Annotated in this window: 104 protein-coding genes, 3 tRNA genes and 1 other annotated feature (1 of these 108 running past the window's edge); of the genes, 60 read left to right on the top strand and 47 right to left on the bottom strand. The window is 65.0% G+C overall.

The features are described 5' to 3' along the window. A protein-coding gene (gene prpF / locus AB7D48_RS06105; protein ID WP_427976523.1) for a 2-methylaconitate cis-trans isomerase PrpF crosses the window boundary here: on the top strand, positions 1–390 show its end. 792 nt of this gene lie to the left of the window's left edge; only the last 390 of its 1,182 coding nucleotides appear in the window; its start codon lies off the left edge, out of view; the stop codon is at positions 388–390. 55 nt (positions 391–445) lie between these two features. Here prpF and AB7D48_RS06100 read toward each other — a convergent pair whose 3' ends face one another. The 3 genes from AB7D48_RS06100 to AB7D48_RS06090 are packed head-to-tail and all read right to left on the bottom strand — an operon-like array spanning position 446 to position 3,362. Then, positions 446–1,294 carry a class I SAM-dependent methyltransferase gene (locus AB7D48_RS06100; protein WP_427976521.1) on the bottom strand — a complete coding sequence of 283 codons (849 nt, stop codon included), beginning with the start codon at positions 1,292–1,294 and terminating at the stop codon, positions 446–448. Between the two features lies 1 nt (position 1,295). After that, entirely contained in the window at positions 1,296–2,465 is a 1,170-nt protein-coding gene (locus AB7D48_RS06095; RefSeq protein ID WP_427976519.1) for an NAD(P)/FAD-dependent oxidoreductase, read from the bottom strand. 9 nt (positions 2,466–2,474) lie between these two features. Continuing rightward, positions 2,475–3,362 (bottom strand): LysR family transcriptional regulator, encoded by an 888-nt coding sequence (locus AB7D48_RS06090; protein WP_427976516.1) that lies wholly within the window; start codon positions 3,360–3,362, stop codon positions 2,475–2,477. A 102-nt stretch (positions 3,363–3,464) separates the two neighbouring features. Between AB7D48_RS06090 and AB7D48_RS06085 the strand changes: the two genes are divergently transcribed. Then, positions 3,465–4,643 (top strand): acyl-CoA dehydrogenase, encoded by a 1,179-nt coding sequence (locus tag AB7D48_RS06085; protein ID WP_427976513.1) that lies wholly within the window; start codon positions 3,465–3,467, stop codon positions 4,641–4,643. Beyond that, entirely contained in the window at positions 4,643–5,824 is a 1,182-nt protein-coding gene (locus AB7D48_RS06080) for a CaiB/BaiF CoA transferase family protein (RefSeq protein WP_427976510.1), read from the top strand. The genes AB7D48_RS06085 and AB7D48_RS06080 overlap by 1 nt, the downstream gene beginning before the upstream one ends. A 76-nt stretch (positions 5,825–5,900) precedes the next feature. Here the strand turns inward: AB7D48_RS06080 and AB7D48_RS06075 are convergent, their stop codons facing one another. From AB7D48_RS06075 to hemC, 5 genes are read right to left on the bottom strand one after another with little or no spacing between them, the layout of a single operon-like run. After that, positions 5,901–6,305: a (R)-mandelonitrile lyase gene (locus tag AB7D48_RS06075; protein ID WP_427976508.1), complete on the bottom strand. Its 405-nt coding sequence runs from the start codon at positions 6,303–6,305 to the stop codon at positions 5,901–5,903. 1 nt (position 6,306) lies between these two features. Next, positions 6,307–7,527, bottom strand: coding sequence for a heme biosynthesis HemY N-terminal domain-containing protein (locus AB7D48_RS06070; protein ID WP_427976506.1), 1,221 nt, complete (start codon positions 7,525–7,527; stop codon positions 6,307–6,309). Between the two features lie 4 nt (positions 7,528–7,531). Next, entirely contained in the window at positions 7,532–8,527 is a 996-nt protein-coding gene (locus AB7D48_RS06065; RefSeq protein WP_427976504.1) for a hypothetical protein, read from the bottom strand. Beyond that, the gene (locus AB7D48_RS06060; RefSeq protein ID WP_427976501.1) at positions 8,524–9,192 is read right to left on the bottom strand and encodes a uroporphyrinogen-III synthase; all 669 of its coding nucleotides are present in this window, start codon (positions 9,190–9,192) and stop codon (positions 8,524–8,526) included. Before AB7D48_RS06060 ends, AB7D48_RS06065 begins: the two co-directional genes overlap by 4 nt. Continuing rightward, on the bottom strand, positions 9,189–10,124 hold the full coding sequence (hemC, locus tag AB7D48_RS06055) for a hydroxymethylbilane synthase (RefSeq protein WP_427976677.1): 936 nt from the start codon (positions 10,122–10,124) through the stop codon (positions 9,189–9,191). The genes AB7D48_RS06060 and hemC overlap by 4 nt, the downstream gene beginning before the upstream one ends. Positions 10,125–10,207: 83 nt before the next feature. Between hemC and tsaD the strand changes: the two genes are divergently transcribed. Genes tsaD through AB7D48_RS06030 form a run of 5 tightly spaced genes read left to right on the top strand, consistent with a single transcriptional unit; the run spans position 10,208 to position 16,292 of the window. Further along, the gene (tsaD, locus tag AB7D48_RS06050) at positions 10,208–11,248 is read left to right on the top strand and encodes a tRNA (adenosine(37)-N6)-threonylcarbamoyltransferase complex transferase subunit TsaD (protein ID WP_427976499.1); all 1,041 of its coding nucleotides are present in this window, start codon (positions 10,208–10,210) and stop codon (positions 11,246–11,248) included. Beyond that, positions 11,245–12,057 (top strand): 23S rRNA (adenine(2030)-N(6))-methyltransferase RlmJ, encoded by an 813-nt coding sequence (locus AB7D48_RS06045; RefSeq protein ID WP_427976497.1) that lies wholly within the window; start codon positions 11,245–11,247, stop codon positions 12,055–12,057. Before tsaD ends, AB7D48_RS06045 begins: the two co-directional genes overlap by 4 nt. Continuing rightward, the gene (locus tag AB7D48_RS06040; protein WP_427976495.1) at positions 12,050–13,003 is read left to right on the top strand and encodes an NAD(P)H-dependent glycerol-3-phosphate dehydrogenase; all 954 of its coding nucleotides are present in this window, start codon (positions 12,050–12,052) and stop codon (positions 13,001–13,003) included. The genes AB7D48_RS06045 and AB7D48_RS06040 overlap by 8 nt, the downstream gene beginning before the upstream one ends. After that, positions 13,000–14,937 (top strand): tetratricopeptide repeat protein, encoded by a 1,938-nt coding sequence (locus AB7D48_RS06035; protein ID WP_427976493.1) that lies wholly within the window; start codon positions 13,000–13,002, stop codon positions 14,935–14,937. The genes AB7D48_RS06040 and AB7D48_RS06035 overlap by 4 nt, the downstream gene beginning before the upstream one ends. A gap of 56 nt (positions 14,938–14,993) precedes the next feature. Further along, entirely contained in the window at positions 14,994–16,292 is a 1,299-nt protein-coding gene (locus tag AB7D48_RS06030) for a hypothetical protein (RefSeq protein WP_427976491.1), read from the top strand. A 57-nt stretch (positions 16,293–16,349) separates the two neighbouring features. Here AB7D48_RS06030 and AB7D48_RS06025 read toward each other — a convergent pair whose 3' ends face one another. After that, positions 16,350–17,828 (bottom strand): SulP family inorganic anion transporter, encoded by a 1,479-nt coding sequence (locus tag AB7D48_RS06025; RefSeq protein WP_427976489.1) that lies wholly within the window; start codon positions 17,826–17,828, stop codon positions 16,350–16,352. A gap of 48 nt (positions 17,829–17,876) precedes the next feature. Beyond that, positions 17,877–17,932: a sequence feature (sul1 is cis-regulatory element that is thought to sense ions involved in sulfur or methionine metabolism; They are found in Alphaproteobacteria), on the bottom strand. Positions 17,933–18,354: 422 nt separating this feature from the next. Here AB7D48_RS06025 and AB7D48_RS06020 point away from each other — a divergent pair. Genes AB7D48_RS06020 through AB7D48_RS06010 form a run of 3 tightly spaced genes read left to right on the top strand, consistent with a single transcriptional unit; the run spans position 18,355 to position 20,358 of the window. Continuing rightward, on the top strand, positions 18,355–18,876 hold the full coding sequence (locus tag AB7D48_RS06020; RefSeq protein WP_427976487.1) for a hypothetical protein: 522 nt from the start codon (positions 18,355–18,357) through the stop codon (positions 18,874–18,876). Between the two features lie 10 nt (positions 18,877–18,886). Then, on the top strand, positions 18,887–19,210 hold the full coding sequence (locus tag AB7D48_RS06015) for a hypothetical protein (protein WP_427976484.1): 324 nt from the start codon (positions 18,887–18,889) through the stop codon (positions 19,208–19,210). A gap of 2 nt (positions 19,211–19,212) precedes the next feature. Further along, positions 19,213–20,358 (top strand): hypothetical protein, encoded by a 1,146-nt coding sequence (locus tag AB7D48_RS06010; RefSeq protein ID WP_427976481.1) that lies wholly within the window; start codon positions 19,213–19,215, stop codon positions 20,356–20,358. Between the two features lie 41 nt (positions 20,359–20,399). On the opposite strand, the gene AB7D48_RS06005 is transcribed toward AB7D48_RS06010, so the two are convergent. The 5 genes from AB7D48_RS06005 to AB7D48_RS05985 form a co-directional block, all read right to left on the bottom strand. Next, positions 20,400–21,689: a DUF2254 domain-containing protein gene (locus tag AB7D48_RS06005; RefSeq protein ID WP_427976478.1), complete on the bottom strand. Its 1,290-nt coding sequence runs from the start codon at positions 21,687–21,689 to the stop codon at positions 20,400–20,402. Between the two features lie 171 nt (positions 21,690–21,860). Then, entirely contained in the window at positions 21,861–22,997 is a 1,137-nt protein-coding gene (lldD, locus tag AB7D48_RS06000; RefSeq protein ID WP_427976476.1) for an FMN-dependent L-lactate dehydrogenase LldD, read from the bottom strand. Next, positions 22,994–23,731 carry an FCD domain-containing protein gene (locus tag AB7D48_RS05995; protein WP_427976473.1) on the bottom strand — a complete coding sequence of 246 codons (738 nt, stop codon included), beginning with the start codon at positions 23,729–23,731 and terminating at the stop codon, positions 22,994–22,996. The genes lldD and AB7D48_RS05995 overlap by 4 nt, the downstream gene beginning before the upstream one ends. Positions 23,732–23,901: 170 nt before the next feature. Beyond that, positions 23,902–24,420, bottom strand: a complete 519-nt coding sequence (locus tag AB7D48_RS05990) for a chromate transporter (protein WP_427976470.1) — start codon at positions 24,418–24,420, stop codon at positions 23,902–23,904. Continuing rightward, the gene (locus AB7D48_RS05985) at positions 24,417–24,974 is read right to left on the bottom strand and encodes a chromate transporter (protein WP_427976467.1); all 558 of its coding nucleotides are present in this window, start codon (positions 24,972–24,974) and stop codon (positions 24,417–24,419) included. Before AB7D48_RS05985 ends, AB7D48_RS05990 begins: the two co-directional genes overlap by 4 nt. Positions 24,975–25,042: 68 nt before the next feature. Here AB7D48_RS05985 and AB7D48_RS05980 point away from each other — a divergent pair, with 68 nt between their 5' ends. Next, complete coding sequence (locus AB7D48_RS05980) at positions 25,043–25,480, top strand: cupin domain-containing protein (RefSeq protein WP_427976465.1); 438 nt, start codon at positions 25,043–25,045, stop codon at positions 25,478–25,480. A gap of 6 nt (positions 25,481–25,486) precedes the next feature. Here AB7D48_RS05980 and AB7D48_RS05975 read toward each other — a convergent pair whose 3' ends face one another. Then, positions 25,487–25,882: a VOC family protein gene (locus AB7D48_RS05975; RefSeq protein ID WP_427976462.1), complete on the bottom strand. Its 396-nt coding sequence runs from the start codon at positions 25,880–25,882 to the stop codon at positions 25,487–25,489. Between the two features lie 134 nt (positions 25,883–26,016). Here AB7D48_RS05975 and AB7D48_RS05970 point away from each other — a divergent pair, with 134 nt between their 5' ends. Further along, complete coding sequence (locus AB7D48_RS05970) at positions 26,017–26,346, top strand: rhodanese-like domain-containing protein (RefSeq protein ID WP_427976460.1); 330 nt, start codon at positions 26,017–26,019, stop codon at positions 26,344–26,346. Here the strand turns inward: AB7D48_RS05970 and AB7D48_RS05965 are convergent. After that, positions 26,336–27,232: a LysR family transcriptional regulator gene (locus tag AB7D48_RS05965; RefSeq protein WP_427976458.1), complete on the bottom strand. Its 897-nt coding sequence runs from the start codon at positions 27,230–27,232 to the stop codon at positions 26,336–26,338. The two genes, AB7D48_RS05970 and AB7D48_RS05965, sit on opposite strands and share 11 nt — an antisense overlap. 101 nt (positions 27,233–27,333) lie before the next feature. Here AB7D48_RS05965 and AB7D48_RS05960 point away from each other — a divergent pair, with 101 nt between their 5' ends. Both AB7D48_RS05960 and AB7D48_RS05955 read left to right on the top strand, forming a co-directional pair. Further along, complete coding sequence (locus AB7D48_RS05960) at positions 27,334–28,446, top strand: TDT family transporter (RefSeq protein ID WP_427976456.1); 1,113 nt, start codon at positions 27,334–27,336, stop codon at positions 28,444–28,446. Positions 28,447–28,515: 69 nt separating this feature from the next. Continuing rightward, positions 28,516–28,592: transfer RNA gene (locus AB7D48_RS05955), tRNA-Arg, on the top strand. A gap of 382 nt (positions 28,593–28,974) precedes the next feature. Here AB7D48_RS05955 and AB7D48_RS05950 read toward each other — a convergent pair. Then, positions 28,975–29,919: a GlxA family transcriptional regulator gene (locus tag AB7D48_RS05950; protein ID WP_427976674.1), complete on the bottom strand. Its 945-nt coding sequence runs from the start codon at positions 29,917–29,919 to the stop codon at positions 28,975–28,977. An 81-nt stretch (positions 29,920–30,000) separates the two neighbouring features. Here AB7D48_RS05950 and AB7D48_RS05945 point away from each other — a divergent pair, with 81 nt between their 5' ends. From AB7D48_RS05945 to AB7D48_RS05930, 4 genes are all read left to right on the top strand, one after another. Then, positions 30,001–30,699 (top strand): DJ-1/PfpI family protein, encoded by a 699-nt coding sequence (locus tag AB7D48_RS05945; protein ID WP_427976454.1) that lies wholly within the window; start codon positions 30,001–30,003, stop codon positions 30,697–30,699. A gap of 78 nt (positions 30,700–30,777) precedes the next feature. After that, a complete protein-coding gene (locus AB7D48_RS05940) occupies positions 30,778–31,224 on the top strand; it encodes a MarR family winged helix-turn-helix transcriptional regulator (protein WP_427976452.1) in 447 nt (148 codons plus the stop codon). A gap of 66 nt (positions 31,225–31,290) precedes the next feature. After that, positions 31,291–31,620, top strand: a complete 330-nt coding sequence (locus AB7D48_RS05935; protein WP_295744661.1) for a hypothetical protein — start codon at positions 31,291–31,293, stop codon at positions 31,618–31,620. A gap of 3 nt (positions 31,621–31,623) precedes the next feature. Further along, positions 31,624–33,045, top strand: a complete 1,422-nt coding sequence (locus AB7D48_RS05930; protein ID WP_427976448.1) for a DHA2 family efflux MFS transporter permease subunit — start codon at positions 31,624–31,626, stop codon at positions 33,043–33,045. A 288-nt stretch (positions 33,046–33,333) separates the two neighbouring features. On the opposite strand, the gene AB7D48_RS05925 is transcribed toward AB7D48_RS05930, so the two are convergent. Continuing rightward, entirely contained in the window at positions 33,334–33,855 is a 522-nt protein-coding gene (locus AB7D48_RS05925; RefSeq protein ID WP_427976446.1) for a DUF2867 domain-containing protein, read from the bottom strand. 33 nt (positions 33,856–33,888) lie between these two features. Continuing rightward, entirely contained in the window at positions 33,889–34,833 is a 945-nt protein-coding gene (locus tag AB7D48_RS05920; RefSeq protein WP_427976445.1) for an AraC family transcriptional regulator, read from the bottom strand. A gap of 113 nt (positions 34,834–34,946) precedes the next feature. Between AB7D48_RS05920 and AB7D48_RS05915 the strand changes: the two genes are divergently transcribed. From AB7D48_RS05915 to AB7D48_RS05905, 3 genes are read left to right on the top strand one after another with little or no spacing between them, the layout of a single operon-like run. Beyond that, positions 34,947–35,825: an SDR family oxidoreductase gene (locus tag AB7D48_RS05915; protein WP_427976442.1), complete on the top strand. Its 879-nt coding sequence runs from the start codon at positions 34,947–34,949 to the stop codon at positions 35,823–35,825. Between the two features lie 32 nt (positions 35,826–35,857). Next, positions 35,858–36,823 (top strand): SDR family oxidoreductase, encoded by a 966-nt coding sequence (locus AB7D48_RS05910; RefSeq protein ID WP_427976440.1) that lies wholly within the window; start codon positions 35,858–35,860, stop codon positions 36,821–36,823. A 41-nt stretch (positions 36,824–36,864) separates the two neighbouring features. Then, complete coding sequence (locus tag AB7D48_RS05905) at positions 36,865–37,173, top strand: alpha/beta fold hydrolase (protein ID WP_427976438.1); 309 nt, start codon at positions 36,865–36,867, stop codon at positions 37,171–37,173. Positions 37,174–37,522: 349 nt separating this feature from the next. Here the strand turns inward: AB7D48_RS05905 and AB7D48_RS05900 are convergent, their stop codons facing one another. The 3 genes from AB7D48_RS05900 to AB7D48_RS05890 form a co-directional block, all read right to left on the bottom strand. Next, a complete protein-coding gene (locus tag AB7D48_RS05900) occupies positions 37,523–38,521 on the bottom strand; it encodes an alpha/beta fold hydrolase (RefSeq protein WP_427976672.1) in 999 nt (332 codons plus the stop codon). Positions 38,522–38,526: 5 nt separating this feature from the next. Further along, positions 38,527–38,814: a hypothetical protein gene (locus AB7D48_RS05895; protein ID WP_427976436.1), complete on the bottom strand. Its 288-nt coding sequence runs from the start codon at positions 38,812–38,814 to the stop codon at positions 38,527–38,529. Next, a tRNA-Cys gene (locus tag AB7D48_RS05890) sits at positions 38,785–38,858 on the bottom strand. The genes AB7D48_RS05895 and AB7D48_RS05890 overlap by 30 nt, the downstream gene beginning before the upstream one ends. A 157-nt stretch (positions 38,859–39,015) precedes the next feature. Between AB7D48_RS05890 and AB7D48_RS05885 the strand changes: the two genes are divergently transcribed. The 6 genes from AB7D48_RS05885 (at position 39,016) to AB7D48_RS05860 (ending at position 45,668) form a co-directional block, all read left to right on the top strand. Next, a complete protein-coding gene (locus tag AB7D48_RS05885; protein ID WP_427976434.1) occupies positions 39,016–39,672 on the top strand; it encodes a protein-L-isoaspartate O-methyltransferase family protein in 657 nt (218 codons plus the stop codon). Between the two features lie 2 nt (positions 39,673–39,674). Next, a complete protein-coding gene (locus AB7D48_RS05880) occupies positions 39,675–41,198 on the top strand; it encodes a TolC family outer membrane protein (RefSeq protein ID WP_427976432.1) in 1,524 nt (507 codons plus the stop codon). Between the two features lie 10 nt (positions 41,199–41,208). Continuing rightward, positions 41,209–42,132 carry a DUF2497 domain-containing protein gene (locus tag AB7D48_RS05875; RefSeq protein WP_427976430.1) on the top strand — a complete coding sequence of 308 codons (924 nt, stop codon included), beginning with the start codon at positions 41,209–41,211 and terminating at the stop codon, positions 42,130–42,132. A gap of 103 nt (positions 42,133–42,235) precedes the next feature. Then, the gene (locus AB7D48_RS05870) at positions 42,236–44,872 is read left to right on the top strand and encodes a valine--tRNA ligase (RefSeq protein WP_427976669.1); all 2,637 of its coding nucleotides are present in this window, start codon (positions 42,236–42,238) and stop codon (positions 44,870–44,872) included. Continuing rightward, on the top strand, positions 44,869–45,306 hold the full coding sequence (locus tag AB7D48_RS05865; protein WP_427976427.1) for an N-acetyltransferase family protein: 438 nt from the start codon (positions 44,869–44,871) through the stop codon (positions 45,304–45,306). Before AB7D48_RS05870 ends, AB7D48_RS05865 begins: the two co-directional genes overlap by 4 nt. A 26-nt stretch (positions 45,307–45,332) precedes the next feature. Further along, positions 45,333–45,668 carry a hypothetical protein gene (locus AB7D48_RS05860; protein WP_427976425.1) on the top strand — a complete coding sequence of 112 codons (336 nt, stop codon included), beginning with the start codon at positions 45,333–45,335 and terminating at the stop codon, positions 45,666–45,668. Positions 45,669–45,753: 85 nt separating this feature from the next. On the opposite strand, the gene AB7D48_RS05855 is transcribed toward AB7D48_RS05860, so the two are convergent. The 3 genes from AB7D48_RS05855 to pepN are packed head-to-tail and all read right to left on the bottom strand — an operon-like array spanning position 45,754 to position 49,705. Next, positions 45,754–46,425, bottom strand: a complete 672-nt coding sequence (locus tag AB7D48_RS05855) for a glutathione S-transferase N-terminal domain-containing protein (protein WP_427976424.1) — start codon at positions 46,423–46,425, stop codon at positions 45,754–45,756. After that, complete coding sequence (locus tag AB7D48_RS05850) at positions 46,422–47,108, bottom strand: glutathione binding-like protein (protein ID WP_427976422.1); 687 nt, start codon at positions 47,106–47,108, stop codon at positions 46,422–46,424. Before AB7D48_RS05850 ends, AB7D48_RS05855 begins: the two co-directional genes overlap by 4 nt. Positions 47,109–47,119: 11 nt before the next feature. Next, positions 47,120–49,705 (bottom strand): aminopeptidase N, encoded by a 2,586-nt coding sequence (pepN, locus tag AB7D48_RS05845; RefSeq protein ID WP_427976420.1) that lies wholly within the window; start codon positions 49,703–49,705, stop codon positions 47,120–47,122. Positions 49,706–49,762: 57 nt separating this feature from the next. On the opposite strand from pepN, the gene AB7D48_RS05840 reads away from it, so the two are divergent. Both AB7D48_RS05840 and AB7D48_RS05835 read left to right on the top strand, forming a co-directional pair. Beyond that, the gene (locus AB7D48_RS05840; RefSeq protein ID WP_427976418.1) at positions 49,763–50,908 is read left to right on the top strand and encodes a GNAT family N-acetyltransferase; all 1,146 of its coding nucleotides are present in this window, start codon (positions 49,763–49,765) and stop codon (positions 50,906–50,908) included. Positions 50,909–50,970: 62 nt separating this feature from the next. Next, positions 50,971–51,789 (top strand): Stf0 family sulfotransferase, encoded by an 819-nt coding sequence (locus AB7D48_RS05835; protein WP_427976416.1) that lies wholly within the window; start codon positions 50,971–50,973, stop codon positions 51,787–51,789. Positions 51,790–51,940: 151 nt separating this feature from the next. On the opposite strand, the gene AB7D48_RS05830 is transcribed toward AB7D48_RS05835, so the two are convergent. The 5 genes from AB7D48_RS05830 to AB7D48_RS05810 all read right to left on the bottom strand — a co-directional run bounded on the left by AB7D48_RS05830 (position 51,941) and on the right by AB7D48_RS05810 (position 56,845). Continuing rightward, a complete protein-coding gene (locus tag AB7D48_RS05830) occupies positions 51,941–53,047 on the bottom strand; it encodes a branched-chain amino acid ABC transporter substrate-binding protein (RefSeq protein ID WP_427976413.1) in 1,107 nt (368 codons plus the stop codon). Positions 53,048–53,115: 68 nt separating this feature from the next. Then, the gene (locus tag AB7D48_RS05825) at positions 53,116–53,835 is read right to left on the bottom strand and encodes an ABC transporter ATP-binding protein (protein WP_427976411.1); all 720 of its coding nucleotides are present in this window, start codon (positions 53,833–53,835) and stop codon (positions 53,116–53,118) included. Then, complete coding sequence (locus AB7D48_RS05820; protein ID WP_427976408.1) at positions 53,832–54,659, bottom strand: ABC transporter ATP-binding protein; 828 nt, start codon at positions 54,657–54,659, stop codon at positions 53,832–53,834. The genes AB7D48_RS05825 and AB7D48_RS05820 overlap by 4 nt, the downstream gene beginning before the upstream one ends. 3 nt (positions 54,660–54,662) lie before the next feature. Further along, on the bottom strand, positions 54,663–55,940 hold the full coding sequence (livM, locus tag AB7D48_RS05815) for a high-affinity branched-chain amino acid ABC transporter permease LivM (protein ID WP_427976406.1): 1,278 nt from the start codon (positions 55,938–55,940) through the stop codon (positions 54,663–54,665). After that, entirely contained in the window at positions 55,937–56,845 is a 909-nt protein-coding gene (locus AB7D48_RS05810) for an ABC transporter permease subunit (protein WP_427976404.1), read from the bottom strand. Before AB7D48_RS05810 ends, livM begins: the two co-directional genes overlap by 4 nt. Before the next feature lie 183 nt (positions 56,846–57,028). Between AB7D48_RS05810 and AB7D48_RS05805 the strand changes: the two genes are divergently transcribed. Then, a tRNA-Lys gene (locus AB7D48_RS05805) sits at positions 57,029–57,104 on the top strand. A 404-nt stretch (positions 57,105–57,508) separates the two neighbouring features. Here the strand turns inward: AB7D48_RS05805 and AB7D48_RS05800 are convergent. Beyond that, entirely contained in the window at positions 57,509–57,829 is a 321-nt protein-coding gene (locus tag AB7D48_RS05800; RefSeq protein WP_427976401.1) for a hypothetical protein, read from the bottom strand. Positions 57,830–57,961: 132 nt separating this feature from the next. On the opposite strand from AB7D48_RS05800, the gene AB7D48_RS05795 reads away from it, so the two are divergent. Continuing rightward, positions 57,962–58,855 (top strand): LysR family transcriptional regulator, encoded by an 894-nt coding sequence (locus AB7D48_RS05795; protein ID WP_427976399.1) that lies wholly within the window; start codon positions 57,962–57,964, stop codon positions 58,853–58,855. A gap of 72 nt (positions 58,856–58,927) precedes the next feature. On the opposite strand, the gene AB7D48_RS05790 is transcribed toward AB7D48_RS05795, so the two are convergent. Next, positions 58,928–59,395 carry a CoA-binding protein gene (locus AB7D48_RS05790; RefSeq protein ID WP_427976396.1) on the bottom strand — a complete coding sequence of 156 codons (468 nt, stop codon included), beginning with the start codon at positions 59,393–59,395 and terminating at the stop codon, positions 58,928–58,930. Between the two features lie 40 nt (positions 59,396–59,435). Here AB7D48_RS05790 and AB7D48_RS05785 point away from each other — a divergent pair, with 40 nt between their 5' ends. Next, entirely contained in the window at positions 59,436–61,049 is a 1,614-nt protein-coding gene (locus AB7D48_RS05785) for a glycosyl hydrolase family 17 protein (protein WP_427976394.1), read from the top strand. 10 nt (positions 61,050–61,059) lie between these two features. Here AB7D48_RS05785 and AB7D48_RS05780 read toward each other — a convergent pair whose 3' ends face one another. Next, positions 61,060–61,470, bottom strand: coding sequence for a GFA family protein (locus AB7D48_RS05780; protein WP_427976391.1), 411 nt, complete (start codon positions 61,468–61,470; stop codon positions 61,060–61,062). A gap of 2 nt (positions 61,471–61,472) precedes the next feature. Next, a complete protein-coding gene (locus AB7D48_RS05775; RefSeq protein WP_427976389.1) occupies positions 61,473–62,024 on the bottom strand; it encodes a cupin domain-containing protein in 552 nt (183 codons plus the stop codon). Positions 62,025–62,493: 469 nt separating this feature from the next. Here AB7D48_RS05775 and AB7D48_RS05770 point away from each other — a divergent pair, with 469 nt between their 5' ends. The 4 genes from AB7D48_RS05770 (at position 62,494) to AB7D48_RS05755 (ending at position 68,029) form a co-directional block, all read left to right on the top strand. Then, on the top strand, positions 62,494–63,843 hold the full coding sequence (locus tag AB7D48_RS05770) for a glutamine synthetase family protein (protein WP_427976386.1): 1,350 nt from the start codon (positions 62,494–62,496) through the stop codon (positions 63,841–63,843). A 171-nt stretch (positions 63,844–64,014) separates the two neighbouring features. Continuing rightward, a complete protein-coding gene (locus AB7D48_RS05765; RefSeq protein ID WP_427976383.1) occupies positions 64,015–65,271 on the top strand; it encodes an NAD(P)/FAD-dependent oxidoreductase in 1,257 nt (418 codons plus the stop codon). 143 nt (positions 65,272–65,414) lie between these two features. Next, positions 65,415–66,284, top strand: coding sequence for a universal stress protein (locus AB7D48_RS05760; protein ID WP_427976381.1), 870 nt, complete (start codon positions 65,415–65,417; stop codon positions 66,282–66,284). A gap of 197 nt (positions 66,285–66,481) precedes the next feature. Further along, the gene (locus tag AB7D48_RS05755) at positions 66,482–68,029 is read left to right on the top strand and encodes a Do family serine endopeptidase (protein WP_427976379.1); all 1,548 of its coding nucleotides are present in this window, start codon (positions 66,482–66,484) and stop codon (positions 68,027–68,029) included. Between the two features lie 124 nt (positions 68,030–68,153). Here AB7D48_RS05755 and hrcA read toward each other — a convergent pair whose 3' ends face one another. Beyond that, positions 68,154–69,233 (bottom strand): heat-inducible transcriptional repressor HrcA, encoded by a 1,080-nt coding sequence (gene hrcA / locus AB7D48_RS05750; RefSeq protein WP_427976376.1) that lies wholly within the window; start codon positions 69,231–69,233, stop codon positions 68,154–68,156. A 52-nt stretch (positions 69,234–69,285) separates the two neighbouring features. Here hrcA and rph point away from each other — a divergent pair, with 52 nt between their 5' ends. The 3 genes from rph to AB7D48_RS05735 all read left to right on the top strand — a co-directional run bounded on the left by rph (position 69,286) and on the right by AB7D48_RS05735 (position 71,454). Further along, complete coding sequence (gene rph / locus AB7D48_RS05745) at positions 69,286–69,999, top strand: ribonuclease PH (protein WP_427976373.1); 714 nt, start codon at positions 69,286–69,288, stop codon at positions 69,997–69,999. A 16-nt stretch (positions 70,000–70,015) separates the two neighbouring features. Next, positions 70,016–70,696, top strand: a complete 681-nt coding sequence (gene ispD / locus AB7D48_RS05740; RefSeq protein ID WP_427976372.1) for a 2-C-methyl-D-erythritol 4-phosphate cytidylyltransferase — start codon at positions 70,016–70,018, stop codon at positions 70,694–70,696. Between the two features lie 65 nt (positions 70,697–70,761). Further along, positions 70,762–71,454 (top strand): SIMPL domain-containing protein, encoded by a 693-nt coding sequence (locus AB7D48_RS05735; protein WP_427976371.1) that lies wholly within the window; start codon positions 70,762–70,764, stop codon positions 71,452–71,454. A 118-nt stretch (positions 71,455–71,572) separates the two neighbouring features. On the opposite strand, the gene AB7D48_RS05730 is transcribed toward AB7D48_RS05735, so the two are convergent. Further along, positions 71,573–72,127, bottom strand: coding sequence for a TIGR00730 family Rossman fold protein (locus AB7D48_RS05730; RefSeq protein ID WP_427976369.1), 555 nt, complete (start codon positions 72,125–72,127; stop codon positions 71,573–71,575). A 53-nt stretch (positions 72,128–72,180) separates the two neighbouring features. Here AB7D48_RS05730 and AB7D48_RS05725 point away from each other — a divergent pair, with 53 nt between their 5' ends. From AB7D48_RS05725 to AB7D48_RS05710, 4 genes are all read left to right on the top strand, one after another. Continuing rightward, positions 72,181–73,170 (top strand): Ig-like domain-containing protein, encoded by a 990-nt coding sequence (locus AB7D48_RS05725; protein ID WP_427976368.1) that lies wholly within the window; start codon positions 72,181–72,183, stop codon positions 73,168–73,170. A 17-nt stretch (positions 73,171–73,187) separates the two neighbouring features. After that, entirely contained in the window at positions 73,188–73,877 is a 690-nt protein-coding gene (locus tag AB7D48_RS05720) for a phosphatidylserine decarboxylase (RefSeq protein WP_427976367.1), read from the top strand. Beyond that, positions 73,874–74,719 carry a CDP-alcohol phosphatidyltransferase family protein gene (locus tag AB7D48_RS05715; protein ID WP_427976366.1) on the top strand — a complete coding sequence of 282 codons (846 nt, stop codon included), beginning with the start codon at positions 73,874–73,876 and terminating at the stop codon, positions 74,717–74,719. Before AB7D48_RS05720 ends, AB7D48_RS05715 begins: the two co-directional genes overlap by 4 nt. A gap of 68 nt (positions 74,720–74,787) precedes the next feature. Further along, positions 74,788–77,574, top strand: coding sequence for a Hint domain-containing protein (locus AB7D48_RS05710; RefSeq protein WP_427976365.1), 2,787 nt, complete (start codon positions 74,788–74,790; stop codon positions 77,572–77,574). Here the strand turns inward: AB7D48_RS05710 and AB7D48_RS05705 are convergent. The 3 genes from AB7D48_RS05705 to AB7D48_RS05695 are packed head-to-tail and all read right to left on the bottom strand — an operon-like array spanning position 77,558 to position 79,068. Further along, the gene (locus AB7D48_RS05705; RefSeq protein ID WP_427976364.1) at positions 77,558–77,827 is read right to left on the bottom strand and encodes a DUF2188 domain-containing protein; all 270 of its coding nucleotides are present in this window, start codon (positions 77,825–77,827) and stop codon (positions 77,558–77,560) included. The genes AB7D48_RS05710 and AB7D48_RS05705 overlap by 17 nt on opposite strands. 42 nt (positions 77,828–77,869) lie before the next feature. Then, positions 77,870–78,898, bottom strand: coding sequence for a GNAT family N-acetyltransferase (locus AB7D48_RS05700; protein ID WP_427976363.1), 1,029 nt, complete (start codon positions 78,896–78,898; stop codon positions 77,870–77,872). Next, a complete protein-coding gene (locus AB7D48_RS05695) occupies positions 78,895–79,068 on the bottom strand; it encodes a hypothetical protein (RefSeq protein WP_427976362.1) in 174 nt (57 codons plus the stop codon). The genes AB7D48_RS05700 and AB7D48_RS05695 overlap by 4 nt, the downstream gene beginning before the upstream one ends. A gap of 296 nt (positions 79,069–79,364) precedes the next feature. On the opposite strand from AB7D48_RS05695, the gene AB7D48_RS05690 reads away from it, so the two are divergent. Genes AB7D48_RS05690 through AB7D48_RS05680 form a run of 3 tightly spaced genes read left to right on the top strand, consistent with a single transcriptional unit; the run spans position 79,365 to position 83,141 of the window. After that, the gene (locus AB7D48_RS05690; protein WP_427976361.1) at positions 79,365–80,057 is read left to right on the top strand and encodes an SDR family oxidoreductase; all 693 of its coding nucleotides are present in this window, start codon (positions 79,365–79,367) and stop codon (positions 80,055–80,057) included. Positions 80,058–80,104: 47 nt separating this feature from the next. Further along, positions 80,105–81,673 carry a peptide chain release factor 3 gene (locus AB7D48_RS05685; protein WP_427976360.1) on the top strand — a complete coding sequence of 523 codons (1,569 nt, stop codon included), beginning with the start codon at positions 80,105–80,107 and terminating at the stop codon, positions 81,671–81,673. Continuing rightward, positions 81,660–83,141 (top strand): hypothetical protein, encoded by a 1,482-nt coding sequence (locus AB7D48_RS05680; protein ID WP_427976359.1) that lies wholly within the window; start codon positions 81,660–81,662, stop codon positions 83,139–83,141. Before AB7D48_RS05685 ends, AB7D48_RS05680 begins: the two co-directional genes overlap by 14 nt. A 42-nt stretch (positions 83,142–83,183) precedes the next feature. On the opposite strand, the gene AB7D48_RS05675 is transcribed toward AB7D48_RS05680, so the two are convergent. The 4 genes from AB7D48_RS05675 to AB7D48_RS05660 form a co-directional block, all read right to left on the bottom strand. Then, entirely contained in the window at positions 83,184–87,023 is a 3,840-nt protein-coding gene (locus tag AB7D48_RS05675) for a translocation/assembly module TamB domain-containing protein (protein ID WP_427976358.1), read from the bottom strand. Positions 87,024–87,026: 3 nt separating this feature from the next. After that, complete coding sequence (locus tag AB7D48_RS05670) at positions 87,027–88,772, bottom strand: autotransporter assembly complex protein TamA (protein WP_427976357.1); 1,746 nt, start codon at positions 88,770–88,772, stop codon at positions 87,027–87,029. Between the two features lie 170 nt (positions 88,773–88,942). Beyond that, a complete protein-coding gene (locus AB7D48_RS05665; RefSeq protein WP_427976356.1) occupies positions 88,943–89,911 on the bottom strand; it encodes an RluA family pseudouridine synthase in 969 nt (322 codons plus the stop codon). Further along, positions 89,908–91,230 carry a replication-associated recombination protein A gene (locus AB7D48_RS05660; RefSeq protein WP_427976355.1) on the bottom strand — a complete coding sequence of 441 codons (1,323 nt, stop codon included), beginning with the start codon at positions 91,228–91,230 and terminating at the stop codon, positions 89,908–89,910. Before AB7D48_RS05660 ends, AB7D48_RS05665 begins: the two co-directional genes overlap by 4 nt. Before the next feature lie 34 nt (positions 91,231–91,264). Between AB7D48_RS05660 and AB7D48_RS05655 the strand changes: the two genes are divergently transcribed. Beyond that, on the top strand, positions 91,265–91,555 hold the full coding sequence (locus tag AB7D48_RS05655) for a hypothetical protein (RefSeq protein ID WP_427976354.1): 291 nt from the start codon (positions 91,265–91,267) through the stop codon (positions 91,553–91,555). 30 nt (positions 91,556–91,585) lie between these two features. On the opposite strand, the gene AB7D48_RS05650 is transcribed toward AB7D48_RS05655, so the two are convergent. Then, positions 91,586–92,455 (bottom strand): transglutaminase family protein, encoded by an 870-nt coding sequence (locus AB7D48_RS05650; protein WP_427976353.1) that lies wholly within the window; start codon positions 92,453–92,455, stop codon positions 91,586–91,588. 21 nt (positions 92,456–92,476) lie between these two features. Next, positions 92,477–94,654 (bottom strand): circularly permuted type 2 ATP-grasp protein, encoded by a 2,178-nt coding sequence (locus AB7D48_RS05645; protein WP_427976352.1) that lies wholly within the window; start codon positions 94,652–94,654, stop codon positions 92,477–92,479. Between the two features lie 404 nt (positions 94,655–95,058). On the opposite strand from AB7D48_RS05645, the gene AB7D48_RS05640 reads away from it, so the two are divergent. Genes AB7D48_RS05640 through AB7D48_RS05630 form a run of 3 tightly spaced genes read left to right on the top strand, consistent with a single transcriptional unit; the run spans position 95,059 to position 99,130 of the window. Continuing rightward, complete coding sequence (locus AB7D48_RS05640) at positions 95,059–96,534, top strand: circularly permuted type 2 ATP-grasp protein (RefSeq protein ID WP_427976351.1); 1,476 nt, start codon at positions 95,059–95,061, stop codon at positions 96,532–96,534. Further along, entirely contained in the window at positions 96,531–97,547 is a 1,017-nt protein-coding gene (locus tag AB7D48_RS05635) for an alpha-E domain-containing protein (RefSeq protein WP_427976350.1), read from the top strand. Before AB7D48_RS05640 ends, AB7D48_RS05635 begins: the two co-directional genes overlap by 4 nt. Further along, positions 97,544–99,130, top strand: a complete 1,587-nt coding sequence (locus AB7D48_RS05630; protein WP_427976349.1) for a glycosyltransferase family 39 protein — start codon at positions 97,544–97,546, stop codon at positions 99,128–99,130. Before AB7D48_RS05635 ends, AB7D48_RS05630 begins: the two co-directional genes overlap by 4 nt. A gap of 112 nt (positions 99,131–99,242) precedes the next feature. On the opposite strand, the gene AB7D48_RS05625 is transcribed toward AB7D48_RS05630, so the two are convergent. Next, positions 99,243–100,007 (bottom strand): ferredoxin--NADP reductase, encoded by a 765-nt coding sequence (locus tag AB7D48_RS05625; protein WP_427976667.1) that lies wholly within the window; start codon positions 100,005–100,007, stop codon positions 99,243–99,245. 161 nt (positions 100,008–100,168) lie between these two features. Next, the gene (locus AB7D48_RS05620) at positions 100,169–100,507 is read right to left on the bottom strand and encodes a P-II family nitrogen regulator (protein WP_427976348.1); all 339 of its coding nucleotides are present in this window, start codon (positions 100,505–100,507) and stop codon (positions 100,169–100,171) included. A gap of 218 nt (positions 100,508–100,725) precedes the next feature. Between AB7D48_RS05620 and AB7D48_RS05615 the strand changes: the two genes are divergently transcribed. The 9 genes from AB7D48_RS05615 to AB7D48_RS05575 form a co-directional block, all read left to right on the top strand. Next, positions 100,726–102,702 carry a hypothetical protein gene (locus AB7D48_RS05615; protein ID WP_427976347.1) on the top strand — a complete coding sequence of 659 codons (1,977 nt, stop codon included), beginning with the start codon at positions 100,726–100,728 and terminating at the stop codon, positions 102,700–102,702. Between the two features lie 321 nt (positions 102,703–103,023). Further along, complete coding sequence (locus AB7D48_RS05610) at positions 103,024–103,596, top strand: cob(I)yrinic acid a,c-diamide adenosyltransferase (RefSeq protein ID WP_427976665.1); 573 nt, start codon at positions 103,024–103,026, stop codon at positions 103,594–103,596. Continuing rightward, positions 103,589–105,286, top strand: coding sequence for a protein kinase domain-containing protein (locus tag AB7D48_RS05605; RefSeq protein ID WP_427976346.1), 1,698 nt, complete (start codon positions 103,589–103,591; stop codon positions 105,284–105,286). The genes AB7D48_RS05610 and AB7D48_RS05605 overlap by 8 nt, the downstream gene beginning before the upstream one ends. Beyond that, positions 105,283–106,119 carry a metallophosphoesterase gene (locus tag AB7D48_RS05600; protein WP_427976345.1) on the top strand — a complete coding sequence of 279 codons (837 nt, stop codon included), beginning with the start codon at positions 105,283–105,285 and terminating at the stop codon, positions 106,117–106,119. Before AB7D48_RS05605 ends, AB7D48_RS05600 begins: the two co-directional genes overlap by 4 nt. A gap of 110 nt (positions 106,120–106,229) precedes the next feature. Continuing rightward, complete coding sequence (locus AB7D48_RS05595) at positions 106,230–107,483, top strand: sarcosine oxidase subunit beta family protein (protein ID WP_427976344.1); 1,254 nt, start codon at positions 106,230–106,232, stop codon at positions 107,481–107,483. Next, the gene (locus tag AB7D48_RS05590) at positions 107,483–107,734 is read left to right on the top strand and encodes a sarcosine oxidase subunit delta (RefSeq protein ID WP_427976343.1); all 252 of its coding nucleotides are present in this window, start codon (positions 107,483–107,485) and stop codon (positions 107,732–107,734) included. The genes AB7D48_RS05595 and AB7D48_RS05590 overlap by 1 nt, the downstream gene beginning before the upstream one ends. After that, a complete protein-coding gene (locus tag AB7D48_RS05585; protein WP_427976342.1) occupies positions 107,731–110,520 on the top strand; it encodes a 2Fe-2S iron-sulfur cluster-binding protein in 2,790 nt (929 codons plus the stop codon). The genes AB7D48_RS05590 and AB7D48_RS05585 overlap by 4 nt, the downstream gene beginning before the upstream one ends. Continuing rightward, entirely contained in the window at positions 110,513–111,007 is a 495-nt protein-coding gene (locus tag AB7D48_RS05580) for a sarcosine oxidase subunit gamma (RefSeq protein ID WP_427976341.1), read from the top strand. Before AB7D48_RS05585 ends, AB7D48_RS05580 begins: the two co-directional genes overlap by 8 nt. A 58-nt stretch (positions 111,008–111,065) precedes the next feature. Further along, positions 111,066–111,191, top strand: a 126-nt coding sequence (locus tag AB7D48_RS05575) for an ACT domain-containing protein (protein ID WP_427976662.1), incomplete at its 3' end; no start/stop codon positions are given.

Here is a 111,191-nt window from a genome sequence, read left to right as displayed (position 1 = left end):
CTGGCGCAAGCCGCGTCGCGCCAGCACACGCCCAAGCTCGCCTTTGTCGCGCGCGCGCGCGATTACCGTGCCTCAAGCGGCAAGGAGATCAAGGCGGGCGACATCGACCTGCTGGTGCGCGCCATGTCCATGGGGAAGCTGCATCATGCGATGATGGGCACGGCCTCGGTCGCCATCGGCACGGCGGCGGCGGTGCCCGGCACGCTGGTCAATCTGGCCGCTGGCGGGGGCGCGCGTGAGGCGGTGACCTTTGGCCATCCTTCCGGCACGTTGCGCGTCGGCGCCAAGGCGGAGCGGCATGGCGGGGCGTGGGTGGTCAGCAAGGCCATCATGAGCCGCAGCGCGCGCGTGCTGATGAGCGGCCAGGTGCACCTGCCTTTCGCCGGATAGGGCAAGGCTGGCCAGCGGGCATCGGGCCGGGTTCAGCCGGATGCCGGGCGCGCCTTTATTCGGCGTTCGCCATGAGCAGATGGATGGTGGCGGGCAGGCTCACGCCGCCATCCGGCGCTGGGGAGGAAATCTCCGGCAATGCGGCGCGGATCGTGGCGAACGCCTCGGCGCGGACGGCGTCGCTGGCTTTCTTTTCATCCAGCAGCGCCCCGGCGGGCCCCATGAAACAAGCGACCCGCGCCTCGTCGTCGAGCGATTTGCCGCGCAGATTGACCCGCGTGGCCTGAACGTTCGGGTTTTTCCAGCCGGACTCATGCAGGATGGACAGGACATAATCGGCATCGTCGAAGGCGAGCGGGCCGGAGGCATGCGCCGGGCGCGGCGCGCCGGGGCCGGTCAGCCGTTCCACCACGGCCAGCGGCATGGCCCAGTGCGGATTATCTTTCAGCGGCGCCCAGGCGGCGAACACCATGCGCCCTCCCGGCGCGGCGCTGTCGCGCAAATTGGCGAAGGCGGCGACCGGGTTGTCGAAAAACATCACGCCAAAGCGTGAGATCAGCACATTGGCGGGGGGTGTGAACAGATCCGTCTGCGCGTCCCCGGTCATGAAGCTCACGGTCCTGGCGCCGGCCTCCTCGGCCCGCTTGCGCGCCGCCTCGATCATCGGCGCGGCAATGTCCACGCCCAGAACCCGGCCCTGTGGCCCCACGGCGCGGGCGGCCTCCAGGCTGGTGAAACCGGCGCCGCAGCCAATATCCAGCACGCGCTCGCCCGCTCGCGGCGCGGCTTGCGCGATCACGGCATCGCTCACCGGCGCCAGCCGCGCCTCCATCGCGCCGCCGAGCCTCAGCCATTTCGGCGCGGCGATCTCACTCCAATAGGTCTTCTGTTTGTCGTTGGCCATGTCAACATCTCTCCCGAATCGCCTTGGCCGCGGCATGGCCGCTCGCCCAGGCCCACTGAAAATTATAACCGCCGAGCCAGCCCGTCACATCCAGCGCCTCGCCGGCGAAAAACAGGCCCGGCACGGTCTTGCTGCCGCAATCGCGGGAGTTCAACCCTCGCGTATCCACACCGCCCGCCGTGACCTCGGCCTTGGCGAAGCCTTCCGTGCCGCTGGGGGTGAAGGTAAAACCGTTCAGTTCGTCCCCCAGCCGGCGCAGCGCCTGGTCCGGCAAATCCGCCAGATTGCCAGGATGCGCCTGGGCGAAATGCGCGGCCAGGCGCGCGGGCAGATGCTCGGCCAGCACGGATTTCAGGCCGGCTTTCGGCCGGGCGCGCTTGGCCGCGGGCAAGATCTCCGCCAGCCGCGTGCCCGGCAGGAAGTTCACCATGAAGCTCTCGCCCGGCGTCAGATAGGAGGAGATTTGCAGCACCGCCGGGCCGGAGAGGCCGCGATGGGTGAACAGCAGGCTCTCCGCGAAACAGACCTTGCCCGCCTGGGCCGTGACCGGTGCCGCCACACCGGCCAGCGCGCCGATCCATGCGGCCTCGACGCTCAAGGGCACCAAAGCGGGGCGGGGGGTCACCAGCTGATGCCCGAATTGCCGGGCGATACGATAGGCGAAATCCGTGGCGCCGATTTTTGGAATCGACAATCCGCCCGTCGCCACCACGAGATTTTTGGCCTGGAAAACCCCCTTGCCGGTTTCCACCCGGAACCGCCCGTCATGCGTCACCGTTTCGACACGCACCCCGCAATGCAGCTCCGCCCCGTTCATGCGCGCCAGCAGCATCTCGACAATCCGCCGCGCGGAATCGTCGCAAAAAAGCTGCCCCAGCGTTTTCTCATGCCAGGCGATGCCCGCCTCTCCGACCAACGCCAGAAAATCGTAAGGCGTGAAACCCGCCAGGGCGGATTTGCAGAAATGCGGGTTGGCGCCCAGGAAATTCTTCGCGCTCACGTCGAGATTGGTGAAGTTGCAGCGCCCGCCGCCGGAGATGAGAATTTTGCGCCCCGGCTCGGGTCCGTGTTCCAGCAAGGCCACGCGCAGCCCCGCCTGGGCGGCGCTGCCCGCGCAAAATAATCCGGCCGCGCCGGCGCCGATAATCAGCGCGTCGTAAATCTCCCGCATGCCGGGTCTCTAGCCCTTCATCCTGGCCAGCGCCAGAAATTGCCGCACGGCGGGCGAGGTTTCGGCCCGCCGGCTGGCCAGCATCAACTCCGATTGCAGCGCGATCCCGCCGATGGGGCGCAGCACCACGCCGGGCAGTCCCAGGCTCTTCGCCGGTTCGGGGATCAGCCCCAGCCCCAGCCCCGCGCCAACCGCGGTGAGCACGGTGATGAAATCGCGCACCGGGGTCAAGAATTCCGGGGTGAAGCCGCCGGCTTCGCCCAGGCTGCGCAGCCGGGCGAGAAAACCGGCTTCCTCGCCGAAATGCGGCAGGATGAATTTTTGCCCCTTCAGCATCTCCGGCGTCAGGGCGGGGGCCTGGGCCAGATGGCTATGGGCGGGCAAAGCCAGCAGCAGCGCGTCGCGCTTCAGCGCCGTCACCCGCACCTCCACCGGATAATCCGCCCGCGCGCGCAGAAACCCCATATCCAGCCGCCCGGCGGCGATCTCTTCCAGTTGCCGGGGCGTTTCCATCTCGCGCAGATGAATCTCCACCCCCGGTGCCGCCTCATGATACCGCCCCACCAGGGCGGAGGCCGTGCCATCCCACGCCGCCGAGGCCACGAAGCCGATCTCCAGCCGTCCCACCTCGCCGCGCGCGGCGCGCTTGCCAAGGCTTTCCCCCCGCTCGGCCTGGCGCAAAATCGCTTGCGCCTCGGGCAGAAACAGCGCGCCGGTCGTGGTCAGGCTCACTTGGCTGCGCTTGCCCCGGTTGAACAGGGCCCCGCCCAGATCCGTCTCCAGATCCGCGATCAGGCGTGAAACACCGGATTGCGCGAGCCCCAGCCGTGCCGCCGCCCGGGCGAAATGCAACTCCTCCGCCAATATCTCAAAACAGCGCAGAGCCCGCAGTTCCATTTTTTAATCCGTTTTTCGCATTATAATTGTTTATTTAATGCGATTGTCAGAGGAGCGCCAGCGCGGCACAAAGGCGCCACGACAAGTTTAGGGAGAAACACCATGGCCAAGGGTAAAATGTCGTCTTTCGACTGGATGGATCCGCTGCGCTTCGAGGCGGAACTGACCGAGGAAGAGCGCGCCATCCGTGACACCGCCCATGCCTACGCGCAGGAAAAGCTACAGCCGCGCGTGCTCAGCGCCTTCCGGGAAGAGCGGTTCGACCGTGAGATCATGAACGAGCTGGGTGAGCTGGGCCTGCTCGGCGCCACACTCTCCACCCATGAGTGCGCGGATGTCTCCTATGTCGCCTACGGCCTCATCGCCCGAGAGGTCGAGCGTGTGGATAGCGGCTACCGTTCCGCCTATTCCGTGCAATCGTCCCTGGTGATGTATCCCATCTACGCATTCGGCTCCGACGCGCAGAAGGACAAATATCTGCCGAAACTGCGCACGGGCGAATGGGTGGGCTGCTTTGGCCTCACCGAGCCCGATGCCGGCTCCGACCCCGCCTCCATGCGCACCCATGCCAAGAAGGTCGATGGCGGGTATCTGATCTCCGGCTCCAAAACCTGGATCAGCAATTCCCCCATCGCCGATGTCTGCGTGGTTTGGGCGAAGGACGAGGCGGGCGACATTCGCGGCTTCATCGTCGAGCGCGGAGCCAAGGGCCTCACCACGCCAAAGATCGAAGGCAAGGTCAGCTTGCGCGCCTCCATCACCGGCATGATCATGATGGACGAGGTCTTCGTGCCCGACGATGCGATGCTGAACGTGAAAGGCCTGCGCGGCCCGTTCTCCTGCCTCAACAATGCCCGTTACGGCATTGCCTGGGGTGCGCTGGGTGCCGCCGAATTCTGCTGGCACACGGCGCGCGATTATACGCTGAACCGCAAGATGTTCGCCCGCCCGCTGGCCGCCACCCAGCTCATCCAGAAGAAGCTCGCCGACATGCAGACGGAAATCACCCTCGGCCTGCACAGCGTGCTGCGGCTGGGCCGTCTGATGGATGCGGGCGAAGCCTCGCCCGAAATGATCTCCCTGCTCAAGCGCAATAATTGCGGCAAGTCGCTCGACATTGCCCGCCAGGCGCGCGACATGCTGGGCGGCAACGGCATCGCGGATGAATATCACGTGATCCGCCACATGGTGAATCTGGAAACCGTGAACACTTATGAAGGCGCGCACGACGTGCATGCCCTCATCCTCGGCCGCGCCCAGACCGGCATCGCCGCGTTCTGATGGGAGCGCTTTCCGGCTACAGGATTCTCGATCTCAGCCGCGTGCTGGCGGGGCCCTGGGCGTCGCAGGTCTTCGCGGATCTGGGGGCGGAGGTCATCAAGATCGAGCGTCCCGGCAAGGGCGATGACACCCGTTCCTGGGGGCCGCCCTTCGTGGAGGAGAACGGGCTCTCCGCCTATTTCTGCGCCACCAATCGCGGCAAGAAATCCGTCACCGTGGACATGGCCAAACCGGAAGGCCAGGCGCTGATCAAGCGCCTGGCGGAAAAATCCGACGTGGTGCTGGAGAATTTCAAGTTCGGCGGTTTGGCGAAGCTGGGCCTGGGGCCTGAGGATTTGCTGAAGCTCAATCCCCGTCTCGTCTATTGCTCCATCACCGGCTTCGGTCAGACCGGCCCCTACCGCGCGCGCGCGGGGTATGATTTTCTCATGCAGGGCATGGGCGGGCTGATGAGCGTGACGGGCGCGCCGGACGGAGAGCCGATGAAGGCCGGCGTGGCGGTGGTGGATGTGTTCACCGGCCTCTACGCCTCCAACGCCGTGATGGCGGCCTTGCTGGAGCGGGAGCGCTCCGGCCAGGGGCAGCATATCGACCTTGCCTTGTTCGATGTGCAGATCGCCGCCATGGCCAACCAGATTTCCTCTTACCTCGTCTCCGGCCAGCAGCCGCCGCGTTTGGGCAATGCGCACCCCTCCATTGTGCCTTATCAGGTTTTCGCCACCTCGGACGGGTATCTGATTCTGGCCATCGGCAATGACGATCAGTTCGCGCGCTTCGTCACGCTGGCGGGCGCGCCCGAGCTCGCGCGCGATGAGCGCTTCGCCACCAACCCGGCACGGGTGAAACACCGCGCGACACTGGTGCCGCTGCTGGAAACGCTGCTGGCGGCGCGCACCACCAAGGATTGGACGGAGACGCTGGAAGCCTTCGGCATTCCCGGCGGGCCGATCAATGAATTCGCCGACATTGACGCCGACCCGCATGTGCGGGCACGCGGCATCTTCAAGGAACTCGCACCGGGCCTGCGCGGTGTCGCCAGCCCCATGCGCTTCTCCCGTTCCAAGGTGCGGGATAACCGCCCGCCGCCGCTGCTGGGCGCGGACACAACGGAAGTTCTCAGCGATATACTGGAACTTTCAGACGAAGACCTGACCCGCCTGCAACGGGACAAAATCATTTAAAAGTTTCTGGGTGCCGCCTTTTTACAAAAAAGGCGGCCTCTTCGCGGTGTCTTGAAAAAACCAGCCCCAAGTCCCCTTAAACCGCGCCCTGCGCATATTCCTCGTCGCTCACCTGTTCCAGCCAGGTCACGGGCGAGCCGTTCAGCTTCTCCTGCACCGCGATATGGCTCATCCCGGTGCTGGCGGTGGCGCCATGCCAGTGCTTCTCGCCCGGCGGAAACCACACCACATCCCCCGGCCTGATGGTCTCAATGGGGCCACCCTCGCGTTGCGCCCAGCCGCACCCGGCGGTGACGATGACCGTCTGCCCCAGCGGATGGGTATGCCAGGCGGTGCGCGCGCCGGGCTCGAAGGTCACCAGCGCCATGGCCCCCCGCGCCGGTTCGTCCGGGTTGTTCAGCGGGTCGATCCGCACCGCGCCGGTAAAATAATCCCCAGGGCCCCGGCCGGAAGGCTGCGAGCCCGCGCGTTTGATCTCCATGCTATCCTTGCTCCGTCGTGGTCAGCGCCGTGCTGGGCCTGTTCGGGGTCAGTGTTCCCACTTTGCCGCAGGCGGGGCATGCGCAGGACCACTCATCCAGCTGTGCCCGGCAGGCGGTGCAGCGCCAAGCCGGGGCGATGGCGGGGGCGGGTTCGCCATCCAGCTTCGCCAGAATCGCCGCCGCCCGTCCATCCGCGTTGCCCGCTTTCAGCGCCGCCTCGGCATGGCGCCTCGCCTCGCCGGGCAGTTTCGCCGTCAGCGCGGTTTCGCTCAGCAGCAATTCGGATTCCATATGGCCGGGATTTTCCGCCGCCAGCAGGGCCGCCGCCTGGGCGCGTTCCAGCACCGAGGCCCCGGGGGTGAACCACAGCGCCGCCAGGGCCGGGTGCGGTGCGCTCTTCCAGCCTTTCAGTAAGGTCTTGCGCGCGGCGCGCTCCTTGCCCAGGCCGCGCAGCGCCCGCGCCAGGGCGGCCTGGGCAAGGGGGAAAGTCGGGCCGGCCTTTACCGCCTGCTTGGCGAATTCCAGGGCGAGCTTCGGCGTCTCGGCTTTCTCGGCGGCCGCCACGGCCAGAGCGGTCCGTTCCTGCGGCTCTTGCGTCAGACGCAGGGCGGCGGCGTAATTCCCGTCCCGCACGGCCAGGGTCAACCGCTGCCGGCGTGTCCAGTTGCCACCGGGATAGGCTTCCTCCGCCGCTTCGGCCTGCTTGGCCGCCTCGTCCGCGCGCCCGGCCTTCAGGCTTTCCCGCAGCAGCCCCTGGTGGCCCAGGAATTTCATTTCCTTGCTCTGGGTCAGACGCTCGAAGGCCAGCCGCGCCTGCTCGGTCTGGCCGGAGAGCCTCGCCGCCTCGGCGTTCAGCCATTGCACGAAAGGCGTATCCCCCAGCAGGGAGCGCGCTTTTACCGAGGCCGCCTTGGCGCCGCTGGCATCGCCCGCCGCCACCGCCACGAGCCCGCGCTGCAAGGCCAGCTCCCCCGCCTGCGCCCGGCGTCCGCCCCGCCAGCCGGAAAACCGCCCCGGCGCCCGGCGCAACCCGCCCAGCACGCGGAACAGCATGATCAGCACCGCCAGCACCGCCAGCACCAGCAACAGCGCCACGGGGGTGGAGGTGCTGATCTGATAATCCCCGGCATTGGCGTTCACCTCGCCGGGCAGCCCCGCCACCCACCAGGCCAAGGCCAAGATGACGGCGGCCAGAACGCAGAATTTCAGCGCCTTCCACATGCGCCTATTGCCCTTGCTGCTGGGCCATCTGGGCCAGGGCGGCGCGCGCGGCCAGCAATTGCCGCGCCGGGGTCAGCCAGCTCGCCATCGCCGCCTGGGTGGGCGGGCTCAGTGTTTGCAACGCCTGCACGGCCTTGGCCAGATCGTCGTTCTCCAGGGCCGCGCGCGCCTGCCTCAGCGCCGCCGTCGCGGGAGGGCCGAAAATCACATGCGTGCCATTGGCGATGGTGATCAGCCCTTCCAGCCGCAGCTTCACCTGCGCCCAGAACCCGGCCTGGCCGTTATTGGACAGGCTGGCCGCCTCCGCCGCCCGCGCCGCGGCGGGAAAACTCTCGCGCAACCACGCCATGGTGGGCGGGGCTGTGTCGGCGAAACGCTGCAAGGCGGGCGGCGCGCTCTGCACCACCCCCAGCGGCTGGCCGCTTTCCAGCGCCATGCGCGCCGCAGCCACATCGTTCAGCCGCGCCATGCGGGCGGTGAGCTTGCCAATATCCTGCGCGTTCGCCTGCAAGGCCGCCAGCGCTCCATGGTCGCCCGTCACCATGCCCTGCATGGCGTTCACCTGCGCGGCCAGGGCCGCCTGCTTCTGCGCCAGCTCCGCCTGGGTGTCGATGAGATTGGCCAGCGGCGCGGTCTTCGCCGTCGCGGCGCGCATATCCGCCACCTGGGTGCGCAGAACCGCCAATTGCGTCTTGTCCGCCTGGTGCGCCTGCTGCTGCGCGAAGAGATACCCCTCGCCCCCGGCCAGAATCACGAATCCCAGCCCAAACCAGACCGGCCAGGCGCTCCGGCGTGGTTTTTGCGGCGCCGGTTCGTGGGTGGATTCGGGCTTGGGTTCGGGTCTGGGCTCTGGTTTCGGCCCGGCTTGCGGTTCCGGCGTGGCCTTCGCTTCCGGCGGCGCGGGGGCAGGCTCCGGGGCAGGTGGCGTCAGCGCGGCGGCCGCTTGCGCCGTCCCGGTTGCCTTGTCCTTGTCCTGGTCGTTCGGTCCCGATTCGCTCATGCCAGCAACGCCATTAAATCCGCCTCCGTCGGAGCTGTTGCCCTATGAATGGCGGCCCAGCGCGTGTCCTGCAACCCCTTGGCGACGTTTTGGCTCAACACATAGGCCCGCATGGCGGCGGTGCCCGGCGGATCGAGCCTGGCAAAGGCCCGGGCCGTCTCGGCGGAGTAGAAGAGCGCGCCGTCGAATGCGCCGCCCGCCAAACCGGCGCGGATGTCTTCTGGCATCGCCCGCGGCGCGGACACCTTGTAGACACGGCGGCGCAGCACGGAAAACCCGGCCCGGCGCAGATCCTCCGCCAGCTTTCGCCCATGGCGCTCCCCCACGGCGAGCACATGCGTCCCCGGCATATTCCGCGCGACGATCAGCCGGGTCAGGGCCTCGGCATCGCCCGCCGCGCTCTCCACGCGGGTGAAGCCCGCCATGCGCAGCTTCGCCGCCGTGGCGTCGCCCACGCAGAACACCGGCACGCCGTGCAACCGGGCGGGCAGGGCGGGCACGGCCTGCCCGCTGGTCACCACCAGGGCGGCGGGGTAGGGCGGCAGCTTGGCGGGCAGGGGGGTGACGGACAGGCAAGGCAGAAGCACGGGCTCATGCCCCATGGCGACCAGCCGGGCGGCCGTGGCGCTGGCCCCGGGCTCAGGCCGGGTGACCAGCAATTTCACGGCGCGAAAATATCCTCGGGGCTGTCGGCCTTCAGCGAGGCGCCAAGCTCACGTCCCAGCGCCTCGGCATCCGCCACCGCGCCGGTGAGGCTGCGCTTGAGCAGGAAGGAGCCATCCGCCCGCGCCGCCAGCCCGGTGAGATGCAGCGTGCCATCCTCCAGCAGCCTGGCATATCCGCCGATCGGCGTGCGGCAGGAGCCATCGAGCGCGCCCAGCAAGGCGCGCTCGGCGCGGCTCACGGCCCGGGCCTCCTGATCCTCGATGGCCGAGAGCAGGGAGAGCAGCTCCGTATCCTCGGCGCGCACGGTAATGCCGACAATCCCCTGGCAGGCGGCGGGCACCATCTGCTCGGGGCTCAGCAGCACGCTGGCCTTTTCCGCCATTCCCAGCCGTTTCAGCCCGGCATAGGCCAGCAGCGTGGCGTCCAGCTCGCCGCTTTCCACCCGGCCGAGGCGCCGGCCGACATTGCCGCGCAGCAGCGTGAAATTCAGGTCCGGGCGCGCATATTTCATCTGGGCCTGGCGGCGCACGCTGGCCGAGCCCACCAGCGCGCCCTGTTTCAGCGCGCCGAACGGGTCGGTGGGGTCGATCTCCGCGCCCGGCGGCAGAATCAACGCATCGCGCGCATCCTCGCGCTTGAGCGTACAGGCGAGCGCGATGCCCTCCGGCAGCACGGTTTCCAGATCCTTCAGGCTGTGCACCGCGAAATCGATGGTCCCGGCCAGAAGCTGCTCATGGATCTCCTTGGCGAACAATCCCTTGCCGCCAATCTCCGCCAGCGCCTTGTGCTGCACCGCATCGCCGGTGGTGACGATGATATGTTCCTCGAAGACCTGCATGCCCCGCAGCACGGGGCAGAACGTGGTCAGCAGCGTCAGGAATGTATCCGTCTGCTGGCGGGCCAGGGGCGAGCCGCGCGTGCCCACCTGCATCGGCAGGTTGCGCTGATGGGGTTTCACGGGCGGAAGGACGGGAGGCGTTTCGGTTTTCACGCGTGTGGTCTAGAGCGTGGGGCATGGAAAGAAAAGATGCGCCGATTTTGGGCATTGAGAGCTCCTGCGACGAGACCGCCGCCGCGATTCTGGCGCCCGGCGGGCAAATTCTCGCGGAACTTGTCTTCAGCCAGATCGCGGACCATGCCGCTTTTGGCGGGGTGGTGCCGGAGATCGCGGCCCGCGCCCATCTCTCGGCGCTGGATGCCATGGTGAAGGACGCGCTGCGCCAGGCCAGGGTGGGGTTTTCGGACCTCGCCGCCATCGCCGCCACGGCTGGGCCAGGGCTGATCGGCGGGCTGCTGGTGGGCACCGGCTATGCCAAGGGGGCGGCCCTGGCGGCCGGGGTGCCGTATCTCGCCATCAACCATCTGGAGGCCCATGCCCTCACCGCGCGCCTGCCCAGCCTTGGCGCCGGGCCGGTCGAATTTCCGTATCTGCTGCTGCTGCTCTCGGGCGGGCACAGCCAATGCGTGGCGGTGGAAGGGGTGGGCCGCTACCGTCTGCTCGGCGCCACTTTGGACGATGCGGTGGGCGAGGCCTTCGACAAAACCGCCAAGCTCCTGGGCCTGCCTTACCCTGGCGGCCCGGCGTTGGAGACCCTGGCCCGCGAAGGCAACGCCAAGGCCGTGCCGCTGCCGCGCCCGCTGCTGCGCCGGGAGGGATGCGATTTTTCCTTCTCCGGCCTCAAGACCGCCATCGCCCAGCTTCTCGCGGCGGTGCCTCCAGGCGCGTTGCCCCGTGCCCGCGCGGCGGACATCGCCGCCAGTTTCCAGGCCGCCGTCACGGATATTCTGGGCGACCGGCTCGACCATGCGTTGGCCATGCTGCCGGATGCCCGCGCGGTCGTCGTCGCGGGCGGGGTGGCGGCCAACCAGGCCATCCGCGCGCGCCTGGCCGAGGTGGCGGGCCAGGCGGGCAAGCGCCTCGTCGCTCCGCCCTTGCGGCTGTGCACGGACAATGCCGTGATGGTCGCCTGGGCGGGCATCGAACATCTGCGCCAGGGCGATCTTTCCTCTCTCGATGCGCCCTGCAAGCCGCGCTGGCCGCTGGAAAGCCTATGAATTACCGCCATATCTACCATGCCGGCAATTTCGCCGACGTGATGAAGCACGCCCTGCTGCTGCGCCTGCTGGCCGCCTTGCGGCGTAAGCCCAAGCCCTTTCTGGTGCTGGATACGCATGCGGGAATCGGCCGGTACGACGTGACCAGCGAACAGGCCGAGAAAACCGGCGAGTGGCGCGAGGGGGTGGGCAAGATTCTGGAAGCACCGCCGCCCGCCTTGGCCGAGTATGTGGAGACGGTAAAGCGCCTTGGCCTCTATCCCGGCTCCCCGGTTTTCAGCGCCGCGGCGCTGCGCCCGCGGGACCGGCTGGTCGCCTGCGAGCTGCACCCGGAGGATGCCGCCGCATTGCGCCGCGCGATGCGCGCTTATGAACACGCCGCGGTGCATGAGCGCGACGGTTACGAGGCCCTGGGGGCCTTTCTGCCGCCGCCGGAAAAACGCGCCTTGGTGCTCATCGATCCGCCTTTCGAGCAGCCGGACGAATTTTCCACGTTGGCCAAAAGGCTGAATGCCTCCTGGAAAAAATTTCCGGCGGCGGTTTACGCCGTCTGGTATCCCATCAAGCACCGCGCGCCGGTGCGTGGGTTTTTCGAGACCTTGAAACTGGCGGGCATCAAGGATGTCATCGCCGCCGAATTGCTGCGCCGGCCCGATACCGACCCGGCCCGGCTGAACGGCGCGGGCCTTGTCATCGTCAACCCGCCTTTCCGTTTCGAGGCGGAGGCCGCCCCCATTCTCGCCGCCTGCCTGGAGATGTTCGGCGAGGCCGGGGGGCGTGCCGGGATAGAGAGGATCATTCATGAATAAAACCGTCGCGGTGATCGGTGCCGGGGCCTGGGGCACGGCGCTGGCCGTTCTGTTCGCCCGAACCGGGCGGGAGGTGGCGCTGTGGGCGCGGGATCCGCAAAAAGCCGCCATCATCGAGCGGGAACGGGAAAATCCGCGTCTGCCTGGCGTGTCCTTGCCGCCCGGCCTGCGCGTCACGGCACGGGTGCCGATGGCGGATATATTGCTGCTTGCCGTGCCGATGCAGAATTTGCGCGCCATCCTGCCCGCTTTGCCGAGGGAGGTTCCCCTGGTGCTGTGCTGCAAGGGGCTGGAGACAGCGACCCATCTCCTGCCGCCCGAGATCGTGGCGCCGCGCCCCTGCGCCGTGCTGAGCGGGCCGAATTTCGCGCATGAGATCGCCGCCTTGCTGCCCGCCGCCGCCGTGCTGGCGACACCGGATGCGCCATTGCGGGCGGATCTCATCGCCGCCTTGCATACGCCGAGCTTTCGCCTCTATGGCGCGGCGGACATGACCGGCGCGGCCCTGGGCGGGGCGGCGAAGAATGTCGTCGCCATCGCCGCCGGGGCGGTGATGGGGGCGGGGCTCGGCGAAAATGCGCGCGCGGCGCTGATCACGCGCGGGCTGGCGGAAATCGCCCGCCTCGCGGTGGCGCTGGGGGGGCGGGCGGAAACCATGTCCGGATTGTCCGGGATGGGGGATCTGCTGCTGACATGCACGGGCGCGAGCAGCCGCAATTACTCGCTGGGATTCGGGCTGGGGCAGGGGCGGAGCCTCGCCCAGATGCTGGGCGGGCGCAGCGCCGTGACGGAAGGGGTGATGACCGCGCCCGCTTTGCTGGCGCGCGCGGCGGCGGCGGGGGTGGAGATGCCGGTCACCCAGGCCGTGACAAAGCTGCTCGGCGGTGAAATGAATATGGAGCAAACCATGACGGCCCTGATGGGCCGCGCCTTGAAGGATGAATGATGCGGCGTCGCGCCCTCGTGTCACTATTCGCGCTTCTGACCGCCGCGCCGGCCCTTGCGGATGCCCCGCCCCCCGCCGTGGCGGCGTGCGAAAGTCACGATCCCACCCAGGCCCTGGCCGGGTGCGGGCGGCTTCTCGCCGCCGGGCCGGATATGGGGGCTTACGGCTTCGAGGCCTATAACAACCACGCCCTGGCGGAGCTGCGGTTGCACCAGCCCGAGGCGGCGCTGGCGGATGCGCGGGCGGGCATCGCGCTCAATCCCGAAAATGGTGGAATCCAGGTGACGCTGGCGCGCGCCCTGCTGGCCCTGCACCGGCCCAAGGAGGCGCTGGCGGCGGTCAACCAGGCCGTTTCGCTCGTGCCTTACGACCCCACGCCGCTGATCCTGCGGGGGGAGATCGCGCTGGCGGGCGGGGACTGGCGGGCGGATCTGGCGGACCAGAATGCCGCGCTGGCCCTCGACCCACGCGATTCGGCGGCGTTTCTGGACCGCGCGCTGGCGGAGTTGGCGGGCGGGCGGGCGGCCGTGGCGCTGGCCGATGCCGATGAGGCCGAAGCGCTGGGCAGCACGGACCCGCGCGTGCATCTGGTGCGCGGGTTGGGGGCCGCCGCCGCGCGGGACTGGCCGGGCGCCCTGACGGAGGAGACGCTGTTTCTGCGGGCGCGGCCGGACAATGCGCTGGGGCTGGCCGCCCGTGCCGAGGCGCGGGCGCATCTGGGCGATTTCGCCGGCGCGCTCAAGGATGCGAGTGCCGCCATCGCGCTGGCGCCGGAGGATGCGGGGGCGTATGTGGACCGCTCCTTCGCCGAGTTGCGGCTGGAGGATTTTCCCGCCGCCCTGGCCGATGCCACCGCGGCCGTGGCGCGCAACCCGCATGACGCCGCCGCCTACACCAACCGTGCTTTGGCCGAGGAGGCGCTGGACCGCCCGGACGCCGCCCTGGCCGATGCCAGCCGGGCGATCACGCTGGCGCCGGACAATGCCGCCGGTTACGACGCGCGCGCCACCGCCGAGGCGATGAAGAACAACCTTGGCGCCGCGCTGGCGGATGAGAGCCAGGCGGTCAAGCTCGCCCCGGATTACCCCGGCTATTACCAGAAGCGCGCGCTGATCGAGCTGCATCAGAACCAGCTTCAGGCGGCGCTGGCGGATATGAACAGCGCCATCGCCTTCGCGCCGGAAGAGCCGCGCCTGCGTATCCAGAGGGCCGCGATCGAGGACGGGCTGGGGCAGTTGCCGGCGGAGCTCAAGGACCTCACCGTGGCGGTGGACAAGGCCGGCAGCGCGACGGATCTGCTCTACCATGCCTTGCTGCTGCGTGCCGGAGCGTATCAGCAGACCCAGCAGCCGGGCCTGGCCCTGGCGGATGCCGCGCATGCGGTGACCCTGAATCCGGATGCGCCGCAGGCCTATGCCGTGCGCGCCAAGCTTGAGCAGCAGGCCGGGCGGCTCGATGCGTCCATCGCCGATGACGGCAAGGCCATCGCGCTCGACCCGAAATATATTCCCGCTTACGAGGACCGGGCCGTGAGCTACGGCATGCGCCATCTCTATGCCGAGGCGGCGGCGGATGAAGGGCGGATTCTGGCGCTGCGCCCCAAATCCGCGCCGGATCTGAATAATCGCTGCTGGTTCCTGAGCCTGGCCGGGCAGGCGCGCGCCGGGCTGGCTTATTGCCACCAGGCCCTGACCTTGAACCCGGGCGATGCCGCGACGCTGGATTCCACGGGCTTTGCCTATCTCAAGCTGCACGATGATAAGCAGGCCATCGGTTATTACGATCAGGCGCTGAAGGCGGATCCGAAACTCGCCAGTTCCCTGTATGGGCGGGGGCTGGCGGAGCGCGAAAGCGGCGATGACGAGGCCGCCAAGGCGGACCTTGCCCTGGCGCGGCGATATGACCCGCGCATCGACCAGGAGTTCGGCCACTGAGGCCTCGGTTTGGCGAGGCGTTCTGGTTTTGGCCGCTGGCGGCGCTGCTGTTGCTCATGGCGGCGTGGCTGCGCGGCCCGGAATATGACGAGGCGTATTCCATTTTTCTGACGGCGGGGCATGCCCGGCCCGCTTGGCCGGAAGGCGTGTTCACCGCCGGGTCGGTCCGCTGGCTGTATGACGGTCATGCCGGGTTTCTGGAAATCGCCCGGGCGCTGCGGCAAGGGGATGTTCACCCGCCGCTTTATTTCTGGGCGTTGGAATTATGGCGGCGCATGGCGGGGCCGGGCTGGTTCAGCGCGCGGCTGCTTTCCGTGATCTTCACGCTGGCGGGGCTGTATGGGCTGGGACGCATCGCCAGGCTTTGCCGCCTGCCGGCCGGGCCGGTGCTGGCCATGGCGCTGCTATCCTATGGGTTTGCCTATACGGGGATTCTGGCGCGGCCTTATGCGCTGGCGCAGGCATTGGACATAGGAGGGGTGCTGCTGGCCTTGCGCGCGGCCGATGGCCCGGCCCGCCTGGCGCTGGCGGCGGGCTTGCTGTTCGGCGCGGCGGCGCTCACGGATTATCTCGCGTTGTTCACCGGCGCGGCGATGCTGTCGTGGCTTGGCTGGCGGGCCTGGCGGAAGGCGGCGCTGGCGCTGGTGGCCATGGCGCCGTTTCTGGCGGTGTGCGGATGGTTTCTGCGCGCGCAATATGGGGCGCGGGCGGGGCAGTTCGCGCCGTTCAACTGGGGAACAGCCTTGGCGGGCCTGGCGCGTGACGGGGGCGGCGCCGTGTTCGGCGGTTTGCCGCTTTATGCCGGCCTTGCCATGAAGCCGGTGGCCTGCCTGCTGCTGGCGCTGTTTCTGGCCTGCCTGTTTCATGCCGTGAAATCCGGGCGTGGCCGGGGGTTTTTGCTGCTGGGCGCGGCCACGCCATTGGGGCTGCTGGCCTTGGGGGGCGTGTTTCATAACACGCCGATCGAGATCCGGTATCTGGCCTTGTCCTTGCCTTGGCTGGCCTTGGCCGTGGCCCCCGCCTTGCCGCGCCGTTTGCTGGCGCTGCTGCTGGCCGTGCAAGCCCTGGCCGTGGCGGGGCTGATGCTGGCCCCCGCCACCATGCAGCCGCAAGGGCGCGCCGCCCGCCTGGCCGCCGCCTGGCCCCGGGCGGTGGTGGCGCTGCCTTACGGTAATGACGGGGTAGGCGTGCCGGGTCCGTTTATCGCGGCGGCGCCGGGGGATATGCGGATTTTGCTGCTGCGCCCCGGTGTGGCGGTGCCGGCGGGAGCGGTGCGCGTGAATATCGGCGCCGATGCCCAAAGCCGCGCGGTGGCGGCGCGGCTGGGCTGCGCCAGGCTGGTTTGCGGGCCGTGAGCCGGACATGAAAAAAGCCCTGGGCGTGCCAGGGCTTTTTTGGGAGCAACAGGCGGATCAATGCCCCGTGGGCAGAGCCTCGCCGTTCCGGTGCGCGGCGAAGCGCTCCACCATCGTTTCGCTGGCTTCGTTCAGCCCGATCACCTCGACCTGCTTGCCGTGGCGGCGGGCTTTCAGCACGATCCGGTCCAGCGCGCCGACGGCGGAAATGTCCCAGAAATGCGCGTGGGTGACGTCGAGCACCAGTTTTTTCACATCCTCCAGCAGGTCCACCTTGTCGTTCAGGAAGCTGGCGGAGGCGAAGAACACCTGGCCTTCGACGATATAGGTCCGGGTTTGTTCGTCCGCCGAGAGGGTGGAGCGCACCTGCACCAGCCGCGAGACCTTGCCGGCGAAGAAGATGCCCGAGAGCAGCACGCCGACCACGACGCCCTTGGAGAGATTGCCCGTGGCCACCACGGTGACCACGGTGGCCACCATCACCACGGAGGAGGGCCAGGGGTTGGCGCGCAGATTGGGGATGGAGCGCCAGGAGAAGGTGTTGATCGAGACCATGATCATCACCGCCGTCAGCGCCGCCACGGGCACGATGGCCAGCAGCCCATGCAGCAGCACCAGCAGGATCAGCAGGAAGACGCCCGCCACCAGCGTGGAAAGCCGCCCGCGCCCGCCGGAGGTGACATTGATGACCGACTGGCCGATCATCGCGCAGCCCCCCATGCCGCCGAACAGGGCCGAGCCGATATTGGCGATGCCCTGGCCGATGCATTCCCGGCTTTTATTGCTGGGCGTGTCGGTCTTGTCGTCCAGGATCTGGGCGGTCAGCATCGTTTCCAGCAACCCCACCGCCGCCATGGCCAGCGCCAGCGGGGCGATGGTGCGCAGCATGTCGAGGGTGGGCGGCACGTCCGGGATGGCGAATTTCGGCAGCCCGTCGGGCAGGGCGCCTAGCTCGGCCACATGCTTGACATGCAGGTGCATGAAATAGCTGACGATGGTGACCACGATCACCGCCATCAGCGGGGCTGGAAACGCCTTGGTGATGTAGGGAAAGCCGTAGATCACCACCAGCCCCAGCGCGATGAGGCCGAACACCGCCGGAGGGGCGCCAATGATCTGCGGCAATTGCGCCATGAAGATGAGAATGGCCAGCGCGTTGACGAAGCCGGTCATCACCGATTGCGAGACGAAGCGCATCAGCCGCCCCAGCTTCAGCAGCCCGGCGATGACCTGGAACACGCCCATCAGAATGGTCGCGGCCAGGAGGTAGGAGAGCCCATGCGCATGTACGAGGGGGCCCATCAGCACGGCGGTGGAGGCGGTGGCGGCGGAGATCATCGCCACGCGCCCGCCGGTGAAGGCGATGATGGTGGCGATGACGACGGAGGCGTAAAGCCCCACTTCCGGCGGCACGCCGGCAACGACGGAAAAGCCGATGGCCTCGGGAATCAACGCCAGGCCGACAACCAGGCCGGAGAGAAAGTCCACGCGTGGTTGCGCGAGCCAATCCCGGTAAAAGGAGGATGATTTGGTCATGTGAGATACAGGATTTTCAGCGAGGGGCGGGGCGAAGCCCGGTGCCCGCGTTGTCCGGCGGATTGGCGGCCGGAAGAGCCACCCGGAGTTTCACCGGGTCCAGACGAGTAAGCGAAGTATAGGCAGGGAAGTGCCGTGGTGCAAGGTTTGGGCTGGAGTGGGTGGGTTGTCAAAGCCTGGCGCCTGTCTGAAACTGAACCGTGAAATGGGAGAGGGTGGTTGACGAACTGACTCGCGCGACAAAACCAAATTGACTGGACACCCTATGAGAACCAGGGGCAGGCGGTGTTTTGCCTGACGCGTTTCGTCAATGCGGCATTTTCAGACAAAGTTGGCATCATCTGGTGTTCTACGGACATCTGCACCCTGATCCGAACGCCCAGCTACGACCAGGACGGATTTGGTCAATCCATCGTGTTTCAGTGGGTGCCCAATCCGGCACTGTCGCCACCGCTGGCGAAGTTGGGTTTCTGGCGGAAGGTCGAGGCTCTGTTCGAAGATAGCATGGCCACCAAGGGGGGAGGCGATGCTCGCACAGGGCGCGGCGGCGCAGGCGCAAGGGCAGGCTGTGCTCAACTGGCTCTCCAACAAAGATAATGAGCATAAGATTGGCATCGCGCTGGATGTGCTCGGCATTGTCAATTTCGTCATCATGTGCATTCCCGTGGTGGGTGAGGCGGATATGGGATTGATGGCCGTGGGAACTGCGGCACGGGAGGTGCTCCTTACCCGGACAGGCATGTTCGCCACCGCCGTGGCGGGTGGCGCGGCTTTGGGGGCGACGGTGGATGGGCGCTACCTGCAACTTCGCTATATGAGTGACGGGAATGCCCAGGAGCGGATGGAAAAGGCCGAAAAATGGGATGATTCCAAGCTGGCGACGGGTATGTCCATCGCCGCGGCGATCCTGACCTTGGCCGATTTCAGCATCGGCGGAGCACTGACCATTCATGACCTACGCAATATGTCCAAGGAAACGCAGGAGATGATGGAACTGAGCAAGAGTGCGGCCGAAAGCGAGCGAAAGCTCGGCCTCTCTGAAGCCTAGACTGGACTATATGCAGGCGACCCATCCGAACAAGACAGCCACGCGGCAGCTCAGCCAACGTTCGCAGTTATTGGCACAAAAGGCGAAGCGGGCGGACCGGGATGCGTTCTATATGGCGGTACGGTTGAAGACTTTGCTGTATCTGGGCGCGCCGTTGCAGGCGGCGGGGGATCCTGCAGTGCTGGGATATTTTTCACATGACAACAAAAAGCTATTCAAAGACCCCAAGGGATGGGTGGGAGAGTTGCTGGCCCCACCAAAGGCGAATGCGAGAATGATGAAGGCTGGACATATTGGCGCGCAAAACGCCGTCAGCACCAAGCCGGGGCGTTGAATATGGCCAAGACCGCCGGAGGGGCGAAGGATGTCGGGCTGCTGCCGCGCCGGGTTTCGCTGCTGCTGTTGGGTTATCTGGCGGCGATGGTGGGGGATGCTGGATTGCTGGGGGCGCTGCTTGGGCGCGCCGCCACGGGTGGCCTGGACGATGCGGCGCTGGGTTCCGCCATAGGGCTGTTCTGCGGGTTTTGTTATTGTATCTTTCCGCCGGTGTTTCTCGCCAGCCGGGCGACGCTGGCATTGCGGGCATTTCGTGGGCTGTTATGGGTATTGCTCTGTTTGCATATACCGTTGCTGGTCTGGTTTTTCTGGGCGGCTACGGTGCATCCCGGTTTGGCTGGCGCGGCAATTCTGGCAATGCCCTTGGCCGTGCTTGCGACATTGGCGCTGCCGGCCTTCGCCCATGCGCTGCTGCGCCGGACATGGTTCGTTCTGGGCAGTGATCCGGCGGGCTGGGAGCCGATGGGCGGGGTGGACGGGCAGGTTGAACGCCCGGCCCGGCCCGGCAGGCTGCTGGTGCTGCTGTTGCCCTTCTGGGCGGCGTGGCGCAGTGGGGCACGGGCCTATGGGGTAATTATCGCCCTGCTATGGGCGGGCGGCGTCTGGTTTCTGCATGGGCTGGCGGTTTTGGGTGTGGTGCTGCTGGGTAGCGGTATCGCCATCGGTTGGGCGGTGATTGGCTTTATTTATTCAAAGCCGGTGCTGGCGGCCAGGACTTTTGGGCCTGAGGGGCGGGGCGCGTTTCTGGCGCGGCTGCTGCCCCCGGCGCGCCAGGCCCCACCGCCGCTGGCGGTGAGCGCGGGTTTGCTACTGTTGCCCGTTTTGCTTGTGCTGGATGTGCTGGGGCTGGGCGTGGCTCTTGGCGATGGAGCCGGGTCGGGCGAGGCGCTGATCGTGCTGCTGTTTGTGGTGATGCTGCCGCTTACGGGCTATCTGCCGCTGGGCACCGGGCGCAGCGTGCTGGTGTTGCGGCTGGTGGGCGGCACGCTGGCGCTGGTGGAGATGGCGCTGGCGGCGGCTTTGTTCGCGCACGGGCCAACGGCAATGTCCATGGCGTTGCTCTGCGGCCTGGCGCCGGTCGCGGTTGTGGGGCTGGCGTTGGTCAATGCCGGGCGCATGCTGAATTTGCCGGCGGCCCTGCGGTAAGCCGTGTCAGGGCGCAACCGCGGAAGAGAAAAAAGCGGCTTTCAGTCTGTGTTGTTTTTGTAAAGAAATAAATCTTCGCCCTGGAAGGCGCCTTCGACCCTGAGTCTGTCCGCATCTTGTGAAAGTGCCGCTTGCGCGTGACTCAAGCATGAATGCGCGTAACGTTTCGCGCCGGCGCGGAATTCTTCGTCTCCCAGTTGGCCCAGCGCGTAGAGCGCTTTTTGCAGTTTCACCTGCACCTCCACCATGCCCGCGCCATAGCGCGCGATGGGCATGAAGCCGTCTTCCAGCATATCCATGGTTTTCAGCGCGGGCATATGGAGTCTGGGGTATCTGATCTCTTCCTGGTTTTGCTCGCTCCCCTCCGTGGCCCAGAGCGCCAGCAGCCGTGTCATCCGGCTGACGACATCGATCGCGGTGCCGGGATCGTTTACCGCCGGAGAGAGGGCGCGCGAGGCGATTTCGCTCAGCACCACCAGCCCAAAGCGTGGGTCCTGGTCGAAATTGCGCACACTGTCCAGCGAGAAGGCCTTGCGCAGGGCCGCCACCGGGATTTCGCTGTCCGCCGTGTCCGGCAGAACCCAGGCCAGCACCGTGTAGGGGTAAGCAAAGGCTCCGGGATTGACGGTAAGATAAAGACTGACCGCGTTTTCCTCCGCCAGGGAGGAGAGGGCGCCCATGTCGATATGCTGGATATAACCGATGATCTCGCAGGTGACCGCGATGGCGCCGGGGGGAATATCCCGGCGCGGGTCGTTCAGCTTGTTGGCGCCCAGATAGGGGTCGCGCAATCTGGCCGCCAGGGCCTGGCGGGTGGCGTCCTCCACCGCCATGGTCGTTTCCCCCACGCGGCCCAGGCGCGTGAGATGCTCGATCCAGCGCAGCAGCGAGACCACGATCAAACCGATGACGCCGATGGTGACGATGAACAGCACGACCCGGCCCTGCTCGCCATAAGCGCCGGTTTGCAGCATCACCAGCCCGACGATGCTGAACAGAAAGGAGCCGATGAAGGTGGAGAGCACGGTCTGGGTGGTGCTGTCTTCCATCAGCAGCTTGGTGGCGCGCGGTGTCACGCTGCTGCTGGCCGCGCCATAGGCGGAGGTCATCACATTCAGGGAGAAGGTGGTGACCGCCAGCATGGAGGAGGCGATGATGTCCAGAATACGGCCGACGGAATTGGCGCCGATCCGCCCTGGCAGGGAGGCGGGAATGAGCGGCTGGACAATGGCGGCCAGCAGCGCCGCCGCGACACCGAGTATGGCGATGAGCGTGGCCCGCACCCAGAGGCGGCGGGATAATTGTTTCAGTGCCCATAACCAGCGGGACATGCTCCCCCTCCCTCCCTTATGGTGTCCTCAGCTTTATAGATGAAGGTTCCAACCCGTCTTTTGACAAGTCATTATTGTTGGGGCGCGGGATTTTATCCGATCAGATGAAGCCATCCGATCGGATATGGTTCTGGAAAATTCATGAATTCCCCGAGAGACGATGATCTTGGATCAGATGCGCTCCAGGGTCTCGGCGGTGATCTGGCTGATTTTCGTGACGCCGGTCAGCGCCATGGCCACGCGCATTTCCTTGGCGATGAGGTCGAGCAGCTTGTCCACGCCGGCCTGGCCGCCCGCCGCCAGCGCGTACACATAGGCGCGCCCCAGCAGCACGGCGTCCGCGCCCAGGGCCAGCATGCGCACCACATCCAAGCCCGAGCGCACGCCGGAATCCGCCAGGATGGCCAGTTCACCCTTCACCGCCTCCACCACATGGGGCAGGGCGCGGGTGCTGGAGAGCACGCCGTCGAGCTGGCGCCCGCCATGATTGGAGACGATCAGCCCGTCGGCGCCGAATTTGACCGCCTCGCGCGCGTCTTCGGGGTCGAGAATGCCCTTGATGACGATCTTGCCTTTCCAGAAATCCCGGATCCATTGCAGGTCCTTCCAGGCGATGGCGGGGTCGAAATTCGCCCCGAGCCAGCCGATATAATCCTCCAGATTGGTCGGCTTGCCGCGATAGGCGGAAATGTTCCCGAGATCGTGCGGCTTGCCGAACAGACCGACATCGAAGGCCCAGCGCGGGTGCAGCATGGCCTGCCAGATGCGCCGCTGGGGGCCGAACGGGCCGGACATGCCCGAATGCGCGTCGCGGTAGCGCGCGCCTGGCACGGGCATGTCCACGGTGAAGACGAGGGTGGTGATGCCGGCCGCCCAGGCGCGCTCCAGCGCGTTTTTCATGAAACCGCGATCCTTCAGCACATAGAGCTGGAACCAGATCGGCTTGGTCAGCGCGTTCTGAACTTCCTCGATGGAACAGACGGAAACGGTGGAAAGGGTGAAGGGGATGCCCGCCGCCTCGGCGGCCCTGGCCGCCTGCACCTCGCCCCGGCGCGCATACATGCCCGCCAGCCCCACGGGCGCGATGGCCACGGGCATCGCCAGATCCTGGCCCAGCACGCTGGTGGAGAGCGAGATGTCCGCCACGTTTTTCAGGACACGCTGGCGCAGGGCAAGCTCGGAAAGATCGGAGACGTTGCGCCGCAGGGTCTGCTCCGCATAGGCGCCGCCATCGGCGTAATGGAACAAGAAGGGCGGCAGCCGCCTGCGCGCCGCCTCGCGGAAATCGGTGGTGGAGGAAATGATCATGGCGTTTCGCTTTCTTGTTGCGTGGGAAAGGAGGAAAGTCGCAGGCGCCGGGCTTCGTCGTCCTCGATGCGGCGCAGAGTCGCGGCGACGAAATCCAGATGCAGCAGCGCCGCGCGGCGGGCCTGGTCGGGCTGGCCGGCGATGATCGCCTCCGTCAGAGCGTGATGCTGGCGGGCCAGGGTGCGGAAGGTTTGCGGCCGGGTATAGAGTTTTTCCAGGCTGTGGGAGATGCTGGCCTGCAACAGCTCGAACAGCCCGCGCATCATTTGCAGCAGCACGAGATTATGCGAGGCCTCGGCGATGAGCAGATGCAAGGCGGCGTCCGCCCGGGCATCCTCCAGCGGTTCGCCGGCCTCATGGGCGCTGGCCAGGGCCGCGCAATGCGCCGCCAGCCGGGCCTTGTCGCCGCTGGTGGCGCGCATCGCGGCGTGGTGGGCGGCTTCGGCCTCAAGAGCCCGGCGAATTTCCATGACATCCTGCCAGTAAGAGGGGTTTTGCCGCATCAGCGGGGCCAGGGGCGCCATGGCGGCGGCCAGCGGCGGGGTTTGCAGATAATGTCCGCTGCCTTGCCGGGTGTGGAGCCGCCCGCCTTGCGCCAGGCCGCCCAGCGCTTCGCGCAGGCTGGCGCGCGAAACGCCGAGCCGTGCCGCCAGCACACGCTCCGCCGGCAGCTTGTCGCCAGGGCGCAACCCGGTGGAGCGGATGAGTGCCTCCAGCCGCGTGGAAAGTGCCATATCTGCCATTGGCCGGACCAGTTTCCAGATTAATTCAAGGTTCAGCGAGGTTTGCCGCCGTCTTTTCTCTCTGGCAAGCGGTTATTGGTCTGACCAATTTGGTCTTTGCCGGCCGGTTTGGAACCAGCCGCGCGCGTGGTTTCCGTTCGCGCCGGCGCGCGGAGAGGGCTCTAAAGCCAGAGCAGCCCCATGATCGCGCCCACCCCCAGCAGCCAGAGCGGGTGCAGCCGGGTCCGCCAGGTGAGCAGGGCGGTGCCCAGGGTCATCGCCAGGGTCAGCCAGCCATGGTCCGCCTGCCGGGCCAGGACGCAGGCGGCGGCCAGCACCAGCCCGGCGGTGAGCGGGAGCAGCGCCGCCTGCGCCAGCTTGCGCCAGCGCGCCTCGCGGTGCTTGTCGAATAAGGCGGCCACGATGGCGGCGGTGACGCCGGCGGGCAGCACCATGGCCAGCGTGGCCAGCAACCCGCCCGGTATGCCCGCCACGTGCGCGCCGATGATTGTCGCGATCAGCATGTTCGGGCCGGGCGCGGTGTTGGCGATCGCGTAGAATTGCGAGAATTGCGACGCCGTCAGCCAGTGTTTCTGCGTCACCACCACGCGCGCGAGTTCCGGCACGGTGCTGTTGGCGCCGCCCACGGCCAGCAGTGAAAGCTTGCCGAACAGCAGCGCGATCTGGCCCAGGGCGGTCATGGCACGGTCCGCCAGGCCAGCGCCAGGGAGACCGGCAGGCTCAGCAGCACGATCAAGGGCAGGGAAAGGTGCAACCCGAAGGCCAGCCCGTAAACGGCGGCGGCCAGCAGCATGTTGCGCGGGGTGCGCAGGATGGGCGTGGCGATGCGCAGGCCCGAGCCCAGCGCCAGCCCCGCCGCCGTGGCGGCCAGACCGAGCAGCGCATGGCGCACCGGCGCCACCCCGCCAAACCGCGCATAGAGCCCCGAGAGCACCAGCACGATGGCGACCGGCGCGCTCAACAGCCCCATCACCGCCGCCGCGGCCCCGCTGGCCCCGGCCTCGCGCGTGCCGAAGGCGAAGCTGAGATTGACGACATTCGCCCCCGGCAGGGATTGGCAGAGGGAGAAAAGCTCGTTGAATTCCATCTGCGTCAGCCAGCGTTTGTCTTCCACCATCACGCGGCGGATGATCGGCAGCACGCCTCCAAACCCCATGATGCCGGCCGAGAGAAAACCGAGGAACAGCTCCTTGCGGGTGAGTTTGCGGCGTGGCGCGGGCGTTTCCATTGTCATTGTCTGGATGAGTTAGGCATGGCACCCGGCGCTGGCAACAGGTGCCGGTGCGGGGTAGGCATCTGGTCATGAGCATCGATCTGCGCGACCCGAACCTCACCGCCCCGCAAATCCGCGTGGCCCTCGATCTTGCCCCGCATCCCGAGGGGGGGCATTACCGGGAGGTTTGGCGCGACAGCCCGGCCGATGGCGGGCGCGGGGCGGCCACGAGCATTTTGTTTCTGTTGGCGGCGGGTGAAAGGTCCCATTGGCACAGGGTGGACGCGGCGGAGCTTTGGCTTTGGCAGGGCGGCGCGGCGCTGGAACTTGGCATCGGCGCGCGCTGTCTCAGGCTGGGGCCGGCGCTCGTGGCCGGGGAGAGGGTGCAGGCGGTGGTGCCCGCCGGCGCGTGGCAGGCCGCGCGGCCGTTGGGGGCATGGAGTCTGGTGAGCTGCGTGGTCGCGCCGGCGTTCCGCTTCGAGGGGTTTGAGCTGGCGCCGCCGGGATGGGCGCCGCCAGGCGCGTGAGGGGCGCTACCGGTAATGCCCGTAATGTTCGAGGATTTCGATCCGGTAGCCGTCAGGATCCTCGATGAAGAAGAAGCGCGCCAGTTTCTCGCCATGCCGGTCGAATTGCTTGATGTCCAGCGGGGCGAGTCCGGCCGCGCGCAGGCGCGCATGCTCGCTCTCCAGATCTTCCACCACGAAGGCGAGATGCCCGTAGCCGTTGCCGGGATCGTAAGGTTCGGTGCGGCCGTGATTGATGGTCAGCTCGATTTCGAATGGGCTTTGCGCGTTGCGCAGATAGACCAGGGTGAATGTGTCGAACGCCAGGCGGTGGCTGGGTGTCATGCCGAAGGCGGCCGCGTAGAAGGCGGTGGAGCGCGCTTCGTCCAGCACGCGGATCATCATATGGACGGGTTTGGGCATTTCAGGCCTTGGAGCGGGAAGGGGGGACGCCATGGCGGGGGCCATAGCGCAGGCGCGCGGGCCAGGCCAGGGGGCGGCTTGCCGTGCTGGGAGGGCGCGCCTACATGCAGCGCGTAACACGAGAAGATTGATCCATGTCCACAGCCCCTCAGAGCACGTCCTTCACCTTGTTCCAGCCCGGCACCTTGCAGGATGCGCTGACCGCCAACAGCGTGATCCTCGTGGATGTGCGAGAGCCGGGTGAGTTCGAGGCCGCGCGGATCGAGGGGGCCGTGAATTTGCCGCTTTCCTGTTTTGACCCGGCCGCGCTGCCGGCTGGGGATGTCGTGCTGCTTTGCGGTGTGGGCAAGCGCTCACGCCTGGCCGCTTCGTTGTGCGAGCGCGCGGGCGTGCCCGTTTCCGGCCATTTGCAGGGGGGGCTGGCGGCCTGGATGGAGGCGGGGCTGCCCGTGCTCAGGCGTTGAGGGGCGACAGGGCGCGCACCAGATCGAGAAATGTTGCCGACGCCTTCGGGATGTAACGGTCCTTGTGCTGCACGGCCTGGAATGGGCGCGGGGGCATGAGGATGTTGGCGCGCTTCAACTCTCCCGCCGCCAGCGGGCGGGCGCAGACGAGTGGCGACAGGCAGGCGGTCCCGGCCCCGGCCGCCACGGCCTCGCGCACGGCCTCGTTGGAGGGCAGGCAGAGCGCGATGGTCAGCGAATCCGGGGATATGCCACGCTCGGCCAGGGCGGAGAGAAACGCGTCGCGCGTGCCCGACCCTTCCTCGCGGAAGACCCACTCCGCCTTGCGCAGATCCGCGTTGGTGAGTTTGCGCCCCGTGGCCCAGGGGTGATTTGGCGGGACGATCACGGCCATATGGTCCACCGCCACGGGCGCGACATGCAGTTCCGGCGCCGTTAGGGGGCCTTCGATAAAGCCCAGCTCGGCGTCGCCAGCCTTGATGGCGGAGACGACCTGCCCGGTATTGCCGATGGCCAGGTCGATGGTGAAGCCAGGATGCAGCCGGTGGAATTGCGCGATTGCCCGGGGCAGGTAGTAGCTGGCGATGGTTTGGCTGGCATGCACGGCCAGACGCCCATGCTTGAGCCCCGCATAATCGCGCAGGACGGTTGCGGCCGCCGTGGCGCGGGCCAGCACGGCGCGGGCTTCCTCCAGAAACAGGCGCCCGGTTTCGGTGAGGGCGATGTTCCGCCCGACCCGGTCGAACAACCTGACGCCATGCTGGGTTTCCAGCGTGGCGATGGAGGCGGAGACCGCCGCCTGGGTCAGATGGAGCACGGAAGCGGCGCGGGTGATGTGCTGACGTTCCGCCACGGCGACGAAGATGCGCAATTGCTCCAGGGTCATGGAAAAACCATAAAATAAATTTGTATTTTAGAAAAGAATAATCAGTTTTTAAAATCTCTTCGCGTGACCTAATTCAGTCTTGTCGAAAGGCAGGTAGAGTTATGTTTCCCAGACCGTTTTCCCATCATGAGCATCCGGGCGAGATTGTCCGGCAATTCACGCCAAACTGGTTCACCGTGACGATGGGCACGGGGGTTTTGGCGCTGCTGTTGGACCAGATGCCCGGCCCCGCTTGGCTGCCCGCCTTGGCGGCGGATGTGTGGCGGCTGAACATCGTGCTGTTCTCTTTGTTTTCATGCCTTTATCTGGCGCATTGGCTGTTTTATCCCCGGCAGGCCGCGAAGATTTTCAAGCATTCCGTGGTGCCGATGTTCCTCGGGGCCATTCCGATGGGGCTGGCCACCATCACCAATGGCGTGCTGGTGTTTGGCCATGATCCTCACCTTGCCTTGCGGCTGTGGGAAGTGGATGCGGTGCTGTCGGTTCTGAGCGGATTGGTGGTGCCGTTCGCCATGGTGGTGGGCCAGAAGCATATGCTGGAATCCATGACGGGGGTGTGGCTGCTGCCGATTGTCGCCTGCGAGGTGGCCGGAGCGAGTGGGGCGCTGCTGGCGCCGCATCTGCCGCAAGACGTGGCGGCCAATCTGGTGCTGGCCGGGTATGGGTTGTGGGCGCTCTCGGTGCCGCTGGCGCTGGGGATTTTGACCATCTTGTTCCTGCGGTTGGTTCTGCATTCCCTGCCGCCGGCGGAGTTGGCGGTTTCGTCCTGGCTGGCGCTGGGGCCGCTGGGCACGGGCTCGCTCGGGCTGCTGTTGCTGGGCCATGCGGCGCCCGCCGCGTTCGCGGGGACAAATCTGGCCTTTCTGGCCGATGTGGCGCAAGGCGGCGGCGTGCTCGGCGGGTTGGTGCTGTGGGCTTATGGCGCTTGGTGGTTGGCGCTGGCGGTGGCCATGGTTCTGGCTCACAGGCCGCACCGCTTGCCCTTCAACATGGGTTGGTGGGGCTTTACCTTCCCGTTGGGTGTGTTCATCCTGGCGACCAATGTGCTGGGGACGCAGACGGGCTTGCAGGCTTTCGTTATCGCGGGCCACGTGCTGACGATGATCTTTGTTCTGCTCTGGAGCATGGTCGCGGTGCGGACGTTGCGCGGTGCTTACCATGGCTCGCTGTTTGCCGCGCCTTATATGGCGCCGCGCAGTGCCGCCCGCCTTTGACGACGGCGGAAAGGCTTGGCTGGGAGGAGTGTTGCCCAGTCAGGCCGATGCGGCTAGAAGGGCCGGGCCGGACTCGTAGCTCAGCTGGATAGAGCGTTGCCCTCCGAAGGCAAAGGTCGCGCGTTCGAATCGCGCCGGGTCCGCCAGTTAACCTTATCAATCAACGACTTAGAGTCCTGTTTCTAAGGGGCTCGTGGTGTTGATTTTGTCACGTAAGCACCACGTAAGCAACTGGTGGATTTGTCCTTCGCAGCTTCACCAAAGAGTGGGGATGAGGCTTCGATTCCCCTCGGTGCTCCATTTCATGGCGATCAGAGCGACAAGAGACGGTTCTTTAGTGGCGCTTTTGCTTAGAGGGCTGGGTTTTCGTGGCGCTCGAACCTTGCCGAGCAAGTCCAAATCCTGCCCTCGCAACCAAAATTCATAAAAGAAATCAAACTATTAGGCCGCCACAAGGTGGCCTTTTGCGTATGTGAAACTTTCTTCCGGAATCATACCGGAATCAACCGAGAGAAAACCAAGGCGTGCTCAGGCGTATGCGCAAACGCGGCGCATAGCCTGCGGGGGTTGGCCGAAATGGCGGGTGAATGCTCGGCGCATTCGTTCGGGGTCGTGAAATCCCGTTGATGCCGCGATTTGTTCGATCGGCTCGCGGGAGGACTCGACGCGCTCCCGGGCGACTTCAAGCCTTAACCGTTCCACGGCCCTGGCCGGACTGATCCCGATCTCGCGCGTGAAGGCGCGGGCAAAGTTGCGCGGGCTCATCGCCATGTATGCCGCGAGCCGCTCCACGGTCAGGCGCTCGGAGAGATGGGCGCGCATGTAATCCAACAATGGCGCGAAGGGCGTGGCATCGCTGCCCAGTTCGGCCAGCGCGGAAAATTGCGATTGCCCGCCTGGCCTGCGGTAATAGACGACCATCTGTTGTGCGACATGTTTTGCCACCGCGTCGCCCAGATCCTCCGCGACCAGCGCCAGGGCCAGATCGATTCCAGCGCTGATGCCGGCGGACGTCCAGATCGTGCCGTCGCGGACATGGATGCGATCGGCTTCGACCCGTATTGCCGGAAACAAGCGCTGCAATTCTTCCGCCCGATGCCAGTGGGTCGTTGCCCGTTTGCCGTCGAGCAGCCCCGCTGCGGCCAGCAGAAACGCACCTGAACAGACGCTGCAGAGACGCCGCGTATCCCGGGCGCGGGTACAAAGATAGGCGATGCTCTCATGATGGTGCATCGCCTGTCGGCTGCCATTGCCGCCGACCACGATCAGCGTGTCCATGGCCGGCACGCCATCAGCCCGGAGGCTGTCGAGGGCGAGGCCGGACGAACTGCGGATCGTGCCGCCCTGTATCGAAAGGACCTGGAGACGGTAGGAGCCGGGCGCGAGCCGCTCGGCGATCTCGAACACGGTGGTTGGGCCGGCGGCGTCGAGAATCTGGAAATCCTCGAAGAGGAAGAGGGCAACATTCTTCATCACTGTCAGAAAATGAGGGATCATTGTCATTTGGTCAACCGGCCGGTTCGGGCATGGTTTTGTCAGCATCAGGAGCCTGCCATGAACAACGCGCCATTCCGCATCGTCTTCGCCATCTATCCCGGCATGACCCAGCTCGATTTCACCGGGCCGCATCAGTTTTTCGTGCGCTGGCCCGATAGCGAGGTGATCATCGCCAGCCCCGCCGGGGGCGACGTGCCGAGCGAGGGACTGATTTTTGCTGGAACCAGGCGGCTGGCGGAGATTGACGCCTGCGATCTCATTTGTGTGCCGGGCGGCCGCGGTACGACCGCCACGGCACTGGATATGGCCTTCATTGCCGAGATCCGGCGGTTGGGATTGGCGGCGCGCTATGTCACCTCGGTATGTACCGGCTCGCTGATCCTCGGCGCTGCCGGTCTGCTGGTTGGCCGGCGGGCCGCCTGTCACTGGGCCTGGCGGCATCTTCTGCCACTGTTTGGCGCGATTGCCGATGACGGACGCGTCGTGCGCGATGGAAACATCATAACCGGTGGCGGGGTTACGGCGGGCATTGATTTCGCTCTGGCGGTGCTGGCCGAGATCGGGGGCGTGGAGCAGGCGCAGACCATTCAGCTCGGGCTTGAATATGCCCCCGCGCCGCCGTTCGACGCGGGGCGGCCGGAAGCCGCCCCGGCCGCGATCCTGGCGGCGTATCGGGAACAGATGGCGGATATTCTGCCGCGCCGCGAGGAGGAAGCGCGTGAAGCCGCCAACCGCCTCGGTATCGTGCGGGCATGAGAGAGCGTCGCTTACGCCGCACGCCTTAATCAACAGGAAAACTTGCAAGTTTGACTGTTGTTAGGTAAGAGTGAGGGCATGGATCGATCTTCCGGCATGCCCGCGCCTCTCGAAATGGCCGTTACCGAGCTTTCGCTGGCGATCGGCCAACTCTTGCGGCGCCTGCGTGCCGATACCAACCCGGACGGGCTGACATGGTCCCAGACCATGGTGCTGGCACGGCTCGATAAAGCCGGCCCGATGACGACAGCCGATCTCGCGCGGGCAGAGGGGGTTAAGCCGCAATCCATGGGTGCCACTCTCGCGGAATTGGAAAGTGAGGGGCTGGTCTCGCGCCAACCGCATCCGACCGATGGCCGGCAGATTCTGTTCGCTTTGACGGAGGCCAGCATTCAGGCGCGGCATCGGCGCAGTGCCGCGAAACAGAAATGGCTGCTCGAAGCCATGGCCAAACTCACCCCCTTAGAGCGAGAGACGCTCATGTCCGCGGTCGTGCTGATCAAACGTCTGGGTGAGGCGGAATAGGTCGCAGCACGGGCCCAGCCGCAGGTTGGCGCCCAGCCTTTATCTTCTGACAAGGAGCCCTTAATCATGAATTGGCTTCATGACGTGTCTTATCTGTTCGGCGGTGTTTTCCTCGCCAATGCCGTTCCGCATTTCGTCAGCGGCATGATGGGGCAGGCCTTTCAAAGCCCGTTCGCCAAGCCGCCGGGGCAGGGGCTTTCCTCTTCCACCGTCAATGTGCTTTGGGGATTTGCGAACCTTGTCTTGGCCTATCTGCTGCTTATTCGCGTAGGCAATTTCAATCTGCATGCCGCCGATCAGGTCATCGCCGCCGGCGCGGGCGTGCTGCTGATCGGCCTGTTTTCCGCCCGCACATTCGGGCGTTTCCACGGTGGCCATTCGCCGAAGCATTCATAACGCATGCCCCAAGGCCCGGCCTCGGAAGATGTCGCGAAGGATGCGCAGCTCGATCCCGCGGTATGGAGAATTGCCGCCGTCGCCTTGTTTGGCGGTCTGCTGGCGCAACTCGATGCCACCATCGTCAATGTCTCCCTGTCGAGCCTGGCTGCGGATCTGCACGTAAGTTTCTCAATCATTCAGTGGGTCACCAGCGGTTATCTTCTGGCATTGGCCCTGGCTCTGCCGTTAAACGGATGGCTGGTCGGCCGCATTGGCGCGAAATCGCTTTATCTTTGGTGTTTCGCGGGTTTCACCTTGTCCTCGGCGCTGTGCGGGCTGGCCTGGTCGGCGGATGGCTTGATCGCGTTCCGCGTTTTTCAGGGCATCAGCGGCGGGCTGCTCGCCCCCATGGCGCAGATGATGATCGCCAAAGCGGCCGGCAGGCACATGGCGCGTGTGGCTGGGTACATGGCGCTGCCGGTTCTGCTGGCGCCGGTCTTTGGCCCGATCATTGCCGGCGCCATCCTGCAATATGCGTCATGGCGCTGGCTTTTCCTGGTCAATTTACCAGTCGGCGCGCTCGCCTTCCTGTTGGCCATTCGGTTCCTGCCGCGAGACCGGGAAGAGCTCACCCGCAAGAAGCTGGACTGGCTTGGCCTTGCATTGCTGTCACCCGGATTGGCGTTGTGCCTCTACGGCGCGGACAAGATCGGGCGGACGACCGGTCGTGCGACCCTCGCTGCCGGGATCATCATGACTGCCGGTTTTCTTTGGACGGCGCGGCGCAAAGGCGATGCGGCGTTGGTTGATCTGCGATTGTTCAAGAGCCGGGTGTTTTCGGCCGCAATCGTGACGCAGTCCCTCTCGAACGGCGTGCAGTTCGCGGGGCAGATGCTCATCCCCGCCTTTCTGATTCAGGCTTGCGGCCGCGCCCCCGCCGAGATGGGCTGGATGCTGGCGCCACTCGGGCTGGGCATGATGGTGACCTATCCGCAGATGGGTGCGCTGACCGACAGGTTTGGCATCCGTGCCCTATCGGCGGGCGGTGCGCTGCTGGGTTGCATGGCCACGCTGGCGTTTCTTTATCTGGCGCTCCATGGGCTCAACCTGTTCATCCTCATCCCCGCGCTGTTTCTGCGGGGCTTGGGCATGAGCGCCGTCGGCTTGCCATCCATGACCGCTGCGTATGCCGCTATCTCCAAGCAAGATCTGCCCATGGCAACCACCTCACTGAACATCGCTCAGCGTCTCGGCGGGCCGATCATGACAACGCTTTGCGCGACTTTCCTCGCCTGGCGGCTGGGGGCACATGGTTCCGGCCCCGCGGTGGCGACCGCTTACGCCTGGGCCTTTCTGCTTCTTTCCATATTTCAGGTCGCTGTTTTCCTTGCCGCACGCCAGTTGCCGCGCCGTTTGGACGATGTCAGACGTGTTGAAAGATAGACAAGAAGTTTGTGGGCATTTCGCCTAATACCATGGTTCAGCCTTAAATCTGCGAGACACCGCCATCCACGAACGGCTCCGCGCAGACAACGTAGCTGGACTCCTCGCTGGCTAGATAGAGCGCCGCGGCGGCTTTGTCGCGGAACGCCTGAAGCTCTTCCGGGCTGCGATGCCGACCGATCAGGGACGTGTCGAGCTTGGATAGTGCCTCTCTGGATCGACCTTTTTAGAGGTGCCCGTCAGGAAGGAGTGCGGCCGTTGGGGTCACTGTGATGTTTGCCGGCCGTCCTACTGCCAATTGCGCCGGGTCGCCGCCGCCAGATTGGAGCGGATGACCTGCCTGTGGACGGGGGCAATTATCCCGAGATAAATCCTGCCAGTGAGGTTGTGGCACCGTACAACGGTTGTTGCGACTAGTTCGTCCCTTTCGCCATCGCGAACAGGCCGCAGCAGCAGCGAGATGCGGAAATCGAGGTGGCGATCATCCTCGCCCAACACGATTTCCGCATCGGATTGTGCGATGATCCGGAAGAAGTCGATATGGTTCTTTCCTGCGGCTACCGCATTTTGCTGAAGCTGCCGTGAGGATCTGACACCCAGTGGACGCATGGCCACGTCTCGAATCGACAGAAGCACGCGGAACCAGGGAGCGGGGTGGCCAAGGACACTTCGGGCCAAAGTTTCGATGCCACGCGCCGCGTCCGTCTTTGTTATCTCAACAGCAAAGGCATCGGCAAGATCGGCGCCGGGCAGCCAACTGGAGATGGCGCTATTGGACGGGCAGTGGACCTGACGAATACGCTTCCTCATCGTTGACTGCTCCTTGCATGTGCGACGGACTCCTTAACGGAGGGGGGGGTGTTCCGGGCCTGTGCGATGTCCCGCGACCTCGCGGCTATATTGGCGGGGCGAGCGGTGCATGAGGCGCTTGAAGGTCGCGCTGAACGATTTCTCCGACTCGTAGCCCAAGGCGGAACTGATCTCGGCTAAAGACTGGCGGGATGTGGTCAGTTTCTCGGCGGCCTGTAACATGCGCCACCGTGTCAGATAGGCCATTGGCGTTATCCCTGCGACATCCTTGAACCGCAGGGCGAAAGCGGTGCGTGACATGCCCGCTTTCCTGGCTAATGTATCGATCGTCCAGCGATGCTCAGGCGCGCGATGCATGGCGTCGATCGCCGCTCGCAATCTCACGTCGGCAAGAGCGAAGAGCCAGCCGGATGCCGTGCTCGGCTTCTGGGACAAATGGACACGCAAGGCCTGGACTAGGATCATCGTCGCCAGTTGTTGCGCAACAACAAAATCCCCAGGCATGCCTTCCGACATTTCCCTGCGCATACGCTCGACGCACCAGCGCAACATCTCGCTGTCGGCGCTGTCCCTGATATGCAGGAGCGACGGAAGCGTCTCCAAAAGCAGGTCGGCCTGCCCTCCCGACAGCAGAAAATATCCTCCGATGCTCAGGAAATCGCCGCCACCGCCATACGTCATGATGCGCCCGTTCGACACCGGAGCCAGGATGTCGCGAACATCGACCGGTGTGACCGCGGGATCGCTCGAGATCCGGAACGCCTTGCCATGCGGAAGCAAGAAGCACTCGCCCGCGTGGACGCGGACTGGCTCGGGCGCGTTCTCGAGAGATACCCAGCAGGCGCCGGAGATGACCGCATGGAATTTGATCCCCTCATGCCGTCCGAACTGCACCGCGAAATCGCCGCCAGCGTCGAAGCCGCCCGAGACGTAGCTACGCAGTTTCAAAAGGGAAAGAATGTCTGACAAGGGGTCCATACTGTCGGCTCTGAACGAATGAATACTGTAAATGAATTTATAGAGGTTAATCGTTCAACATCCAGCCCTTATCTTTGACTCGATGCTGAAGGAGATCTGCAATGCATGTTTTCGTGACAGGAGCCACCGGCTGGGTTGGATCAGCGGTGGTCGATGAGTTGATCGCTACCGGGTATCAGGTAACCGGTTTCGCGCGCTCCGACAGGAGTGCGGAGACGTTGTCGGCGACCGGAGCCTCGGTGGTGCGGGGCAAGATCGAGGATCTCGGTGTGCTGCGCGCGGCGGCGGCCGAGGCTGACGGAGTCATCCATACGGCGTTCAATCACGACTGGTCGCGCTTTGCGGAGAACTGCGCCGCCGACAAGGCGGCGATCGAGGCGATGGGGGCGGCGCTGGAGGGCACAGACAAGCCCTTGATCGTGACCTCAGGCGTGGCGCTGCTGGCGCCGGGACGGTTGGCGACGGAAGAAGATGCCGCACCGCCGGTGACCGACAGCTTCCCGAGGGCATCCGAAGCGATGGTCGAGGCTCTGAAGGCGCGAGGCTTGCGGGCCTGTGCCGTGCGGCTTGCGCCGTCCGTGCACGGCGTGGGCGATCATGGCTTCGTGCCCCGTCTGGCGGGCATCGCCCATGACAAGGGTGTCTCGGCCTACATCGGCGAGGGATGGAACCGTTGGCCCGCCGTCCATCGCCGCGATGCCGCGCGCCTGTTCTGTCTGGCGCTCGACCGGCCCGAGGCTGGCCCGTTCCATGCTGTCGCCGAGGAAGGTGTGGCGCTCAAGGACATCGCCGAGGTAATCGGGCGTCAATTCGACCTTCCGGTTGAGAGCGTCGCCGTCGGTGACGCGCAGGCCCAATTCGGCTGGTTCGCGCCCTTCGTTGGTCTCGATGCGCCGACCAGCAGTGCACGCACGCGCGAAGTTTTTGGGTGGGCGCCAAAGGAACGCGGTCTGCTCGCCGACTTGACCGACCCGGCCTATTTCGCCGGCTGAACGTCTGATCCGCCAAGCAACGGGAGAGCAATATGCGTGTCTTCGTGACGGGCGCCACGGGCTTCATTGGCTCGGCTATTGTGCGGGAATTGATCTCATCGGGCCACGAAGTAAGAGGCCTTGCGCGATCGTCGGAAGCGGCAAAACGGCTGGAGGCGGCGGGGGTGGGTGTTGCCCGTGGAGCCGTCGACAGTCTTGACGTGCTGTGCCGTGAGGCCAGACGAGCAGACGGCGTGATCCACACCGCTTTTTTTCATGCCCTGTCGCACATGGCGTTCTCTACGCGCCTGCGGGTTCTTCTGGGCGGTGTTCCCTCGGACATCGTTGGTCGGTTCACCGCCGCGGCCGTGGGCGCCGATCGTAGGGCGATCGAGACTATGGGCAGCGTTCTGGACAAGGGCGCGCCGCTGATCGCGGCATTTCCGACCATGGCGCTCAAGGCTGGACGGATCGTAGAGGAGACTGACGCAGTGGACCCTGCATCCGTTGGCGGCGGCAGGGCCGGGACGGAACAGGCGATATGCAGGCTTGCCGGGAGCGGCCTTCGCGCGGCGACGATCCGCCTGCCGCCCTCGGTTCATGACGAGACGAAACAGGGGCTAGTGACGCAACTGATCGCCGCGGCGGGCAGGACGAATATCTCTGCCTATATCGGCGCAGGCAACAATCGCTGGTGCGCCGTCCACCGCCAAGATGCCGCGCGGTTATTCGTCAAGACGTTAGAGTGCGGTGAGCCGGGCGCGCATTATCACGCCATCGGCGAAGAGCCGATCACGCTGCGGACCATCGCCGAGACCATCGGCATGGCTACAGGCGTATTTGCTAAATCGTTATCGGCGAAAGAGGCCGCAAAGCATTTCGGATGGCTCGCCGCCTTCATCGGCACCGACAATCCGGTCGCGAGCCGAATCACGCAAGAGGCGCTCGGTTGGTCGCCAACTGGGCCGGGGCTCCTGGCTGACGTAGGCGCGATGATGGCATCTCGGCCGCGTGCCTGATTTCGATCAGGCAGGGCAGGAGCGGTGCACCGGTTATCGTTTTGATTCACGCCGTCAGTCTCGATCTCTCCTTTTGGGAGAAGCAGATCCAGGATCTGGCGGAAGGCCGCGATGTCATCGCCGTCGATCTACCCGGGCATGGGCAGTCGGCCAGCCTGCCGCAGGATTGGAGCATCAGTGGTGTCTTCGCCGGTCTCGTTGCCGTTCTTGACGAGGCAGAAGTGAATTCGGCGCATTTGGTCGGCTTGTCCTTTGGTGGCATGAGCTGCATGAGTCCGATGGCGATTTCTCACCCGGACCGCGTCCGTTCTTTGACCATTTTTGGCGACTGCAGGGACCTTTCCCGATGAGGCGCGTGAGGCCATGAAACAGCACACAGCGCTTGCACAATCGCAGGGCATGGGGGCGATCACCCCGTTCGTTTCATATTGGGTCGCCAACGCAACATCACAAAACCGGCCTGACATCATTGATCGCGTTTCGCGGAACCTGCGCCGGCTCAATCCCGCGGTCTATGCCTTGATCTGGCGCATGATTGCCGACTTTGTCGTTGTGCAACGATTGAGCGCGGTATCCTGCCCGACCCTGGTCCTCGTCGGTGATAGTGATGATATGAATACGCCGGGGGCGGCGCATCTGATTCCGCTTGACCTGCCATCGGAAACGGCAGAAAGGCGAGTGTCTGGAAGGAAGACGTGGCTAGGAAGCAAGCCATTCAGAAACCGCGTTATTTACCTTGTCCGGCTGCTCGAGCATGATTCCATGTCCGCCATTGATCGTCAGTTCGCTGAGGTTCTCGCAGTCTTCTCGCATCGGCTCTGCCAGCCGGCTGCGGGTCGTATCGCAGACCGTATCGTTCGTCGCATGAATGAAGAGCACGGGCAGAGAAAGCCTGCCAAAATTTGGCGCTTCTGCAGCATAGGCGATATTTGCCTCGTCGTTCATGTACCAAGCATTGGCGCCGGCGAAACCCGTTTTCGCGAAGGCTGCGGCGAGCTGGTCGAAGTCATCATTCGACAGCAAGGTTTTCTCTTGCGATGTGACAGGCGCACGGTGGGCAGCGCCAAACCAGCCACCCTGAAGACAGATATTGGCCGTAAAGGCGGGGATACCCAGCTCACGCGCAGGGGCCTTCCGATAAAGCATAGTCAGCGTAGCGATGACATCTACTTCGAATTCACGGGAAGCGCGGGTGAAATGCTGCCGATAGAAAAGCCAATAATCCCACTGCCCGACGGGGAAGTGGTGCCTCGGGTAGACTTCGCGATCGATGAGAGGCATTAGGTTCGGCAGCGCAAAGCCACGCGACAAATAAGGTACACATAGGTTGACGACGCCTCGGCATCGCGCGGCATGATGCGACGCCATAGACCAGGCAACCGCGCTTCCCCAGTCATGACCCACCCACACGGCGGGCGTGCCGCCGAGCGCATCGTGCAGATCGACCATGTCTGCGACGAGTTCCCGAACCGAATAGGCTGAGATGGAGTCCGGCCGCGATGACTCCCCATAGCCTCGCATATCCGGTGCAACACAGCGCCAGCCCAACGCGGAAAAATGCTCCATCTGGGCGCGCCAGACCAACCCGATTTCGGGCCAGCCATGGAGAAAGATCATTAGCGGACCGTCGCCCGGACCAGCCTCGATCCACGCGGTTCGGTGACGCTGCGTCTCGATGCGACGCTGAGTGACATTCATGGCGCTCACCGCAGCAGATCGGGTTGTGTGGTTATGAGGAATTTCCAGTCCGAGAGTGCCGCGCGCCGATGCGGCGCGGCTTGTTCTGCATAGGCCGCGCTTTCAAGAATTCTACGAAGGACTTCAAAGCTTGCATAACGGACGACGACGATATCATCCCAGGCTTCGCCGTCCGCTCCGACCAGAACGCCGCGGTAGAGGTGTGGGTAGAAGCGGGAGTGCGAACCGTAAAGCGTTGATTCAAAAAGAGAAGCTGGTTTTTTTGGAGGTCCGGGCGGGAATCGAACCCACATTCGCGGATTTGCAGTCCGCTGCATCACCACTCTGCCACCGGACCGGCTTGGTGCGGCCCCTATATCCCCGGCTGTGCCGTGCCGGTCAAGCCGCCTTTCATGTCTGGGTGGTAATTCTCCGGTGCGGGGGGTGGGCGGCGCGGTTGAGTTTGATGGCGGGCCGCCGCTATAAGGGCCATACTTGCGAAGTGGAAGGGTGCCATGGCTGATACGGATTCTCTGGCGGTAGCTCGCGATTATATGGTGGATTCGCAGGTCCGCCCCAACCACGTGCACGATCTGCGGATAACGGGCGCCATGCGCGTTCTGCCGCGCGAGGCCTTTATTCCCGCCGGCGGGCTGGCCTATGCCGACGCCGACCTGCCTTTGGGCGGCGGGCGTTACATGCTGAAGCCGATGGTCGCCGGGCAGCTCGCCCAGCTCACGCTGGAGAAAAATCCGGCGCATGTGCTGGTGGTCGGCGCTGGCAGCGGTTATCTCGCCGCGGTGCTGAGCTTGGCGGGCGTCGATGTCGTGGCGCTGGAGGAGGAAACCCGCCTCATGGGCACGGCCTTGGCGGCCCATGCGCCGCAGGTGCAGGCCGTGACCGGGACGCTGGAGGCGGGTTGGCCGGCGGGCGGGCCGTATGATGCCATCGTCATCGAGGGCGCGGTGCTGGATATTCCCCCGGCGCTGGCCGCGCAGCTTGCCCCTGGCGGGCGGGTGATCGCCATTCTGGCCGATGAGGCGGCCCCCGGCGGGTTGGGCCGCATCGCGGTGGCGGAGCCCGCGGGCGGCGGTTATGCCCATGTCGAGCTGTTTGACTGCACGTCCCGTTTATTGCCGCAATTCGCACCCGCTCCGGCTTTTTGCTTCTGAGCATGGCGGGCCGCCTCTTGCCACGCGCGCGCTGGGTTTCGGGCATGGCGCTGGGGGCGGTTCTGCTGCCCGCCGCCGCAACCGCCGCCCCGCCCGCGACGCTGACACAGGCGCTCGTTTCGGCTTATTACAATAATCCCACCTTGCAGCAGCAGCGCGCCACGTTGCGCCAGACCGATGAAAACGTGCCTACCGCCCTGTCCGGCTGGCGCCCGACCGTCACCGTGAATGGCGAATATGGCCGGGTGACGGGATCCGAGAAATACGGCACATCCTCTTTCGACGAAACCACCCAGCAATATGTGAACAGCTCCACCAAGGTGCCGGAAAATGGCACCCAGAAGGTCGCGCAGATCACAGTGACCCAGCCGATTTATCAGGGCGGCAAGGTCACCGGGCAGACACGCCAGGCCAAGAACGATGTCTATGCCGCCCGCGCCCAGCTTTTCTCGCAGGAGCAATCGGTCTTTCAGCAGGTGGTGCAGGCTTATGTCGCCGTCGTGGCCGACATGCAGCTTCTGGCCCTGCAACAGAGCAATCAGCAGGTTCTGACGCAGCAATTGCACGATACCCAGACCCAGTTCAATCTGGGCGAGATCACCATGACATCGGTGGCGCAGGCTCAGGCCTCGCTGGCGGCGGCAAAGCAGCGCGTCTCGGTGGCGCAAGGCAATCTGCGGATCGCGCGCGATAATTTCCGGCAGGTCGTGGGGGACTATCCGGCGGACAAGCTGGCGCCGCCACAGCCCTTGATGTTGCCGGTGGATAACGCCAAACAGGCTGGCGCCGTGGCGGTGCGCAACAATCCGGACGTGGTCGCCGCCCAGTTTAGCGATGCCGCCGCGAAGGATGGGGTGGATGTGGCCTTCGCCGCGCTGATGCCCCAGCTTTCCCTTCAGGCTTCGGCCTATGACGAGGCGGGCAGTTCCGGTCAGAACAATTTCACCCGCGGGGCGTCGTTCATCGGCCAGTTGAGCGTGCCGCTTTATCAGGGCGGGCAGGAATATGCGGCGATCCGTCAAGCCAGGGCCAAGGAGCAGGCGGCTTTTGCGGCGGTGCTCGTGGCCCAGCGCAAGGCCTATGCCGGCGCGGCCCAGGCCTGGGAGGGTTTGACTTCGTCGCGCTCGTCCATTCTGTCCATCAATGCCGAGATCAAGGCCAACGCCATCGCGCTGGACGGCACGGAGCGCGAGGAGCTGGTGGGCACCCGCACGACGCTGGATGTGTTGAACGCGCAGCAGACTCTGCTGGATTCCCAGATCCTGCAGGTGCAGAATATCTCGCAAATGGTGAATTATTCCTATGCCGTGGCGGCGTCCATCGGGCGGTTGACCGCGCGGGATCTGGGCTTGCCCGTGCATGAATATGACGACAAGAAATATTATGACGCCGTGAAATATGCCGGGTTCGGCACGGGGGGCGCGGCCGACCAGGATGCCGGCATCGCGCCGGATGGGGCGATGCTGGGCGCACCACCCACCCCGCCGGTGGTACCGGTTTCAAGCCCGGGGCAGAAGGCGCCATGAAGGAGGCAGGATGAGCGAAGGCGACGGTATTTCAAACCGCTCCGGCCCGGCCAGCGCGGCGGAACCCTCGATGGAGGAGATTTTGGCCTCCATCCGGCGGATCCTGTCCGACGAGGAAGCCGCCTCGGCGCGGCCGCACGGCGAGGATGAGGAAGTGGTGCTGAACGCCAGCATGCGGGTCTGCGAGCCGGAGCCGCCTGTTTCCGCCACGGCGCCACCGGCACCGGACACGGCACCGGACACGGCACCGGCGGACATGGCACCGGACATGACGCTGGATGAACCGGCCCCCACCCTCGCCGCGCCGGTGCATTTCGCGTCGGAACCGGCTTTTGGGAGCTTGCCCCCCACGCCGCGGGAAGCGGACCCGCCGCCGATGCAGGCACAATCGTTTCCCGCGCCGGAGCCGTTCATATCCGAGCCTTTCATGTCTGTTTCGTCTGCGCCAGCCCCGGACATGTTTGGCGAGGCGGCACCGTTCGATCAGCAGGCGCCCATGTTCGAGGCCGGGCCCTCCTTCATGACGTCTCCCATGCAGACCATGGCCCCAGTGGAGCCAGGGTTCACGCCCGACATCACCATCCAACCCCCCAGTCCGGCGGCGGAGCCGCCGATGGCCGAGTTTGCGCCGGCACCGGCGCTTGAGCCAGAGCCAGAGAAGGAACAGATCATGGAAGAGCAAGTGCAAGGCCCGGCGGGACTGGTCGACGATCAGGCCGTTTCGGAGATCAGCAACTCCATCGGCGCGCTGGTGCGCAGTGTGAGCACCGAACGCTCCGCCAGCATCGGCCGCCCTGGCATCACCATCGAGGATATTGTCCGCGAGGAGGTCAAGCCGGTGCTCAAGGCTTGGCTGGACACGCATTTGCCGAGCTTGGTGGAGCGTGTGGTGCGCGCTGAGATCAACCGTGTGATGGACCGCGCCCAGGGCTGATCCGTCTTTCACGCGTCAGGATGCGGCCGCTTTCCGGCGGCCGTTTTTTTTCTTAAATACGCGCGCCCCCGCATGGGGCGCGGAGGTTTTTTACGTGACGACACTGGACAAGACTTTCGAGCCGGCTTCTTCCGAGGCACGGCTTTATGCTGGTTGGGAAGCTTCGGGCGCGTTTGCCGCGCATCCTGAAAACCCGGCCAAGCCCTACACCATCATGATCCCGCCGCCGAACGTGACGGGCAGCCTGCATGTGGGCCATGCGCTGACCATGACGTTGCAGGATATTCTTGTCCGGTTCCGGCGCATGCAGGGGCGCGACGTGCTCTGGCAGCCAGGCACCGACCATGCGGGCATCGCCACGCAGATGGTGGTGGAGCGGTTGCTGGACAAGGAGGGCGTGTCCCGCAAGGAGCTGGGGCGCGAGACGTTCCTCTCCCGCGTGTGGCGGTGGAAGGCCGAGTCCGGCGGCAATATCACCCGGCAATTGCGTCGCCTGGGCGCCTCGCCGGATTGGGCGCGTGAACGCTTCACCATGGATGACGGGCTTTCCGTGGCGGTGCGCGAGGTGTTCGTGCGGCTGTTCGAGGACGGGCTGATCTACCAGGACAAGCGGCTGGTGAACTGGGATACCCAGTTGCAGACCGCGATTTCCGATCTTGAGGTGGAGAGCCGGGATACCAAGGGAAATATGTGGTATATCCGCTATCCGGTTGAAGGTGGCGAGGCGATCACCGTCGCCACCACCCGGCCGGAGACGATGCTGGCCGATACCGCCGTGGCGGTGCACCCGGAGAATGAAACCTTCAAGCATCTCATCGGCCGGCATGTGGTGCTACCGCTGACGGAGCGGAAAATCCCCATCGTCGCGGATGAATATGCCGACCCTGAGAAGGGCACGGGGGCCGTGAAAATCACGCCCGCCCATGATTTCAACGATTTCGAGGTCGGCAAGCGCCATGGGCTGGCCATGCCCTCGATGCTCGACAAGCAGGGGCGTGTCACGCTGGCCGAGCTGGGGGAGGTGCCTGAGTTCGTGCGCTCGCTGGAGGGGCTGGAGCGTTTCGCGGCGCGCAAGCTGGTCGTGGCGGAGCTGGAGGCGCGCGGGCAATTGGTGGAGGTGAAGCCGCACCCGCATATGGTTCCCTATGGCGACCGTTCAGGCACGGTGATCGAACCGTTCTTGACCACCCAATGGTATTGCAACGCCCATGTTCTGGCCCAGCCCGCCATCGAGGCGGTTGAGGAAGGGCGTGTCCAGTTCGTGCCCAAGCAGTGGGAAAACACCTTCTTTGCCTGGATGCGCGACATTCAGCCCTGGTGCATTTCCCGCCAGCTTTGGTGGGGGCACCGGATTCCGGCCTGGTATGACGAGGCGGGCAAGGTGTATGTGGCGCGCACCGAGGAAGAGGCCCAGGCCCAGGCCGGGGCGGGTGTGCGCCTGACCCAGGACGAGGATGTGCTGGATACCTGGTTCTCTTCCGCCCTCTGGCCATTCTCGACGCTGGGCTGGCCGGAGCGGACGCCGGAACTGGCCAAATATTATCCGACCGACACATTGGTGACCGGCTTCGACATCATTTTCTTCTGGGTGGCCCGGATGATGATGATGGGGCTGCATTTCATGGGCGATGTGCCGTTCCGCACCATCTATATTCACGGGTTGGTGCGCGACGAGAAGGGGCAGAAAATGTCCAAGTCCAAGGGCAATGTCCTGGACCCGCTGACGCTCATCGATAAATTCGGCGCCGATGCGCTGCGCTATTCCGTGGCCGCCGCCGCGGGCCAAGGGCGCGATGTGAAGCTGGGCGAGAAGATCGTCGAGACCAACCGGGGCTTTATCACCAAAATCTGGAACGCCGCGCGCTTTCTGGAAATGAACGGGGTGAAGCCGAACCCGGATTTCAAGCCGTGGGATGCGAAATTGCCGCTCTGCCGCTGGGTGCTGGCGCGCGCGAACGAGGCGGTCGAGGCCGCGACCGCCGGGCTGGAGGCGTATCGCCCGAATGATTATGCCACCGCCTGCTATCGCTTTGCCTGGGGCGATGTGTGCGACTGGTTTATCGAGCTTGCCAAGCCCGGCTTCGCCAGCGAGGACGCGCGGGAGATCCGCGACACGGCGGCCTATGTGCTGGGGGTGCTGCTGCGGCTGATGCACCCGCTGATCCCGTATGTGACCGAGGAGCTGTGGGACCATTTCGGCTATGGCGCGCCGTGTTCGCTGATCTCCGCCGCCTGGCCGGAGACGGTGCGGGTGAACGGCGCGGATGCGGCGGCGGCGGAGCTGAACTGGCTGGTGGGGCTGATTTCGGAAATCCGCACCGTGCGCTCCGAAATGAACGTGCCGCCCTCGCAGAAATCCCCGGTGTTTTTACAGGACGCGGCGCCGGAGACGCTGGAGAGGGCACAAGGCTGGTTCGAGGCGATTTCCCGTCTGGCCCGTGCTTCCGAAATCGGGGCGCTCAATGGCCCGGTGCCGCGGAATGCCGCGCAGGCGGTGCTGGGCGAGGCGACGATCATCCTGCCGCTGGAAGGGTTGATCGATCTGGAGGCGGAGAAGAAGCGGCTGGCGGCGGCGCTGGCCAAGGCCGAGGGCGAGTTGAAGAAGGTGCGGGCGAAGCTGGCCAATGCGGAGTTCGTCGCCCGCGCGCCGGAGGCGATTTTGGACGAGCACCGGGACCGCGAGGAGAGTTTCACCAACGAGGTGGCGCGCCTTGGCGCCGCGCTGGCGAGGCTGGCATGATGGTGCGGGCCCTCCGCCCGGAGGACCGGGCCGGGTGGGAGGCGCTCTGGCGGGGCTATCTGAGCTTTTATGAGCAGGCGCTGGCACCGGAGGTGACCGACACGCTCTGGGCGCGCTTCTTCGACCCCGCCGAGCCGGTGAACGCGCTGGTGGTGGAGGAAAATGGCGCGTTGCTGGGGCTGGTGCATTACATCTTCCACCGCAATACCTGGATGACCGGCGATGTGTGCTATCTGGAGGATCTGTTCACCGCCGAGGCCGCGCGGGGCAGGGGCGTTGGCCGGGCATTGATTGAGGCGGTATATGGGCGCGCCCGTGAGGCGGGATGCGGTCGGGTTTACTGGCTGACGCACGAGACCAACAAGACCGCCCAGGCGCTGTACGACAAGCTGGCGGACAAGCCCGGTTTCATTCAGTATCGCAAGCTGGTGTGAAGGGAAGGTGAGTCGGTTGGGCGGGGATGAATAATGTTCTGATCTTGCTGATGCTGGTTCTGGCCGCGCTGCTGGAGGTGGGGGGCGACGCGCTGGCGCGCACGGCGCTGCATGCCCATGCGCTGCCGGTGAGGATCGGGTTTTTCGGCGCCGCCGCGCTGGTGCTGTTCATTTATGGCGTGGCGGTGAATCTGCCGCCCTGGGATTTCGGGCGTCTGCTGGGCGTTTATGTGGCGTTGTTCTTCGTCGTGGCGCAGCTCGTCAATCTGTTCGTTTTCGGCGTGCGGCCAGCTCCCCCGGTCATGGCGGGCGGTATCTTGATCGTCGCGGGCGGATTGTTGATGACCTTCTGGAAGGTCTGAATTCTCGCGGGGCCTGGAGGCGGGATCCTGGCTCTGGCAATGGCTCTTTTGGGCGTCCCCCAGGCCCCGCGAAATTTTCGAAGGTTCAGCTTTCTCGCAGCCCGTAGAGCGCGAGGACACGGTGCATCCAGTCCAATATGGGATCGTTCTCGGGCAGTAAGGCGGTGGAGGAGGTCAGCATGCCCCATTGCAACGCGCCAAAGACGATATGGTCCGCCCAGTTGGGGGCGTCTCCGGCGATGAAATCCTGCGTGGAGACCAGGCGGTGGAGCGGTTTCAGCGTGGCGTGAAAAACCTGTGTCGCGGCGGGGCGGGCGGCGTCGATCTCCTCGATGCCGCGCTTGAGCATCGCCTCGCGCGTTTGCCGGAAATAAGGTTGATCCTCGGGCACCAGACGGCGGTAAATATCGCCCAGCACCATTGCGGCGATGGCCGGGTGCAGGATGGTTTCCGTCCAGCTCTTGATGAACATGATGAGCGCCTGGGAAGGGGGCTCGCCAAAGAGCGAATCTTCGTTGGGGTAGGTGCGCTCCAGATATTCGGCGATGATCTGGCTATCGGACACGATATTGGCGCCATCGAGCAGAACCGGCACCTTGTCCTGGCCGGACGCGGCGATGGCCGCCTTGTCCGTGAAATGCCAGGGGATGGTTTCATATTCGAGATTCTTATGCGCCAGCGCCAGCTTCACCCGCCAGCAATAGGGGCTGAAGCGTGTGCCGTCCGCCGCGGCGAGGTCGTAAAGCCGTCGTTTCATCGCGCCGTCTGCCCGAACAATATTGTCTTCGCGTCCTCGGAAACGGTGGGCGTACCGTTGACCTCCTTGGCTTTCTCATAGGCGCGTTGCACGGCGGGGCGGGCGGCCATGCGCGTGAACCAGGCGTGCAGATGGGGGAAATCCTCCAGCCTTTGCTTCTGGCGTTCATGCGGCACGACCCAGGGGTAGCTCGCCATGTCCGCGATGGAATAATCGCCCGCGATATAGTCCTTGCCTTCGAGCTGCTTGTTCAGCACGCCATAAAGCCGGTTGGTTTCCTTGATGTAACGGTCCATGGCGTAGGGAATGCGCTCGGGCGCATATTGCACGAAATGGTGATTCTGCCCGGCCATGGGGCCAAGCCCGGCCATCTGCCAATAGAGCCATTGCAGCGTCTCGAAGCGTGAGCGGGTCTCCTTGGGCAGGAAAAGGCCGGTCTTGTCCGCCAGATATTCCAGAATGGCGCCGCTTTCGAAAAGGCCGAGCGGCGCCCCGCCATCGGCGGGCGCCATGTCGCGGATGGCGGGGATACGGTTATTCGGCGCGAAGGCCAGGAAATCCGGGTTGAACTGTTCGCCCTTGGAGATGTTGACGGGAAAGATCTTGTAATCCAGCCCCGCTTCTTCGAGGAAGATGGTGATCTTATGCCCGTTCGGCGTGGTCCAGTAATAAAGCTCGATCATTGCAACGCTCCTTATGCCAGCGCCTTGGAGGCCAATTCATATGTGTTGTGGCTGAGATGTTCACGCGCCAGGATCCGTTCAAGCTCCGCCTTCATCAAGTCCTGCCGGGCCGGGTCGAACCGGCGCCAGAGGCCGAGCGCCGTGACCAGCCGCGCCGCGATCTGCGGATTGCTTTCATCCAGCCGCAGAACGAAATCCGCCAGCAGCCGGTAGCCGGCGCCGGATCGATCGTGAAACCGGGCCGGATTGGCGGTGAAGGCGCCGATGAGCGCCCGCACGCGGTTGGGGTTGCGTAGATCCATGGCCTTGTGCGTGGCCAGGGCCTGCACGCGGGCCAGCGTGTCCGGCGCGCTGCTGCGCGCCTGGACGGAGAACCATTTATCCAGCACGAGCGGCGTGCCGCTCCAGCGTTCGTGGAAAGCGTGCAGCGCCTGGTCCCGTTCCGCGCCGGGCATGTCCACCAGATTGGCCAGGGCGGCCAGCTTGTCGGTCATGTTTCCCGCCGCCGCGAATTGCGCGGCGGCCAGGCCGGTGCCGTCCGCGGCGGTGAGGTATCCAAGGGCGGTGTTGCGCAATGCCCTGGCCGCCATGGCCGGGCCGGACACATCCTCCGGCGCGTGGGATCCATAGGTCTGGTAAGCGGCGTGGAAGGCCGGTTTCAGCGCTTGGCCCAGCGCCTGGCGCGTGGCTTGGCGCACGGCGTGGATGGCGTCCGGATCGACGGTTTTCATCTCGTCCGCCAGCAGGGTCTCCATGGGCAGGATCAGCGCCTCGGCGGCGAAGGCCGGGTCTTGAGCGGCATCGCCCAGAGTCGCGGCGAAGGCGTCTTGCAGCCCCGCATCCAGCGTGAAGGGCAGGCCCGCCTGATGGGCGGCCACCGCATCCAGCAGGGCGGTGGCGGCATATTGCTGCAAAGCGTCCCAGCGGTTGAAGAGGTCGCTGTCATGCGCCGCCAGAAAAGCGAGGCGGTCGCGGCCTTGGCCCTTCAGCTTGATGGGCGCGGAGAAATGCCGGAACAGCGAAACCGCCTTGGGCGGACGCGGGAGCTTGAAATGGAAACTCTGCTCTGCCTCGCGCAGCAGCAGGGTTTCGGCATGCATGTCCCGCCCGGTTTCGTCCAGCAGCCCCATGGCGACGGGGATGAGAAGCGCGCGCTTGTCCGCCTGGCCAGGCGTGGGGGCGGTGTGCTGGCGCAGGGTCAGGATGAAGCATTGCTCCTTCTCGTCCCAGCGCTCGGCAAAGCTGATCTCCGGCGTGCCCGCCTGCTCGTACCACAGCATGAACTGGGAGAGATCGGTATCGGTGGCGGACTGCATCGCCGCCCAGAAATCCTCCACCGTGGCGGCGTGATTGTCGTTTTTGGCGATATATTCATCCATGCCGCGGCGGAAGGCGTCACGCCCGATGATGGTGCGGTACATGCGCACCACCTCGGCCCCCTTTTCGTAAATCGTGGTGGTATAGAAATTATTGATTTCGAGATAGCTGGCCGGACGCACGGGGTGCGAGAGGGGCCCGGCATCGTCCCGGAACTGGGTGGCGCGCAGCAGCCTGACATCGGCGATGCGCTTCACCGCCGCGGAAAACTGGTCGGACATATATTCCTGGTCGCGGAAGACCGTGAGCCCTTCCTTCAAGGAAAGCTGGAACCAGTCCCGGCAGGTCACGCGGTCGCCGGTCCAGTTGTGGAAATATTCATGCGCGATCACGCGCTCCACATTCTGAAAATCGGTGTCCGTCGCGGTCTGGCTGTCCGCCAGCACATAGGCGGTGTTGAAGATGTTGAGGCCCTTATTCTCCATTGCCCCGGCATTGAAGTCCGATACGGCGGCGATGTTGAAAATATCGAGATCATAGGCGAGGCCGAACGTGTCCTCGTCCCATTTCATCGCGCGCTTCAGCGCCGCCATGGCATGGGCGCAGCGTGTCTCATCCCCGCGTTCCACCCAGATCCCCAGATCCACCCGGCGCCCGGCGCTGGTGGTGAATTCATCGCGCAGCGAGACCAGATCCGCCGCCACCAGGGCGAAGAGATAAGAGGGTTTGGGGTGCGGGTCTTCCCATTCGGCGAAGGCCTTGCCGTTTTCCACCCCCGCCGCCAGCCTGTTGCCGTTGGAGAGCAGGATGGGAAATTTAGCCGCGTCGGCGCGCATGCGCACATGGTAGCGCGCCATGACATCCGGCCGGTCCGGAAAGAAGGTGATCTTGCGGAATCCCTCGGGCTCGCACTGTGTGAAAAAGCCCGAGCCGGAGGTATAAAGCCCGGAAAGCTCGCTATTGGCGGCGGGGGCGATCCGCACGGATGTTTCCAGCACCGCCTCGTCCGGCGTGTCCTGAATGGTGAGCGATTCGGCATCCAGCATGTAGCGGTTATCGCCCAGCGCCTCGCCATTGAGGGAGATGGACAGCAGCTCCAGCTTGCGGCCATCCAGCTTCAACGGCCCGGGGGCATTGCGGCGCAGCTTCAGCCGGGCATGGACGATGGTGGCCGCCGGGTCCAGTTCGAAATCCAGCGCCACATGCTCCACCTCGTAGGCCGGTGGGCGGTAATCGGCGAGCTTGACCGGTGTGCGGGGCGGGATTTGTCCGTCAGCCATGATAATCTTGTCCTGTTCCTTCTGGTGAAATGCCCGCGTCCACGCATATGGTATGGCATGGCCGATGAGACATCTCTTCAAGCGGAAATTTTTTCACGTATTGCCGAGGTTGGGCAAGAGGCGTGGGATGACCGGGCGGAGAGCGGCAACCCGTTCATTTCCTATGCGTTTTTGTCGGCCTTGGAGGAGAGCGGCTCGGTCGGCGCGGGCACGGGCTGGCTGCCGCGCCATTTGGGGCTGCGGGCGGAGGGGGGCGCGTTGCTGGCCGTGGCGCCCTGCTATGTCAAGAGCCATTCCTATGGGGAATATGTGTTCGACCATGGCTGGGCCAATGCGTTCGAGCGCGCCGGCGGGCGCTATTACCCGAAGCTGCAAATCGCCTCGCCCTTTTCGCCCGTACCGGGGCCAAGGCTGCTCGGCCATGGCGCGCGCGTGGCGGACATGGCGCTGGCGCTGGAAAAAATTTGCGAGGCGGGGGGATGCTCCTCGGCGCATGTGACTTTCTGCACCGAGGCCGAGTGGGCGGGGCTGGGGCAGGCGGGGTGGCTGCAACGGCTCGGCATGCAGTTTCATTGGGAGAATCCGGGTTATGAGAGTTTCGAGGATTTTCTGGGCGCGCTCTCCTCGCGCAAGCGCAAGGCGATCAGACGGGAACGGCGGGAGGCCCAGGCGGGGCTGACATTCCGGGCGCTGAGCGGGGCGGAACTGACTGCCTCGGTCTGGAAGCGGTTTTATGAATTTTATCTCTCCACCGTGGAGCGCAAATGGGGTGGCGCTTATCTGACGCCGGAATTCTTTCCGCTATTGGGACGGCGGCTAGGGGAAAAAGTGGTGCTGATGCTGGCCGAACGGAACGGGCGGCCGATCGCGGGGGCGTTGAACCTGCTGGGAGACGGCGTGCTTTATGGCCGCAATTGGGGCAGCACGGAGGATGTGCCCTTTCTGCATTTCGAGCTCTGCTATTATCAGGCGATCGATTATGCCATCGCCCATGGCCTGCGCCGCGTGGAGGCGGGCGCGCAGGGCGAGCATAAGATCCAGCGCGGCTATCTGCCCAAACCGACCTTTTCCGCGCATCATATCGCGCATCCGGGGCTGCGCGCGGCGGTGGCGCGTTTCCTGGAGGTGGAGCGGGAGGACATATCGAGGACGATGGAGGCGTTGGCCAAGGAAGGGCCGTATAAACGGGACGAGGAGACGTGAGACGCGCCGCCTTGTTCGAGGGCTGATCCGGTCGATCCGGTCGCGAGGGGAGGTATGAGGTTGTGCTGAAGCGTCTGAGGGGCATGTTCACACGAGGGGAAAGCCAGCCGGCCGGCACGACCTGGCATCCGCATCTTGGTGGGATTGGCGGTCAAACGCTCGCGGATGTTCTGCCGCTATTTCCAGGTGCTGTGCCACGCCGGAGCATTGTTCTGGCCACTTCCGAGCGCACCGGCAGTGAATGGCTCTGCGAAATCATGGGCGGCACCGGCGTTATGGGACGGCCTTCCGAATATTTGAATACTTACTGGATGCGCCGTTTCATCCCCGATTATCCCGAGGATGTCCCCAGCCAGATCGCGCTGGCCAGGCGCTTCGGCGTGACGGCCAATGGCTGCTTGGCTATCAAGATGCATCCCTGGCATTTCGACAGGCTGCCGGGAGATGCCGTGTTTTCATCCTTCTTTCCGGACCCGCGATTCGTGTTTCTGACCCGGGAGGATCATCTCGGCCAGGCGATTTCATTGGTGCGGGCGCGGCAGACGGAAAAATTCCATTCCATCACCAGCGAGACGAGACCGGCTGAATATGATGCCAGGCAGATCGAGGATGCGCTGGGCGAGGTGATCGTCAGCCAGGCGCGCTGGAGCAAGTTCTTTAGCCGCAACGGTATTCAGCCGCTCCGCTTGAGCTATGAAGATTTTGCCGAAAAACCAGAGGAAACCCTCAAACGGATCGCGGCTTTCGCGGGCGTTTCGATCCCCTTCGCCCGGCATGGCATCCGCGCGCGGTTAAGCGTGCAGAGAGACGGCACGAGCCATGCCTGGCGCGAGCGTTTCCTGAGCGAGAAGCGCGACCTGAACCGGCTCGACGGTTTTTAGGGCGGCATGGGATCAGATGGCTTCATCTGATCGGATCGAATGATTTGTTGAGCCGTGAAGCTGGATTGTTTTCCGCCGGCGCCCTTGTGGCCACCTTACGAAAAAGCCCGGCAAAATGCCGGGCTTTTCCATTTCAGACGAGAGGCCGGACTTATGGCTTCATCGCGTACATGCTGTAATTGCCGTCGTGCCAGCGCCAGATGGCGTAAGCGGCGTTCACGACATCGCCCTTGGAGTCGAAGGTGATCGGCCCGAGAACCGTCTGCCACGGACCGCCGGCTTTCAGTTCGGCCGCGACTTTGGTGGGGTTGGTGGTGCCAGCCTTCTCGGCGGCTTCGGCCCAGACCTGCACGGTGGCGTAGGAGTACAGAACATAGCCGGACGGATCTTCCTTCAGCGCCGCGAGTTCGGCGACAACCTTGGCCGCGGCGGGGTCTTTCTCGGCCGGGGGCGGGAAGGTCATCAGCATGCCCTCGGCGGAGGAGCCCGCCACCTGCCACAGGGCGGAGGTCACGGCCGCATCCTCGGCGAAATATTGCGGCTTGAAGCCCTGCGCGGCGCCCTGGCGCATGATCAGCCCCATGTCGGCATAATAGCCGCCCATGTAAACCAGCGTGATGCCCTGCGCCTTCAGGCGCGAGATCAGCGCTGAATAATCCTTGTCGCCGGCGGTGTAGGAGGTGCTGTACGCCACCTTCACGCCCAGTTTTTTCAGATTCAGCCGGACCTGGTCGGCAATACCCTTGCCGTAGGTGGAATTGTCGTCCAGCACCGCGATCTTGGCATCGGCGAAATGCTTGGCGATATATTCCGCCGCCACCTTGCCTTGCTGGTCGTCACGGCCGCAGGTGCGGAAGATGAAGGGGCTGCCATCGTCCGTATAGGCGGGGTTGGTCGAGGCCGGGGAAATTTCGATGATCCCGGCATCGGTATAGACCTTGCTGGCCGGGATGGAGGAGGCGGAGCAGAAATGCCCGTCCACCATCACCACCCCGTCCGAGACCAGTGTGTTGGCGGCGGAGACGGCCGTCTTCGGATCGCACGCGTCATCCACCGCGATGGGAACGAGCTTTTTGCCCAGAACGCCGCCGGCCTTGTTGATGTCGTCCACCGCGAGGTCGAAACCGGTCTTGAGCTGCACACCGAAGGCGGCGTTGGAGCCGGTGAGAGGACCCGCCACGCCGATTTTGACCTGTGCGTGGGCGAGGCCGGTCCCGAGCGCCAGCAGGGCCGCTGTACCGAGTAGGATGTTGCGCACGTGTTGCTCCTGTTGCTGTTTATTGAGAAGGGAGAAGTCTCGAATATGAGCCCAAAATTTGGGCTGTATCAATGGCCGCCTTCGAGATAGGCGGCCCTGATTTCGGGCTTGGCGAGCAATTCCGCGCCAGTTCCGCGCAGGGTGATCTGGCCGTTGACCAGAACATAGGCTCTGTGCGCCAAACGCAGCGCCTGGTTTGCATTCTGTTCCACCAGCAGCACGGTCAGGCCGGTTTCACGGTTGAGGTCGCGGATGGCGCCGAAGATCTGCTTGATGACGAGCGGCGCCAGCCCGAGGGATGGTTCGTCCAGCAGCAGCAGCTTCGGCTTGCTCATCAGCGCGCGGGCGATGGCGAGCATCTGCTGTTCTCCGCCGGAGAGCGTGCCCGCCCGTTGGGCGAAACGTTCTTCAAGCCGGGGGAACAGCGCGAACATTTTTTTCAGGTTCGTGTCGTAATCTTCGTAATTGATCACCTGCGCGCCCATCAGCAGGTTTTCCTCCACGCTCATGCGCGGGAAGATGCGCCGCCCCTCCGGCGATTGCGCGATGCCCCGCCGCGCGATCTTGAAGGCGGGGAGGGCGGTGATGTCGTCTCCGCAATAAAGCACGCGCCCGGTCTTGGCTTTCGGCTGGCCGAAGATCGTCATCATCAATGTGCTCTTGCCGGCGCCGTTGGCGCCGATGAGGGTGACGATCTCGCCTTCCCTCACATCCAGGCTGACATCGCGCAGTGCCTGGATGGGACCGTAAAAGCTGCTGACGCCTTGCAGTTCGAGAACATTGCTCATGCCGCGCTCTCCGCCACCGGGGCGTCGGGGTCGTCTTCATCCCCCTCACCGAGATAGGCGGCGATGACAGTGGGATCGGAGCGTATCTCCACGGGTGTGCCGTCGGCGATTTTCTTGCCGTGATCAAGGACAACGATGTGATCGGAAATCTTCATCACCACGCCCATATCGTGCTCGATCAGCAGCAGCGAGCAGCCCTCGCCGCGGATTTTCAGGAGCAATTCGTTCAGCCCGGCTGATTCGCGCGGGTTGAGGCCGGCGGCGGGTTCGTCCAGGCACAGCAGGGCCGGCTCGGTGCACATGGCGCGGGCAATTTCAAGGCGCCGCTGCGCGCCATAGGGCAAGGCCCCGGCCGGATCGTCCGCGCGGCCCAGCAGATCCGTCTGCTCCAGCCAGTGCTTGGCCAGATCGATCGCCCTGCGTTCCGCCGCGCGGTAGGCGCCAAGGCCGAGCACGCCGAGCACGCCGAAACCGGTGGCCGATTGCAGCACATTATGCTGGGCGACCAACAGATTTTCCAGCGCCGTCATGCCCGCGAACAGGCGGATATTCTGGAAGGTCCGCGCGACCTTGCCCTTGCGGGCGATGGCATGGCCGGGCAGCGTCTCAAGCTGGACGATCTTGCCGAGCTCGGGTGAGACCACGATGCTGCCGACCGTGGGTTTGTAAAACCCGGTGATGCAGTTGAAGAGCGTGGTCTTGCCCGCCCCGTTGGGGCCGATGACGGCGGTGATATGGCCGCGTTCGGCGGTGAAGGAGACGTCGTTCACGGCGGTGAGGCCGCCGAACCGCATGGTGAGGTCGGTGACGGAAAGAACGGTCATGGCTCAGCCCTTTCCTTGTGAGATAAGCTCGGCGCCGATGGCCCTGGCCTTGCCGAGCGAGACGGTGGGGCGACGGGTGGAGATGAAACCGCGCGGGCGCACGATCATGATCACGACCAGCGCGATGCCGAAGATCAGCATGCGGTAGATCTGTAGGGATTGCAGCATTTGAGGCACCCCGATCATCACGCAGGCGGCCAGCACCACGCCGAGCTGGCTGCCCGCCCCGCCCAGCACGACAATGGCGAGCACGGTGGCGGATTCGATGAAGGTGAAGCTGTCCGGGCTGATGAAACCCTGGCGCGCGGAAAAGAAGCACCCCGCGAAACCGCCGAAAAACGCGCCAATGGCGAAGGCGGTGAGCTTGGTGTTGCGCACATTGATGCCCAGGGAGCGGCAGGCGATTTCATCCTCGCGCAGCGCCTCCCAGGCGCGCCCCAGCGGTTGCCTGCGCAGCCGCAGCGTGACCCAGTTGGTCAGCAGGGCCAGGGCGAGGATGATATAGTAAAGAAACGCGTCGCGCTGGCCGGGCGTGGGGTCGATGCCGAAAAACCCGGCAAAGGTGCCCGGCCCGCCCGCCATGGAGAATTTCAGCCCGAACAAGGTGGGCTGAGGCATGCCCATCAATCCGTTGGGGCCGCCGGTGAGCGACACCCAGTTGGTGATGACGAGGCGGATGATCTCCCCGAAGGCCAGGGTGACGATGGCGAGATAGTCGCCGCGCAGCCGCAAGACCGGAAAGCCGAGGCACATGCCCCAGAAAGCGGCCAGAATGCCCGCGATGGGCAGGCATTCCCAGAAGCTGAGCCCGAAATTGATCGAGATCAGCGCGAAGCTGTAGGCGCCGACGGCGTAGAAGGCGACATAGCCGAGATCCAGCAACCCCGCGAGCCCGACCACGATGTTCAACCCCCAGCCCAGCATCACATAGGTCATGATCAACACGCCCAGATCGATATAGGCGTTGGGCAGGCCCGGCAGCAGCGGCATCGCCACGGCGAAGACCAGCAGGGCCGGGGCGACGAAGCGCCCGCTTTTTTGCAGCTGGGCGCCAACGCCGGGGGCGATTTGCTCTGGGCGGTGGCGCTGCCAGGTGAGCATGGCCATTCGGGCCAGGAAGCAGGCCAGAATCGCCAGGATCAACGCTTCCGGACGGCTGGAGAGGGTGAGGTTGCCCGCGGCGTTGTCGTTCAGCCGCAGCCCGACGAAGGGGCCGAAAACCAGCAGCGCGAAGAAGGCGACCATCGCCGCGTCCTTCAGATCCTCAAGGAGCGGTTTCATACTTTTTCCACCTCATGACGGCCGAGCAGGCCGCTTGGCATGAACATCAGCACGATGGCGAGGATCGAATAAACCGCCGCGTCCTTGTAGGCGACGGTGGCATAGCCGGACCAGAACGCCTCGATGAGCCCGATCAGCAGCCCGCCCAGCACGGCGCCCGGCAGCGAGCCGATGCCCCCCAGCACCGCCGCCGTGAAGGCTTTGATGCCCGCGTTGAAACCGATGTAAAAATCGATCACCCCGTAATAGAGCAGGAACATCACCCCCGCGAAGGCGGCCAGGGCGGAGCCGATGATGAAAGTGGTGCTGATGGTGCGGTTGGTGTCGATCCCGAGCAGGGCGGCCATTTTCGCGTCCTGCTCGACGGCGCGCATGGCGCGGCCCAGCGGGGTCTTGGTGACGATATAGGTGAACACCGCCAGCACCGCGAGGGTGACCGTGATGATGGAAAGCTGCATCCAGGATAGCTGCACCACGAAGCCGCCCTGGTTCATCAGCGTGATGCCGCCGGGAATGAGGTCGGGAATGGCCCGTTCCAGCGCGCCCTGGCTCACCTGCACGTAATTCTCCAGCAGGATGGACATGCCGATGGCCGAGATCAGCGGCGCTAGGCGGAAGGAGCCGCGCAAGGGGCGGTAGGCGACGCGCTCGATCGAAAAACCGTACACGGCGCAGATGAAGGCGGAAAAAACAAAAGCCGCCAGGATCCCCAGCGGCACGGAGGTGATGCCCGTGAGGGCGGTGAGGGCGATGATGCCAGCGAAGGCGCCGATCATGAACACATCGCCATGGGCGAAATTGATCATGCCGATAATGCCGTAGACCATGGTGTAGCCGATGGCGATCAACCCATAGATCATCCCCAGAGTCAGGCCATTGATGAATTGCTGCAACGCATAGGCCATGCGGACTCCTTATGACTTCGGACTATGCGTGTATTGGATATGACGGTTGCGTTAAGGTCAATGCCCTCGAAACTAGTCATTTTCCGTAGGGATGGGGGTAAAAAACTTCCGCCCCGGGGCTTTTCAATGCCATCATCAATGTTTATAGGGCCTCCACCGCACCGCCGCTGGGTGGAACGGGTTGGGTGCATAGCTCAGTTGGTAGAGCAGCTGACTCTTAATCAGTAGGTCCAAGGTTCGAATCCTTGTGCACCCACCAACAAACTTTCAAAATTTTAGATCTGGCGGCGGTTCCATTATGGGCAACCTTGCGGTTGCGCCGTAAGATTGTGCGTCGTTTGGGGGCCGGACCTGGCCTCACCACCTCCATCGGGGGTGGAAACGCCAGAATCCGGCCCATGCAAGAGGATGGCGGGACAAAGCAGGAGTTGGGCCTGACGAGCCCCCGATACCGGGTGTTCTGAATAGGCTCCAAGGCGGTATCCGGTCAGATGGCGTTGCATCCGGCCGGACAAAACTGTTTTTAAAACAATATGTTAGCGCGTGCTCCGTAAACCAATGCGGACGAAAAACGCTCCATTCAATGTCACGGCCTCATGAGAGACAAAACGGATTGGACATAAGATGGATTCGCCGCGCGAATCCGTCTTATGTCATCCGGCCTTAACCGCCGACATAAACGTCATACACGCTGCCCGCCTTTTCGGCCGTGCCGTTCCAGCCCTCATGCACCGGGGTTTGCGCCAGGGCGCTGGTGTCGGGGGTTGTCAGTTCGGGGTGGGGGTTGGCCAGGCTGGGTGAAAAGGCGCTCAACCGGATATGGTCGTAGCCCTGAGCGTGAAGCTGGTCGGATAGCTGGGCCTGACTTTCAACGCCGGTGACGGCGACATGAACCACGGGCGTGCGGGAGATCAGCCCATTGGCCAGGGCCGGGGTGGCGCCGGCCAAGGCGGCCAGCAGCGAGACAGACGCGAGAAAACGCATGATACGATACCTTCTATGAAACAGCTTCAGGGGAGCTTGGCTTCCCTCATGCTCGCTAGATGGTGCGCTCTGCCGTGAATGATAATATGGGAAAAACGCCATAAATTATGAACTGAAAGTTTCTAATCCCGCATGGACCGTCTGGCCGAGATTACCGCTTTCGTGAAGGTCGCCCAAACCGGCAGCTTTGCCGAGGCGGCGCGGCAAATGCACGTCTCCGCCACGATTGTGAGCAAACATGTGCGCGAGCTGGAAGAATGGCTGGGCGTGCGGCTGTTCAACCGGACGACCCGGCATGTGGCGCTGACCGAGATCGGGCATGTGGTGCATGAGCGTTGCGCCGATTTGCTGGCCCAGTTCAACGAGCTGGAAACAACGGCCGGGCGCTGGCGCGGTGAGCCGCGCGGGGTTTTACGGATCAGCGCGCCGCTTTCATTCGGCGGCGGTCCGCTGGCGGCGCGGCTGCCCCGTTTCGCGGCGCTTTATCCTCATGTCACCATCGATCTCACCTTGATGGACAGATATGTGGATGTGGTCGAGGAAGGCTTCGACGTGGCCATCGCCATCGGCGAGTTGCCTGATTCCAGCGCCAAGGCGCGGCTGCTGTGCAATCTGCGCAGCAGCTTATATGCCAGCCCGGCCTATCTCGCCGCTCAGGGCTGCCCCACCAAGGCGGAGGATCTGCTCGCGCATAATTGCCTGCTGCATATAGGCGGGCCGCTGACCGATAGCTGGGGTCTCACCGCGCCCGACGGGCAGCGGCATCATCTGAAGGTCAAGGGCACGCTACGCACTAACAGCGTGACGGCGCTGCTGACGTCGGTGCTGGCTGGGCAAGGGGTGACCCTGCTGCCCGATTACACGGTGGCGGAGGCCCTCGCCGAAGGCCGGGTGGTGAAGCTGTTGCCCGACCACCATGTGCCGGAATTGCCGGTGCGGGTCGTCTACCAGCCGGGGCGCCATCTTGCCGCCAAGGTGCCGGCCTTCATCGATTTCGTGACCGGGGCCTTCCCGCGGACGTCTTAAGCCTGTTCCGGGTCGGGTTGTTTTGAACCAGCCCGCCGCCCCCCCCTCAAGATGTTCAGGCCGGTTGCCCGGTTATGTCGTGAAACGGCCTTCAGGGCTGTTCAGGGGGGCGGCTTGCGGGCCGAAAATGCCAAGGCGCGGCAGTTCGATGACCGGGCAGCGATTCATCACCACGGCCAGCCCAGCCTCGCGAGCTTCCCGCGCGGCGGCCTCGTTCACCACCCCAAGCTGCATCCAGATGGTTTTCGCCCCCAGCCGGATCGCCTCGCGCACGGGCTCCAGCACCTCCGTGGGACGGCGGAACAGATCCACCATGTCGAACGGCGCGGCCTCGGCCAGGCTGGCGGCAACCTCGCGGCCATGGATCTGCTTGCCCGCCAGGCCTGGGTTCACCGGGGTGACCTCGTAACCATGCCGGAGCAGAAACCGCATCACGCCGTTGGAAGGACGGTCCGGCTTGGCCGAGGCGCCCACCAGCGCGATCCGGCGGTTGGTGGTGAGGATGGCCCTGAGTTCCGCGTCGCTGATCTGTTGTGTCATGTCTCTTTCCCAATCCTGGGCCATTGGCTAAGCCTGTGGCATGATCAAAGGTCTTTCCGCCTGTGTGCTGCTGAGCCTGCTTACCTTCTTTCTCTGGAAAACGCCCAACCAGCCCCAGGCGGGAGATGTGTCCATGCCGGCGGGTAAGTTCAACTCCCTGTCCTATGCGCCCTATCAGGCCTGGCAGACGCCGATGGATAAGAGCTTCCCCACGCCGGCGCAGATCGCCAGGGATATGAAGCTGATCAAGGGAGAGGCGGATGGCATCCGCACCTATTCTTCCATCGAGGGCACGCTGCCCGAGACGATGGCGCGCATCGAGGCCGGAACCGACATTGTGGGGCTGGCCAAAAAGGCGGGGTTGAAGGTCTGGCTGGGTATCTGGCTCAGCTCCAACCCGGCGGACAATCGAAAGGAGATGGCGGCGGGCATCGCCGAGGCCAATGCCTATCCCGACACCGTGACGCGCGTGGTGGTGGGCAATGAGGTGCTGTTGCGCCGCGACCTTTCCGTGGAGGATCTGATCAAGGACATCGATTATGTCCATGCGCGGGTGAAGCAGCCCGTGGCCTATGCGGATGTGACCGATTTCTGGGCGCAATTCCCGCAAGTGGCGCCGCATGTGAACATCGTGATGATACATTTTCTTCCTTATTGGGAGAACAAGCCGCTCTCCGTCGATGGCGCGCTGGCGGAGATCGGCGCCACCACCGAGACGTTCAAGAAAATGTTTCCCGGCAAACAGATCTCCATCGGCGAGACGGGCTGGCCCTCGCGCGGGCGCTGGCGCGGCCCGGCCGCGCCCTCCCGCGTGAACGAGGCGGTGTTTCTGCGGCGTTTCGTCGCCCTCGCCGACAAGGAGGGCGTGGATTACAACCTCATCGAGGCGTTCGACCAGAATTGGAAATATGAGGATGAAGGCGTGGCCGGGGCTAATTGGGGCATCTGGAATGCCAACCGTGTGCAGAAATTTCCACTGAACGGGCCGGTGGTCGAGCATCCCGCCTGGCCCTGGTATGCCGGGTTGGGAGCGCTGGGCGGGTGCCTGCTGTTCGCCTCCGTCGGTTTTCGCAATATGCGTCTGGCCGTGCCGGCTTTCGCGCTGGGTAGCGGGTTTGCCCTGGCCTGCATGGGCACGCTGCCCTTGCTCTACGATCGTTGGCTGCGATTGGACGCGCTGGTGAATTTGCCCTTGCAGGCCGTGCTGGCCTTTGCCGCCATCCGCCGGGCCGATGCGTTTCTGGCCGCCCGCCCGCCCGCCGCGACGCGGAACGGGGCGGAGATCCTGGCGCGGCTGCGGCGGGGGCGCTTCTGGTTCGATTACGGCTCGCTCTGGTTCCTGTTTCTGGTCTCGGCTGCCGTGTTCGAGGCGCTGCTGGTATTCGACGGCCGGTATCGCGATGCGCCGATGTCGGTGTTCATCGTCGCGGTGATGGCCTCGGTGCTGCGGCTCTGGACCCGGGATCGTCCGGCGCTGGGGTGGGAGGAGGTGCTGTCCGGCACGGCGCTGGCGGCGCTGGCGCTGGCGGATCTGGTCATCGAGGGGCCGCAGAATCTGGAATTCATCATGTGGAACATCGCGGCCCTGGTGCTGGCGGCGCCGGTGTTGCTGGGGGTGTGGCGGCGCTTCAAGGCGCGCCGGACCGCCTTATAACCGGACCGCCTTATAAATCGTAAGGGGGCGATTTTTCGTAGGCGGGCAAGGTGTCGTCCAGCCCTTGCCAGGAGACACGCTCGCACACCCAGCCCTGGGTGGTGGGGCGGATGGCCTGCGGATTGTCCAGCGACCCCAATGTCACGCCGATGGAGCGGTTTTCATGGTCCGTCATGTAAAGCGGCGTGCCGCAATCGGGGCAGAACCAGCGGGTGGCGACTTCGGATGTGGCATAACCCTTGGCCGTGCCCCGGGTGAGGGCGAATCGGGCGGGCGGCACCTGCACCCAGGGCAGGGCGGCCGCGCCGCTTTCCTTGCGGCATTCGCGGCAGAAACAGACATCCGCCACGTCGTCCGGCTCATGCTCCAGCCTGTAGGTGATGGCGCCGCACAGGCAGCCGCCGGTTAGGGTGACGGGCATGTTCAGAAGGTAGGAGGCGAGTTGGCGCTGATCAATATGCAAGGCTCCTCGCCCTGATTGCGGAAACGGTGCGGAATATCCGAACGGAAATAATAGGCATCGCCGGGATAAAGTGTTTTTTCCTGAACACCGACCGTGACCGTGAGGCTGCCGGAAATGACGAGGCCGCATTCCTCACCCTCGTGGCGCAGCATGGTGTCGCCCGTGTCCGCGCCGGGCTGGTAGACTTCCCGCAGCATGCCCAGTGCCCGCCCCTTGGCGCGGCGGCCGACGAGGCGCATGGAAATTTCAGGCTGGTGGGCGATTTCCGGCAATTCCGCGGCGGTGAAGAACACCTCGTCGGACGGGGAAAAATTCAGCGTGAAAAAATCCGCGAGGGAGAGCGGAATGCCGTCGAGAATTTTCTTGAGGGACGAGATGGAGGGGCTGACGCGATTCTGCTCGATGAGCGAGATGGCCCCGTTGGTCACGCCCGCGCGACGGGCCAGTTCGCGCTGTGTCAGCCCGAAAATCTGCCGGACCAGCTTCAGCCTTGTACCGATATCATCGGACATTCCGGTCTCTTGTAATGCCAATGACATTGCGTTGCCCTTATACGTTTAGGATTTTCAACAACCTACGCGAAAAATCCCATTGACCGCAACCAAAAGCCGGATGAAGCAAAAAAACTTCTTGCGAATATTCTTGACGCCCCTCCGGAAGCTGAGCGACATTGCGCGGGTAACAAAAATTGAGGATTTGCGTGCTGTGGACCGCCAAGCCGCGTGAAAATCAACCTGTGATGGGCCGTGGAGTCATCTCCGGTGACCCGTCCGCGATTCCCCGAGGGGGAGGCTGGGCCACGGGCCGCTGGCGCATGGCACCGCCGGCTTGGCCAGGGCTTTTTAAAGCTTTCGCCAAGGCTTTTTGAAGTTTTTGCCGGGGTTTTTTGAAGTTTTTGAATGACATTCGATTGTCAGTTTTGAAATAACCGGGCTGCGCGCGCGGTCCATGCGGCACCGCGCCTGCTCCCATGGAGAGAGCATGACCAATAGCATTGATTTGAAAGAATGGTTCGAGGAACATCGTATCACCGAGGTTGAATGCCTCGTTCCCGACATTACCGGTATTCCGCGTGGCAAGATCATGCCGGCGGAAAAGTTCCTCAAGGGTGGCGCGCCGCGTTTGCCGGAGGCGATTTTCATCCAGTCCGTCACCGGCGAATATCCCGACGATCCGACCGACAAGCTCACCGACCCGGCCATCATCGACATCAAGCTGGTGCCGGATGCTTCCACCGTCCGCCTCGTGCCCTGGGCGCATGAACCAACCGCGCAGATCATCCATGATTGCCAATACGCGAACGGCACGCCGGTGCCGATCGCGCCTCGGCAAGTGCTTCAGCGTGTCCTCAAGCTGTATGAGGATAAAGGCTGGAAACCGGTGCTGGCGCCGGAGCTGGAATTCTATCTCGTCGCGCGCAATACCGACCCCGATTATCCGCTGGTGCCGCCCGTGGGGCGTTCGGGACGCCAGGAAAGCGGCCGCCAGGCTTATTCGATCGACGCGGTGAACGAGTTCGACCCGCTCTTTGAGGATATGTACGATTATTGTGACCTGCAGGAGATGGATCTCGACACGTTGATCCATGAGGAAGGCGCGGCGCAGGTGGAAATCAATTTCCTCCATGGCGACCCGCTGCATCTCGCGGATCAGGTGTTCCTGTTCAAGCGCACGGTGCGCGAGGTGGCCCTGCGCCATAATATCTACGCCACCTTCATGGCCAAGCCGATGAGCAACGAGCCCGGCAGCGCCATGCATGTGCATCAGAGCATCGTCGACCCCAAGACCGGCCGGAATCTCTTCGCCGGGCCGGATGGCAAGGCCAGCCCGCTCTTCAAGAGCTATCTCGCGGGCCTGCAGAAATACATCCCCGCGGTGATGCCGATTTTCGCGCCGAACGTGAATTCCTACCGCCGGCTCACACGTTTTTCCAACGCGCCGATCAATCTGCAATGGGGGTACGACAACCGGACATGCGGGCTGCGCGTGCCCTTTGGCGACCCCGCGGCGATGCGCGTGGAAAACCGCGTGCCGGGTGCCGACGCCAACCCGTATCTCGCCTTCGCGGCAACATTGATCTGCGGTTATCTGGGGATGATGGAAGAGCTGCAATCCACGCCCGAACAGATCGGCTCCGCCTATACGGGCAAATACACGCTGCCGCGCGAACTGTCCCATGCGCTGGAGCTGATGGAGCGTTCGACGCAGATCCGCGAGGCGCTGGGCAGTCAGATCGTCGATGTGCTGGTGGCGGTGAAGCGGCTTGAATATGAAACCTATCTGCGCGTTATTTCCTCGTGGGAGCGTGAGCACCTGCTGTTGAACGTCTAGGCCCGCGCGCGCCAGTGACCGTGCCGGCCTCGCGGTCGGCCTTCGGAGGGGCGAGGCCGCGTGATTTCGCGCGGCCTCGCCCGCTACGATCTTGTCTGGACATGCCGCCCGCGCGCGGGGGCTTCCCGCCGTGCGGATTGTCCTGAAACATTTAAAAAGTCTGGGTTTCACATGGAGACGAATTATTATCAGGCCACGCGCGGCGTGGCGTTTTCCGCGCCCGAACTGGACCAGGATCTCGAAGCGGACGCGGTGATCGTCGGCGGGGGCATCTCGGGTGTTTCCGCCGCCCTGCATCTCGCGGAGCGCGGCTACAAGCCCGTGCTGCTGGAGGCGCAGGATGTCGGCTGGGGAGCCTCGGGCCGCAATGGCGGTCAGGCTTTGCCCGGCTTCGGCGCATCCATGCATAAAATGGTTCAATTGGTCGGTCAGGGCCAGGCCAAGATGCTCTGGGACATGTCGGTGGAGGCGGTGGATCTGCTGCATGCGCGCATCCAGCGCCATCAGATCCCCTGCGCGCCGCATGTCGGGTATCTGCATGCGGCGCTCAAGCCGCGCCAGGTGCGGGAGCTGAAGGAAGAGCAGGACGAGCTGGACAGGCTCGGCGCGCCGGTGGGGCGGCTGCTGGAGGGCGCGGAACTATCCGCCCGCTTGAACAGCCCCCGTTATATCGCGGCGCTTGAGGATAAGCTGGCGGGCCATGTGCATCCGCTGAATTACACGCTGGGGCTGGCGAAAGCGGCGCAGGAGGCCGGGGCGCGCATCTATGTGCGGTCGCCGGTCACGCGTGTCGAGCATGGCCCGCGCGTGACGCTGCATGTGGGAGGGCACAAGGTTCGGGCCAAATTCCTCATCATTGCCGGTGGCGCTTATCTGAACGGGCTGGAGCAGAAGATCGACGGTTATATCATGCCGGTCGGCACCTATGTCATGGCGACGGAGCCGCGCGCCGATGTGCGTGATCTCATTCCCGGCAACGAGGCCGTGGCGGATGTGAATTTCGTGCTGGATTATTTCCGCCGTTCACCGGATGACCGCATGCTGTTTGGCGGACGCGTGTCTTATTCCACGCTGCCGCCGCCCAATCTGGGCGCCGCGATGCTGAAACGCGCCGTGGCGGTGTTTCCACAGCTCAAGGACGCCCGGGTGGAATATGCCTGGGGCGGGTTTGTCGACATCACCCGCAACCGTGCGCCGCATTTTGGCAGGCTGGCGGACAATATTCTCTTCCTGCAAGGGTTCTCCGGCCATGGGCTGGCGCTTACGGGCCTGGCCGGGAAGCTGGCGGCGGAGGTCGTGGCGGGGCAGGCCGGGCGGTTCGATGTTTTCACGCGGATTCCGCATGCGCGTTTTCCTGGCGGCAGGCTGTTGCGCACCCCGGCCCTGGTTTTGGCCACCACCTGGTTCCGCTTGCGCGACATGCTGTGAAAGCAGGGCGCGGTCCGCGCGGGGGTGGGCTGTTTTCGAGTTGAACCGGCCTGGGGCTGTCCTGGGCGCGCCATCCGGGTGGGAGTTGCAATCCACGCGGCACAAACGGCAATATGGCCTCCACTCAAACGCGGGTAGGTATCATGTCGGTTCGCAAATTCCTGCTTCCTGTCAGCAGCACGGCCTCGGCCGAGGCCGCGCTTCAGGCCGGGTTGCTGCTGGCGCGCATGTGGAACGCGCATCTTGAGGTGCTGCATGTGCAGGCCGACACGCGTGAAATCGCCCCGTTCGCGGGGGAGGGACTGTCCGGCGCGTTGATCGAGGACATGATGAGCGCGACGGAACGCGAGGGCAGCACCCGGGCGCAAGGGTTGCGGGAGATGTTCTCCCTGGCCACGCAGGGGGCCGGTGTACCGGTGGGGGCGGCGCATCGCGGCGCCAGCGAGCCGAGCGCCGCTTTCGTCGTCATGACGGGGCGCGAGGAGCAGCTTGTCGCCTATAAGGCGCGGCTAGCGGATCTGACCATCGTGCCGCACCCGCTGGCGGGGGAGGATGTGGCGGCGGCCGAAGCCCTGCATGCCGTGCTGTTCGATTCCGGCCGCCCGGTGCTGCTGGCCCCCGTGGTGCCGCCCGCCAGCATTGGCAAGCGCATCGCGATCGCCTGGAACGGTACCGCCAACGCGGCCTCGGCCCTGGCCTCGGTCATGCCCTTCGTGCGGCAGGCGGAGGCGGTGCGGATTCTGGCGTCGGAGGATTATAGCCGCCCCGGCCCCAGCCCCCAGGAAGTGCGCGAATATGTCTCCCATCATGGCGTCGAGGCGGAGATCGCCTTCTTCCGTCCGGTGGAACGCAGCACCGGCGCGGGCTTGCTGGCGGCGGCGGCCTCGTTCGGGGCGGATCTGATGTCGATGGGCGCCTATTCCACCTCCTCGCGCCTGCGGCAATTGATTCTCGGGGGAATTACCCGGCATGTCCTTGAAAACGCCCAGATTTCCGTTCTGATGAATCGCTGAGCCCCTGGCTGCAAGCCACATGGGGCGGCATGGGCCGCGCAACGATCTTCCCGTGGTTTGAAACGCCTCCGCACCGGGGGTGAAGAAGTGTAACCCCGTGGCCTGTTACAATTGAGGTTGCCTAGGCTCCGTGTCATTTAAGTCACAGTCGCCTCGCGGCGAAGGCTTAACGGTTCAGTCAGACGCAGGAGTTAAACATGAAACAAATCCGTACCCGTGGCGCGGCATCCGCCTTCGCCCTGTTGGGGGCGACCGCGCTGGTGGCGGTCAGTGTGTTACCCGCGCGGGCGGCGGACACCTCGCTGGACGCGACCAAGGCGGTGCAGCAGAGCTTTACTCCGGTTCCGGATTTTTCGGCGCTGGTCGAGAAGGTCACGCCGGCCGTGGTCTCGGTGACCGTGAAACTGAAAACCGATCAGACCTCGGATGACAGCAATGGCGGCCAGAGCCGCAACGGGCTGCCGCCGGGCTTTCCGCAGATTCCCGGCTTCCCGCCGGGCTTCCCCTTCGGCTTTGGCATGCCCCAGCAGCCGCAGGCGGTCGAGGCCAAGGGCTCGGGCTTCATCATCAATTCCAATGGCACCATCGTCACCAATAATCATGTGGTGAAGGGGGCGAAGACGGTGACCGTCACCCTCTCCAACGGCGACACCTATCCCGCCAAGATCATCGGCACCGATCCCAAGACCGATCTCGCGGTGCTGAAGATCGATGCCGGCAAGGCGCTGCCTTACGTGGAGCTGGGAGATTCCAAGGATGTTAAGCCGGGCCAGTGGGTGGTGGCCATGGGCAATCCGTTCGGGCTGGGCAATACGGTCACCACGGGCGTCGTCTCGGCCTTGGGGCGTAATATTGGGGATGGTCCCTATGACCGTTTTATCCAGACCGACGCGCCGATCAACGAGGGCAATTCCGGCGGGCCGCTCTTCAACCAGAAAGGCCAGGTGATCGGCGTGAACACCGCCATTCTGTCGCCTTCGGGCGGTTCCGTGGGCATTGGCTTTTCCATCACGTCGGACATGGTCAAGCGCGTGGTCACGCAGTTGATTGCCCATGGCAAGGTGACGCGCGGCTTCCTGGGGGTTTCGGCGCAGATGGTCTCGCCGCAGATGGCGCAGGCGCTGAAGCTGCCAATGGCCAACCCGAATGCCGATGGCGCGTTGATCGCCGCGGTGGCGCCCAACAGCCCGGCATCGAAGGCGGGGTTGAAGCCGGGTGACGTGATTGTCGCCGTCAACGGCCAGACCGTGACCGATCCGGGCGATCTGGCCACGGACATCGCGAATATCGACCCGACCCACAAGGCCGATATCAGCTATGTGCGCGCCGGGCAGAAGAAGGACGTGTCCGTGGCCGTGGAGGAAATGCCCTCCAACCCCGACGCGAGCTTCCAGCAGGGCGGTGCCGGCAATCAGCAGACAGCCTCCCAGGGGGCGCTCGGCATTACATTGGCGCCGCTGACGCCGGATTTACGCAGCCAGCTCAACCTGCCCACGGACGCCACCGGCGCGGTGATCGTGAATGTGAAGCCGAACTCCCTGGCCGACGAGGCCGGCTTGCAGCAAGGGGATCTCCTGGTGGGGGTCGGCCCGACGGACATCAGCAGCCCGGACGAAGCCGTGGCCGCGATCAAGGCGGCGCGCAAATCCGGCGCTGGCGCGGTGGCGCTGCGCATTGTCCGTCAGGGGCAGGCGCTGTTCGTCGGGATCACGTTGTCCGGCGGGAACGGCAAGGACGGGAACTGAACAGACCCGCCCGCCGCGAGGCGGGCGGTTGTGCAAGGTGCCGCCGGGTTGGATGAACTCATCAGGCCCGGTGGCGCCCGCCAGATTGACCCCGCCGGACTGACGGGGCGGGATATGGGACGGTTTACCCCAGCAGCCGGCCGATGACGCGCGCGGTGTAGTCCACCACCGGGATGATCTTGCCGTAATTGATGCGCGTGGGGCCGATGACGCCGATGGCGCCGACGATCCTGTCCTGTGTGTTGCGCGCGGGTGCTACGATCATCGAGACACCGGCGGTGCCAAACAGCCCGGATTCGGCGCCGATGAAAATCCGCACCCCATCCGATTCCTCGGCGAGGTCGAGCAGCCTCAGCAATGTCTCCTCGGTTTCCAGCCGCTCGAACAAGGCCTGGATGGCGCCGAGTTTTTCGAGCTGGTCGATATCTTCCAGCAGCCGCCCCTGGCCGCGCAGGATCAACGAGCCGCCGCGCCCCTCCAGCCTGTCGCCATTGCCCCAGGTGGCGAGCCCGGCCTCGATGACGGCACTGGTCAGCTCATCCAGCGCCGAGCGGTCGGCCGACAATTCCGCGTTCACGCGCTTGCGCAGCTCCGTCAAGGTCAGGCCGGAGAGATGCGCGTTGAGAAAATTGCTCGCTTGCTGCAATGCGCTGGGCGGCAGGCCGGGCGGGGTTTCGATGATGCGGTTTTCCACCTGCCCATCGGCCGCGACCAGCACCACCAGGGCCCGGCCGGGGGAGAGCGGCACGAACTCGATATGCCGCACCGGCCCGTCCCCCTTGGGGGCCAGCACCAGCCCGGCGGCGGCGGACAGGCCCGAGAGCAGGCTGGAGGCCTGGGTCAGCGTATCCTGCAAAGAGCGCCCCGAGCGGGCGAGGGAGAGGTTGATATTGGTCCGCTCCTCCTCGGAAAGCTCGCCGAATTGCAGCAGCCCGTCCACGAACAGCCGCAAGCCGCGCTCGGTCGGCAGCCGCCCGGCGGACGTATGGGGGGAGAAGAGCAGCCCGGCATCGGTCAGATCCGCCATCACGTTGCGGATGGTGGCCGGCGAGAGTTTCTGCGGCAGCAGGCGCGAGAGCGTGCGGCTGCCCACGGGCTCGCCGGTTTCCACATATTGCTCCACGATTTCCCGCAGCACGGCGGCGGAGCGGCTATCGAGCCCTGGCGGAAGGCGGGGCAAAGGGGTGGTTGGTCTATGGTCCATATGGCTTGGCTCGGATAATAGCACGGCGGAGCAGAATATTAAGGAGATGAGTATGCGGCCCTCAGGCAGAGAATTCAACGCGCTGCGTCCGGTGTCCATCGAAACCGGCTTTTCCCACCATGCCGAGGGTTCCGCCTTGATCCGCATGGGCGGCACGGAGGTGCTGTGCACCGCCAGTGTCGAGGGGCGGGTGCCGCCCTTCATGCGTGGCCAGGGCGAGGGCTGGGTGACCGCCGAATATGGCATGCTGCCCCGGGCCACCCATACGCGCGGCGACCGTGAGGCCGCGCGGGGCAAGCAATCGGGCCGCACCCAGGAGATCCAGCGCTTGATCGGCCGTTCCCTGCGTGCCGTGCTGGACCGCAAGGCGATGGGCGAGATCACGGTGACGCTGGATTGTGACGTGCTGAATGCCGATGGCGGCACGCGCTGTGCCTCCATCACCGGCGCCTATGTGGCCATGGTGCTGGCGTTTCGGCATCTGAAGGCGAAGAACGTGATCAAATCCATGCCCATGCTGGGGCAGGTGGCGGCGGTGTCCTGCGGCATCGTCCAGGGCCACCCGGTGCTGGATCTGGATTATGCCGAAGATTCCTCCGCCGATGCGGATGCGAATTTCATTCTCACCGCCGCCGGTGGTATCGTGGAGATCCAGGCGACGGCGGAGAAATCCAGCTTTGACGAGTCGGCCTTCAACAAGCTGCTGGGGCTGGCGCGTGAGGGCACGGCCGCTCTGTTTGTCGCGCAGAAAGCCGCTCTGGGCTGAGAAAGGGCGAGAGAGGATGAATATCGGGCTGATCGTGGCCGCCGGGCGGGGCTACCGTGTCGGCGGGCCGCTGCCGAAGCAATATCTGCCTTTGGCGGGGCAGCCGATTTTGCGTCATACCATCCAGGCGCTGGCGCGCCACCCCGCGATCGACGCTGTGCAGGTGTTGATTCATCCCGACGATCAGGCGCTGTACGACGACGCCACCGCCGGGCTGGAGAAGCTGCTGGCGGTGCGGTTTGGTGGCAAGGAGCGCCAGGATTCCGCGCGGTTGGGGCTGGAGGCCATCGGGCCTCTGCAACCCGCCACCGTGCTGATCCACGATGCGGTGCGGCCCTTTGTCGCGCTGGAGACCATCTCCGCGGTGCTGGACGTTCTAAAGCGCGGCGCCGCCGCCATTGTCGGCGTGAAGCTGGCCGACACGCTGAAGCGCGTGGAGGAAGGGGTGGTGACCGGCACGGTCAGCCGTGAGGGGCTCTGGCGGGCGCAAACCCCGCAGGGCTTCCGTTATCTGGATATTTTGCGGGCGCATCGCCATGCCGTGCGCAGCGCGCCGGAGACGGATTTCACCGACGATGCGATGATCGCCGAACATGCCGGCCTGCGGGTGGAAATGGTTCCAGGCACGGAGGATAATTTCAAGATCACCACCGCCGCCGACCTGATCCGCGCGGAGGCGCTGCTTTCGGCGGCTTGACAGCCATGGCTGGCAGCCGGCGGCGCACGGCGTTATGCTGGGCGCATCATGTCAGGGAGGCTCATATGGGCGCACGATTCTTGATGCTGGTTCCGGTGCTGACGGGGTTGGCGCTGCCCGCGGCGGCCCAGACGGCCTTGACCCTCAATGCCAGCGGTTCCGCCCAGGCCGAGCCGGACGAGGCCGTGGCCGGTTTCACCGTCCAGGCCGTGAAGCCCGATGCCGCTGGCGCCCAGGCGGCGGTGAACGAGGCGATGGCGCGGGCTCTGGCGGCGGCGCGCGCGGTGCCGGGCGTGGCCGTGGCAACGGGCGGCTATAACAGCTATTCCAGCCTGTCCGACGATAAATCCGCGCCGCAATACACCGCCCAGCAAAACCTGACCCTGACGCAGCCCGCCAAGGATGGCGTGCCGGACCAGGCTTTTACCGCCCTCCTGGCCAAGTTGCAGGGGCAGGGGTTGCTATTGACCGGACTGAACGGGGAACTCTCCCAGGACGGGCGCGCCAAGGCGGGCCGGGAAGCCATTGGCGATGCGTTGGGGCAATTGCGCTCCCAGGCGCAGGAGATCGCCAGGGTGCTGCACAAGAAAGTGGGGGCGTTGAAGACGCTGCATGTGAATACCAGCGGTGGGTCCGTTCCGCCGATGCCGCGCATGATGGCGCTGGCCGCCGCCGCGCCGCCGCCGCAATCGGCCCCGGACAAGGTGACGGTTACGGCAAACGTCACGGCCGAGATTGAACTGGATGCCGGAAATTAGACCCGGCTGTCTCACAACCGGTCGTCGTACAAAAAGCCAAGTCCCTTGAAGCCGTGAGACTGCCCCGGGACGGTTTCAGGGTAGGGCCAGTCTTGGCCTAATTGGGCGCTTGCGGGCGTCAGGCGCCGCGCAGTTCCTCCAGCCGCGCCAGCAAGGCGGGCACATCGGGCTGAACCTCAAACAGCTCCCGGATCTCGGGCTTGGCGAAGCCGCGCGCGATGGTTGATTCGACCATCGCCACGAATGGATCCGCCCAGCCGAGAATATTCACCAGGATGATTGGCTTGTGGTGCTGGCCAAGCTGCTTCCAGGTCATGATCTCGAAGGTTTCGTCGTAGGTGCCAAGCCCACCCGGCATCACCACGAACACATCGCCCAGCGCGAAGAGGCGGCGCTTGCGCGTATGCATCGAGTCGGTCACGATCAGCTCCGTCAGGCCCTGGAACTCCACCTCGCGCTGACGCAGAAAATCCGGAATAATGCCCGTCACCTCGCCGCCGGCATGCAGCGTGGCGCCGGCGGTGATGCCCATCAGCCCGACATTGCCGCCCCCGAACACCAGCCGCATGCCGCGTCCGCCCAGCCCCTTGCCCAGCGTTTCGGCCGCCGCCGCATAGGCCGGGTCGGCGCCGGGGTTGGAGCCGCAAAATACGGTGACGGAAAAACTGCCCATGAATCACTGCCTCGCTTCCAGTTCTGCCTTGTTCGTGGCAGGCTGGGGCCGCCATGGCAAGCAACGCTCTCCCAGACCCCGCCGGCCCCAAGCGGCCCAATCTGCGTTTCGTCGTCCTGATCGTGCTGGTTGTGCTGGCGCTGGGGAATGCCGCATTGCTGCTATATCTTCATTATGGCCGCACAACGCCGCCGGCGCCGCAGCCGCCGGCCGCCATTTCACCCATGCCCCCGCCCAAGCCGCAAGCCTCCAATACCGGCCCCGCCGGGCCGAGTTTCGACATTGTGCGCGTGGACCCCCAAGGCAATGCCGTGCTGGCCGGGCGGGCCGTGCCGGGCGCCAAGGTAACGGTGAAGGATGGCGATACGGTCCTGGGCACCGCCACGGCGGATTCACAAGGCGCGTTCGTGATGATCCCCTCCAACCCGCTGCCGCCCGGCGCGCATGAACTCACCCTTTCCGAGACGCTTCCCGGCGGCGAGGTGGTGAACAGCCCGCAAAGTGCGGCCGTGTCCCTGCCGGGCAATGGCAAGCCGGCCTTGGCGGTTGTGTCCGGACCGGAGGGCAGCGATGTCGTCACCGGGCAGGGGCCGCAGCCCGGCCAGCTCGGCATGGGAGCGGTGGATTACGATGCACAGGGCCACGCGGTGTTCAGCGGCACGGCCCCGGCGGGTGCCAGCGTGACCGTGCTGCTGGACGGCAAGGCGCTCGGCACCGCCAAGGCGGACAAGGCCGGGCACTGGCATGTGCAGGCGCCGGTGCCCGCAAAACCGGGCATGATCACGCTCAACGCCACGGCGCCGGATGGCGGCGCCATCGCGCCCGTCACCGTGCCCTTCGCGCCGGAAGAGCTGGCCAAGGCGCTGGAGGAAGGCCACGTGGTCATCGCCCCCGGCGACAATCTCTGGATGATCGCCCGCCGTGTTTATGGGCGTGGCACCTTGTACACGCTGATCTATTCCGCCAATGCGAGCAAAATCCACGACCCGAACCTGATTTTCCCCGGGCAGGCCTTCACCCTGCCGGAAAAGAAGACGAACTGAACAAGGCAAAAGGCTGAATGAATATTGCTGAGACTGTAAAATCGGTGATGAGCCCACCGCACAAGGCGGGGTACCCCTTCATCATCGGCGGCATTGTGGTGGCGCTCATCGGGCTGCTCTTCTGGAAGCCGCTGGCTTGGCTGGGTGTGATCTTCACCCTGTTCTGCCTGTATTTTTTCCGCGATCCGGAGCGTGTGCTGCCGCCGCGCAAGGATGTGTTCGTGGCCCCGGCCGATGGGTTGGTGGTCAGCATCGAGCAGGCGGTTCCCCCCGCCGAGCTGGGGCTCGCGCCCGAGCCGCGCACCCGTGTGGCCATTTTTCTCTCGGTGCTGGACGTGCATGTGAACCGCACGCCCATCTCCGGCACGGTGCGCAAGATCGCCTATCATCCCGGCCTGTTCCTGAGCGCCGCCGAGGACAAGGCAAGTGACGATAACGAGCGCAACTCCCTGTTGCTGCGCACCGCCGATGGGCACGATGTCGTGGTGGTGCAGATCGCCGGGCTGATCGCGCGCCGGATTCTCTGCGAGGTGGCGGAAGGCCAGCCGCTTCTGGCCGGGCAGCGTTTCGGTATCATCCGGTTTGGCTCGCGCACCGATCTGTATCTGCCCGAAGGCTGCACGCCCCTCGTGGCGGTTGGCCAGCGCATGATCGGCGGAGAGACGGTCATCGCGCAATTGCCGCCGCGGGCGCCCTCCTTTCCATGAGGCCGGTCCGCCGGCTGCCGCGGCGGCAGCGTTTTTCCGGGCTCAGCTTCAACCGCATGCTGCCCAATCTGATGACGCTGCTGGGGCTTTGCATCGGTCTGTCCTCGATCAGGCTGGGGCTGGAAGGCCGTTACGGCACGGCGGTGCTGGCCATCGCCGTCTCCGGCGTGATCGACGGGTTGGATGGCCGCCTGGCCCGCATGCTCAAGGCCACGTCCCGCTTCGGGGCGGAGTTCGATTCGCTGGCGGATTTTCTCTGCTTCGGCGTGGCCCCCGCGCTGCTGCTCTATATGTGGTCCTTGCAGCCTTGGGGCGCGCTCGGTTTTCTGCCGCCCTTGATGTTCGCCTCGGCCATGGCGCTGCGCCTGGCGCGGTTCAACGCGGCGCTGGATTCCGCGCCCAAGGCGGCTTTCGCCTATAATTTCTTTACCGGCGTGCCCGCCCCGGCCGGGGCGGGGCTGGTCTTGTTTCCGCTCTTCATCGGTTTGGCGGCGAATGAGCATAATTTGTTCTGGTTGCAGGATCTGGTGAGCTACCCGCTCTTCACGGGGCTCGTGCTGGCGGTTGTGGCGGTGCTTTGCGTTTCCACCTTGCCTGTCTGGAGCTTCAAGAATTTCAAGATCCCGACCGCGGGCATCCTGCCCTTGCTGCTCGGGGTGGTCGTCTTCGCGGCGTTGATCTTCGCGGACCCGTTTTTTGCCGGCGCATTGGCGGGGCTGGCTTATATCGTCATGCTGCCTTTCTCCCTGCGCAGCTACCGCAAGCTGGCGCACGAGGCGGAGGAACGCCGCGCGGCGATGGAACGCGATGAAACCGAAACGGAAATTCAACCTTCGGTTTAGAAAACATTGATATAAACATCCTGTAATCTTAAGCTCACTTCCAATGCAGGGGACGTTGGGAGTGGTTCATGTCGGGTTCGACGATCAGTGCCTCCAGTACGCTGGCCTTGCAACTGGGCAGTGTGGTGCAATCCCCCCTTGCCATTCTGGCGGGAGCCGGGGTCACGCTGGCCGGCACGGTGTCTTCCTCCGCCCCCAGCCTGACCAGCGCGCTTTATGGCGCATCCGGTGAGAGTTGGGCCGTCGTCAATGACGGCACACTCATGGCGGAGCTCACGCTGGCATCGGGCGGCGTGGCGGGTTTTGGCGCGTATCTGGCCGGATTCGGGGATGTCACGAACGCCACGGCCGGGTTGATCGAGGGGGGCGAGGCCGGGCTGGTGCTGCTGGCCGGAGGGGATGCGTCCAATCAAGGCACGATCCTGGGCGGTGTCGGCGGTGGAACCGGGCTGGGGCGCGTCGGTGTGCAATTCACCGGGGCCGGGTCGCTGGAAAATGCGGGGCTGATCCTGGGCGGGGCATATGGCGTGAGCCTGGGCGCGGCCGGGCTGGTCCAGAACGGCGGACGGATTGGCGGTGCCGCCGCGGGGGCGGTTCTGGCGTCCACGGGTAGTCTGGTCAATCAGGCGAGCGGCGCCTTGTACGGCGGTGTTTCGGGGGTGGTGCTGCGGGCGGGGGGCAGCCTCGTCAATGCGGGCAATATCGCCGCGACCCTGGCGGGGGCCGGGCATGAAGGGCTGGTGCTGGGCAGCGGCGCCTCCGCCGAGACCAGCGGCACGATCGACGGGTTTGATGGCGTGTGGGGAACGGAATCGGCCGCCACGCTGGTGAATCACGGCCTGATCGAAAGCGCCGGTACGCTGGGGCTGTTTTTCCCTTCCGCGGGCTACAGCTTCGTCAGTGGCGCGGCGGTGGAGCTGACGAACGGCATTGTCGACAATGACGGTCTCATCCAGGGCAATGACGTACCGGACAATCCGCTGATGCAGGCGGGCTCCGCCGGAAGCGGGGTGATCCTAGGGGCGGGGCTTCTGACCAATGCGGGCACCATCGCGGGGGGTGGCGGCTTCGCCACGCATGGCGGGGTGGGGGTGGCCGGCGGGCCGGGCTTGAGCGCCAGCAACGATGGGCTGATCGCGGGGGGTGCTGGCACATATGGCGGGACCGCCCTGTTGCTCTCCGGTGGCTCCCTGTTGAATACCGGCAGTATTCTGGGCGGCGGCGGCGCGATATCCGGCGGCAATGGCGTGGTGCTCAATAACGGTGCCACGCTGGTGAATGAGGGGGGCATACAAGGGGGGGCTGGCACGCAATATCTCTGGGGCACGGGGCTGGGCGCCGGTGTGGCGCTCTATGGCGGCGTGCTGGAGAATGACGGGCTGATCACCGGCGGCGGGCGGCAGCTCATGGCGCTGTGGATGGGCGGTGGCCAGGCTGTCAATGCCGGCACCCTCAGCGGCCGGGCGGCGGTGGCGATGCAGGGCGGCACGCTGGAGAATGACGGGCTGATCACCGGCACCGAGGTGGCGGTGGATCTGGCCGGCGGACATTTCACGAATGCGGGCACATTGGCGGGCAGCTACGCGCTTTACATGCCAGCCTCTGGCGCCGTGCTCACCGTGGCGCCGGGGGCGCTGTTTCAGGGCAAGGTCGCGGATCATGGCGGCGGCGCCACGTTGCTGCTCACCGGTGCCGGGTCGCTGGATATGGGCGCGAGCTTTTCCGGTTTTTCCGATATTTCCCTCGCCGGGTCGGGCTGGGTGCTGGCGGGCGGGCTGGCGCAGCTCGCGGGCGGGGAAACCATAACCGGCCTCGCGGATGGCGACGCGCTATTGCTGGAAGGTTTCACCGCCACCAGCGAGAGCTACGTTTCCGGTGTCGGGCTGGTGCTGGAGCAGGGGCTTGCCGAAGCCACGCTGGCCATAGCGGGCGGTCCAGCCTCGGCGGCTTTCACCGTCAGCGCCGTGGCGCAAGGAACCGAAATCGTCATTTGCTACCGCCGCGGCACGTTGATCCAGACCTTGGATGGGGAGCGCGACGTGGCGGCGTTGCGCATCGGCGACAGGCTGCCCACGCGGTTTGGCGGTGTGCGTCAGGTCAGCTGGATCGGCCGGCAGAGCTTTGGCGCGGCGCAGGTCAGGGGGAACAGGGAGCGTATTCCGGTCTGTATCCATCCCGGCGCGTTGGGGCGGGGGTTGCCGCACCGGCCGCTCTTCGTCTCGCCGGGCCATTCCATGCTGCTGGACGGGGTTCTGGTGCTGGCGCGGGCGCTGGTGAACGGCGTGACCATCACCCAGGATTATGACGGGCAGCCGGTGGATTATTTCCTGCCGGAATTTGCCGCGCATGACTGCGTTCTGGCCGAAGGAGCCTGGAGCGAGAGCTTCGCCGACGGTCCAGGCCTGCGCGCGCAATTCCATAACCGCGCCGCGTTCCAGGCGCTGTATCCCGGCCATGAGGAGCCGGCGGGCCTTTCTCTCTGCGCGCCGCGTCCGCTGCGGGGCGTGGGGTTGGAGCAGGCCTTGCGCCCGGTTGTCGCCCGCGCCGGGCGGCGGGTGCGGCCTGGCGGGCTGCAAGGCTGCCTCGACAGCGCCGATGGCCGCCATGTCCGGGGCTGGGCGCAGGACACGGACTGGCCGGAATTGCCGCAGGAGCTGGCTTTTTATGCCGGCGGCCAGCTGCTCGGCACGGCCCTGGCCTGCCAATACCGGGAGGATCTGGCATTGTCGCGCATCGGCACCGGGCACGCGGCGTTCAGCTTCACGGCCCCACGCCGTTTCAGCCCCGCCGCGTTACGCATCCGCCGGGTGGCGGACGGCGCGGCGCTTCACATCCCGGTCATCCGCGCGGCCTGAATTTGCTCAGCTCTGCACGTCGGTCACGGGCCGGTCGTCCCCCTCGCTCATTTCGGTATGCCATTCCCCGTCGCGGGTCTGGTACATGATCGGGGTGGTCTCGCCGGGCACGCGCTGTTCGCGCGCCGCGCGCCGCGCGCCGCGCGGCTTTCAGCGCGTCCTCGCGCGTGGGGTAGGTTTCCGAAAAACTGCCCTTGAATGTGTAGGCGAAACCACCGTCATGGGGCACGACCTTGTAATGCACGATGCTCATGAGCTTGTTCCTCCTCGCAGAGCCTGTTGTTCATATGGGGGGTCAGCGCAATCTTGCCATGGCCAGGGAGTCGGCATAGCCGCCCTGGCGGAAGATGTCCGCGCGCAGCCGGCCCTCCCTCTCGAAGCCGAGGGATTCGTAAAGCCGGATGGCGGGGGGGTTGTCCGCCAGCACGGCCAGGCCGATCCGGCTCAGCCCCAGCCAGTTATCGGCGATGTCCAGCATGGCGGTGAGCAGGGCGCGGCCGATGCCCTGGCCCTGCCAGGCATCGTGCACCATCATGGATTGCAGCGTGGCCGTGTGCAGGGCGCGCCCCTGGCCGGGAAGCAGAACGCTCAGGCCGGACAATGTCCCGCCTGACACGGCGACGATCGCCCGCGCCCTTGAAGCGGGGTCGGTCAGTTCGTTCAAGGCGGCTTCCGCCATGAAGGGCGTGGCGGCGGCGCCGTGGCACACGCCGGGCAGGCTCATCAGCGTGGTGAGCCCGGGCAGATCCTCCGGCTCCATGGCCCGCAGGATGAAAGGCTGGCGCGGGGCTTGCGGCGGTGGCAATGGGGCGGTCGACCGGTCGGCCGGCAGGCCGGGGCGCAGCCTGGCCATGGCCAGGCAATCGGTCAGCACGCCGTCCTGCATGGCGTGGTGGCGCATCGTGGCCTCGACCTCGAAACCGAGGGAGCGGTAGAGCGCGATGGCCGGGTGATTGTTGGCGAACACCTCAAGCTCCAGCTTTTGCAGGTTCAGCCAGTTATCGGCGAGATCCAGCAAGGCCGTGAGCAAGGCGCGGCCGGTGCCGCGGCGGCGGGCTTCCTCGTCCACCATCAGCCCCAGCATGGCGGCATAGCTTCGTCGCGGGTTGGCCTCCCGCGTCAGGCTGGCCTCGCCCAGCACCGTGCCATCCGCCGCGCAGGCCAATAGCGATGTGCGCAGCTCCCGCTCCGCCGCGAAGAACCGCGCGGAGGCGGCGCGGCTCTCATAAGGCAGGGCGAAGGTGAAGCGGCGCACGCTCGGCTGATTGTAAATGCGATTGACCGCCGCGATGTCGCCTGGCGTGGCGGCGCGTATGGAGATCATGGCGCGTGCTCCTCCCGGGGGGTTGGCACGAGCGTCTTGCCGCCCGCGATGACCACCGGGCGAAAGCCACGCGGCGGCGGGGCGGGAGGACGCATGCCGATGCGCGCGGCGGTGAAGCCAAGACCGGCGGCGCAGAAAACCAGCAGCGGCGTCAAGAGCAGGGCGGACATGGGAAAGGCTCCTTGTGGGTTGGGCGGGGCGCTTTTCCAAAAACAAACCCCGCCGGAATGGTGGCGGGGTTGCGGGATTGTCAGGGCTGGAACCCGTTCAACCGCACCGCGCCCGCGCGCGAATTCGTACGCCGCCCATTTTGCGGGCGATGGCTGGAATCATGCGGGCGCGGGCCTTGCTCATGGCGGCGAGGCTAACGGGGAAAAACCTGCTTGCCAAGCTCCCATCTCCACATGGCCCTTGTCTTGCGGGTGGATAACCTCTTTTTTGCGGAGATAGACGTGAAGGAGTGGCGATGGCGGCGAGGAAGGAAGCGAAGCAGGCGCTGGTCGTGGGGGCCTCGCGCGGGATCGGCCTGGGGCTGACCAGGGAGTTCCTGCGCCGGGGCTGGCATGTGACCGCGACGGTCCGCTCGGCCATTTCAGGCGGCGGGCTTGAAAATTACTACGACCAGCTCACGCTGGACACGCTCGACATCAACAATCTCCACATGGTGGAGGCGTTCATGGCCCGGATGAAGGGGCGGATCTTCGACGTGGTCGTGCTGAATGCCGGCATTTACGGCCCGCGCGACAAGGGCGTGAACGAGGCCACGCAGGAAGAAATCTCACATCTGATGATGACCAACGCCATCTCCCCGGTACGGCTGGCGGAAAGGCTGGTGCCGCTTTTGCGGCCGGAAACGGGCGTGCTGGCCTTCATGTCCTCCGTGCTGGGCAGTTTGGAGGTCAACGCCAACGATGCCAGCCCGCTTTATGCCGCCAGCAAGGCGATGCTGAACCGGCTGACGCGCGCCTTTGCCGCCAAATACGATTATCTCACCATCGTCAATCTGCATCCAGGCTGGGTGCGCACCGACATGGGCGGGCCGAACGCGACGCTCGATGTGGATAGCAGCGCCAAGGGCATGGCGGATGTGCTGGTGGGCCGGGCCGGCAGCGGCGGGCATGAATTCCTGGATTACCGGGGCAAGATCATTCCCTGGTAGCGCGCGGCCCGGTTGGTTTCGGCGCGAAACCTTGCTAGAGCGCCGCGATGGACCAGGCCCTGCACCAGAGCGAGGCGGCGGCGGGCATTCCGCCCCGGCGCACCTTCGCCATCATCTCACATCCGGATGCCGGTAAGACGACTCTGACCGAGAAGCTGCTGCTTTTTGGCGGCGCCATCCGCGAGGCGGGCATGGTGAAGGCCCGCCAGGACCGGCGCAACACCCGCTCGGACTGGATGAAGATCGAGCGCCAGCGCGGTATTTCCGTGACCTCCTCGGTGATGACCTTCGAGTTCGGCGGCGCGGTGTTCAACCTGCTCGATACGCCAGGCCATGAGGATTTCTCCGAGGATACCTACCGCACGCTCACCGCCGTCGATAGCGCGGTGATGGTGATCGACGCGGCCAAGGGCATCGAGCTGCAAACCAGGAAGCTGTTCGAGGTCTGCCGCCTGCGCAATATCCCCATCACCACCTTCATCAACAAGATCGACCGCGAGGGCCAGAATCCGTTCTCCCTGCTGGATGAGATCGCCGATACGCTGGCGCTGGACATCTGCCCGATGGTCTGGCCCATCGGCTCGGGCGGGCTGTTCCGGGGTTGTTACGACTTGCGCAACGACCAACTCGTTTCCGCCAGGAAGCCGGGTGAAGAGGCGGGCGCGCGCAGCTTCGCCATTCCCGCCGAGCAGAAGGCGCAGCTTGACGAGGATGTCGAACTGATCCGCGCCGCCTATCCGGAATTCGATGCCCAGGCCTTCGAGGAAGGGCATCTCACCCCGGTCTATTTCGGCTCCGCCCTGAAGGATTATTCGGTGCGCGAATTGCTGGAAGGCCTCGTCGCCAACGCGCCGCCGCCGCAGCCCCGCGCCACCGATGCGCGAGAGGTGGCGCCCGAGGAAAAGCCAGTCACCGGTTTCGTGTTCAAGGTGCAGGCCAATATGGACCCGCAGCACCGCGACCGGATCGCCTTCACCCGCATCTGCTCGGGCAAATTCACGCGTGGCATGAAGCTGACCCATTCGCGCACCGGCAAGCCGATGGCCATCCAGGCGCCGATCTTCTTCTTCGCCCAGGATCGCTCCCTGGCGGAGGAAGCGTATCCGGGCGATATTATCGGTATCCCCAATCACGGCACGTTGCGCGTGGGCGACACGCTGACCGAGGGCGAGAAGTTGCGCTTCACCGGCATTCCGGATTTCGCGCCGGAAATATTGCGCCGTGTCCGGCTGGCCGACCCGATGAAGGCCAAGCAGATGCGCAAGGCGCTGGAGGATCTGGCGGAGGAGGGGGTCACCCAGGTTTTCCGCCCGATGACCGGGGCGGACTGGATCGTTGGCGTGGTCGGCATGCTCCAGCTCGATGTACTGGGCAGCCGCATCGAGCAGGAATATAACGTGCCGATCGGCTTCGACCCCGCCCCGTTCGACACGGCCCGCTGGATTTTCTCGGAAGACGCCGCCCGGCTGAAATTCTTCATCGAGGTGAATAAAAGCGCCATGAGCGAGGACCGCGACGGCGCGCCCGTTTATCTCGTGCGCAATGCCTGGGAATTGAACCGGATGAAGGAGAATTTTCCGGAGATCACCTTCTCGGCCACGCGTGAACGGCAGTAAGCTTGCCGGTTGGGGATGGCCGCTTCTGGTCGCGGGCATTCCGTTCGCGGCGTTTTTCACGCTGGGGCTGCGTTATTTCTACATCAACGGCGCCTGGTGGGGCGATGGCGGCATTCTTGCCTCGCTGATGTGGCATAATGGCTGGCTGCTGCGCCTGCCGCTGGTTTCGGGCGGGCATAGTTTCCTGGCCACTCATATGGCCCTGGTGTTCTGGCTGACGTCCGGTCTTTCCTGGTTGCTGCCGTTCAGCCGTGTGCAATTCTTCGCGTTGTTTCTAGGGGCGGTGCAGGCGCTGATGGCGCTGCCGGTCTATTATCTGCTTTTGCGGCTGGGGTGCCAGCGGTTTCCAGCGGCGGCGCTGGCGGTGCTGTTCGCGTTCAACGGCATCGTGCTGGCGGCGAGCTGCAACCCGCATTTCGAGCTGCTGATCGTCGCCAGCGCCATGGGCTTTCTCGCCGCGCTGGCCTGCGGGCGGGTCTGGCTGGCGCGTTTATTGTTCGTCCTGTGCCTGGCGACACGGGAGGATGCCGGTGTTCATCTCGGCCTGTTGCTGCTCGTGGGTGGGCTGGGGTTGCGCTGGCAGGGCGTGCCCTGGCGCGGGCTGCGGCCCTTGCTCGGCTATGGCATGGCGGCGCTGGGTTGTAGCGCGCTGGAGGTCGCGCTCCAGCATCTTCTGTTTCCTGGCGGTGGCGCGTTGGAGGCGGTTTATCTTGGCGATCCGCCATTGTCCGGTCTGACCTTTATCGTCCTGGCCACGCGGCTGGCGTTTTACGTGCTCTACAGGCTGTATCTGATTCTGCCGGCGGCGGTGGCTCTGGTCCTGGCCGAACGCTGGCGCATGCCGGGGCTCGTGGCGGGGTTCGTCTCATGCCTGCCCTGGCTGGGGTTGAACTGGCTGGCCGCCAGCCCCTATGCCGGAACGCTCAGCGATTATTACCCTTTCCCCTTGATCCTCGCGCTGTTCTGGCCGCTCTGCGCGCCGCTTTTCGCCCAGGGATACGGCGTGGCGCGCCAGTTCCCCCAGGCGCGCGCCGTGCTGGCCTTCATCCTGCTGCTGGGGGCGTCCTTCGTCGGGCTCTGGGGATTGCAAAATCCGCAAGGGCTGAAATTCCCCGCCAGCTTTTTCAACCCGCCCAGCCTTGCCATGCAGCACGCCACGGAACGGGCGATGGCCCGGCTCACCCAGGCGAAGCTCGGCCATGTGGCGGTGGATGGCAGCGTGGCCGCCTTGGCGCCAGACCATTACCGTGACACCCAGATCGCCTGGATGAACCAGCCCGTGCCGCCGGATGTCGTTATTTTCTTTCCCCGCGGGCAGGGCACGGGGCCGACCTTGAGGCTGGCGCGCCAGGCGGGGTTGCGCCATTTTTATGCGGTGCCCGGCACGTCTCTGCGCCTGGCTTCGGCCAAGCCCTTGGTCGTGCCCGGGCTGGCGCTTTCCCCCTGGGCGCCAGCCGGAGCAAGATAACAGCGCGCGGGCCTGCCTGGCGGCAGGGGACCGGGCCTGGGGTCAGTAATTGAACTGATAGGTCAGCCCGACGCTGCTGCTCTCGCTGCCATTGGAGGTGCCGGTGGACGTGTCCAGCTTCAATCCCTTGTAAAGATTGACCTGCACTTGGGCCTGCGTGCCCTGGCCGGTGGTGGATTGCGTGGCCCCCACATATACGCCCGGCGCCACATAGCGCCCCGCCTGCACCGAGGGGCCGTCGGAGCCGGAGCTGGTGACCGAAAGCTGATCCAGCCCCAGCGCGCCGCGCACCGAATCCAGCGGGCTGAACCCGCCGCCCACGCCGGAGATCTGCGCCAGGGCCGCCGCCAGCGATGCCGCCTGGAATGGCGACAGGCTGGAGGAGCTTTGCGCGAAGAGCAGCTGCGCGAGGATCTCATCCGAAGGGAGGGAGGGGGAACTGCTCAGGCCGATTTTCGGGTCGCTGGCGGTGCCGCTGATCACCAGCGTGGCGGTGCCGCTATTGCTGGTCGTGGTCGTTGCCTCAAGATCCAGAGCCGGAACGAACCCGCCGCCATTGAAAGCGATCTGGCCGGAGGTGAATTGCAAGGTTTTGCCCGCCAGTGAGAAATTGCCGCGAATCAAGGAGAATCCGCCGGTCGGCTGCGGGTTGGCCGTGGTGCCGCCAATATGGAGATTTCCTCCCAGTTCGGCGAACAGCCCGTCGCCACGGACGAAGATCTGATTTTTCGCGTGCACCGCCAGCGCCAGCTTGATGGGCGGCGCGGGCGGGGTGGCGCTCTTGGGCGGCGCTGGCGGGCTGCTCGCGCCATGGATCGGTAGATTGGCGACCGAGGGCGGCAAGGATTGCGGAATATTGATATTGGCCTTCAGCAGGTCGATCCGCCCGCCCAGCGTGGAAGCGCCGTTCAATTCGCCCTTCAAGGTCAGTGCGGCGTTCAGCGTCTCCGTGACCAAGTCCGAGGCGATGGGCGTGGCATTGTCGGCATTCAGGGCCAAATCCACCGGCATGCCCGTCGCGCCCAGATCGACCGTGCCATGCCCGGTGATTTTGCCGTTTCCGGCCGTGGCGGAGAGGCTCCGCAACGTGATCAGCTTGTCGGCGGCGGCGATGTCCGCGTTGATCGATGTCAGGTTCAGGCCCGAGGCGATGTTCTGCACGCTGCCATCGGCAAGGGTCAGCGTACCCTTGGCGCGTGGGGCGCGGGGCGTGCCGGCAACCCGCAGATCCGTCGTGACCACGCCGCGCACCAGATTGCCGTTCGCGGCCAGAATCGGATCCAGCAGCTTCAGGTCCAGCCGCCCGGCGAGGGAGAGGTTCATCGGTCCGGTCATGTTCAACGGCGCCGTGCCGTTGGCGGTGAGATTCACGTTCTGTCCGGCCTTCACCGCCAGATCGACCCCAGCGCTTTGCCCTTTCAGCTGTGCCTTGGCGTCGATGTCGGCCGGGGGCAGGGCGGCGGCCGGGCCGCTTTCATCGCGTAAGTTCCGCGCGGTCAGCGTCACATGCCCGGTGGGGGCCTTGGGTGTGCCGGCCAGTTGCATGTCGGTGGTGACCACGCCGTTCAGCTTCACATGCATCTTGGCCAGAAGCGGGTTCAGCATGGGCAGGTTCACCCGCCCGGCCAGGGCCAGCTTCATCGGCCCGGTCATGGAAAGCGGCGCGGTGCCGCGGGCGGTGATGTTCGCATCCTGTCCGGCCTTGGCGGTGAGGTTCACATCCGCGCTGTTGCCCTTCAACGTGGCCGTGCCGGAGAGGCTGGCCGCGGGCAGCCCCTTGATGCTCTTGTCGATATAGCGCAGGCCGGTGGCGTTCAGCGCGATTGTCCCGTTTGGGGCCTTGGGCGTGCCGGTTACATCGGCGGTGAGGTTCACGCTGCCCGCCGTGTCGATGCCGGGCACGAACAGCTTGGCCAGGGACAAATCCAGGTTTTTCACCGAGGCCTTGAGGGCGAGAGTGGGCGAGAGCGTGCCATCCAGCGCGATCGCGGACTGGCCCAGCTCCAGATCCAGATGCCTGACCGCCATGTCCGGCTTGGTCTCGATGTCCGCCGGTCCACGCAGCTTGGCGGCCAGGCCGCGCCAATTGGCGGTCAGGTTGGTCAGGTGCGCGCTTTGCGCCGGGACATCCAGCACGCCCGCGAGGCTGAGCTTGGCCGGGTAGGACATCAGCCGCGCGATCGTGGCATCCGCCCGTACCGCCAGCGTTTCCAGCTTACCCTCGGCGCTGACCGTGCCGTTGACGGCGCCGAGAGACGGCACGGCCTCGACATTCTTCGCCGTCACGTTCAACTGCAGGTTCTGGTTGGCCCGATAGGCGAAATCGGCCTGCACGGCGCCATGCAGCCTGGTGCCGGTGAAAGGATCGAAATCCGCCAGCGAGCCGAGGTCGAGCCGCGCCGTGCCGCTGGGCAGCTTGGCCCCGGCGGCGAGACGCAGATCCGCCCGCGCATCCAGCGATTTCCACTGGGCCTGGCTGACCGTGATGCTGGCCGCGCCGTCCTTGCCACGGGTAAAGGCGGCATCCAGCGCCAGCGGCGCGCCCGCCAGCGTGCCGGTGCCGGTCAGCGTGCCGCGCGGTGCCTGTGGCAGATGGGTGGCGTGCAGCGCGAGCTTGAACGGGCCGGAAGGCGCCCCCGGCACGCTCACCTGGCCGGTGATGTCCGCATCCGCCATGAAATCCTGCGGGCTGCCGGTTACATGGCTGTCCAGCCGCACCGCTCCGGTGAGCTGCGGGGCCAGCGCGGCCAGGCTGTCCAGCTTGGCGTCGGTGGTCAGGTCGAGCCGTTTCTCATCCAGCGTGCCTTCCGCGCCCAGGCTGAATTGCGGTCCCTTCAGCGCCAGTTGGCCGATTGTCACTTTCTTGCCTTGCAGGCTGGCGAGCAGCGAGAGGTCCGTGCGCCCGGCCAGCAGCTTGTCCAGCCCGGCGGGCGCCTGGGTGAGCGCCACATGGCCTTGCAGGGTCAGGGTGGCGCCGTCCTTCTTCGCGGTTTGCACCACCACCAGATGCAGCCTTGTGTCGCCGCTGAGGGATTGTTGGGCCAGCGTGCCGAACGGCGCCAGGGAGGGTACGGCCAGCGTCACATCGGCGAAGGGATTGTTCTGGTCCAGCCCCAGCGTGCCGTTCAGGTTCAGCTTTGCCTCGCCCAGCGCCAAATCCGCCTTCAGCGCCGCGCCGGCGCGCGGCCCCTTCAGGGTCACGTTCATGGTCAGCGGCAACTGCACCTGCGGGCCGGAGAAATGGCCGATCAGCCCATCCGGCGGCTCCTGCACATGCAGCTTCATCGATACGGTCTTCGGGTCCAGGCTCGCCGCCAGCAGATAGTCCGCATCGCCGTTCGCCGTGGTCGCGTCCAGGGCGATATCGCCATGGTCGAGATCGCGCAGATGCGAGCTGCCGGTCACATGCAGCGCGATCGCCTCGCCCGCCAGGGCGGGCGCCACCCGCAACGTGCCGATGTCCAGCTTGTCGAGATTCACCCGGAAGGCGGGCAGGCCGCCATTACCGCCCTCCTGGTTCTGGCTCTTGCCGGCGGGATAGGCCGGCGCGCGCGTCACATCGATGCTGAGCGCCGTCAGCGCCTGGACGGAAACATCCCGCCGCAGCAGCGCCAGCGGCGACCATTTCAGCTCCACCTGTCGCCCGCTCAGCCATGTGCCCTGCTTGTCCACGAGCTGGAAACTGGGGATCTTGATGTCAGCCGGAAAATGCCCGCCCAGCCCTCCGAGGCGCACATAATCCTTGCCGAAATGATTGATCTCGCGCACCGCGAATTGCCGCCCGGCCTCGCTGTTCAGCGCCACCACCAGCCCCGCCACCGCCAGCACCGCCAGCAGCAGCACCGCGATGAGCCCCAGAAGAATGCGTTTCAGCCAGCGCATGGGTCAGAAGGCCTCCCCAAGTCCGATATAGAGCGCGAAGGCCCCGCTGCCGGCCGTGCGTTTGACCGGAAAAGCGAGGTCGGCGCGGATGGGGCCGATGGAGGTGTAATAGCGCAGCCCCAGCCCGTACCCGACCCGCACCGTGCCCTTGAAGGGGGCGGAACCGGCGCTGACCTGTCCCGCATCCACGAACGGCACGACGCCGATGCTCTTGGTGATATGCTGGCGGAATTCGAGATTGATGGCATCCATGGCCAAGCCGCCCTCCGGCTTGTCATCGGCGAAGAGCGGGCCGATGGTCTGATACGCATAGCCGCGCACGGTGCCCGACCCGCCCGCATAAAAGCGCTGGTCGGGCGGCACGCCGAACTGGCTGGTGCCCTGGATGCTGCCGATCACCGCATGCAGGGCGATCACGCCCCAGGCCCGGCGCTCCACGGGAAGATAGGTGGAGCCGCTGCCTTGCAGGATGACGAAGGGGCTGTGCCGGGTGCCCACCATCGGATAGGTGGGGGTGATGGTCAGCCCCAGCATATGCCCGCGCGTGGGCTCCAGCAGGCTGTTGGTCGTGTTCCAGGAGAAATTGATCGGAAATTGCAGCAGCACATAGGTGTTGGTCACGCCTTCCTGCTGCACGCGTTCGCTGATGAAGCTTGGCCCATAGGTGATGGTGGTGTTCTTGGTGATGGGGCGCGTCAGCGACCCGCCGAGCAGAATGCCGGTGCGGTCGTAAGCCGTGGGCGATTCCTTCAGCCCCTCGGCGGAGAGGGTCAGGGTCTGCCCACGCGCATAATAATCGGGCTTGGTGAACACGCCCTTGATGTCATAGCCGGGTGCGGTGGTGCCGGTGCCGCCCAGCCCGTTGGCGGCGACAGAGAAGGTGAGCGTTTCCGCCCGGCGGAAGAGATTGCGGTCCTCCCAGCTGGCGCCGATGGTAAAGCCGGTATCCGTGGCATAGGCGCCTGAGAGCGAGACGGTATGGCGCTTGCGTTCCACGACATGAAAATCGATGGGCACGCGCCCGTCCGCGGCCTTGTCCGCGGGAACGGGCTTGACCGAGGAGAACAGATCGAGCCCCAGCAGCGAATCGCGTGCATTTTGCAGCGCGGTGTCCGAGTAGGGCTGCCCGGGCCGCAGGGCGATATGCCGGCGCAGGAAATCCGGCTCGGTGCGCTTGAGGCCCGAGAAGCTGATGGCGCCTATGTCCACGCGCGGGCCGGGGGTGACGGTGTAGGTCACATCCAGCGTATGGCTGGCCGGATTGGCGACGGCATAAGGCGCGCTGACCTCGGCGAAGGCATAGCCCGCGTTGCGCAGGCGGGTGGTCAGCTTGCCGGTGGCCGCCAGCACGGGCGCCGCCGCGGCTGTCTGCCCCGCGTGGATGCCCGGCTTGGCCTTGAAGCCGGGCGGCAGCCCGTTGATGTTGACATGGCCGAGCGTGAAGAGCGGCCCTTTCTCGGGCTTCACCTCGATATCGGCCTTGTCGCCGCCGGGCAGCTTGTCCAGATGGTCCAGCAAGGCCGGGTCGTTCAGCCCCATCCCGTCTATGGTGATGCTGACGCTGCCGGCATCGTAGCCCAGCGCGTGCAGGACGGTGCTGAATTGCTGCTCATCCTGCCGGGCGCGGCCGATCAACGCGAAGGGGGCGGGCGGCAGCTTGCTCTGCAACGAGACGAGCGAGGATGTCTGTTTCAGCAGGCCATCCAGCTTCTCGTCGCCGGAGGAGGCGAAGGCGACATTGTAATTCACCGGGTCGGCCCCCTGGGCTGAGGTGCCGCCAAGGGCAAGACAGAGACAGAGAAGGGGTCTGGTCCACCGGCGCATGACTCAGATGTGCCAGGATTTTGGTCAGGTTTCCACCCCGTTTTGCTTTAACCCCTTGTAAGGTCAGGAAAGGCGGCCTTGCCGCGTTTGGAGAATCAGCCGGTGCGCCTTGGCTTGTCCGGCGCGGGCGCGGGGAAACCGAGATAATTCAGCCCGTCGAGCATATGTTTCGGCAGGGCGGCCTCCACGGTGAGGCGCCCGCCCTCGGGGTGCGGAAATGTCAGACGCCGCGCATGCAGATGCAGTTGCGGGGCGAAATGTTCGGAATAAACGCCGCCATAGACTTCGTCGCCCAGAATTGGCGTGCCCAGCGCCAGGCAATGCGCGCGTAGCTGGTGCATGCGCCCTGTATGCGGGCTCAGCGCCGCCAGGCAGAATTTCTTGCCGGCCTTGTCCAGCACTTGGTAATCGGTGATCGCTTTCTGCGCTTCCTTGTCCTTGCGCGAGGCCGGTTCGGAACGCGATGTCTGGCCAAGATCGACTCGCTTCAGCGGCAGGTCGATTCGCCCTTCGAGCTGTTCGGGCAATCCGGCCAGCAGCGCCCAGTAGGTTTTCTCCACATCCCGCCCCCGGAAGGCGGCGGAGAGCTTGGCCGCCACTTTTCCACCGCGCGCGATGACCAGAACGCCGGAAGTGTCCCGGTCCAGCCGGTGCACCAGCTTCGGGCGCTCGGGATGCTCACCTTGCAGCGCGTCCAGCATGCCATCCACATGCACCGCGATGCCCGAGCCGCCCTGTACCGGCAGCCCGGCGGGCTTGTTCAGCACGATCACCGAATCGTCGCTATAGAGCACCATGCGCGCCAGTTCCTTGGTGCGCGCCTCGTCCATCTTCACCACATGGCGCTGCTTTGGCGCCTCGGCGGGCGGCGCGATCTCGGGCAGGCTCAGTACATCGCCCAGCGCCAGCCGCGCATTGGCCTCGGCGCGCTGGCCATTCAGGCGGATCTTGCCGGTGCGCAACAGTTTTTGCAGCACGCCTTGGGTGAGGCCGGGCACTTCCCGGCGCAGAAAACGGTCCAGCCGCATCTCCGCGCCAGCCTCGGGTATCTGTATCTCGGTCATTGCCTCTCTTCGCGCAATTTCGTCCAATAGGCGAGGCGCTTGCGGATCTCGCGTTCAAAGCCGCGCTCCACCGGCCGGTAGAAATCCGGCCTTCCCATGCCTTCGGGAAAATAATTATCGCCGGAAAACCCGTCCTCGCTGTCGTGGTCGTACTGATAGCCCTCGCCATAGCCGAGATGTTTCATCAGCTTGGTGGGCGCGTTCAGAATATTCTTGGGTGGCATCAGGCTACCCGTTTCCTTCGCGGCGCGGTTCGCGGCGCCGATGGCCTTGTAGACCGCGTTGGATTTCGGGGCCGTGGCCAGATACACCACCGCCTGGGCGATGCAGATCTCCCCTTCCGGCGAGCCCAGCCGCTCATAGGCCTCCCATGCCGCCAGCGCCTGGGGCAGGGCCTGCGGATCGGCCAGTCCAATATCCTCCGAGGCGAAGCGCGCGACCCGTCTTGCGATATAGCGCGGATCCTCCCCGCCCGCGAACATCCGCGCCAGCCAGTAAAGAGCGGCATCCGGGTCCGAACCGCGCATGGATTTATGCAAGGCGGAGATCAGGTTGTAATGTTCTTCCCGGTCCCGGTCGTAGAGCGCCGCGCGCCGGGAGAGCAATTGCCCCAGCGCCGTTTCATCCAGCCTTGGCTCCGGCGGGAGGGCGAAAAGCTGCTCGGCCATGTTCAGCAATGCCCGGCCATCGCCATCGGCCATGGCGCGCAGGCTGGCGCGCGCGCCCTCCGTGAGGGGCAGCACGGTGCTTGTCTCGGCTTGCGCGCGGCGGAGCAATTGCTCCATCGCCGCATCGTCCAGCCGGCGCAGCACAAAAACCTGGGCCCGCGAGAGCAAGGCGCCGTTCAGCGCGAAGCTGGGATTTTCCGTCGTGGCGCCCACCAGCGTGATCGTTCCCGCCTCCACCACCGGCAGAAAAGCATCCTGCTGGGCGCGGTTGAAGCGGTGGATCTCATCCACGAATAAAAGCGTCGCCTTGCCCGCGCGGTGCAGGCGTGTGGCCTCGTCGAACACCTTCTTCAGGTCCGCCACGCCGGAGAAGACCGCCGAGATCTGCTTGAATTGCAGCCCCGCCGCGTGCGCCAGCAACCTGGCGATGGTGGTTTTACCCACGCCGGGCGGGCCCCATAATATCAGGGAGGCGAGGGAGCCGCGCCCCAGCATGCCCGTCAGGCTGCCGGCGGGGCCCAGCAGGTGGTCCTGGCCCACCACCTCGCCCAATGTCTTGGGGCGCAGCCTCTCGGCCAGCGGTTTTGGTCCGGTGGCGGAGCTGGGCGCGGGCGCCGCGGCGGGCGGGCCGAACAGATCATCATCCTGCATGTCGGATATTTAATCGCAAGACCCGCCGCCCGCCATGCCGGGCGCGCCGATTCAGATTGAAGCCGTGCCGCCTCTGCCCTACATTGATGTCATGGCAAATAATAACGGCCCGGTGCTTGACATGACGCCCGACGGGCAATTCGTCGAGCCGCCCAAACCTTCCCTGACGCAGGTCCTGCTGCGCCTCGCGGCATTCGGCTTGGCCTTGTGCGTGGGCGCGGCCCTGGTTTGGACCGCCTTCCTGATGATCCCCGTCCTGCTGGTTCTGGGCTTCGCCGGCTATCTGTTCGCGCGTGGCCAGCGCCGCGGCTGGCGGCCTTTTTAGCGGGTTCGGCTCTTTCTGTTCGGCTCTTTCTCAGGTCAGCACCGGCTCCAAATCCACCCCCACATGCAGCGTGTGCCGCCCGCCACCCAGGATGATGCCGCGCAGCGGTGAGACATCGTTGAAATCGCGCCCCCAGGCGAGGGTCACATGCTCGTCGCAGACCAGCAGGTTATTGGTGGGGTCGAAATCCACCCAGCCAATATCCGGCCCCGCCCAGGCGCCGATCCAGGCGTGGCTCTGGTCGGCGCCGCGGCGCTTGACCTGCCCGGGTGGCGGCAGCGTGCGTAAATAGCCCGACACATACCGCCCCGGCAGCCCCAGGGCGCGCAGGCAGGCCAGCATGAAATGCGCATAATCCTGGCAGACCCCCGTGCGGGTTTGCAGAATATGCAACGCGGTGGTGAAATTATTGGTCACGCCCGGCTTGTAGGTCATTTCCGTGAAAATCCGCTGGTTCAATTCCAGCAGCGCTTCCAGAACATCGCGTCCCGGCAGGAAGCTCACCGCCGCATAATCGGCGATGTCTCCGGCGGGTGTGGCAAGCTGGCTGGGCAGGCAGAACTCGGCCACCTCCGGGTCCTGCGGCCCCCAGGCGGCGATCGCTTCCCAGCGCGGGGTCTGTCCGGCGGGCGGCGGCGCCGGCAGGCAGACATCCACGGTGGCGCTGAGCGCGACATTGAATTGCTTATGCGCCCCGGCCAGGGAGACGGTGGTGGTATGATTGCCGAAATGGTCGATCTCGTCACGCCGGTTGTCCGGGGCGGGCGAAACGCTGAGCTGCGCCTCCCGCACGATTTGCCCGGGCCGGTCGCGCGGGAGCAGGTGCATGAAATGCGTGCCGATCACGACCGGTTCGGCGTAATCGTAGGTGGTGCTGTGGTGCAGGCGGTAGAGCGTCATGTCGCGGCGGAACTTGGCTGATTATTGCGCCGCTTCCAAGATCTCGTTTTCCTCAAGTGTGTGCGCTTCCGGCAGCAGCGTGAAGAAACGCCTGTGCACGCGGTCCGAAAGCAGGCGCAGCTTGGCGCTCGTGGCCTCCAGCGTGGCGTGCAGCCCGGTGACGCTGCCGGCCTGATTCGTCACGTCCTGCTGCAACTGGCGGGCGGTCTCGGCATCGTCGTCGGCGCCCAGCCGCTCCAGGCAGGCGCGCAGCGCATTGCACTGAAACGCGAGTGAGCGCGGGTTGGAAGGGTCGGCCAGCAGCATCGCCAGCACCGGACCGGGCGCGATGATGCCGGCATGGCACAGCTCGTAGCTCAGGACCGAATCGGCCAGCTCTATGCCCAGCGTCATGCCAGGCTCCAGCCGCCCCACCGGGCCGGCCAGCAGAATCGCCAGCGTTTCCGCCAGGGTCTCGCCGCGTTCCAGCCGGCGCCCCATCTCCAGGAACAGCCACCCGCCATCGCGCGACATGTTCTCCGCCGCGATCCCCGCGAAGGTGGCGGCGAAGCTCAGCATGGTGGGCAGGGCGGTTTCCTCGTTGGGAAGAGCCTCGCTGGCCTGATGCAGGGCAAAGCGCACGGTGGCGAGCATGGAGGGAGACAGCCGCTCCGAGGAGGCATCCACCAGCCGTCCAACCTCTTTCAGCAGGCCGGCGATGGGCTTGCGCCGCGCCAGGGTCTGGCGCAGCAGGCGGCCGGAAATGGCGAAGCCCGCCACATCCGGCGGCAGCAATCCAGCCTGGCCCAGGCAACGCGTGATCAGCCCGCGCTCAGCCAGGTCGCGTGGCAGGGAGGTGCCGGATTCCAACCGCGGGATGGCCAGCATCAGCAGGCGCGCGGCGGCTTCCAGCCTCTCCACCGAGCGGCCGAGCCAGAACAGATTATCGGCCAGGCGCGAGGGCAGATGCGCGGCGGCCAGAAATTTCACATGCTCCGGCGGCTCCGCTGGCGGCGCGCCGGAGATCATGCGCGGCTCGTCGCTGTCCAGCGCCCAGAGATCCTTGATGCCAAGCCCGCTGGGCGCGCCGGCGGTGGTGAGCGGCAGACCCAGCCCACCGGGCAGCACCTGCCAGTCCAGCCCGTCATGCCAGGCGAACAGGCGCAGGCAGAGCGGCGCCTTCACGATCTCCTGGTCGGGGGACAGGAAAGGCGCGACGGAGGCCAGCGCCATATCGGCATCCCCGGCCAAGCGCAGCAGCTCTGGCTCGCCCAGCAGCGGCTCGAACAGCTCCTGCAGGTAAGGCCGCAGGGCGGAGGATTCGAGCAGGGTGCTGCCCGGCGCGTTGAGCACCGACAGCACCCCGGCGCGAATCGCCCCGAACGCCCCGGCGATGCCCGAGCCCGGCCGCCCCCCTTGCTCCAGCGGGTCGAGATCGATGCCGGAAACACCGCGGATCAATGTCGCCACATGCAGCAGCCCGCTCAGCGTCTTCATGTGCAGGGCGCCGTTGCGGGTGGCCAGGTCGGCGGGCTCGATCATCAGCACGCCCAGCGCCCGGGCCAGCAGCGCATCGTCGAAACTGTCGTGATTGGCCTGGTTTTTCGCCACGCCGCCGGATAATACCGCAACCAGCCCGCCCTCGGCCTCGCGTTGCAGATGGTCCACCAGCATTTCCCGCGCCGGACGGATGGAGCGCAGCCCCCCCGCCCGGAACAGTTCCGGCAAGGTGCCGTTGGTCAGCCGGCGCAGTGTCAGCGCATGGCCAAGCCCTGGAATCACGCCGGTATGGTCGCGCAGCAGCAGAAACCGCCCGTCCGGCGCGCGGATCACGTCCGCCGCATATAGCGCCAGGCGCGGCGTGGGCAGGGGCGCGTGCGTATGCAGGGGGCGCAGGAAATAGGGGTCGCCGAAAACGAGGGTCGGCGGCAGCTTGCCGATCTGTAGCAGGCTTTGCGGGCCGTACAGATCCTCCAGCGCTTGCGAGAGCAGGGTGGCGCGCTGCTTGACCCCCTCTTCCAGCACGGTGAAATCCGCGGCGGTGAGGGGAACCGGCAGCGGGTCATAGACCCGCGCGGCCAGCGGGCCGAGCGGCGCGGCCAGCCCCATCTGCCGGTTCAGCGCCGCCGCGCGCCGGGCCAGCTCCTCGTTGCCGACCTCGCGGATGGCGGCCGCGACCGGCGCCCAGGGGCTCCGTGTCCGGCCCTGGCGGTCCTGCATCTCATCGCAAGGTATCAAAGGCTGCATTCCGGCAGATTTATCAGAGTGTCCCGCGAGTGCCTACCGGTTCGCGCCAGGAAGAGAGCTTTCCCGCCGGTCGCGGCGCCGGGAGCACGGAAACGGCGCTGTTTTCAGCCTTGGTCCATTGCTTGCATGGATCGGTGAGGAGGTAATGTGGGTTGAACGAAGACATCTTGCGGATATGGACGTTTTGAAGGCAGACTCATCTGGCACCATGACAGACCGACGCCAGTTTTCAGGTGACGTATGCTGAAAAGCTGGGCGATAATTGCCCGGCGGGCGCCGTCTTGGCCGGGATATGGTTCGCCCCTTGCTTGCTGCCTCGTGTTTCTCCGCCTTTTTCCCTCTCTTTTTCATCGCATGCGTGCGCCGGAGGCTTTGGCTTGAACGAAATTTTCCATGATCTTTGGCCCGAATATGATCCTGGCCGTTTTTTTTGCGAATTGACCACAACCCGGCCCGAAGCCGGCCCGGTTCCGCAAAAACTGGCGGAGCGGCTTCAGGGCATCGGGCTGGAGGCGTTGCGCGCCCGCGCCTCGGCGGCGGAGACCGATCTCATCGATCTCGGCGTCACCTTCACCGTTTATTCCGACGCCTCGGCGATCGACCGGATTTTACCCTTCGATTGTATCCCGCGTGTCTTAACGGCATCTGAATGGGATCTGCTGGAGCGCGCCTGCGTTCAGCGGGTGAAGGCGTTGAATCTGTTTCTGGGCGATATTTACGGCAAGGGCCATGTGGTGAAGGACGGTGTCATTCCGGCCGAGCTGGTCTATGGCAATGCCAATTACCGCCCGGAAATGAAGGATTTTCCGGTGCCCCACGGCACCTATGTGCATGTGTGCGGCATCGACATCATCCGGGATGAAAAGGGCGATTTCCGGGTGCTGGAGGATAATGCCCGCACCCCTTCGGGGGTTTCCTACGTCATCGAGAACCGGCATCTGATGCTGCGCACGTTTCCGGACCTGATGGCGGGCATCAAGCTGAGGCCGGTGGATGATTACGGCCGCAGGCTGCGCGCGGCGATGGCCGAGGTGGCGCCGGGCGAGCATGAGGATCCGCAGGTGGTGCTGCTGTCGCCGGGGATTTATAACTCGGCCTATTTCGAGCATGTGTTCCTGGCGCGCGAGATGGGCGTGCCGCTGGTGGTGGGGGCGGATCTGGTGGTGGAAAATAAGCGCGTCTTCATGCGCACCACCACCGGGCTGAAGCCGGTGCATGCGATCTATCGCCGCCTGAACGACGATTTCCTGGATCCGGATGTGTTCCGGCCGGATTCGATGCTGGGTGTGCCGGGGCTCATCGGCGCCTGGAAGGCGGGCAATGTCGCCATCGCCAACGCCGTGGGCACGGGGGTCGCCGACGACAAGGCGGTTTATGCCTACATGCCGCGCATCATCAAATATTATCTGGGCGAGGAGCCGCTGATCCATAACGTGGAAACCCATATCTGCCGTGAGGAGGAGGGGTTGAAATACACGCTGGAGAATCTCGACAAGCTGGTCACCAAGCCGGTGGGCGAGAGCGGCGGTTATGGCATCACCATCGGCCCGCGCGCCTCCAAGGAGGAGCTGGAGACTGTCCGTGAGACGATCATGGCCAATCCGGACAACTGGATCAGCCAGCCGATGATCGGCCTGTCCGTCGGGCCGACCCTGGCGGAAGACGGCATCGGCCCGCGCCATCTGGACCTGCGGCCCTTTATCATCACGGGTCGCGATAGCTGGGTTCTGCCTGGCGGGTTATCACGAGTCGCAATGAAGAAGGGCTCGCTTATCGTGAATTCAAGCCAGGGCGGCGGGTCGAAGGACACTTGGGTGCTGGCCGAGCATTTCGGCCAAGGAGGAAAGCCATGAGCCAGATGCGTGACCCTGGGCTGCTGGCCCGCGATGCCGAGGGGCTGTTTTGGATGGCCCGTTATCTGGAGCGCGTCGAGAACATGGCGCGGCTGATCGATGTGACGCAGAGCTTTGAAAGTCCGGGCTTCGAGACCGAGGCCTGGTTCGGCCTCATCCGCATCAACGCCGATGAGAAAACCTTTCTTGAGCGCGGTTTTTCGGCCGATGCCACCCATGTGAAGCGCTTTTACCTGCTGGACAGGGGGCATGGTAATTCCATTCCCTCCTGCCTGGAGAGCGCGCGCACCAATGCCCGCACATTGCGCCCGCTGATGAGCACGGAGATGTGGAAGCAGCTTAACGTGTTCCACCGCGCCGTCTCGCGCATCACGCCTGAGGATCTGGAGGGCGATGAGCTGTCGCGCCTGTGCACCAAGATCAAGGAAGGCGTGCAGGCCCATACCGGCATTACCCAGGGCACGCTCTACCGCGACCAGGGATGGTATTTCTACGAGCTGGGCCGGTATATCGAACGCGCCGACCAGACCACCCGCATGCTCGATATCAAATATACCGCCCTGCTGCCGCGCGGCGCGGAGGAGAAGCGCATGGCGGAGCTGACGCAGTGGAACGCCATTCTGCGCGGCGCGGCGGGTTACCATGCCTTCAAGCGTTATGCCCGGGCACAGTTTTCGCCCGAGGATGTGGTGCATTTCCTGCTGCGCGACCCTTCCAGCCCGCGTTCGGCGCTGCTGTGCGTGCGCCGGGTCGAATCGCATCTGGACGATCTGCGCCGCCATTACGGGCTCTCCGCCGTGGCGGAGGCGCTGGAGCTGGTGGAGCTGTTGCGCGAGCTGCTGGTGGAGAAAAAGCTTGGTCATATTCTCGCCACGGGCCTGCATGAATATCTGGACCTCGTTCAAATCCACCTGCAGGAGCTTGCAGGGGCCATTGGCCGCGCCTTCTTCCGCGATTGGCGCCCCGAACCGGCTCCGGCGCAAATGCAGGTCCAGACCCAGGTTAGCGCTTGAGTATTTCGACAGTTACGGATTCAGCCACGCGGACCAAGACGGCTGCGCGGGCCAGGCTCGCGGCCTGGGCCTGGCCGGCCGGTGTGTTCATTCTGGCGCTGCTGCCCAGATTGATCGATCTCGGCAAGCGGCCTTTTTGGCTGGATGAGGTTTTCACCTTCAACCGGGCCTCGCTGAAACCCGGCGCGTTGGTGCTGGATTCCTTCCAGAACCACCATATGCCGGGCTTTTTCCTGCTGCTCGCGCCCTTTACCCACCTTCCGCATCCGGAATTCTGGCTGCGCCTGCCTTCGGCCCTGTTCGGCGCGCTGGCGGTGGTGCTGGTTTTCATCATCGCCTCGCGCGTCGCGGGGCGGCTGGCGGGTATGTTGGCGGCGCTGATCCTCGGGCTGTCTCCCACCATTCTGGCCTTCGCCCAGGAGGCACGGTCTTATACGCTGGTGATGACGCTGATCTTGGTGGCGCTTTATGGCGTGACGAGGCTGGCGTTGGACCCGCAAATGGCGGGGCGGGGGATGCGCGCCGCCAAGGCCGGCTGGCTCTGCTTCGTGTTCGGCACGGCCGCAGCGCTGGATGTGCTGGGTGATGCTCTGCCTTGGTTGTTGGCCGCCAATCTGATTTTTCTGTGTCTGATGCCCTTCGTGCCGGAGCGCGGGCGGTTCCTGCGCACGATCCTGCTGGCGGATCTGGCGGTTATCCTGCTCACAGCGCCCCTTTATGTGTTGATGCTGCATTTTCAGTCGGAGTCCGTCACCCATAGCCTGGGCTGGATTCCGCCGCTGAGCCTGGAGCGGGTCTGGTATAATTTCGGCGCGGTGTATCTGATGCATGTGGCGGATTGGGTGTCCTACCGCCTGCTGAGCCACCATGCCCTGCCTGGGCTGGTCTGGCTGATCGACGCGCTGCTGCTGGTGGCGCTGGGGGCGGCGCTCTGGCGGTTGCGCCGCCGCCCGGCGCTGCTGGTCACGCTTGGCATCGCCTTGCTGTTTCTGCCCGGCTTGTTCTTGTTGATCTCGATTTGGCACCCGGTGCTGTTACCGCGTTATCTGCTCTGGAGCGCGGCGCCCTTCGCCATATTGACGGGCATAGGTGCCGCGGCGTTGCTGGAAACCAGCTCCCCCCGGATCATGCGCCTGGCGGTGCTGGGAGCGGCGGCGCTGCTGCTGGCCAATCTGCTGCCTTATTACCTCGTGGAAACGAAACCGCGCTGGGATCTGGCGGCGCGGATGCTGGCGCGGGAGGTCGGCCCGGGCGACATGCTGTATTTTTCCGATACCGGGGCCGTGCCGATCCTGAAACTCTATATGTCCGACGCCGCCCAGGCCACGGTGCTGGCCAGCCCTTATGGCGGCCTCGCCCAGGCCAAGCAGGCGCTCAGCCAGGGCCGCCGCGTCTGGGTGGTTTATGGCCATGCCGGGCAGAACACCAGCACACCACGGAGCTTCTTCAAGGATACCCAGGCCCTGGGCATGCCGAGTGAGGTGCAGCAGGCGGGCAAGCGCATCACCATCGCGCTGTTCGACCCCTCCGCCCATCTGGCGAGCTGCACGCCGCTGGAGCAGCAGGATGGCATTTGCGGTTAGCTTGCGCGCGGCTTGGCGGCGCTCAAGGCGCCTTCCGATCAATTGAGTTTTTGGGGGTACAAACACCCCAGCCCCCAAAAACTCTTGAAAATCCCCAGGCGGGTCAGGCTGGTTATTTCTCGACGAAGGCCTTCTCGATCACGTATTGGCCCGGCTCGGAATGGTTGCCTTCGGCGAAACCGCGGGTCTCCAGCATGGTTTGCAGCTCGGCCAGCATTTCCGGGCTGCCGCACAGCATCACCCGGTAATCCTCCTTGTTCAGGGCGGGCAGGCCGAGATCGGCCTCCAGCTTGCCTTGCTCCAGCAGGGCGGTAATGCGGCCATTATGCTTGAAGGGCTCACGCGTCACGGTGGGGTAGTAGAGGAGTTTTTCCTTGGCCATTTCGCCGAAAAACTCATCTTCCATCAGGTCCGCCACCACCTTCTCGCCATAGCCGAGTTCGGCGATATGGCGGCAGCCATGCACCAGAACGAGCTTTTCATAACGCTCATAGGCGTCGGGATCCTTGATCACGCTCACGAACGGCGCCAGCCCGGTGCCGGTGGAGAGCATCATCAGATATTTGCCCGGCGTCAGATTGTCCTGGATCAGCGTGCCGGTGGGCTTGCCGCCGACGATGATCTCATCGCCCGGTTGCAGCTTCTGCAAATGCTGGGTCAGCGGACCGTTCGGCACCTTGATGGAGAAGAACTCCAACTGGTCCTCATGATTGGCGCTGCATAGCGAATAGGCGCGCAACAGCGGCCGCCCGCCGATGGGCAGGCCGATCATCACGAATTGTCCGTTGATGAAGCGCAAGCCCGGGTTGCGCGTGGTGGTGAAGCTGAACAGCCTGTCAGTCCAGTGCCGGACGGTTTTCACCGTCTCGGTATACATCGTCGCCAAGGTATTTTGCTCCGCACAAAAAATCCGGACGTGCTTATACAGTCCAGGAGGAAATGTTAACCTCTATTTTGACAATGCAGGCGCTAAAAACGCAAAAATCTCCTCCGTCCGGGTGGTTTTCCCGCCGGGGGGCGTTTCCGGCCGGCCGTGGGCTAGATGGCCATGGTGCCGGTTTCGTTGGTGCGGATGCGGATCGCTTCTTCCACCGGTGAGACAAAAATCTTGCCATCGCCGATGCGTCCGGTCCGCGCCGCGTTCATGATGGCCTCGATCGCGCGCTCCACCAGATTGTCGTCGCAGACGATTTCGACTTTCACTTTGGGAAGAAAATCAACGACATATTCGGCGCCGCGATAGACTTCCGAATGGCCTTTCTGGCGACCGAACCCCTTGGCCTCGGTCACGGTGATGCCTTGCAGCCCGATGTCCCCCAGAGCGTCCTTCACCTCGTCGAGCTTGAACGGTTTGATGATGGCTTCGATCTTCTTCATCTTTCGCAACACCCTTGTCGGGGGTGCTCCATGGTCAGGGTTGTAAAGGCCGGGAAGCGTTCCCGTGGCGGCGGGCCGCCTTATCCTGTCATGCGAGTCCGGCCAGCACAATGGCGCGGGCGAAACGATTTTGGGCATGCCGGGGAGGAGACGGGGGCGCGCCTTGGCGGCCTTGGCGCTTTGGGATAGATATTTCTCCGGTCGAGGCCGGAGTCGAAATGAACCCTACGAAATCCCTGGCGCGTGGAAAATACATCTTCCATGGCCATGATCCGGTCCTGGCGGCGGAATTCGCCGCTTTCCGAGAGTTTCTGGATGGGCTGGAGATCTCGCCGCCGCATCCGGCCCTGGCGCCGCTGTTGCTGCGCCATCTGGCCGAGGCCGGCTGGCTGGAGGCGCATGGCGTGGAGAGCGGCTTGGCCCGCGCCGCCGCCGCCCGCTCCGCCGCGCAATATTGCGTGGCGGAGCGGGCGGGCTTGCCGCCCTCCGCCCGTGCCGCGTTGCCGTGCTGGGTGGCGCCGATGGCGGCGGAAATCTCGCCCGGCCCGTTGCGCCTGGCCGAGCTGTTTGGGCTGGCGCCTGGCACGGCGGAGCGGCTGCACGAGGTCTGGGGGCTGCTTGGCACGGCCGATGCGCTGATGGAAACCGGTGGGGATATTCGCTTGGCGCGCGACCCGAAAACCGCCCTGAACGGTTATGGTTGCAGCCACAGGCCACGCCCCTGGGCGGTGACGTTCGCGTCTTCCACGGCGTCTTCCTCTTCGGAGCGCGGCTATATCGCCGCCGACAAGGCCCGCCTCGCCGCGACCGCGGCCCTGCTGCGCGGCAAGAGCGCCGCCAAGGCGGTCAATGATTGTATCGGCGCGGTCCGGCGCGGCATCGCCGGGGCGTTCGGCTTGCGGGCGGGAGAGGAGATCGTGCTCGCCGCCTCGGGCACCGATACGGAATTGCTGGCTCTCGCGTTGACCCATCTGGCGGATACGGGGATGCCCATCCAGAACATCCTGATCGCGCCGGAGGAAACCGGGCGGGGGGTGCCGATGGCGGCGCGCGGGCTGCATTTCGCCGTCGATACGGCGCTGGGGCACGATGTGACGTTCGAGGCGCCGATCGAGGGGTTCCGCGCGGATACGGCGCTGACCAATATCGCTCTGCGCGAGGCTTCCGGCGCGGTGCGCCCGCAGGGAGAGGTGGAACGGGAGATCGAGGTGGCGCTGGCGGACGCGCAGGCGCGCGGGCGCCGGGTGATCCTGCATGGGCTGGACCTTTCAAAGACGGGGCTGCTGGCGCCGTCTCGGGCTTTTCTGGCCAAGCTGCGCCATTTTTACGGCGATGCGTTCGATATTGTTCTGGATGCCTGTCAGGCGCGGCTTTCTCCGGCTTCGGTGCGGGCTTATCTCGATCTGGACGCCATCGTGCTGATCACCGGGTCCAAATTCTTCACGGGCCCGCCTTTCGCGGGGGCGGCGCTGCTGCCGGCGGGAGTCGCGGCGCGGCTGCGCGCGGGGAGCCTGCCCGCCGGGTTGGCCGCCTATTTCAACCGCGCGGAGTTTCCGGCCGATGCCCGCGCGGCCAGCCTGTTGCCGGCGGGGGGCAATTACGGTCTCGCCTTGCGCTGGCATGCGGCGCTGGCGGAGATCAAGGCGCTATTATGCGTTTCCCCGGCGCGCCGGGCGGCCATTCTCGGAGGGTTCGCCGAGGCGGTGGCGCGGGGGGCCGCCGCCACGCCGGGGGTGACGCTATTGCCCGCCCCGGCCATTCGCCGTGGTGAGGCGGATGAGCCATGGGAATGCCTGCCCAGTATTTTCACCTTCTCGCTTCGCGCGCCGATGGCGCCGGAACGCTGCCTGACGCCCGCCGAGGCGCGGCAGGTTTATGTGTGGCTGAACACGGACCTTTCCCCCTGGCTGCCCGAGCAGGCCGCGCTCGCGGCGCGGATCTGCCATATCGGCCAGCCTGTGCCGCTGGCGCAACCGGGCGGCGCGGGGCAGATGGGCGCGTTGCGCGTGTCCGCCGGGGCGCGTCTGATCTCGGGCGAGCCGTCTCACCGATCCCTGGCGCCACGGGCGCGCCTGGCCAGGGAGTTCGCCGATGTGGGGGTGGTGTTCGAGAAGATCGGTTTGATTCTGGCCCGTTGGGAGACGCTGGCGGCGGTAAATCCCAGCCCGGCCTATCGCCCCCGGAACATTGCCTAATATCTTGGATCTGACCCCCTCGGATTTCAGATCAGGGACGCTTGCGATGGACGATTGCAATGAATTCTCCAGCAATGAATTGAAGTCATTGGAAATCTCCGTGGAGGTCGAGTCGCTTTTGTGAAGCGTCTCTCCAAGAGGCTCTTATGTGTCTCTACGTCGAGACGAATGGGCTTAAGCCGGGGGCGCGGCGCGTAATGGTGCCGGAAATCGTCTGAATTTTTGGTTTGATTCCAAAATTAATCGTGGGTTTTTTATGATTTTGGCGTGGGGCGTGTCTCGTCTCTTGCCGCTGGCGCCCGGACATGGTGCAGTTCCGGCATGGTGAAGCTGGACAGGATTTACACACGCGGCGGCGATCAAGGCGAGACGTCCCTGGGGGATGGAACACGCGTCGCGAAATCATCCGCCAGGGTCGCCGCGCTGGGCGAGGTGGATGAAACCAATGCGGTCATCGGCTTGGCGCGGCTGGATGCCGACCATGCCGCCGATGCCATTCTGGCGCATATTCAGAACGATCTGTTCGATCTGGGGGCGGATCTATGCACACCGATCAGGGAGGGGGAACCCGCGGCGCTGCGAATCGTGCAGCCGCAGATCGATTGGCTGGAGGCACGAATCGACGGGCTGACGGCGGCGTTGCCGCCTCTGGCCTCCTTTATTTTGCCGGGAGGCTCTCCGGCCGCGGCCCGGCTGCATTTCGCCCGTACCGTGGCCCGGCGGGCCGAGCGCGCGGTGGTGCATCTGCTGGAAGCGCCGGACGAAGCCGTGAACCGGCTGGTGCCAGTTTATCTCAACCGTTTGTCTGACCTGCTCTTCGTGCTGGCGCGCGCGGCGAATGCCATGGGCGAGGCGGACAGGCTTTGGGTGCCGGCCGGGGGGAGGGATGGCTGACCCAGCACCGGACCAAGCGGGCTGGTCCATTGCCACGGAATTCGCCGCCCAGGGGGCGGAAGCGGCGGCACGTAATTTTTATGCCCTTTACGAAGGCAATAATTTCGGCGCGCCGGACCGTGGGGCGCTGGCCATCATCGCCCGTGCCCATGCGGATGGGCGAAGCAACTCCACCGGGGTGCGCGATGCGGTGCAGATCGCCGTGCACTCCTTCGCGGAAGGGTATTTTGGCGCGCGGCGCACGGTTTCACCGCGCAAGGCGGCGGTTTCGGCGCTGGCCTCGCTGAATCGCTGGCTGGCCGGGCAGGTGCAGGGAGAGTCCGGCTGGCATCTGGCGCCGGTTTCAGTGTCGGGTTTGCTGCTGCGCGACCGGCGCATCGGCATGGCGCAGGTCGGCGCGTGCCAGATGTACAGGCTGCGCGGCGGCATGCTGACGCCGCTCATGCCGCCGCATGTCCGTCCGCCCGATGCCGTGCCCTTCATGCCCACCAGGGCGCTGGGGCTGGAGCCGGAACTGGCGCTGGACATGGGGGAGGAAGAGGCCGAGCCGGGCGATGTTTATCTGCTGATCGCCGGGCTGGCGGCCACGGAGGGTGTGTATGCCGCCCTGGCGCCGTTGCTGGGAGAGGCCGGCGAGAAGGGATTCGCCGGAAAGGCCCTGGCGGCGCTGGAGCACCTGCCGGCGCGGGATAAATCGGTGATGGTGCTGCGGGTGCGCAGCCTGCCCGAGGCCGAACCCGAGATGCATATGCGCGCGGCGCTGGCGCGCCTGCCTATCCGTCCGCCCCCGCGTGAAGGCGATGTCTGGGATGATTTTGAAATTCGCCAGACCTTGTTCAAGGGCCGCTACACGCTGCTGGTGGCCGCGCGCGACAAGCGCAGCAACCGCGAGGTGGCGCTGAAGCTGCCATTGCCGTCGATGTTGCAGGATGAGGTTTTTACCGCCGGTTTCATGCGCGAGGCCTGGATCGGCACCGCCGTGCGCGGCCAGAACGTGGTGCGCTATATCGATGTGCCGGATGCGCGCCGGACATCGCTCTATCTGGTGATGCCGCTCTACCATGGCGAGACGTTGGAAAAGCGCCTTAACCGCGCGCCGCCGATGAGCCTGCCGGAGGGGATGGGGATTATCTTCAGGCTGTGCGAGGCGGTGCAGGATCTGGCTGCCATCGAGGTGGTGCACCGCGACCTCAAGCCCGACAATGTGATGTTGCTGGAAACCGGTGAGATCAGGCTGCTCGATCTCGGACTGGCATATCTGCCGGGGATCGACACGGCCAATGCCGCGCGCCCAGGCGGCACCATACGTTATATGGCGCCGGAATTGCTGAGGGGCGCGCCCGCCAATGCCCGCACGGAGGTCTATGCCCTGGCCGTGACTTTCTACCGCATGTTCTCGGGTGGCGCCTTTCCGTATGGGCAGCATGAAAAATGGCCCTTGCAGCGGTTGCGGGCGGACCTGCCCGCCTGGCTCGGCGAGGCGTTGGGCAAGGGGTTGGCGGCCAAGCCCGAGGAGCGTTTCGAGGATGCGGGGGCGTTTGCCCGTGTCTTGCAGATCGGCCTGGTGGAGGGGCGGGACAAGCCGGCGCCGCGCCGCTGGCGGCTGTTTGGCGATCTGCGGCTTTGGCGCGGGCTGGCCCTGCTGTTCGCGCTGCTGTTCGTGGTCACCTTGTTGCGGACAATGAAATGATCCGCGTGATTTATATGAGCGACCTGCATATCGAGATGCAGCGCCGCAAGCGCGGCTGGCGGGGGTTGTTTTTCCGTCGTTCAGCGCCGGCGGTTCCCACCTTGCTGGATGCATTGCCCCCGCCGGACCTGATCGTGCTGGCGGGCGATATTCATAACGGGCTGCTCAGCGTCGCTTATGCGGACAGCCTGGCCAAGCGTTACAATGTGCCGGTGGCGCTGGTGGCGGGCAATCATGAGTATTATTTCCACGATATCACTCATACGCGCGCGCAGTTGCGGGCCGCCGCGGCGGCGACGCAAGGACGGGTGCGGTTTCTGGATAATGAAGCATTTACCTTGGAGGTGCGCGAAGAGCGCCTGCATGTGCTGGGCGCCACGCTCTGGACGGATTTCAATCTGGACCATGATGTGGCGGCATCCAGCGAATTCGCTCTGGAGCGGATGAACGATTATCGCGTGGTCAATGACCAGACGATGCGGCTGACCCCGAAACTGACCCGTGAACGGCATTTTGAATCCAGGGCCTGGTTGCATACCACGATGGCGCGGCTGAAGGCGGACGACGCATCGACGCCGAGGTTGATCGTAACACATCACGCCCCGGCGGCGGCGTTTCTGGGCACGCGCGAGGGCCCCATCGGCCCGGCCTATGCCTCCGACCTGTTGCCTGAGTTCGCGCCCTACGCGCCGGCCTTCTGGGTGCATGGCCATACGCATTACCGGCATGAAACATTTTCCTCGGGGATCTGGGTGGTGTCGGCGCCGCGTGGCTATGCGCGTGAGCGCGACGGCAAGAATACGCCTTACGAACCCGGTATCTTGGAAATCTGACGCGGGCCGCATGGCTCCCATGCGCGGGCAATCCGTGGCGCGCGGGTATTTGACATCAAATAATTCTTGTGCATAATTCTATTTAACTATCAGGAAAACATCTTGCCGCGATGAGATATTCCGCTTTTTCCGTTTTCACGCAGGCACTGCGTGGCCATACAGGCTGGAAGCCCGCCTGGCGCAAGGCGGAGCCCGCGCCGTCCTACGATGTGGTGATTATTGGCGGTGGAGGCGGCGGGCTTGCCACCGCCCATTATCTTGCCAAGAACCATCCCGAGGTGGGGCGCATCGCGGTGCTGGAGAAGGGCTGGGTGGGCGGTGGCAATATTGGCCGCAATACCACCATCATCCGTTCCAATTACATGCTGCCGGGCAATGAGCCGTTCTACGAGTTTTCCATGAAATTGTGGGAAGGGCTGGAGCGGGATGTCAATTACAACGCGATGGTGAGCCAGCGCGGAATCTACAATATCTATCATTCCGACGCGCAGCGCGACGCCTATGCCAGGCGTGGCAATGCCATGATCCTGCATGGCGCGGGGGCGCAACTGCTGGACCGCGCGCAGCTGCGCAAGGAAATCCCGTATCTGAATTACGACGATGCCCGTTTCCCCGTGCAAGGCGCGTTGGTGCAAAGGCGCGCGGGCACGGCCCGGCACGATGCCGTGGCCTGGGGATATGCCCGCGCCGCGAGCCTGCGCGGCGTGGACATTATCGAGAATTGCGAAGTCACGGCCATATTGCGGGAAAACGGCAAGGCGGTGGGGGTGGAGACGACGCGCGGCACCATTCGTGCCGGCAAGCTGGCGATGGCGGTGGCGGGCTCGTCTTCCCTGCTGGCGGCGAAGGCGGGGTTGCGGCTGCCGATCGAGACCCATGTGTTGCAGGCATTCGTCTCCGAGGGGTTGAAGCCGCTGATCGACACGGTGATCACCTTCGGCGCCGGGCATTTTTATATCTCTCAGTCCGACAAGGGCGGGTTGGTGTTCGGCGGGGATATTGACGGCTATAATTCCTATGCCCAGCGCGGCAATCTGCCGGTGGTCGAGGATGTCTGCGAAGGCGGCATGGCGCTGATGCCGATGATCGGGCGGGCGCGGTTGCTGCGCAGCTGGGGCGGGCTGATGGATATGAGCATGGATGGCTCGCCGGTCATCGACAAGACGCCGATTGAAAATCTCTTCATCAATGCCGGCTGGTGCTATGGCGGCTTCAAGGCGACGCCGGCCTCGGGCTATTGCTTCGCGCACCTCATCGCGCGGGGGGAGCCGCATCCGGTGGCGGCGGCCTACAGGTTGGACCGTTTCGCCGAAGGTAAGCTGATTGACGAAAAGGGAGTCGGCGCGCAGCCGAATCTGCATTAATGCGAATCACCTGCCCGCATTGCGGTGAACGTGGCGTGGAGGAGTTTACCTACACCCAGGATGCCGAGCGCGCGCGCCCCCAGGATGGCGGCGCGGCCCCCACCGAGGCGTGGGAAGACTATGTTTATCTGCGCGACAATCTCAAAGGCCCGCGCAAGGAATATTGGTATCATGGCGCTGGCTGCCATGCTTGGCTGGTGGTGGAACGCGATGTATCGACCCATGAAATCCTGTCGGTGACGTTGCCATGACCGGCTATAGATTGGCGCAAGGCGGGCTGGTCGACCGTGCCAGCACCGTGAGCTTCAAATTCGACGGCAAGCAATATGCTGGCTATGCGGGAGACACGCTGGCCTCGGCCCTGCTTGCCAGCGGCGTGAAACTCTTTGGCCGCAGCTTCAAATATCATCGCCCGCGCGGCGTGTTCACCTCCGGTTCGGAGGAGCCGAACGCGTTGGTGGAGTTGCGCATGGGGGCGTATCGCGAGCCCAATAGCCGCGCCACGATGGCGGAAATTTTCGAGGGGCTGGAAGCCGCCAGCCAGAATCGCGGGTTTTCGCTGAAATATGATCCGCTCGCGGTGAATAATCTGTTTTCCCCCTTCTTCGCGGCGGGATTCTACTACAAGACCTTTATGTGGCCTGCTTCCTTCTGGGAGAAGGTCTATGAGCCGATGATCCGCCGCGCGGCCGGGCTGGGCCGGAATGCCGGCCTGCCCGACCCGGATGTTTATGAGAAAACAACGGAGTTTTGCGATCTTCTGGTGATCGGCGCCGGAGCGGATGGTGTGGCCGCCGCCCTGGAAGGGGCCGCGCGGGGCCTGCGGGTGATTCTCTGCGATGAGAACGCGCCCCTTGCCAGCTTGGATCTTCCGGAAACGGTCAGCTTCTTTTCCCGCACGACTGTCTTTGGTGTGTATGATGGCGGCACTTACGCGGCGTTGGAACGGCTGACGGACCATCTGCCCTCTTCCGCCGCGCCGCGCCAGCGTCTTGTCAAAATCGTCGCCGGGCGGTGCGTGCTTGCCACCGGCGCGCTGGAGCGGCCGATCGCCTTTGGGCATAACGATCTGCCCGGCGTGATGCTGAGCCGCGCGGTGGGGGATTATGTCACCCGTTATGGCGTGGCGCCGGGGCGCAATATTCTGCTTTATATCAATAACGACGATGCGGTGGCGTTGATTCCCGCACTGCACGCGGCGGGGGTGGGGCTGGCTGGTGTCGTGGATGCGCGGCCCAAGGGCAGCGACGCCGTGCATGCGGCCGCGCGCGCCGCCGGGGCGCCGGTCTATGATGGCGCCGCCATTATCCGCGCCATGGGGTATCTCGGCGTGAAGGGCGCCAGGATCCGTCTTGCCGCGGGCGGGGAATTGTCCTTGCCGTGCGATATCATCGCCACGTCCGGCGGCTTCAATCCGAATCTGGCGCTGACGTCGCATTTCGACGGCAAGCCGGTCTGGGATGAGCGCATTGCCACCTTCGTGCCGGGGGCGATGCCGCCGCGCATGGAAGCCGTTGGCAAGGCGGCGGGGCAGGGGATCAACCTCAATATCCAGCCTGTGTTCCATTCAGGGTTTTTCCCTGGAAAATCCTTCCTGGATTTGCAGAACGACGTGACGGTGAAGGATGTGAAGCTGGCCGAGCGCGAGGGGTTCGCCTCGGTCGAGCATGTAAAGCGCTATACCACGCTGGGCATGGCGACGGATCAGGGCAAGACCGCGAATGTGAACGCCATCGGCGTGCTGGCGGAGGCGCTGGGGCGCGGCATCGGCGAGACAGGCACCACACGCTTCCGCCCGCCTTATGTGCCGGTGGCCATCGGGGCGCTGGCGGGCGGGCACACGGGCAAGCATTTCCGCCCCACGCGCCTGACACCCACCCATGACTGGGCGGAAAAGCAAGGCGCGGTGTTCGTGGAAACCGGCATGTGGCTGCGCGCGCAATATTTTCCCAGGCCGGGAGACGATTGGCTGGCCGCCGCCCAGCGCGAGGTGAACGCCGTGCGCAATGGCGTGGGCATTTGCGATGTCACCACGCTCGGCAAGGTCGATATTCAAGGTCCGGATGCCGCGGTCTTTCTTGAACGCGTTTATACCAATGGCTGGGCCAACCTCGCCGTGGGCAAGGTGCGCTACGGGCTGATGCTGCGCGAGGACGGCATGGCGATGGATGACGGCACCACCGCGCGCCTTGGCGAGACGCATTTCGTGATGACCACCACCACCGCCAATGCCGGGCGGGTGATGCAGCATCTGGAATTCTGTGCCCAGGTGCTGTGGCCGGAGCTGGATGTCTCGCTCATCTCGGTAACGGACCAGTGGGGGCAGATCGCCGTGGCGGGGCCGAAATCCACCGCCACCCTGGCGAAAATCGTCGACGCGCCCTTCGATCTTTCCGATGAGGCGTTTCCCTACATGGCTTGCGGCGCGTTGACGGTGTGCGACGGTGTGCCAGCGCGGCTGTTTCGTATCTCCTTTTCCGGTGAGCGGGCTTATGAACTTGCCGTGCCGGCGCGTTATGCGCATGCCCTGGCGGATAGGCTGATGGGGGCCGGGGCCGAATATGGCATCGCCCCTTATGGCACCGAGGCCCTGGGGATCATGCGGATCGAGAAAGGCCATGCCGCCGGGCCGGAATTGAACGGCCAGACCACCGCGCACGATCTGGGGCTGCATAAGCTGCTCTCGAAGAAAAAGGATTTTATCGGCCGCGCCATGGCCGCGCGCCCGGCCCTGACCGATCCGTCGCGCCCGACCATGGTGGGATTGAAGCCGGTGAACGCGCGGGATGTCATCCGTGCCGGCAGTCATTTGCTGCCGGTGGGGGCAGAGGCGAAGCCGGAAAACGATCAAGGCCATGTCACCTCGGCGGCGCGCAGCCCCACGCTCGGCTCCATCGCGCTGGCTCTGCTGGTCAATGGCCCGGCCCGCCATGGCGAAACATTGCGGGTCTACGACCCGGTGCGCGGTGGGGATTTTCAGGCCATCGTCACCGCGCCCGTGCATTATGATCCTGAAGGGAAGCGCCTGCATGCTTGATGCCGCCATTCCGGCCTTCGCGCCGCATCCTTTCATTGGCGTGGCGCCGTGGCGGCGCATTCGCAGCCTGGCCGTGTACAAGACGACCCGCCCGGCTCTGGAGGCGGCCTTGGGTGTCGTGTTGCCCGCCACGCCGAAGCGTCTGAGCCTTGGCGACGCGGACATTCTCTGGAACGGCCCAGGGCAATGGCTGGTCCTGGGAGAGCTGGACATGCCCGAGACGCTCGCCGCCGTCACGGAACAGACCGATGGGCTTTGCCTGCTCACACTCTCGGGCCCGCACGCGGTGGAGGTTTTGAAACGGCTTCTGCCTATCGACATTGCCTGTTTCGCCGAAGACGATGTGGCCATCACCACCGCCGCGCATATCGGCGTTCGGGTCTGGCGCGAGGGGGCGGTTTTCAATCTGGCTTGTTTCCGTTCCTTCGCTGGGGCGCTGCATCATGCCCTCGCGCAGGCGGCCCAGAGTTTTCCCGGACGAGGTTGAAGGCAGCGCGGCGCGCGCCCTCCCTTGTTCCATTTGTTTCATCAGGAAGATCCCGATCATGTCCAAGGCCAAATTTGTGCTGACCCTTTCTTGCGTGAACCGTCCGGGGATTGTCGCGGCGGTCGCGACCTATTTGTTTGAGGCCGGCGCGGACATCCGCGAAGCGCAGCAATTTGACGATGTT

This window comes from Acidocella sp. (genome assembly GCF_050253495.1).
GTDB lineage: Bacteria > Pseudomonadota > Alphaproteobacteria > Acetobacterales > Acetobacteraceae > Acidocella.
Note: the sequence above shows the minus strand (reverse complement) of the source record. Positions and strands in the feature narration are given on the sequence as shown.

Bases quoted from the DNA above. Each gene is read 5' to 3' on its own strand.
- AB7D48_RS05765 (WP_427976383.1), top strand. From the start codon at position 64,015: ATGGAGACGAATTATTATCAGGCCACGCGCGGCGTGGCGTTTTCCGCG.
- AB7D48_RS05655 (WP_427976354.1), top strand. From the start codon at position 91,265: ATGCCGGGCGCGCCGATTCAGATTGAAGCCGTGCCGCCTCTGCCCTAC.
- AB7D48_RS05800 (WP_427976401.1), bottom strand. From the start codon at position 57,829: ATGCGTTTTCTCGCGTCTGTCTCGCTGCTGGCCGCCTTGGCCGGCGCC.
- AB7D48_RS05675 (WP_427976358.1), bottom strand. From the start codon at position 87,023: ATGCGCTGGCTGAAACGCATTCTTCTGGGGCTCATCGCGGTGCTGCTG.
- AB7D48_RS05975 (WP_427976462.1), bottom strand. From the start codon at position 25,882: ATGCCCAAACCCGTCCATATGATGATCCGCGTGCTGGACGAAGCGCGC.
- AB7D48_RS05865 (WP_427976427.1), top strand. From the start codon at position 44,869: ATGATGGTGCGGGCCCTCCGCCCGGAGGACCGGGCCGGGTGGGAGGCG.
- AB7D48_RS05900 (WP_427976672.1), bottom strand. From the start codon at position 38,521: ATGAATGTCACTCAGCGTCGCATCGAGACGCAGCGTCACCGAACCGCG.
- AB7D48_RS05945 (WP_427976454.1), top strand. From the start codon at position 30,001: ATGAACAACGCGCCATTCCGCATCGTCTTCGCCATCTATCCCGGCATG.
- AB7D48_RS05875 (WP_427976430.1), top strand. From the start codon at position 41,209: ATGAGCGAAGGCGACGGTATTTCAAACCGCTCCGGCCCGGCCAGCGCG.
- AB7D48_RS05580 (WP_427976341.1), top strand. From the start codon at position 110,513: ATGCTTGATGCCGCCATTCCGGCCTTCGCGCCGCATCCTTTCATTGGC.
- AB7D48_RS05935 (WP_295744661.1), top strand. From the start codon at position 31,291: ATGAATTGGCTTCATGACGTGTCTTATCTGTTCGGCGGTGTTTTCCTC.
- AB7D48_RS05820 (WP_427976408.1), bottom strand. From the start codon at position 54,659: ATGACCGTTCTTTCCGTCACCGACCTCACCATGCGGTTCGGCGGCCTC.
- AB7D48_RS06005 (WP_427976478.1), bottom strand. From the start codon at position 21,689: ATGTCCCGCTGGTTATGGGCACTGAAACAATTATCCCGCCGCCTCTGG.
- AB7D48_RS05980 (WP_427976465.1), top strand. From the start codon at position 25,043: ATGAGCATCGATCTGCGCGACCCGAACCTCACCGCCCCGCAAATCCGC.
- AB7D48_RS06070 (WP_427976506.1), bottom strand. From the start codon at position 7,527: ATGTGGAAGGCGCTGAAATTCTGCGTTCTGGCCGCCGTCATCTTGGCC.
- AB7D48_RS05705 (WP_427976364.1), bottom strand. From the start codon at position 77,827: ATGAGCATCGTGCATTACAAGGTCGTGCCCCATGACGGTGGTTTCGCC.
- AB7D48_RS05885 (WP_427976434.1), top strand. From the start codon at position 39,016: ATGGCTGATACGGATTCTCTGGCGGTAGCTCGCGATTATATGGTGGAT.
- AB7D48_RS06080 (WP_427976510.1), top strand. From the start codon at position 4,643: ATGGGAGCGCTTTCCGGCTACAGGATTCTCGATCTCAGCCGCGTGCTG.
- AB7D48_RS05910 (WP_427976440.1), top strand. From the start codon at position 35,858: ATGCGTGTCTTCGTGACGGGCGCCACGGGCTTCATTGGCTCGGCTATT.
- livM (WP_427976406.1), bottom strand. From the start codon at position 55,940: ATGAAACCGCTCCTTGAGGATCTGAAGGACGCGGCGATGGTCGCCTTC.
- AB7D48_RS05950 (WP_427976674.1), bottom strand. From the start codon at position 29,919: ATGAAGAATGTTGCCCTCTTCCTCTTCGAGGATTTCCAGATTCTCGAC.
- AB7D48_RS05605 (WP_427976346.1), top strand. From the start codon at position 103,589: ATGGCTGACCCAGCACCGGACCAAGCGGGCTGGTCCATTGCCACGGAA.
- AB7D48_RS05600 (WP_427976345.1), top strand. From the start codon at position 105,283: ATGATCCGCGTGATTTATATGAGCGACCTGCATATCGAGATGCAGCGC.
- AB7D48_RS05785 (WP_427976394.1), top strand. From the start codon at position 59,436: ATGATCAAAGGTCTTTCCGCCTGTGTGCTGCTGAGCCTGCTTACCTTC.
- AB7D48_RS05770 (WP_427976386.1), top strand. From the start codon at position 62,494: ATGACCAATAGCATTGATTTGAAAGAATGGTTCGAGGAACATCGTATC.
- AB7D48_RS06085 (WP_427976513.1), top strand. From the start codon at position 3,465: ATGGCCAAGGGTAAAATGTCGTCTTTCGACTGGATGGATCCGCTGCGC.
- AB7D48_RS05925 (WP_427976446.1), bottom strand. From the start codon at position 33,855: ATGAGGAAGCGTATTCGTCAGGTCCACTGCCCGTCCAATAGCGCCATC.
- AB7D48_RS05790 (WP_427976396.1), bottom strand. From the start codon at position 59,395: ATGACACAACAGATCAGCGACGCGGAACTCAGGGCCATCCTCACCACC.
- AB7D48_RS05645 (WP_427976352.1), bottom strand. From the start codon at position 94,654: ATGCAGGACCGCCAGGGCCGGACACGGAGCCCCTGGGCGCCGGTCGCG.
- AB7D48_RS05940 (WP_427976452.1), top strand. From the start codon at position 30,778: ATGGATCGATCTTCCGGCATGCCCGCGCCTCTCGAAATGGCCGTTACC.
- AB7D48_RS05720 (WP_427976367.1), top strand. From the start codon at position 73,188: ATGAATATTGCTGAGACTGTAAAATCGGTGATGAGCCCACCGCACAAG.
- AB7D48_RS05685 (WP_427976360.1), top strand. From the start codon at position 80,105: ATGGACCAGGCCCTGCACCAGAGCGAGGCGGCGGCGGGCATTCCGCCC.
- AB7D48_RS06035 (WP_427976493.1), top strand. From the start codon at position 13,000: ATGATGCGGCGTCGCGCCCTCGTGTCACTATTCGCGCTTCTGACCGCC.
- AB7D48_RS05620 (WP_427976348.1), bottom strand. From the start codon at position 100,507: ATGAAGAAGATCGAAGCCATCATCAAACCGTTCAAGCTCGACGAGGTG.
- AB7D48_RS06030 (WP_427976491.1), top strand. From the start codon at position 14,994: ATGGCGGCGTGGCTGCGCGGCCCGGAATATGACGAGGCGTATTCCATT.
- AB7D48_RS05795 (WP_427976399.1), top strand. From the start codon at position 57,962: ATGGACCGTCTGGCCGAGATTACCGCTTTCGTGAAGGTCGCCCAAACC.
- AB7D48_RS05725 (WP_427976368.1), top strand. From the start codon at position 72,181: ATGGCAAGCAACGCTCTCCCAGACCCCGCCGGCCCCAAGCGGCCCAAT.
- AB7D48_RS05660 (WP_427976355.1), bottom strand. From the start codon at position 91,230: ATGCAGGATGATGATCTGTTCGGCCCGCCCGCCGCGGCGCCCGCGCCC.
- AB7D48_RS05755 (WP_427976379.1), top strand. From the start codon at position 66,482: ATGAAACAAATCCGTACCCGTGGCGCGGCATCCGCCTTCGCCCTGTTG.
- AB7D48_RS05700 (WP_427976363.1), bottom strand. From the start codon at position 78,898: ATGATCTCCATACGCGCCGCCACGCCAGGCGACATCGCGGCGGTCAAT.
- AB7D48_RS06015 (WP_427976484.1), top strand. From the start codon at position 18,887: ATGCAGGCGACCCATCCGAACAAGACAGCCACGCGGCAGCTCAGCCAA.
- hemC (WP_427976677.1), bottom strand. From the start codon at position 10,124: ATGCAGGTGGGCACGCGCGGCTCGCCCCTGGCCCGCCAGCAGACGGAT.
- AB7D48_RS05665 (WP_427976356.1), bottom strand. From the start codon at position 89,911: ATGACCGAGATACAGATACCCGAGGCTGGCGCGGAGATGCGGCTGGAC.
- AB7D48_RS05860 (WP_427976425.1), top strand. From the start codon at position 45,333: ATGAATAATGTTCTGATCTTGCTGATGCTGGTTCTGGCCGCGCTGCTG.
- AB7D48_RS05690 (WP_427976361.1), top strand. From the start codon at position 79,365: ATGGCGGCGAGGAAGGAAGCGAAGCAGGCGCTGGTCGTGGGGGCCTCG.
- AB7D48_RS05895 (WP_427976436.1), bottom strand. From the start codon at position 38,814: ATGTGGGTTCGATTCCCGCCCGGACCTCCAAAAAAACCAGCTTCTCTT.
- AB7D48_RS06075 (WP_427976508.1), bottom strand. From the start codon at position 6,305: ATGGAGATCAAACGCGCGGGCTCGCAGCCTTCCGGCCGGGGCCCTGGG.
- AB7D48_RS05990 (WP_427976470.1), bottom strand. From the start codon at position 24,420: ATGACCGCCCTGGGCCAGATCGCGCTGCTGTTCGGCAAGCTTTCACTG.
- AB7D48_RS05760 (WP_427976381.1), top strand. From the start codon at position 65,415: ATGTCGGTTCGCAAATTCCTGCTTCCTGTCAGCAGCACGGCCTCGGCC.
- hrcA (WP_427976376.1), bottom strand. From the start codon at position 69,233: ATGGACCATAGACCAACCACCCCTTTGCCCCGCCTTCCGCCAGGGCTC.
- AB7D48_RS05995 (WP_427976473.1), bottom strand. From the start codon at position 23,731: ATGGCACTTTCCACGCGGCTGGAGGCACTCATCCGCTCCACCGGGTTG.
- AB7D48_RS06090 (WP_427976516.1), bottom strand. From the start codon at position 3,362: ATGGAACTGCGGGCTCTGCGCTGTTTTGAGATATTGGCGGAGGAGTTG.
- ispD (WP_427976372.1), top strand. From the start codon at position 70,016: ATGAATATCGGGCTGATCGTGGCCGCCGGGCGGGGCTACCGTGTCGGC.
- AB7D48_RS05715 (WP_427976366.1), top strand. From the start codon at position 73,874: ATGAGGCCGGTCCGCCGGCTGCCGCGGCGGCAGCGTTTTTCCGGGCTC.
- lldD (WP_427976476.1), bottom strand. From the start codon at position 22,997: ATGATCATTTCCTCCACCACCGATTTCCGCGAGGCGGCGCGCAGGCGG.
- AB7D48_RS06065 (WP_427976504.1), bottom strand. From the start codon at position 8,527: ATGAGCGAATCGGGACCGAACGACCAGGACAAGGACAAGGCAACCGGG.
- AB7D48_RS06095 (WP_427976519.1), bottom strand. From the start codon at position 2,465: ATGCGGGAGATTTACGACGCGCTGATTATCGGCGCCGGCGCGGCCGGA.
- AB7D48_RS05810 (WP_427976404.1), bottom strand. From the start codon at position 56,845: ATGGCCTATGCGTTGCAGCAATTCATCAATGGCCTGACTCTGGGGATG.
- AB7D48_RS06040 (WP_427976495.1), top strand. From the start codon at position 12,050: ATGAATAAAACCGTCGCGGTGATCGGTGCCGGGGCCTGGGGCACGGCG.
- rph (WP_427976373.1), top strand. From the start codon at position 69,286: ATGCGGCCCTCAGGCAGAGAATTCAACGCGCTGCGTCCGGTGTCCATC.
- AB7D48_RS05775 (WP_427976389.1), bottom strand. From the start codon at position 62,024: ATGTCCGATGATATCGGTACAAGGCTGAAGCTGGTCCGGCAGATTTTC.
- AB7D48_RS05590 (WP_427976343.1), top strand. From the start codon at position 107,483: ATGCGAATCACCTGCCCGCATTGCGGTGAACGTGGCGTGGAGGAGTTT.
- AB7D48_RS06010 (WP_427976481.1), top strand. From the start codon at position 19,213: ATGGCCAAGACCGCCGGAGGGGCGAAGGATGTCGGGCTGCTGCCGCGC.
- AB7D48_RS05780 (WP_427976391.1), bottom strand. From the start codon at position 61,470: ATGCCCGTCACCCTAACCGGCGGCTGCCTGTGCGGCGCCATCACCTAC.
- AB7D48_RS05710 (WP_427976365.1), top strand. From the start codon at position 74,788: ATGTCGGGTTCGACGATCAGTGCCTCCAGTACGCTGGCCTTGCAACTG.
- AB7D48_RS05930 (WP_427976448.1), top strand. From the start codon at position 31,624: ATGCCCCAAGGCCCGGCCTCGGAAGATGTCGCGAAGGATGCGCAGCTC.
- AB7D48_RS05595 (WP_427976344.1), top strand. From the start codon at position 106,230: ATGAGATATTCCGCTTTTTCCGTTTTCACGCAGGCACTGCGTGGCCAT.
- AB7D48_RS05840 (WP_427976418.1), top strand. From the start codon at position 49,763: ATGGCCGATGAGACATCTCTTCAAGCGGAAATTTTTTCACGTATTGCC.
- AB7D48_RS05920 (WP_427976445.1), bottom strand. From the start codon at position 34,833: ATGGACCCCTTGTCAGACATTCTTTCCCTTTTGAAACTGCGTAGCTAC.
- AB7D48_RS05650 (WP_427976353.1), bottom strand. From the start codon at position 92,455: ATGACGCTCTACCGCCTGCACCACAGCACCACCTACGATTACGCCGAA.
- AB7D48_RS05615 (WP_427976347.1), top strand. From the start codon at position 100,726: ATGAACCCTACGAAATCCCTGGCGCGTGGAAAATACATCTTCCATGGC.
- tsaD (WP_427976499.1), top strand. From the start codon at position 10,208: ATGGAAAGAAAAGATGCGCCGATTTTGGGCATTGAGAGCTCCTGCGAC.
- AB7D48_RS06100 (WP_427976521.1), bottom strand. From the start codon at position 1,294: ATGGCCAACGACAAACAGAAGACCTATTGGAGTGAGATCGCCGCGCCG.
- pepN (WP_427976420.1), bottom strand. From the start codon at position 49,705: ATGGCTGACGGACAAATCCCGCCCCGCACACCGGTCAAGCTCGCCGAT.
- AB7D48_RS05585 (WP_427976342.1), top strand. From the start codon at position 107,731: ATGACCGGCTATAGATTGGCGCAAGGCGGGCTGGTCGACCGTGCCAGC.
- AB7D48_RS05695 (WP_427976362.1), bottom strand. From the start codon at position 79,068: ATGTCCGCCCTGCTCTTGACGCCGCTGCTGGTTTTCTGCGCCGCCGGT.
- AB7D48_RS05625 (WP_427976667.1), bottom strand. From the start codon at position 100,007: ATGTATACCGAGACGGTGAAAACCGTCCGGCACTGGACTGACAGGCTG.
- AB7D48_RS05880 (WP_427976432.1), top strand. From the start codon at position 39,675: ATGGCGGGCCGCCTCTTGCCACGCGCGCGCTGGGTTTCGGGCATGGCG.
- AB7D48_RS06020 (WP_427976487.1), top strand. From the start codon at position 18,355: ATGCTCGCACAGGGCGCGGCGGCGCAGGCGCAAGGGCAGGCTGTGCTC.
- AB7D48_RS05825 (WP_427976411.1), bottom strand. From the start codon at position 53,835: ATGAGCAATGTTCTCGAACTGCAAGGCGTCAGCAGCTTTTACGGTCCC.
- AB7D48_RS05960 (WP_427976456.1), top strand. From the start codon at position 27,334: ATGTTTCCCAGACCGTTTTCCCATCATGAGCATCCGGGCGAGATTGTC.
- AB7D48_RS05610 (WP_427976665.1), top strand. From the start codon at position 103,024: ATGGTGAAGCTGGACAGGATTTACACACGCGGCGGCGATCAAGGCGAG.
- AB7D48_RS05730 (WP_427976369.1), bottom strand. From the start codon at position 72,127: ATGGGCAGTTTTTCCGTCACCGTATTTTGCGGCTCCAACCCCGGCGCC.
- AB7D48_RS06025 (WP_427976489.1), bottom strand. From the start codon at position 17,828: ATGACCAAATCATCCTCCTTTTACCGGGATTGGCTCGCGCAACCACGC.
- AB7D48_RS05735 (WP_427976371.1), top strand. From the start codon at position 70,762: ATGGGCGCACGATTCTTGATGCTGGTTCCGGTGCTGACGGGGTTGGCG.
- AB7D48_RS06045 (WP_427976497.1), top strand. From the start codon at position 11,245: ATGAATTACCGCCATATCTACCATGCCGGCAATTTCGCCGACGTGATG.
- AB7D48_RS05965 (WP_427976458.1), bottom strand. From the start codon at position 27,232: ATGACCCTGGAGCAATTGCGCATCTTCGTCGCCGTGGCGGAACGTCAG.
- AB7D48_RS05635 (WP_427976350.1), top strand. From the start codon at position 96,531: ATGAGCCAGATGCGTGACCCTGGGCTGCTGGCCCGCGATGCCGAGGGG.
- AB7D48_RS05850 (WP_427976422.1), bottom strand. From the start codon at position 47,108: ATGATCGAGCTTTATTACTGGACCACGCCGAACGGGCATAAGATCACC.
- AB7D48_RS05985 (WP_427976467.1), bottom strand. From the start codon at position 24,974: ATGACAATGGAAACGCCCGCGCCACGCCGCAAACTCACCCGCAAGGAG.
- AB7D48_RS05855 (WP_427976424.1), bottom strand. From the start codon at position 46,425: ATGAAACGACGGCTTTACGACCTCGCCGCGGCGGACGGCACACGCTTC.
- AB7D48_RS05970 (WP_427976460.1), top strand. From the start codon at position 26,017: ATGTCCACAGCCCCTCAGAGCACGTCCTTCACCTTGTTCCAGCCCGGC.